Origin of the sequence: Pseudomonas fluorescens (genome assembly GCF_900636825.1) — a bacterium.
GTDB lineage: Bacteria > Pseudomonadota > Gammaproteobacteria > Pseudomonadales > Pseudomonadaceae > Aquipseudomonas > Aquipseudomonas fluorescens_BG.
The window spans coordinates 5,411,200-5,526,542 of sequence record NZ_LR134318.1; the positions used below are offsets into that span (position 1 = coordinate 5,411,200).

The 115,343-nt window shown below is 58.1% G+C and carries 106 protein-coding genes and 1 pseudogene (1 of these 107 running past the window's edge); 47 read left to right on the top strand and 60 right to left on the bottom strand.

The genetic code is table 11. From position 1 onward, the window contains the following. The 6 genes from EL257_RS24780 to EL257_RS24805 form a co-directional block, all read right to left on the bottom strand. A protein-coding gene (locus tag EL257_RS24780; protein WP_126366998.1) for an efflux RND transporter permease subunit crosses the window boundary here: on the bottom strand, positions 1-2,892 show its 5' portion. 267 nt of this gene lie to the left of the window's left edge; 2,892 of the gene's 3,159 nt are visible here — the first part of the coding sequence; the start codon lies at positions 2,890-2,892; its stop codon lies off the left edge, out of view. Further along, entirely contained in the window at positions 2,889-4,370 is a 1,482-nt protein-coding gene (locus EL257_RS24785) for an efflux RND transporter periplasmic adaptor subunit (RefSeq protein WP_126367000.1), read from the bottom strand. Before EL257_RS24785 ends, EL257_RS24780 begins: the two co-directional genes overlap by 4 nt. Then, complete coding sequence (locus tag EL257_RS24790; RefSeq protein WP_126367002.1) at positions 4,367-5,623, bottom strand: TolC family protein; 1,257 nt, start codon at positions 5,621-5,623, stop codon at positions 4,367-4,369. Before EL257_RS24790 ends, EL257_RS24785 begins: the two co-directional genes overlap by 4 nt. Before the next feature lie 99 nt (positions 5,624-5,722). Further along, complete coding sequence (locus EL257_RS28150; protein ID WP_126368262.1) at positions 5,723-6,064, bottom strand: hypothetical protein; 342 nt, start codon at positions 6,062-6,064, stop codon at positions 5,723-5,725. A gap of 100 nt (positions 6,065-6,164) precedes the next feature. Further along, positions 6,165-7,553 carry a heavy metal sensor histidine kinase gene (locus tag EL257_RS24800; RefSeq protein ID WP_126367004.1) on the bottom strand — a complete coding sequence of 463 codons (1,389 nt, stop codon included), beginning with the start codon at positions 7,551-7,553 and terminating at the stop codon, positions 6,165-6,167. After that, positions 7,550-8,233: a heavy metal response regulator transcription factor gene (locus tag EL257_RS24805; protein ID WP_126367005.1), complete on the bottom strand. Its 684-nt coding sequence runs from the start codon at positions 8,231-8,233 to the stop codon at positions 7,550-7,552. The genes EL257_RS24800 and EL257_RS24805 overlap by 4 nt, the downstream gene beginning before the upstream one ends. Before the next feature lie 278 nt (positions 8,234-8,511). Between EL257_RS24805 and EL257_RS24810 the strand changes: the two genes are divergently transcribed. Continuing rightward, a complete protein-coding gene (locus EL257_RS24810; protein WP_054092765.1) occupies positions 8,512-8,955 on the top strand; it encodes a DUF411 domain-containing protein in 444 nt (147 codons plus the stop codon). Between the two features lie 48 nt (positions 8,956-9,003). Here the strand turns inward: EL257_RS24810 and copD are convergent, their stop codons facing one another. The 5 genes from copD to EL257_RS24835 all read right to left on the bottom strand — a co-directional run bounded on the left by copD (position 9,004) and on the right by EL257_RS24835 (position 13,572). Then, positions 9,004-9,939 (bottom strand): copper homeostasis membrane protein CopD, encoded by a 936-nt coding sequence (gene copD, locus EL257_RS24815; RefSeq protein WP_126367007.1) that lies wholly within the window; start codon positions 9,937-9,939, stop codon positions 9,004-9,006. Between the two features lie 2 nt (positions 9,940-9,941). Next, complete coding sequence (copC, locus tag EL257_RS24820) at positions 9,942-10,325, bottom strand: copper homeostasis periplasmic binding protein CopC (RefSeq protein WP_054092733.1); 384 nt, start codon at positions 10,323-10,325, stop codon at positions 9,942-9,944. A 70-nt stretch (positions 10,326-10,395) separates the two neighbouring features. Continuing rightward, the gene (locus EL257_RS24825; protein ID WP_419866635.1) at positions 10,396-11,220 is read right to left on the bottom strand and encodes a copper resistance protein B; all 825 of its coding nucleotides are present in this window, start codon (positions 11,218-11,220) and stop codon (positions 10,396-10,398) included. Between the two features lie 127 nt (positions 11,221-11,347). Next, the gene (locus EL257_RS24830; protein WP_126367011.1) at positions 11,348-13,213 is read right to left on the bottom strand and encodes a copper resistance system multicopper oxidase; all 1,866 of its coding nucleotides are present in this window, start codon (positions 13,211-13,213) and stop codon (positions 11,348-11,350) included. Between the two features lie 149 nt (positions 13,214-13,362). Further along, positions 13,363-13,572 carry a co-regulatory protein PtrA N-terminal domain-containing protein gene (locus EL257_RS24835; RefSeq protein ID WP_126367013.1) on the bottom strand — a complete coding sequence of 70 codons (210 nt, stop codon included), beginning with the start codon at positions 13,570-13,572 and terminating at the stop codon, positions 13,363-13,365. 416 nt (positions 13,573-13,988) lie between these two features. Here EL257_RS24835 and EL257_RS24840 point away from each other — a divergent pair, with 416 nt between their 5' ends. Further along, on the top strand, positions 13,989-14,315 hold the full coding sequence (locus EL257_RS24840; protein WP_126367015.1) for a four-helix bundle copper-binding protein: 327 nt from the start codon (positions 13,989-13,991) through the stop codon (positions 14,313-14,315). Positions 14,316-14,540: 225 nt separating this feature from the next. On the opposite strand, the gene EL257_RS24845 is transcribed toward EL257_RS24840, so the two are convergent. The 5 genes from EL257_RS24845 to EL257_RS24865 all read right to left on the bottom strand — a co-directional run bounded on the left by EL257_RS24845 (position 14,541) and on the right by EL257_RS24865 (position 19,579). Further along, entirely contained in the window at positions 14,541-15,452 is a 912-nt protein-coding gene (locus EL257_RS24845) for a cation diffusion facilitator family transporter (protein ID WP_126367017.1), read from the bottom strand. 56 nt (positions 15,453-15,508) lie between these two features. Beyond that, positions 15,509-15,850: a DUF3703 domain-containing protein gene (locus EL257_RS24850; protein ID WP_172604519.1), complete on the bottom strand. Its 342-nt coding sequence runs from the start codon at positions 15,848-15,850 to the stop codon at positions 15,509-15,511. A 14-nt stretch (positions 15,851-15,864) separates the two neighbouring features. After that, entirely contained in the window at positions 15,865-17,961 is a 2,097-nt protein-coding gene (locus EL257_RS24855) for a heavy metal translocating P-type ATPase (RefSeq protein WP_232013124.1), read from the bottom strand. 536 nt (positions 17,962-18,497) lie between these two features. Further along, positions 18,498-19,142: a DsbA family protein gene (locus tag EL257_RS24860; protein WP_126367019.1), complete on the bottom strand. Its 645-nt coding sequence runs from the start codon at positions 19,140-19,142 to the stop codon at positions 18,498-18,500. Continuing rightward, positions 19,139-19,579 (bottom strand): disulfide bond formation protein B, encoded by a 441-nt coding sequence (locus EL257_RS24865; protein WP_126367021.1) that lies wholly within the window; start codon positions 19,577-19,579, stop codon positions 19,139-19,141. The genes EL257_RS24860 and EL257_RS24865 overlap by 4 nt, the downstream gene beginning before the upstream one ends. 103 nt (positions 19,580-19,682) lie before the next feature. Here EL257_RS24865 and EL257_RS24870 point away from each other — a divergent pair, with 103 nt between their 5' ends. Together EL257_RS24870 and EL257_RS24875 are read left to right on the top strand one after the other, a co-directional pair. Continuing rightward, the gene (locus EL257_RS24870; RefSeq protein WP_126367023.1) at positions 19,683-20,090 is read left to right on the top strand and encodes a MerR family transcriptional regulator; all 408 of its coding nucleotides are present in this window, start codon (positions 19,683-19,685) and stop codon (positions 20,088-20,090) included. An 85-nt stretch (positions 20,091-20,175) separates the two neighbouring features. Then, on the top strand, positions 20,176-20,727 hold the full coding sequence (locus tag EL257_RS24875; RefSeq protein ID WP_126367025.1) for an arsinothricin resistance N-acetyltransferase ArsN1 family B: 552 nt from the start codon (positions 20,176-20,178) through the stop codon (positions 20,725-20,727). A 27-nt stretch (positions 20,728-20,754) separates the two neighbouring features. Here EL257_RS24875 and EL257_RS24880 read toward each other — a convergent pair whose 3' ends face one another. From EL257_RS24880 to EL257_RS24910, 7 genes are read right to left on the bottom strand one after another with little or no spacing between them, the layout of a single operon-like run. Then, positions 20,755-21,828: an ArsO family NAD(P)H-dependent flavin-containing monooxygenase gene (locus EL257_RS24880; protein ID WP_126367027.1), complete on the bottom strand. Its 1,074-nt coding sequence runs from the start codon at positions 21,826-21,828 to the stop codon at positions 20,755-20,757. A 37-nt stretch (positions 21,829-21,865) separates the two neighbouring features. Then, the gene (gene arsC, locus EL257_RS24885; protein WP_126367029.1) at positions 21,866-22,288 is read right to left on the bottom strand and encodes an arsenate reductase (glutaredoxin); all 423 of its coding nucleotides are present in this window, start codon (positions 22,286-22,288) and stop codon (positions 21,866-21,868) included. A gap of 20 nt (positions 22,289-22,308) precedes the next feature. Further along, entirely contained in the window at positions 22,309-23,022 is a 714-nt protein-coding gene (gene arsH, locus EL257_RS24890; protein ID WP_095181537.1) for an arsenical resistance protein ArsH, read from the bottom strand. A gap of 47 nt (positions 23,023-23,069) precedes the next feature. Then, entirely contained in the window at positions 23,070-23,540 is a 471-nt protein-coding gene (locus EL257_RS24895; RefSeq protein WP_126367031.1) for an arsenate reductase ArsC, read from the bottom strand. A gap of 16 nt (positions 23,541-23,556) precedes the next feature. Beyond that, entirely contained in the window at positions 23,557-24,840 is a 1,284-nt protein-coding gene (locus tag EL257_RS24900) for an arsenic transporter (RefSeq protein ID WP_126367033.1), read from the bottom strand. A gap of 24 nt (positions 24,841-24,864) precedes the next feature. Further along, complete coding sequence (locus EL257_RS24905) at positions 24,865-25,221, bottom strand: metalloregulator ArsR/SmtB family transcription factor (protein ID WP_053177965.1); 357 nt, start codon at positions 25,219-25,221, stop codon at positions 24,865-24,867. Continuing rightward, positions 25,218-25,640, bottom strand: coding sequence for an arsenate reductase ArsC (locus tag EL257_RS24910; RefSeq protein ID WP_126367035.1), 423 nt, complete (start codon positions 25,638-25,640; stop codon positions 25,218-25,220). Before EL257_RS24910 ends, EL257_RS24905 begins: the two co-directional genes overlap by 4 nt. 141 nt (positions 25,641-25,781) lie before the next feature. Between EL257_RS24910 and arsN2 the strand changes: the two genes are divergently transcribed. From arsN2 to EL257_RS24930, 4 genes are all read left to right on the top strand, one after another. Next, positions 25,782-26,234, top strand: coding sequence for an arsenic resistance N-acetyltransferase ArsN2 (gene arsN2, locus EL257_RS24915; protein ID WP_232013048.1), 453 nt, complete (start codon positions 25,782-25,784; stop codon positions 26,232-26,234). A gap of 72 nt (positions 26,235-26,306) precedes the next feature. Beyond that, positions 26,307-26,675, top strand: a complete 369-nt coding sequence (locus EL257_RS24920; RefSeq protein WP_126367039.1) for a hypothetical protein — start codon at positions 26,307-26,309, stop codon at positions 26,673-26,675. Between the two features lie 61 nt (positions 26,676-26,736). Next, positions 26,737-27,906 (top strand): DUF3800 domain-containing protein, encoded by a 1,170-nt coding sequence (locus tag EL257_RS24925; RefSeq protein WP_126367041.1) that lies wholly within the window; start codon positions 26,737-26,739, stop codon positions 27,904-27,906. After that, a complete protein-coding gene (locus tag EL257_RS24930; protein WP_126367043.1) occupies positions 27,899-28,435 on the top strand; it encodes a hypothetical protein in 537 nt (178 codons plus the stop codon). Before EL257_RS24925 ends, EL257_RS24930 begins: the two co-directional genes overlap by 8 nt. 265 nt (positions 28,436-28,700) lie before the next feature. Here the strand turns inward: EL257_RS24930 and EL257_RS24935 are convergent, their stop codons facing one another. Beyond that, positions 28,701-30,143, bottom strand: a complete 1,443-nt coding sequence (locus EL257_RS24935; protein WP_126367045.1) for a hypothetical protein — start codon at positions 30,141-30,143, stop codon at positions 28,701-28,703. Then, positions 30,140-31,126: a nucleoid-associated protein gene (locus EL257_RS24940; protein WP_038443875.1), complete on the bottom strand. Its 987-nt coding sequence runs from the start codon at positions 31,124-31,126 to the stop codon at positions 30,140-30,142. Before EL257_RS24940 ends, EL257_RS24935 begins: the two co-directional genes overlap by 4 nt. 329 nt (positions 31,127-31,455) lie before the next feature. Here EL257_RS24940 and EL257_RS24945 point away from each other — a divergent pair, with 329 nt between their 5' ends. From EL257_RS24945 to EL257_RS24995, 11 genes are all read left to right on the top strand, one after another. Further along, a complete protein-coding gene (locus tag EL257_RS24945; RefSeq protein WP_086793521.1) occupies positions 31,456-32,085 on the top strand; it encodes a hypothetical protein in 630 nt (209 codons plus the stop codon). A gap of 451 nt (positions 32,086-32,536) precedes the next feature. After that, positions 32,537-32,998, top strand: a complete 462-nt coding sequence (locus EL257_RS24950) for an Lrp/AsnC family transcriptional regulator (protein ID WP_007966501.1) — start codon at positions 32,537-32,539, stop codon at positions 32,996-32,998. Positions 32,999-33,223: 225 nt separating this feature from the next. Continuing rightward, complete coding sequence (locus tag EL257_RS24955; RefSeq protein ID WP_126367047.1) at positions 33,224-34,906, top strand: flavin monoamine oxidase family protein; 1,683 nt, start codon at positions 33,224-33,226, stop codon at positions 34,904-34,906. A gap of 12 nt (positions 34,907-34,918) precedes the next feature. Next, the gene (locus tag EL257_RS24960) at positions 34,919-35,713 is read left to right on the top strand and encodes a carbon-nitrogen hydrolase family protein (RefSeq protein WP_126367049.1); all 795 of its coding nucleotides are present in this window, start codon (positions 34,919-34,921) and stop codon (positions 35,711-35,713) included. A 38-nt stretch (positions 35,714-35,751) separates the two neighbouring features. Next, positions 35,752-38,166 carry a pyrroloquinoline quinone biosynthesis protein PqqF gene (gene pqqF / locus EL257_RS24965; RefSeq protein ID WP_126367052.1) on the top strand — a complete coding sequence of 805 codons (2,415 nt, stop codon included), beginning with the start codon at positions 35,752-35,754 and terminating at the stop codon, positions 38,164-38,166. Between the two features lie 156 nt (positions 38,167-38,322). After that, positions 38,323-38,397, top strand: a complete 75-nt coding sequence (gene pqqA, locus EL257_RS24970) for a pyrroloquinoline quinone precursor peptide PqqA (protein WP_003444522.1) — start codon at positions 38,323-38,325, stop codon at positions 38,395-38,397. Between the two features lie 81 nt (positions 38,398-38,478). After that, complete coding sequence (gene pqqB / locus EL257_RS24975; protein WP_126367054.1) at positions 38,479-39,390, top strand: pyrroloquinoline quinone biosynthesis protein PqqB; 912 nt, start codon at positions 38,479-38,481, stop codon at positions 39,388-39,390. Between the two features lie 134 nt (positions 39,391-39,524). Beyond that, the gene (gene pqqC, locus EL257_RS24980; protein ID WP_126367056.1) at positions 39,525-40,277 is read left to right on the top strand and encodes a pyrroloquinoline-quinone synthase PqqC; all 753 of its coding nucleotides are present in this window, start codon (positions 39,525-39,527) and stop codon (positions 40,275-40,277) included. Next, on the top strand, positions 40,274-40,549 hold the full coding sequence (pqqD, locus tag EL257_RS24985; RefSeq protein WP_126367058.1) for a pyrroloquinoline quinone biosynthesis peptide chaperone PqqD: 276 nt from the start codon (positions 40,274-40,276) through the stop codon (positions 40,547-40,549). Before pqqC ends, pqqD begins: the two co-directional genes overlap by 4 nt. Beyond that, complete coding sequence (pqqE, locus tag EL257_RS24990) at positions 40,542-41,681, top strand: pyrroloquinoline quinone biosynthesis protein PqqE (protein ID WP_172604583.1); 1,140 nt, start codon at positions 40,542-40,544, stop codon at positions 41,679-41,681. The genes pqqD and pqqE overlap by 8 nt, the downstream gene beginning before the upstream one ends. Beyond that, positions 41,647-43,446 carry a S9 family peptidase gene (locus tag EL257_RS24995; protein WP_126367062.1) on the top strand — a complete coding sequence of 600 codons (1,800 nt, stop codon included), beginning with the start codon at positions 41,647-41,649 and terminating at the stop codon, positions 43,444-43,446. Before pqqE ends, EL257_RS24995 begins: the two co-directional genes overlap by 35 nt. A gap of 98 nt (positions 43,447-43,544) precedes the next feature. Here EL257_RS24995 and EL257_RS25000 read toward each other — a convergent pair whose 3' ends face one another. From EL257_RS25000 to bioB, 11 genes are all read right to left on the bottom strand, one after another. Then, positions 43,545-43,703, bottom strand: coding sequence for a YqaE/Pmp3 family membrane protein (locus tag EL257_RS25000; RefSeq protein WP_003228885.1), 159 nt, complete (start codon positions 43,701-43,703; stop codon positions 43,545-43,547). A 419-nt stretch (positions 43,704-44,122) separates the two neighbouring features. Next, positions 44,123-45,901 (bottom strand): acyl-CoA dehydrogenase C-terminal domain-containing protein, encoded by a 1,779-nt coding sequence (locus EL257_RS25005; RefSeq protein ID WP_126367064.1) that lies wholly within the window; start codon positions 45,899-45,901, stop codon positions 44,123-44,125. A 213-nt stretch (positions 45,902-46,114) separates the two neighbouring features. Further along, positions 46,115-47,911, bottom strand: coding sequence for an acyl-CoA dehydrogenase C-terminal domain-containing protein (locus EL257_RS25010; RefSeq protein ID WP_126367066.1), 1,797 nt, complete (start codon positions 47,909-47,911; stop codon positions 46,115-46,117). A 90-nt stretch (positions 47,912-48,001) separates the two neighbouring features. Then, a complete protein-coding gene (locus EL257_RS25015) occupies positions 48,002-49,291 on the bottom strand; it encodes a GGDEF domain-containing protein (protein ID WP_126367068.1) in 1,290 nt (429 codons plus the stop codon). Positions 49,292-49,482: 191 nt separating this feature from the next. After that, complete coding sequence (locus EL257_RS25020; RefSeq protein WP_126367070.1) at positions 49,483-51,288, bottom strand: phenylacyl-CoA dehydrogenase; 1,806 nt, start codon at positions 51,286-51,288, stop codon at positions 49,483-49,485. A gap of 275 nt (positions 51,289-51,563) precedes the next feature. Continuing rightward, positions 51,564-51,860 carry a pyrroloquinoline quinone biosynthesis protein PqqE gene (locus EL257_RS25025; RefSeq protein ID WP_126367072.1) on the bottom strand — a complete coding sequence of 99 codons (297 nt, stop codon included), beginning with the start codon at positions 51,858-51,860 and terminating at the stop codon, positions 51,564-51,566. 108 nt (positions 51,861-51,968) lie between these two features. Beyond that, positions 51,969-52,649, bottom strand: coding sequence for a dethiobiotin synthase (bioD, locus tag EL257_RS25030; RefSeq protein ID WP_126367074.1), 681 nt, complete (start codon positions 52,647-52,649; stop codon positions 51,969-51,971). Beyond that, positions 52,646-53,455 (bottom strand): malonyl-ACP O-methyltransferase BioC, encoded by an 810-nt coding sequence (gene bioC / locus EL257_RS25035; RefSeq protein ID WP_126367076.1) that lies wholly within the window; start codon positions 53,453-53,455, stop codon positions 52,646-52,648. The genes bioD and bioC overlap by 4 nt, the downstream gene beginning before the upstream one ends. Next, positions 53,448-54,179, bottom strand: coding sequence for an alpha/beta fold hydrolase (locus EL257_RS25040; protein ID WP_126367078.1), 732 nt, complete (start codon positions 54,177-54,179; stop codon positions 53,448-53,450). Before EL257_RS25040 ends, bioC begins: the two co-directional genes overlap by 8 nt. Then, the gene (gene bioF / locus EL257_RS25045) at positions 54,172-55,350 is read right to left on the bottom strand and encodes an 8-amino-7-oxononanoate synthase (RefSeq protein WP_126367080.1); all 1,179 of its coding nucleotides are present in this window, start codon (positions 55,348-55,350) and stop codon (positions 54,172-54,174) included. The genes EL257_RS25040 and bioF overlap by 8 nt, the downstream gene beginning before the upstream one ends. A gap of 128 nt (positions 55,351-55,478) precedes the next feature. After that, complete coding sequence (gene bioB, locus EL257_RS25050; protein WP_126367082.1) at positions 55,479-56,534, bottom strand: biotin synthase BioB; 1,056 nt, start codon at positions 56,532-56,534, stop codon at positions 55,479-55,481. A 90-nt stretch (positions 56,535-56,624) separates the two neighbouring features. Here bioB and EL257_RS25055 point away from each other — a divergent pair, with 90 nt between their 5' ends. From EL257_RS25055 to rarD, 5 genes are all read left to right on the top strand, one after another. Beyond that, a complete protein-coding gene (locus tag EL257_RS25055; RefSeq protein ID WP_126367084.1) occupies positions 56,625-57,359 on the top strand; it encodes a ComF family protein in 735 nt (244 codons plus the stop codon). 170 nt (positions 57,360-57,529) lie between these two features. Beyond that, on the top strand, positions 57,530-58,294 hold the full coding sequence (locus EL257_RS25060; protein ID WP_126367086.1) for a TOBE domain-containing protein: 765 nt from the start codon (positions 57,530-57,532) through the stop codon (positions 58,292-58,294). Between the two features lie 70 nt (positions 58,295-58,364). Further along, positions 58,365-60,266 (top strand): PhoX family protein, encoded by a 1,902-nt coding sequence (locus tag EL257_RS25065; protein WP_126367088.1) that lies wholly within the window; start codon positions 58,365-58,367, stop codon positions 60,264-60,266. A gap of 165 nt (positions 60,267-60,431) precedes the next feature. Beyond that, positions 60,432-61,406 carry a serine/threonine protein kinase gene (locus EL257_RS25070; protein WP_126367090.1) on the top strand — a complete coding sequence of 325 codons (975 nt, stop codon included), beginning with the start codon at positions 60,432-60,434 and terminating at the stop codon, positions 61,404-61,406. Positions 61,407-61,565: 159 nt separating this feature from the next. Further along, complete coding sequence (gene rarD, locus EL257_RS25075) at positions 61,566-62,453, top strand: EamA family transporter RarD (RefSeq protein WP_126367092.1); 888 nt, start codon at positions 61,566-61,568, stop codon at positions 62,451-62,453. A gap of 223 nt (positions 62,454-62,676) precedes the next feature. Here the strand turns inward: rarD and EL257_RS25080 are convergent, their stop codons facing one another. Then, a complete protein-coding gene (locus tag EL257_RS25080) occupies positions 62,677-63,195 on the bottom strand; it encodes a glycine cleavage system protein R (RefSeq protein WP_126367094.1) in 519 nt (172 codons plus the stop codon). A 542-nt stretch (positions 63,196-63,737) separates the two neighbouring features. On the opposite strand from EL257_RS25080, the gene EL257_RS25085 reads away from it, so the two are divergent. After that, positions 63,738-65,915, top strand: coding sequence for a malate synthase G (locus EL257_RS25085; RefSeq protein ID WP_126367096.1), 2,178 nt, complete (start codon positions 63,738-63,740; stop codon positions 65,913-65,915). Positions 65,916-66,060: 145 nt separating this feature from the next. On the opposite strand, the gene EL257_RS25090 is transcribed toward EL257_RS25085, so the two are convergent. Continuing rightward, complete coding sequence (locus tag EL257_RS25090; protein ID WP_126367098.1) at positions 66,061-66,507, bottom strand: response regulator; 447 nt, start codon at positions 66,505-66,507, stop codon at positions 66,061-66,063. 256 nt (positions 66,508-66,763) lie between these two features. Between EL257_RS25090 and EL257_RS25095 the strand changes: the two genes are divergently transcribed. From EL257_RS25095 to EL257_RS25130, 8 genes are all read left to right on the top strand, one after another. Beyond that, positions 66,764-68,698, top strand: coding sequence for a DUF294 nucleotidyltransferase-like domain-containing protein (locus tag EL257_RS25095; RefSeq protein WP_331852550.1), 1,935 nt, complete (start codon positions 66,764-66,766; stop codon positions 68,696-68,698). Further along, positions 68,695-69,402 (top strand): PolC-type DNA polymerase III, encoded by a 708-nt coding sequence (locus tag EL257_RS25100; RefSeq protein ID WP_126367102.1) that lies wholly within the window; start codon positions 68,695-68,697, stop codon positions 69,400-69,402. The genes EL257_RS25095 and EL257_RS25100 overlap by 4 nt, the downstream gene beginning before the upstream one ends. Before the next feature lie 240 nt (positions 69,403-69,642). Continuing rightward, complete coding sequence (locus tag EL257_RS25105) at positions 69,643-70,119, top strand: RNA polymerase sigma factor (RefSeq protein ID WP_232013049.1); 477 nt, start codon at positions 69,643-69,645, stop codon at positions 70,117-70,119. After that, positions 70,116-71,090 carry a FecR domain-containing protein gene (locus EL257_RS25110; protein WP_126367106.1) on the top strand — a complete coding sequence of 325 codons (975 nt, stop codon included), beginning with the start codon at positions 70,116-70,118 and terminating at the stop codon, positions 71,088-71,090. Before EL257_RS25105 ends, EL257_RS25110 begins: the two co-directional genes overlap by 4 nt. 231 nt (positions 71,091-71,321) lie before the next feature. Further along, positions 71,322-73,748: a TonB-dependent siderophore receptor gene (locus EL257_RS25115; RefSeq protein ID WP_126367108.1), complete on the top strand. Its 2,427-nt coding sequence runs from the start codon at positions 71,322-71,324 to the stop codon at positions 73,746-73,748. 74 nt (positions 73,749-73,822) lie between these two features. Beyond that, the gene (locus EL257_RS25120) at positions 73,823-74,953 is read left to right on the top strand and encodes a PepSY-associated TM helix domain-containing protein (RefSeq protein ID WP_126367110.1); all 1,131 of its coding nucleotides are present in this window, start codon (positions 73,823-73,825) and stop codon (positions 74,951-74,953) included. Further along, on the top strand, positions 74,950-75,129 hold the full coding sequence (locus tag EL257_RS25125; protein WP_126367112.1) for a hypothetical protein: 180 nt from the start codon (positions 74,950-74,952) through the stop codon (positions 75,127-75,129). The genes EL257_RS25120 and EL257_RS25125 overlap by 4 nt, the downstream gene beginning before the upstream one ends. A 128-nt stretch (positions 75,130-75,257) precedes the next feature. Beyond that, the gene (locus EL257_RS25130) at positions 75,258-75,887 is read left to right on the top strand and encodes a glutathione S-transferase (protein WP_126367114.1); all 630 of its coding nucleotides are present in this window, start codon (positions 75,258-75,260) and stop codon (positions 75,885-75,887) included. A gap of 199 nt (positions 75,888-76,086) precedes the next feature. Here EL257_RS25130 and creD read toward each other — a convergent pair whose 3' ends face one another. From creD to EL257_RS25150, 4 genes are all read right to left on the bottom strand, one after another. After that, entirely contained in the window at positions 76,087-77,454 is a 1,368-nt protein-coding gene (creD, locus tag EL257_RS25135; protein ID WP_126367116.1) for a cell envelope integrity protein CreD, read from the bottom strand. A gap of 151 nt (positions 77,455-77,605) precedes the next feature. After that, a complete protein-coding gene (creC, locus tag EL257_RS25140) occupies positions 77,606-79,024 on the bottom strand; it encodes a two-component system sensor histidine kinase CreC (protein WP_126367118.1) in 1,419 nt (472 codons plus the stop codon). Beyond that, positions 79,024-79,704, bottom strand: coding sequence for a two-component system response regulator CreB (gene creB, locus EL257_RS25145; RefSeq protein ID WP_126367120.1), 681 nt, complete (start codon positions 79,702-79,704; stop codon positions 79,024-79,026). The genes creC and creB overlap by 1 nt, the downstream gene beginning before the upstream one ends. A gap of 69 nt (positions 79,705-79,773) precedes the next feature. Beyond that, entirely contained in the window at positions 79,774-80,280 is a 507-nt protein-coding gene (locus EL257_RS25150; RefSeq protein ID WP_126367122.1) for an ATP-dependent zinc protease, read from the bottom strand. 246 nt (positions 80,281-80,526) lie between these two features. On the opposite strand from EL257_RS25150, the gene EL257_RS25155 reads away from it, so the two are divergent. After that, positions 80,527-81,414, top strand: a complete 888-nt coding sequence (locus tag EL257_RS25155) for an acyltransferase (protein ID WP_126367124.1) — start codon at positions 80,527-80,529, stop codon at positions 81,412-81,414. A 1-nt stretch (position 81,415) separates the two neighbouring features. On the opposite strand, the gene EL257_RS25160 is transcribed toward EL257_RS25155, so the two are convergent. The 9 genes from EL257_RS25160 to EL257_RS25200 form a co-directional block, all read right to left on the bottom strand. Beyond that, positions 81,416-81,973, bottom strand: a complete 558-nt coding sequence (locus EL257_RS25160; protein WP_126367126.1) for a DUF2780 domain-containing protein — start codon at positions 81,971-81,973, stop codon at positions 81,416-81,418. Positions 81,974-82,198: 225 nt separating this feature from the next. Continuing rightward, the gene (gene fdhA / locus EL257_RS25165) at positions 82,199-83,398 is read right to left on the bottom strand and encodes a formaldehyde dehydrogenase, glutathione-independent (RefSeq protein WP_126367128.1); all 1,200 of its coding nucleotides are present in this window, start codon (positions 83,396-83,398) and stop codon (positions 82,199-82,201) included. A gap of 154 nt (positions 83,399-83,552) precedes the next feature. Next, positions 83,553-84,410, bottom strand: a complete 858-nt coding sequence (gene purU / locus EL257_RS25170; protein WP_039757644.1) for a formyltetrahydrofolate deformylase — start codon at positions 84,408-84,410, stop codon at positions 83,553-83,555. A gap of 254 nt (positions 84,411-84,664) precedes the next feature. Then, entirely contained in the window at positions 84,665-85,297 is a 633-nt protein-coding gene (locus tag EL257_RS25175) for a sarcosine oxidase subunit gamma (protein ID WP_126367130.1), read from the bottom strand. Positions 85,298-85,441: 144 nt separating this feature from the next. Beyond that, positions 85,442-88,459, bottom strand: coding sequence for a sarcosine oxidase subunit alpha (locus EL257_RS25180; RefSeq protein ID WP_126367132.1), 3,018 nt, complete (start codon positions 88,457-88,459; stop codon positions 85,442-85,444). Beyond that, complete coding sequence (locus EL257_RS25185; RefSeq protein ID WP_016772830.1) at positions 88,456-88,785, bottom strand: sarcosine oxidase subunit delta; 330 nt, start codon at positions 88,783-88,785, stop codon at positions 88,456-88,458. The genes EL257_RS25180 and EL257_RS25185 overlap by 4 nt, the downstream gene beginning before the upstream one ends. Before the next feature lie 14 nt (positions 88,786-88,799). Then, a complete protein-coding gene (locus EL257_RS25190; RefSeq protein ID WP_003177603.1) occupies positions 88,800-90,050 on the bottom strand; it encodes a sarcosine oxidase subunit beta in 1,251 nt (416 codons plus the stop codon). Positions 90,051-90,071: 21 nt separating this feature from the next. Beyond that, the gene (gene glyA / locus EL257_RS25195) at positions 90,072-91,325 is read right to left on the bottom strand and encodes a serine hydroxymethyltransferase (protein ID WP_126367134.1); all 1,254 of its coding nucleotides are present in this window, start codon (positions 91,323-91,325) and stop codon (positions 90,072-90,074) included. 258 nt (positions 91,326-91,583) lie between these two features. Next, entirely contained in the window at positions 91,584-92,294 is a 711-nt protein-coding gene (locus EL257_RS25200; RefSeq protein ID WP_126367136.1) for a TraX family protein, read from the bottom strand. A 126-nt stretch (positions 92,295-92,420) separates the two neighbouring features. Between EL257_RS25200 and EL257_RS25205 the strand changes: the two genes are divergently transcribed. The 4 genes from EL257_RS25205 to EL257_RS25220 all read left to right on the top strand — a co-directional run bounded on the left by EL257_RS25205 (position 92,421) and on the right by EL257_RS25220 (position 96,496). After that, positions 92,421-93,461: a low specificity L-threonine aldolase gene (locus EL257_RS25205; protein ID WP_126367138.1), complete on the top strand. Its 1,041-nt coding sequence runs from the start codon at positions 92,421-92,423 to the stop codon at positions 93,459-93,461. Between the two features lie 328 nt (positions 93,462-93,789). Beyond that, on the top strand, positions 93,790-94,275 hold the full coding sequence (locus tag EL257_RS25210) for an Hcp family type VI secretion system effector (RefSeq protein WP_126367140.1): 486 nt from the start codon (positions 93,790-93,792) through the stop codon (positions 94,273-94,275). Beyond that, positions 94,272-95,735: a hypothetical protein gene (locus EL257_RS25215; RefSeq protein ID WP_126367142.1), complete on the top strand. Its 1,464-nt coding sequence runs from the start codon at positions 94,272-94,274 to the stop codon at positions 95,733-95,735. Before EL257_RS25210 ends, EL257_RS25215 begins: the two co-directional genes overlap by 4 nt. Then, positions 95,732-96,496, top strand: coding sequence for a hypothetical protein (locus EL257_RS25220; RefSeq protein WP_126367144.1), 765 nt, complete (start codon positions 95,732-95,734; stop codon positions 96,494-96,496). Before EL257_RS25215 ends, EL257_RS25220 begins: the two co-directional genes overlap by 4 nt. 57 nt (positions 96,497-96,553) lie before the next feature. Here the strand turns inward: EL257_RS25220 and gbcB are convergent, their stop codons facing one another. After that, positions 96,554-97,654, bottom strand: a complete 1,101-nt coding sequence (gene gbcB / locus EL257_RS25225; RefSeq protein WP_126367146.1) for a glycine-betaine demethylase subunit GbcB — start codon at positions 97,652-97,654, stop codon at positions 96,554-96,556. A gap of 296 nt (positions 97,655-97,950) precedes the next feature. On the opposite strand from gbcB, the gene gbcA reads away from it, so the two are divergent. Beyond that, a complete protein-coding gene (gene gbcA, locus EL257_RS25235) occupies positions 97,951-99,246 on the top strand; it encodes a glycine-betaine demethylase subunit GbcA (RefSeq protein WP_039757637.1) in 1,296 nt (431 codons plus the stop codon). 765 nt (positions 99,247-100,011) lie between these two features. On the opposite strand, the gene EL257_RS25240 is transcribed toward gbcA, so the two are convergent. The 7 genes from EL257_RS25240 to EL257_RS25270 form a co-directional block, all read right to left on the bottom strand. After that, the gene (locus EL257_RS25240) at positions 100,012-100,578 is read right to left on the bottom strand and encodes a GNAT family N-acetyltransferase (protein ID WP_126367150.1); all 567 of its coding nucleotides are present in this window, start codon (positions 100,576-100,578) and stop codon (positions 100,012-100,014) included. 157 nt (positions 100,579-100,735) lie between these two features. Next, positions 100,736-101,506, bottom strand: a complete 771-nt coding sequence (locus EL257_RS25245; protein ID WP_126367152.1) for an electron transfer flavoprotein subunit beta — start codon at positions 101,504-101,506, stop codon at positions 100,736-100,738. A 9-nt stretch (positions 101,507-101,515) separates the two neighbouring features. After that, a complete protein-coding gene (locus EL257_RS25250) occupies positions 101,516-102,736 on the bottom strand; it encodes an electron transfer flavoprotein subunit alpha/FixB family protein (RefSeq protein ID WP_126367154.1) in 1,221 nt (406 codons plus the stop codon). Further along, on the bottom strand, positions 102,736-104,685 hold the full coding sequence (dgcB, locus tag EL257_RS25255) for a dimethylglycine demethylation protein DgcB (protein ID WP_126367156.1): 1,950 nt from the start codon (positions 104,683-104,685) through the stop codon (positions 102,736-102,738). The genes EL257_RS25250 and dgcB overlap by 1 nt, the downstream gene beginning before the upstream one ends. 113 nt (positions 104,686-104,798) lie before the next feature. After that, on the bottom strand, positions 104,799-106,859 hold the full coding sequence (gene dgcA / locus EL257_RS25260; RefSeq protein ID WP_126367158.1) for a dimethylglycine demethylation protein DgcA: 2,061 nt from the start codon (positions 106,857-106,859) through the stop codon (positions 104,799-104,801). Positions 106,860-106,874: 15 nt separating this feature from the next. Next, the gene (locus EL257_RS25265; protein WP_005792152.1) at positions 106,875-107,405 is read right to left on the bottom strand and encodes a DUF5943 domain-containing protein; all 531 of its coding nucleotides are present in this window, start codon (positions 107,403-107,405) and stop codon (positions 106,875-106,877) included. Positions 107,406-107,511: 106 nt separating this feature from the next. Continuing rightward, positions 107,512-108,489 carry a dipeptidase gene (locus EL257_RS25270; protein ID WP_126367160.1) on the bottom strand — a complete coding sequence of 326 codons (978 nt, stop codon included), beginning with the start codon at positions 108,487-108,489 and terminating at the stop codon, positions 107,512-107,514. A gap of 231 nt (positions 108,490-108,720) precedes the next feature. Here EL257_RS25270 and EL257_RS25275 point away from each other — a divergent pair, with 231 nt between their 5' ends. The 4 genes from EL257_RS25275 (at position 108,721) to EL257_RS25290 (ending at position 110,325) form a co-directional block, all read left to right on the top strand. Next, complete coding sequence (locus tag EL257_RS25275) at positions 108,721-109,122, top strand: lysozyme inhibitor LprI family protein (RefSeq protein WP_126368268.1); 402 nt, start codon at positions 108,721-108,723, stop codon at positions 109,120-109,122. Between the two features lie 196 nt (positions 109,123-109,318). Further along, complete coding sequence (locus tag EL257_RS25280; RefSeq protein WP_126367162.1) at positions 109,319-109,573, top strand: type II toxin-antitoxin system RelE family toxin; 255 nt, start codon at positions 109,319-109,321, stop codon at positions 109,571-109,573. Beyond that, the gene (locus tag EL257_RS25285; protein ID WP_042606630.1) at positions 109,557-109,880 is read left to right on the top strand and encodes a helix-turn-helix domain-containing protein; all 324 of its coding nucleotides are present in this window, start codon (positions 109,557-109,559) and stop codon (positions 109,878-109,880) included. The genes EL257_RS25280 and EL257_RS25285 overlap by 17 nt, the downstream gene beginning before the upstream one ends. 28 nt (positions 109,881-109,908) lie before the next feature. Then, entirely contained in the window at positions 109,909-110,325 is a 417-nt protein-coding gene (locus EL257_RS25290) for a DUF3010 family protein (RefSeq protein WP_126367164.1), read from the top strand. Between the two features lie 29 nt (positions 110,326-110,354). On the opposite strand, the pseudogene EL257_RS25295 reads toward EL257_RS25290, so the two are convergent. Then, positions 110,355-111,355 (bottom strand): annotated as a pseudogene (locus tag EL257_RS25295) (GlxA family transcriptional regulator). A 191-nt stretch (positions 111,356-111,546) separates the two neighbouring features. On the opposite strand from EL257_RS25295, the gene EL257_RS25300 reads away from it, so the two are divergent. The 4 genes from EL257_RS25300 to EL257_RS25315 all read left to right on the top strand — a co-directional run bounded on the left by EL257_RS25300 (position 111,547) and on the right by EL257_RS25315 (position 115,336). Then, positions 111,547-112,491 (top strand): choline ABC transporter substrate-binding protein, encoded by a 945-nt coding sequence (locus EL257_RS25300; protein ID WP_126367168.1) that lies wholly within the window; start codon positions 111,547-111,549, stop codon positions 112,489-112,491. A 119-nt stretch (positions 112,492-112,610) separates the two neighbouring features. Next, positions 112,611-113,498: a 3-keto-5-aminohexanoate cleavage protein gene (locus tag EL257_RS25305; RefSeq protein WP_126367170.1), complete on the top strand. Its 888-nt coding sequence runs from the start codon at positions 112,611-112,613 to the stop codon at positions 113,496-113,498. A gap of 138 nt (positions 113,499-113,636) precedes the next feature. Then, complete coding sequence (locus EL257_RS25310; RefSeq protein ID WP_126367172.1) at positions 113,637-114,602, top strand: L-carnitine dehydrogenase; 966 nt, start codon at positions 113,637-113,639, stop codon at positions 114,600-114,602. A gap of 257 nt (positions 114,603-114,859) precedes the next feature. Next, positions 114,860-115,336, top strand: coding sequence for a thioesterase family protein (locus tag EL257_RS25315; RefSeq protein WP_126367174.1), 477 nt, complete (start codon positions 114,860-114,862; stop codon positions 115,334-115,336). Positions 115,337-115,343: the final 7 nt, after the last annotated feature.

The following is a 115,343-nucleotide window of genomic DNA, read 5'->3' on the forward strand; positions in this document are numbered from 1 at the left end:
GCGCTCAGTGCGGTCGCCGAGGTCTTCACGCTCGGCCCAGGCGTTTTTCAGGTAGAGCAACATAATCACGCCGAACTCGGCAGAAACCCCGGCCAAGGCGATAAAGCCGACTCCGGTGGCGACCGACAGGTTGAATCCCAATAGATAGAGAAACCATGCTCCACCAGTCAGTGCGAATGGCAATGTGGCCATGATCAGCAAGGCCTCATCGAATCGGGCAAAAGTCAGGTAGAGCAACACGAAGATGATCAACAGCGTGGCAGGCACCACCAACTTGAGTCGTGCGTTGGCCCGTTCCAGAAATTCGAACTGCCCTGAGTAACTCAGACTCATACCGGGCTGCAACTTGACCTGCTCATTGACGACCCGGCGTAGGTCGGCGACCACCGAGGCAATGTCCCGACCACGCACATCGATGTACACCCAGCCTGAAGGCCGTGCATTCTCGCTCTTGAGCATCGGCGGCCCGTCGCTGACCTTAACCTTCGCCACCGTTCCCAGGGTGATCTGACTCCCTAACGGGGTGTAGATCGGCAATTGCTCCAGGGCGCCGAGCGAGTCACGCCACTCCCGTGGGTAACGTACGTTGATCGGGAAACGTGCGAGACCTTCGATTGTCTCCCCTACGTTTTCACCACCGATAGCGCCAGCCACAATGGACTGCACATCAGCGATATTCAGTCCGTAGCGGGCGGCGGCCTTGCGGTCGATATCTACATCGATATAGCGGCCACCGGTCAGTCGCTCGGCCAGAGCCGAGCTGACACCGGGCACATCCTTGGCCACCCGCTCGACCGCCTGAGTTGCGGCATCGATCTCGGTCAGGTTTGTGCCGGCAACCTTTACTCCGATGGGGCTTTTGATCCCGGTGGCCAGCATGTCGATACGGTTGCGAATCGGCGGTATCCAGATATTGGTCAACCCTGGAACTCGTACCACTCGATCCAGTTCTTCCACCAGTTTCTCCTGGGTCATGCCTGGGCGCCATTGCTCGTGTGGCTTGAACTGGATAGTAGTTTCGAACATCTCCAGCGGTGCCGGGTCGGTGGCGGTTTCGGCGCGCCCCGCTTTACCGAAGACGTGTTCGACTTCGGGCACGGTCTTGATCAGGCGGTCGGTCTGTTGCAGCAATTGCGCCGCTTTCTGCGCCGACAATCCCGGCAGAGCAGAAGGCATATAGAGCAGGTCGCCCTCATCCAACGGCGGAAGAAACTCTCCACCCAAGCGCGACATTGGCCATAGCGCACTGACAAAAACCAATAGCGCCACCAGCAGCGTGATCTTTGGTCGGCGCAAGACTGCGTCCAAGGCTGGCTGATAGATCCGAATCAACCACCGGTTCAACGGGTTCTGTTGCTCACTGGGGATTCGTCCTCGAATCCAGTAACCCATCAGCACGGGCACCAAGGTCACTGACAATCCCGCCGCTGCGGCCATGGCATAGGTCTTGGTGAAAGCTAATGGGCCGAACAGACGTCCTTCCTGAGCTTCTAGGGTGAATACCGGAATGAACGACAGAGTGATGATTAACAAACAGAAGAACAGCGCCGGGCCTACCTCTGCCGCCGCTTCGGTCATCACATGCCAATGACGCTCCCCCTTTAATTCTTCCCCTGGATTAGCCACATGCCACGCTTCAATCTTCTTGTGGGCGTTCTCGATCATTACCACGGCAGCATCGACCATGGCGCCGATGGCAATGGCAATCCCGCCCAAGGACATGATGTTGGCATTGATCCCTTGGTAGCGCATGACGATGAAGGCAATCAGTACCCCCACCGGCAGGGAGATGATCGCAACCAGCGACGAGCGTATGTGCCAGAGGAAGATCCCACAAACCAACGCGACAACGATGAACTCTTCGATGAGCTTGTGGCTGAGATTTTCCACGGCGCGGTCGATCAGCTTACTGCGGTCGTAGGTGGTGACGATTTCTACACCAGCCGGCAAACTGCTTTTCAGTTCCTCGAGCTTGGTCTTGACCGCTGCAATGGTCTCGCGAGCATTCTTGCCGCTGCGCAAAATCACCACACCGCCGACGGTCTCGCCCTCACCGTCGAGTTCGGTGATGCCACGCCGTATTTCCGGCCCCAGCTGGATCGTGGCGACATCGCCAAGGGTCACCGGCACACCGCCCGAGCCCAGCTTCAGTGGGATCGCCCGAAAGTCATTGAGTGTCTTTAAGTAGCCGGAAGCACGCACGATGAACTCGGTCTCTGCCATCTCCAGCACCGCACCACCGGTTTCCTGATTGGCCTTGCCGATAGCATCGGTCACCTCAGACTGAGTGATGCCGAGGCTGGCCAATTTGAGCGGATCAAGCTGCACCTGGTATTGCTTAACCATGCCTCCCACGGTGGCCACTTCCGCAACGTTCGGTAGGGTCTTGAGTTCAAACTTGAGGAACCAGTCCTGAAGAGCGCGAAGTTGTGCCAAATCGTGCCCGCCACTGCGATCCACCAGTGCGTACTGATAGATCCAACCCACCCCCGTCGCATCCGGCCCCAACGCCGGTTTGGCGCTGGCCGGCAAGCGGCTTTGTATCTGACTCAGGTACTCCAGCACCCGCGAGCGCGCCCAATACAAGTCAGTGCCGTCTTCGAACAGCACGTAGACAAAACTATCGCCAAAGAAGGAATAACCCCGCACGGTCTTGGCCCCCGGCACCGAGAGCATGGTGGTGGCCAACGGATAGGTGACCTGGTTCTCGACGATCTGCGGCGCTTGTCCTGCATAAGGGGTGCGGATAATCACCTGTACATCGGAGAGGTCTGGCAACGCATCAATGGGCGTGCTTTGCACCGACCAGATGCCCCACGCGGTGACAAACAGTGTCGCGAGTAGCACTAGGAATCGGTTGGCCACTGACCAACGAATCAGGGCAGCAATCATGGCTGGCTCCCCGATTTATCCAGTCGTTCAACACGCAGGCCATCATCGGTCTGGCTCACCGCGACCCGAACCTTGTCACCAGCCTTGAGGCCCTGCATCAGCACCGGACTAGCGAGAGGGAAAGTCATCGTCATGCCAGGCATACCCAGCGTCTTGAAAGGGCCGTGGGCGAGCTTGACTTCTTTGTCGTTGATCTCAACGATTTGACCATCCGCCTCATGAAAACTGGAGGCTGTTTCACTGGCTGGCGACTCTTCCTCCGCGCGAGCAACAATGCCTTTAAGACTGGCCTCCGAGTCGAGCAGGAACTGGCCAGATGTAACCACCTTCTGGCCTGCTTCCAGACCTTTCATTATCGCCGTTTTGCCATCGCTTTCCTGCCCAAGGAGCACCTCCACGGGACGGTAGCGGCCAGCGCCTTCGGCGAGCATCACCAGCGCTCGTCGGCCAGTGCGAATCACCGCCTCACTCGGCACCCACAATACACTTTGCTCGGTCGAACGATTCAGGCGTACCTGCGCCGTCAAACCCGGCCTGAGACGCCCGTCCGGATTGGGTAACTCAACACGTACCCGAAGTGTGCGGCTGTCCGGATTGGTCTCGGGCAAGATCGCGCTGACCTTGCCATTGAGCATTTCCCCAGGAAAGGCTGGTAGACGCGCTTCGACTGCCTGCCCCACGGTAATAGCTCCGGTATCTGACTCTGGAACGGCTACAGCTAGCCAGACCGTGTCCAAACCATTGACGCGAGCCAGGGTTTCGCCAGTCGTCACGGTCATACCCGTTCGCACATTTAGCTCTTGCAGAACGCCGCTGATGGGGGTGGTTAGCTTCAGGGTCGGCTGGACTTTCCCACTGCGCTCTACCTGGGATATCAATGCAGCCGGCATCCCTGTGAGTCGCAGCCGCTGACGAGCCGCCGCTAGCAAGTCAGCATCTCCGTTGCGCTTGAGAGCAAGGAACTCTGTCTGAGCCGCCGCCCACTCTGGAACCAAGATATCCGCCAATGCCGCGTTGGCTTGGAGCAGATCACCAGGAGCATGGGCGTAGACCCGCTCCACGAAGCCTGCGGTGCGTGGCTGGATCACCGCGACATCACGCTCGTTGAATCCCAAGACTCCTGTAACGTCGATATTGGAATCAAAGATTCCACGGGTGACTGTCGCAAAACGCAGACCGAAATTCTGAGTCAGACTCGGATCGATACTGACGGTCGCAGGATCTCCTGCGCCACCGGCGTACCGAGGAACCAGCTGCATGTCCATGAAAGGGGATTTACCTGGTTTATCGAACTTTTGCTGCGGGTACATGGGATCGTACCAATACAGAGCCTTGCGCTCCTCTGGGGAGTTAGGACTTTGCTCCGTGGCACTAGGTACTCCGCTCATGCGTTGATGTGCGAACCAGTAACCACCGGCAATACCCAATGCCAGCGAGACGCCTACCAACAATGCCCCGTTCCATTTTTTTAGGATCATTGGCTGGACTCACCATAAGCGAAGTACAGACGCGCACTGGTCAGCGCTCGCTGCTCTTCTACGTCGATCTGTTGGAGGCGGGCTTCGATGAGTTCACGTCGGGCGGCAACCACCGCGTTTAAATCGCCCTTGCCTGCACGGTAACTGGCCATGCTGAATTCGACCTTTTCCTTGGCCAGCGGCACCAGGCTGTCCTGATTTCTGCGCACGGCACGATCCAGACGCTCATAGTCAGCCAGTTCATTTTCCAGCTGCTGGGTATGCTCGCGTGACAGCGCTTCGCGCTCGGCCTCCAATTGGTTGAGTTCAGCCTGCTTGGCCGCAATCCTAGGGTTTTGGCGAGAGTCGGGAAATAGCGGTAAATCCCAGGAAAGTTGAACGCTGACCATGTCGCCGAACTGTCGGTCACGATGCTGATAATCAAGCTCCCAACTCCAGTCCGACTGCTTTTCCGCTTCGGCTTCACGAACTTTGGCTTGCGCTTCGCGGGTCATCGGCGCAAACGCTGCTAACTCGGGGTGGTGTTGCAGCTTATGAGAGTAACTTGAGGTGTCGACGGGCCATTCAGGCAAGCTGCCCACAGGCTTGTCGTTGGCGGCGGAGCCAATCCAGCGTTTGAGGGCCGCACGAGCCTGCGCTCTCTGGAGAATAAGATCGTCCTGCTGCTCCGCCAGTTGAGCTGCTTCCTGCTTGGGTGTCACCGCATCGGCGGGTTGAGCGCGGCCACCGGCAATTTGGGCCCGGACGGTATCGCTCAGCAGGCGGTTTTCTTTGTAGAAGTCCTGGAATAGCACATCTTTGCGCTCAACCGAATAGCTGCTGATCCAGGCCAGCGCCGTGGACTGGCGCACCTTCAGACGTTCGACTCGACGCTCCGCAGAGGCACGATCAATAGCTGCATCGGCGACTGCGATACGCGCTTTGCGCTTGTCGCTATTGGGCATCTCCTGCCTGACCCCGACCATCTGCATGGTCATGAAGTCCTGGTCGATACTCCAACGATCCGGGCCGCCGATGGGGTAGTTCTGCACCCCCACCAAGAGCTTGGGATCAGGTAATTCACCAGCAGGGATGGCTGCACTGCTGGCAGCCTGAATTTTGGCGTCTTGTGCGGTCAGCGACGGCGCGTTGTTTTCTGCCAGCCGCAACGCTTCATCGAGCGTCAATGCGGCAGCGAAACTCGGCAACGCCAGGACGCTTGCCGCTAGGCCAGCCACGAGAGACCAGCCTGTGCAATTGCACTTGGAGTTCATGTTTACGATTCCTGTAATCATCCACTGCACGCGTCAAAAGACATGCGCGCAGCTAGTCCATCCCGCTAATGCGGAATGAGGCTCAATGTGGGACAGGAATCAAACGCGGGGCGGTCGCCATACCCCGGACGGGGTCTGTATAGGTAGGGAATTACTGAAGAAGGAAGCCACTACGGGGCTGAATACGGTAACTGGAGGCTTCAGGATCGAAACTTCAAGCATGCCGCCAGTCTTGCATTCCTGGCCCGGCTTGCAGGGTTTGCCATGCTCTGTCGGGCTTTTCATGTCGTTACAGCAGTCCATTCCCATGTCATCCATCATCGTCATACCCATGGTCTTCATCGGGCAAGGTTCTGTGGGTGCCTGCATGCCCGCCATCCCAGACAGGGGAAGCGTCAAGCTGATCAGGAAGAGAATGCAAAACCGCAGGTAGCGTTTCATAGAAGTGGAGTGTAGTTGGCGCGAACCGTCCTTACAATTGAACAGTTCAAACGTCAAAGCTTCCACTTCAAGGCTCTGACTTCCAAGATTCGCCAGCCTTTCATTCACGAGCATCAGACCAAGCAGGCAGGCTTATCGTAAAAGTAGTCCGACCCTCTTCGGAAACGCATCCAACGCTGCCCCCATGAGCGTCTACCAACGATTTCACGATTGCCAAACCCAGCCCTGCATTGTTTGCAGAGCTTTCCCTGCGCGCAGGGTCGACCCTATAAAACCGATCAAACAGCCGAGGCAGATGTTCAGCAGCGATTCGCTCACCTGGATTTTGCACTGACAAACTCATCATGTTGCCTGATGGCTCGATGTTCACAGAAATGGTGGCACCCGAAGGTGTGTACCGGATCGCATTCGACAGCAAATTGGAAACCATTCGATCCAGCATCGTTCTGTCGCCACGAACCTCACCGTGTCCGGTGATCTGTAGCTTTAGTCCGGTGTCATCTGCAAGCAGCTGGTAATACTCAAAGAGCTTCTCCACCACCAACCGCAATTCGACTTTTTCTTTAGCGGGTAGAACCAGACCATTATCAGACTTCGCTAAAAAGAGCATGCCATCGATGATGCTTGAAAGTCGGTTTAGATCTTCCAGATTGGAGTACAGATTCTCCTCGTATATTTCTGGCGCACGCTTTTTTGTAAGGATGACTTCAGTATGTGTTCGCAAATTGCTTATTGGCGTACGTAGCTCATGGGCAATATCGGCTGAGAAATTAGATAATCGAGAAAATGACTCTTCTAGCCGAGCAAGCATGGCATTGAACGAACTGACGAGTAGCTCAAGCTCACGAGGCACAAAATCCATTGGAATGCGCTCTTTCAGCGATCCAGCCGACATCGAAGCCGCGACCTGCGTCACTCGAGCGACTGGTTTAAGGCCGCTGCGCGCGACCAACCAACCCAAGCCGGCGCTGACCAACGCACTGATCGCCAAACCTATCACTAACCACCAGCGTAAGGTCTCCACGAAATGCATGTGGCTTGTGATATCCATACTCAGCCAGGCCGTCAGTGGCTCTGATTCATTCACCAGATGAACTTGGGCTTTCATCCCTCGGTACAGATGGCCTCCGTCTGTCCACTCCCACATATCATCATCAGGAGTATCAGGAGGAATAGAAGGATGCTGAGCTGAGTTGGAGGTCGCAAAAATCGTTTTTCCGCCGTGCATGACAATCGAGGCTGAGAGTTCCTGGTGTGCCCCCAAAAGCGCTTGTAACTGAAGCAACACATCTGAACGGTCAGCCGAGCCAGCTTCACCGTCCATAATTTGACGAATAGATTCGAGCTTTTCTGTCATTGCTTGCCGGTCAAGTGCCTTGAAGTGATGCCGGCTGAAACCATCGAAGGTAAAGCCTGCTACCACGAGCACTGCTACCACAGCGCACACAAACATCAAGCTTAGACGAAGCGTTAGAGATGGGCGCTTCATTCTGCGTCCGGGGCATCAAGCATGTAGCCCATGCCTCGCGAGGTCTGAATCAGCTTTGTATCGAAATCATCATCAATCTTGGCCCTAAGCCTGCGAATGGCGACCTCAATCACGTTTGTATCGCTGTCGAAATTCATATCCCAGACCTGGGATGCGATGAGTGACTTTGAGAGAACCTCTCCTCTTCGGCGCATCAGCAGCTCTAACAAAGCAAACTCCTTCGCCGTCAGGTCAATGCGTTTACCTGAGCGTGAGGCACGACGTTTGAGCAGGTCGACTTCAAGATCACCGATTTTTATAGACGTCAGATTGGGAGCACCGGCACCCCGACGCAGCAGGCTTCTGACGCGAGCGAGTAGCTCAGAAAACGCGAACGGCTTTACTAAATAATCATCTGCACCAAGCTCTAAGCCTCTAACTCGGTCATCGACTCCGTCCCTCGCTGTAAGGAACAACACGGGAACCAAGCTTCCAGCTGCGCGGACACTTCGGATGACCTCCCAGCCGTCAATCCCAGGCATCATCACGTCCAGAATCAGGAGGTCGTAGCTCTCGTTCAGCGCCTGATGCAGTGCCTCCGTGCCTGTCACGACCCGGTCGACAGTAAAACCCGCTTCCAAGAGTCCTTGCTGGAGATACATTCCGGTTTTGGGTTCGTCTTCTGCTACCAGGATTTTCATGGTGGAACTCCAGCTTTGCGTTGCTCAAGTGTGCTACGAAACCGACAACAATGCGCAAGCTGACGCAAATGTAATCGTTTCGACAGCTACCTGAAAGCGCCGGGACATCACGGCTTGGTAGGTTGTGAGTAGCTAGACGGCAGCTTACGAAAATGTAATCGGCAATAATCGTTGTTGCGCTTAACCTACCCTGGAACGGTGCGGATGCGAGGCCATGGCTATCGGCCAAGCTGTACATAGCAACCGCGCAACGAATCGTTAAAAGGTGCATCCAAATGATGAAGCGTAATTTACTCCTTGCTACGGGGCTGATGTTCATGGGCGTTGCACAAGCTGCGGAGCTGCTCAGTATCGATGTCCACCGCGACGCGAATTGCGGATGCTGCAAGGAGTGGGTCAAGCACTTGGAATCGAATGGATTCAAAGTAGTCGACCATGTGGAAAGCGATATGAGCGCTATCAAGAAAGGGCTGGGTGTGCCGCAAGGACTAGCGTCCTGTCACACGGGCGTTATTGGTGGGAAATTCGTAGAAGGCCATGTTCCAGCGGATGACATCAAGAAGTTGAATGATCGTCCCGACCTTGTAGGGATTGCAGTGCCAGGCATGCCAGCAGGTTCGCCTGGTATGGACTATGGTCAGAAACATCAACCTTACCAAGTCCTGGGCCTCACCAGGGATGGTGCTCAAGAGGTGGTCGCTGACTACCCGAACAGCAAATGATCGCCACGCAGATCTGAGCGACCAGCGCTGCTCAGACCTGCCTAGGCATTACCCTTGGGCCATCTCGATTGAAGGGCTGAGCGTTCCTAGCCAAGCCACCAAGCAAACAATGACAACCGCACAGGTCGATTCGAGCAGCACGCTCTTTTTCAAAGCCGTGACTGCGGCAGAATAATCACCCCCGCTCACAGAGCGTTCCAGTGAGGGGCTCAGGTAGAAACGATTGAGGGTCGCGAGTCCGAGCATGCCAGCGAACAATATGATTTTCGCTAGTAGGAGAATGCCATAGGTGCTGGTCACTACCTCTGTAATGGTTGGCCCGACAATGAAAAGATAATTAGCGACTCCTGTGAGTATGATCGTACCCACAATGAACCCGCCCGCTGTTTCGAATCCTTTGAGCGCCCGAGTCAAAACTCGTACGAGTTGCTCAGGATTACCTTCCCTCATGCTCAGCATCAGAGCAAAGGCTGCCAAGGCTCCAATCCATCCGCCAGCAGCCAATAAATGGAGAATATCCGCTGCGAAATGCCAGAACCGTCTAGCACCTTCATCCATTGCCCCGTGACCTGTCCATGGGAGCGTAGCTAAGGCAATACTGCCCGCTAGGGTAGCAATCCAAAGACTAGCAGATGGCAATCGAGTGCTTTGGCTTGCAGCAATTATCACCACCGCAAGCGAGACCATACGTGCCATCCAGCTGTAACCGACCTCGGTTTCAGACAACATCATTTCCAGGTGAGGTAACAGCTCCGCCCAATCGGACGCACCGCCCATGTTTTTTGTCATGACGAAGAACGCGGCCACAGACAGAAGAATGCCTATAACGGCAGCCCCACTCAGCAGCGACCCAAAATGCAACACTGTTCCCGATTCGCGCTCTTTCCCGCGAAAGCTGTACAGCCCGAACACCGCGAGCCCGAACAGGAGCATCAAATCCAGATAAAGCGCGAGGCGCAGCGCCACATTCAAAGGGTCGCTCATGCTTATTTCACTTTGAAAGTTACGGCACCGGTAATTGGATGAGTGTCGGACGATACTGCCCGCCATTCTACTTTGTAGGTGCCCGTTGTCAGAGGCGATGAAGGCGTGATTACCATGGTCTTCGGATCATTGCCGCCTGCTACGCTTGCTTTGACACCCATAGGTGAATTCGGCATACCTGGCATATCAGTCATGATCAGCTTGGCTCCGGAAAATTGGGTGACCAGGTTTTCGGAAAAGTGCAGTTCAATTTTCGAGGGGGCCGCACCGGAGTCGCCTTCTGAAGGAGTCGAAGACAACAGTTTCGGATGGGCTTGAGCGACCGAGCTCAGCAAAATACCGGATGAAAGAGCGACGGCCACAACACAGGCTTTCAAGAACGACATGCAAGGCTCCTCACAGCGCATAGCTGTTGTAATGAGGTTGAATAATTATTTTTGGTGCTACTAACTTGGTTTAGAACCAGACCCGAACGCCTAGCACCAGGCGTGCTTCGTTATTGTCTTCGCCTTCCTCGCTGGCGTAGTCAGCCGTTTTTCCATAACTACGATTCCAGGTAACGCCCACGTAAGGAGCGAATTGTGGACGGATCTCGTATCGGAGCCGCAGACCAATCTCACTTTCTGATAACCCGGAGCCAATGCCACGCTGGGGATCGTTTTTCCCGTAAAAATTGAATTCTGCAGTCGGTTGCAAAATGAGCTTATTGGTCAAAAGGATGTCGTAGTCTCCTTCCAGCCGCGCCGCAGTCTGGCCACCTTCGCCCAGATAAGCAGTAGCCTGGGCTTCGAAGTTGTAGAGCGCCAAGCCCTGGATGCCGAAAGCCGCCCACGTTTGTGGATCACCCGGTTTGAAGTCTTGGCGAACCCCACCGACCAGATCCCACCATGGACTAATAGAGTGACCCCACAGCGCTTGCACCTCGGCTTCCTCTGTCTTCCCATTGGTGCGCTCTCCCTCAGAACGCAACCATAGACGATCCACATCACCGCCTATCCAACCTTGGGCTTCCCAGTTCAGCGCACTTCCTTCATCAGCATCCTGCCATTCCAATTTTTCGAAAATGAAGTACGAGTTAAGAGCAGTTTCATGCACCGCATGGCCACCAGGCGCGTTGTAAACTGCAGCTCTCTCAGCATCTGTAATTGGAGGTATGGGAGTTCGGCTTTCACTACGAGCCTGCTGCTTGGCGGGCTGCATCTCCTGCATCTGGCTGTGATCCATGCCCTGCATTTGGGAGTGATCCATGCCTTTCATCTGACTGTGATCCATGCTCTGCATCTGCCCGTCATCTGCAGTCTGACCGGTGTCAGCGGCTGCCGGCAGAACAAAGCCAAGGCTCAGAGCGACCGTAGCTACAACTGAGTGAATGCGAGTGCCACAAAAATAGTTGCTCATAGTCGACCCCTTATTCCTCTACTCGCACTTCTCGGAACATACCCATTTCCATGTGATACAGAAGATGGCAGTGATAGGCCCAGCGACCTAGCGCATCGGCGGTGACTCTGTAACTGCGCTTCGATCCTGGCGGCATGTCGATGGTGTGTTTACGAACAAGGAATTGGCCATTTTCGTCTTCAAGGTCGCTCCACATCCCATGCAAATGGATGGGGTGCGTCATCATGGTGTCGTTAACGAGCACGATCCGAACCCGCTCGCCATACTTCAGCCTCACCGGCTCGGCGTCAGAAAACTTCACCCCGTTGAACGACCAAGAGAATTTCTCCATATGCCCGGTCAGGTGCAGTTCGATAGTGCGGCTTGGCTCACGGCCATCAGGATCTTCAAACGTGCTCCTGAGATCTGAATATGTCAGCACCTTGCGACCATTATCACGAAGCCCCATACCAGGATCATCAAGCTTCGGTGAGGTGGACATTGCTTGCATGTCGACCAGAGGGTTGTTGGATTCCGTCTTGGGGTGCGCCTGCATGTCCCCCATCCCACCCATGCCTTCCATAGACATTTTGCTGTGATCCATTCCGGCCATGCCTTCCATGCCGGACTTATCCTGCTTAGCGCCATGGTTCATCGATGTCATGGAGCCGCCGTCCATTCCCGACATGCCATCCATTGAGCTGTCACCCATGCTGGCCATTTTGCTGTGATCCATTCCAGCCATGTCGCCCATTCCGCCCATCGAGCCATGATCCATACCCGCCATGCCCATGTCCGCCATGGTGACGAGAGGACGAGGATCGAGCTCGGGTACAGGCGCGACTAACCCTGATCGAACAGCCAAAGTACCTCGGGCATATCCCGACCGATCCATCGACTGTGCGAACAATGTGTAGGCTTCTTGGGTGGGCTCGACTATTACATCGAATGTTTCAGCTGTCGCTATTCGGAACTCATCCACGCTCACGGGTTTTACATACTGGCCATCAGCAGCAACAACAGTCATCTTCAGTCCAGGAATACGGACGTCGAAGTAGCTCATGGCCGATCCGTTGATGAATCTCAACCTGAGTTTTTCGCCAGGTTTGAAGGTGCCCGTCCAGTTCGAATCCGGAGCGTGGCCGTTCATCAAATAGGTGTAGGTCGCACCACTGACGTCTGCGATGTCAGTAGGGTTCATCTTCATTTCTGCCCACATCTTGCGATCAGCAACGGTGGCTGACCAACCTTTGTCAGCGACGTCATTGATAAAGTCGCTAACCGTACGCTTGTGGGTGTTGTAGTAGTCAGCCTGTTTCTTCAGCGTTTTCATCAACGAGGCCGGATCTTCATCCGTCCAATCGGTGAGCATCACCACGTAGTCACGGTCATACACAAACGGCTCGGGGTCTTTCGCTTCAATTACTAACGGGCCATACACACCCACCTGTTCTTGAAAGCCGGAATGACTGTGATACCAGTATGTTCCGTTCTGCTTGACCTTGAACTGATAGACGTAAGTTCCGTCGGGCTCAATCCCGTGAAAGCTAAGGCCGGGTACACCATCCATATTGGCGGGAAGAATGATCCCGTGCCAGTGAATGGAAGTCATATCCTTCAGGCGGTTTTTGACGCGCAAAGTTACCGTGTCACCCTCACGCCAGCGCAGGAGGGGCCCCGGAAGCCCTCCATTGATCGTCAGCGCTGTACGGCGATTGCCAGTAATGTTTACCGGCGTTTCTCCAATAAACAGGTCGAACTCCGTTCCTGACAGGACATTCGCTTCCCCAAAGCCAGGTGCAGCCCATACAGGGGTACGCCAGAGTCCTAGGCCCGCGAGAATTCCGCCTGCGGTAAGGCCTTTTACGAAGGTGCGCCGAGAGGTGTTGGAGTGCATACCGATTCGTGTCCCGTCAGTCGGAGAGAGGCGCGCACTACTGCGCACATTCCGAGGATTCAATCTATTGATCGCCTGCGCGATTTCATACCTCGAAAGATGCCACAGGCCAGAAAACGAGGTAATTACATTTCCGTAAGCTGGGCGACTCAGCAGTGATGGTTAGACTGTTCAGCCACAGGTTTTTCCTGCGCAACGTCCTCTTTCGGCTGTGTTCCTGTACTCGGGATAAGAGTGGACATCGCCGTCTCGCGGGCTCGCTCCATGCGCTCAGCTGTACGGTCGCCACCGCCCTCAGCAAACGCCAGCGACGATATAGCCAAACTGAATGTAAGAATCAGAGCATTGGTTGCTTTCATGGCGCATCTCCTCAACAAAATTAGCTCTCCGGTAGTCAAGAGAGTCTGTGCATCGGCTCAATGAGGATGATGGAGACTTGCACCTGTCAGCAGGCTGAGCCTGCGATTACAACTTTGACAGCGGCGTGGGGCGGAACTGGTCAGCATGACGGGAGTGCCATAGGTGATTCGGATTGCAGGCCATCTACTCCAGCCACTCGCTGCGCGCATTGCCTGCGCCTGCATGGAGAGCCGAATTTCCAGATCTATGCCTGAGGGCGACCGCTCGATGAGGCGAGCTGAGATGTGAAAGCTTGCCTACCTTACAAAACTGTAATTTTTTTCTCGAAACCCTGCCTACCTGCTTGGGTCGGACGAATTGTACCTTCGAGAAAGGTACATCAAGTGAATCGACCGTCGACCTCGGAGAACCGGTTATGAACAGTAGCTATGAAGATTGCATTGCGGAATGCCTGCGTTGTGCTATGGCATGTGAGAGTTGCGCGTCCGCGTGCCTAGAAGAGCAGGATATGAAAATGATGGCGGCCTGCATAAAGCTCGATAGGGATTGTGCAGATATCTGTAGGCTCGCAGCGACCCTGATGGCACGGGGAAGCCCCTTTGCGAATGAAATTTGTGTGCTCTGCGCAAAAATTTGCCAGGCATGTGGTCAGGAGTGCGGCACTCATAAAGCAGAGCATTGCCAGCAATGCTCTGAGGCGTGCTTAGCTTGCGCACAAGCATGCGAGTCAATGGCTGCTTGAGCTCCCCTTCGACCAAAGATGTCGTCACCCTGGTGGCGAACCATTGAATGATGGGTTGGCCACTAGGGTGAAAAAAACCGACGCGGCATTTTTTGGGAAGTATAACCCGCCCCTTCTTTGCACCACTAAAGATGCTCCGGTGGTCAGGATTTATGTTCGCTGAGTTCTGAGAACATCGCAGCAGATCCCACCCCGACTGGATTTTCACCAGAACCAAATCCAGATCTAGTGCTGCGTGCCTTCGTTTTCTTCGAGCTCTGTATGAAACTGCGAGCTTTCTAATTGAAGAGTTGTGTGACTGATATGGAATACCTCGCTCATCAGTCGCGTCACCTCAGCTAGTATTTCTTGCTCGCCACTAAATGAAGGCTGGATGACAAGGTGAGCACTCATGACATTCTTGCCGCTGGTCAGGGCCCAGATATGCAGATCATGGATATCCTCAACGCCTTCAACCGACCTGATGCTCGCCTCCACTTCAGCTATATCGATTCCATCTGGAACCCCTTGCAAAAGGATGTTCATGCTTTCTTTGAGCAAAACCCACGTCCTGGGAAGCACCCACAGGCCGATGGCTCCAGCAACGACCGAGTCAACCCAAGTCAATCCCGTAAAACGAATTATCAATGCTGCCCCTATTACGCCTATGGAGCCCAACATGTCGCTCCAGACTTCTAGGTACGCGCCTTTTACGTTAAGGCTTTCGGCACTGGCAGACATGAGCAACCGCATTGAAACAAGGTTTACAACTAGCCCTATGACCGCGACGATCAGCATGCCTGTCGATTGGATTTCTGCCGGGGTTTTAAACCGCTGATAAGCCTCGTACAAGATATACACCGCCACCATAAACAACAGAATCGCGTTAAAAGCAGCTGCGAGAATCTCAAATCGTGCGTAGCCGAACGTCCGTTTTTTATCTGCAGCGCGTTTGGCGATGTGAATAGCGATCAATGAAATAGCCAGGGCAGTGCAGTCGGTCAGCATGTGAGCCGCATCGGATAACAACGCCAAGCTGCCGGTAACGAAAGCCCCAATGACTTCCGCGATCATGAAGCTTGTCGTTAACGCTAGAGCAATCCATAACTTTTTCTCGTGTCCTGCACGAGCTTGACCGTGACTATGACCGGCGCCCATATGACTCTCCATGTGAATGTAAAGACGTGGTGGCTACTCAGAGAACTGTCTGCGGGTCACTCTTCGTCAAAAAGAGATTCTAGTTCCGCAGAGAGAGGCATCACCTGGAAAGCATTGATTCGGGCGCGACCGGGATTCCCACGAGGCACCCATAACCTAGAAAAGAACAGCGCAGCAATGACACGTGGTATTTGTCCAAAAACCTCTCGGGGGTCTTGTGCTCTGATGCCCACGAACAACATGAAGACGTGAGACTTAGCATGCAGCAGTGGATGGCGCTGCGCCAGGATGTGGGTACGTTCCAACCAATAGTACGCGCGCTCAAAATCTCGACACCGAATTGCGATACGTGCTTCGCCAAAGCCCTCAAGAATTGCACGATGCAACAACTCTTTCATGCTGCACCTCCGTGCTATTTTTTCAGCAAGCGCAGCCCATTGAGCACTACCAGGAGGCTGACGCCGACATCTGCAAAGACCGCCATCCACATGGTGGCAACTCCCATCAAGGTGAACACCAGGAATATCGCCTTGATGCCGAGGGCGAACACGATATTTTGTTTGAGGATCAGGGCGGTCTGCCGTGACAGGCGAACAAAGGCCGGGATCTTGCGCAAGTCATCATCCATTAACGCAACGTCCGCCGTTTCGATGGCTGTGCCCGTACCAGCGGCAGCCATGGCAAACCCGATCTGAGACTTGGCGAGAGCCGGGGCATCGTTTATTCCATCACCCACCATTCCAACTACGTGCTTGCGGCTCTGCAACTCATTGATGGCTTTGAGTTTATCGTCAGGTAGCAAGTTTCCTCGAGGCTCATCAATTCCAACCCGTTCGGCGATGGCTTCAGCCGTATGCTCGTTGTCACCCGTCAGCATCATGGTCTTGATGCCTAACTCGTGCAGTTCTTTTATCGCAAGCTGGCTTGAGTCTTTCACGGTATCGGCCACGGCAAACAGTGCGAATACCTGCGTAGCGCTGGCCAGCATCACGACGGTTTTCCCTTGACGCTCCAATTGGCTCAGAGACGCATCCAGCGATTGCGTAGTCAGCCCCAACTCTGCGACTAGGCGGTGGTTTCCAAGGTAATAGATCTGTCCATCAATGCTCCCCTTCACCCCGCGACCAGGAATTGCTTCGAAGCTCTCGACCTGTTTCAGCGTGGTAGCCGCCATCTCATCATGCTTGGCGATTGCCCGCGATACAGGGTGGTCTGAGCGAGATCCCAAGCTGGCGGCGAGCAATTGTGGCTCACCATCTGAAGTCTCGGCCAAAAGCAAAAAGTCGGTCTGAACCGGCTTGCCATGAGTAATGGTTCCGGTCTTATCCAGCGCGACAAAACTCAGCTTGGCACCGATTTCCAGATACACACCGCCCTTAACCAGAATGCCTTTTCGAGCCGCTGCCGCCAAACCGCTGACGATGGATACCGGCGTTGAGATCACCAGTGCGCAGGGACAAGCAACAACCAAGAGCACTAGGCCGCGATAAATCCAATCAGCCCATAACCCGCCCATGAACAAAGGCGGTATCAGTGCAACGGCCAATGCAAAGAAGAAAACTACTGGCGTATATATCTTGGCGAATTTATCGACGAATCGCTGAGTAGGAGCTCGCGAACTTTGGGCCTCTTCAACGGCGTGAATGATCCGGGCAAGCGTCGTATTGTTGGCTTCTGCGGTTACACGGTATTCGAATGATCCCGATTCATTGATTGAGCCGGCATACACATGATCATTAACCGTTTTTTCGATTGGCAGACTCTCACCCGTGATGGGAGCTTGATTGACGGTAGACGTGCCGGAAGCGACTTCACCATCTAGGCCGATGCGCTCACCAGGGCGCACCCGCACCAGCGCACCGGTTCTGACCGCCTTCACGTCGACTTCCAGCCATGAACCATCGGATTGACGGACAGTGGCGCGCTCCGGGGCGAGATCCAGCAATCCTTTGATGGCATTGCGAGCACGATCCAGCGACTTTGCCTCGACCATTTCAGCAATGGTGAACAAGACCATGACCATTGCCGCTTCTGGCCACTGCCCGATCAAGACGGCCCCAGTCACTGCAATACTCATCAACGCATTGATGTTCAAATTAAGGTTTTTAAGTGCTATCCAGCCTTTCTTGTAGGTCGTAGGCCCACAAAGGGCGATGGCAAACAAAGCTATTGCGGCAACAACCCACTCCGGGGCCGATTGAGTGAAATGCAGGACTTCCGCACCCGCCGCAGCCACACCAGACAGCACCAATGGCCACCAGTTAGCTTTATGCGTGAGCTGAGCTTGCGACCCGGCTTGATTTGCATTGGCGTCCGCTGCATTGCTCTCAGTAGCCAGGGGCTCCGCGTGCATGCCCAGCGAACGTACCGCAGCTTCGATATCCAAGGTATTCGGCAGCTCATGCCAGACGCCCAACGTGCGGCTCATCATGTTGAATTCGAGTTTATGTATCCCACTCATTCGAGCGAGCTTACTCTCGATCATGGTCTGTTCGGTGGGGCAGCACATCTCTCCTATGCGGAAATTGCTGAGACGAGCCCCTTCGCTGACATTTGCTTGAATAACTTCTGGTGAACAAGACGTCGGGTCTGATGGAGGGCTGGCCACTTCGGTAAAAAGAACGTCGTCGACCGCAGTGGCAGTTTTGCTCGGTTCAGCCAAGCTATACAGATTAGACGGCGCAGCTGTAGCGGCGCAGCATGATTTGCCACCGTCCGGAGCAGGGGCGCAGCAACCCGCGCCTTCTGCCTTGGAGGATTCTGGATTCACATTTGTGGCTTTTGGGGCACAACAGCTGTCAGCAGATTGAGCTTTCGCCGCGCCTGAATCGCAGGTCGTTGCAGCAGGGGCGCAGCAACCCGAGCTTGCGGATGGATCAAACACTTCGACGACAGCCTTTGTTTCAGATGTTTGTTTGTCACCGCAACAGCTTTTCATGAGGTCACTCCCAACAGGATATGGCTAAGAGTGAACACCCTATAGCCACTATAGGGTCAAGCGAATTAGGAAGATCGCTGACCCGTTTTTAGCATTGCGAATCGTGTTTATCGCGACTGGTTGATCTCGCTCCAAATCAAATCGTAGAGCTGCTGGGCACCGAAGTTGGTCAGGGGTTTACCGTTGACGAAGAACGTCGGTGTGCCGCTTACGCCTACCTTTTTCGCATCGGCAGCGTCTCTTTCAATTGTCGCTGTGATCTCGGCAGACATCATGTCCTGGCGAGCTTTGGTAACGTCCAGGCCTGCCTGACCCGCTGCGTCCCAAGCCGCCATAGCCTTTGCGTCGTCATGCCATTGCGGTTGAGCCTCCAGTACAGCTTCAAGTACCGGCACAAACACGCCCTGTTTGCGCGCAGTTTCCAGAATGCGGATGGCCTCTTCAGAGCCCACGTGAAGACGAACATAACGCAGCACCAAGCGAACATCTGCCGGATGCTGGGACATCATTTTTTTAACAATCGGATAAAAGGCGCGGCAACTCTCACACGACGGGTCGAAGAACTCGACAATGGTGACCGGTGCCTTGGCAGGGCCAAAGCTTGGCGAATTGAAACGCACCAGCGCGCTGGTTTCCTGCACGGGTGCAGTCGCTTGAGGCACTGTGGAGGCCCGTTCATAAAAAAATGCAGCGACCGCAAAGCCGATCACGGCCAGGACACTGATGGCGAGGAGGAGTGTGCGTCGGCTCATTGGTTGGATCTCCGGCGAATTAGGACAAGAAGAATGATCAGGAGGCTGAATACGCCCAGCGATAACAAGGGCAGCGGCACGCGACCGAGAATGGTCATGTCAGCGCCGGAGCATGATGGGCCGGCACCACAAGGTTTGATGCTTTCGGGAATCAATCCGAAATAAAGCAGGTTGTGATACAAAGCAAGCAACCACCCCATAACAGCCAAAGGCAATGCGTAGCGCCAGACGCGCATGTCCGACAGGCAACAAGCGACACCCAGCACAAGCACCAGGGGAAACATGAACGCACGCTGAAACCAGCAAAGTATGCAGGGTTCTTGCCCCATGACTTCGCCAACAAACAGCACGGCGAGGGTGGAAATCAGTGCAATCAGCCAGGCACAGAGCAGGAACGCCCAACCTTGGGATTGAGGTTGTGGGTGTGTGGTTTGCATCAAGTTATCGCCCTTTCTTGTTGATGAGCACAGGCATATGCGGATTTGCTAATCGACTTATATGAGTAGAATGAAGGTTCTAGCGACTATAAGGTCAAGCGAAATGAATGCGGCCACTTACACCGTTGGCGCCTTGGCGAAAGCGACCGATACCAAAGCGGTGACTATCCGTTACTACGAACAGCTAGGGCTGCTTCCCTCAGCCGGCAGATCACCATCAGGGTATCGCTACTACACGAATGGGGAGCGAGACCGCCTATTATTCATCCGCCGCAGCCGTTCGCTTGGGTTCAGCCTCGATGACATACGCGAATTATTGAGTTTCGCTGACCGCCGTGATGCCTCTTGCGCTGGAGTAGATGCAAAGGTCGAAGAACAACTGGAACAGGTGCGAATGCGTATTCGGGATCTACAAGGCCTGGAGTTGGAGTTGCAGAGACTCAATGTTTGCTGTCAAGGCGGTGTGATCGAGCAATGCCGCATTATTGAGTCGTTGTCGAACCGTGATTAGATTGGATTAGCGGCGTTTCGATTGGCTCGTATTCAACATGGCTTAGAGAAGGTATCGTTCAAGCTCCTATCAAGGATGAACCTCTATGGCTTTGAAAATCCGTACGGCGGCGGTAAAAGACGCAGAAGCCATTCAGCGAACTTATGCCCCCATAGTTTCGAACACGGCGATCTCATTCGAAGAGAATCCGCCAAGCGTTGAGGAGATTGCTCAGCGGATAACGACCACACTTCAGACATACCCTTATCTGGTGGCTGAAGAGGATGGCGAGATCAAGGGCTATGCATACGCAAGCCAACATCGTGCACGTGCGGCCTACCGGTGGGCTGTTGACGTGACGGTTTACATAGCTGAATCAGCTCGCCGTCAGGGCGTTGGCCGTGGGCTCTATGAGACCTTGCTTCCGATCCTTGAAAAACAGTGCTTTCGCGCTGCTTACGCTGGAATCGCGCAGCCCAATGAAGGCAGCGTGGGCCTGCACGAGTCGCTAGGATTCACCCATATAGGGACGTATCCAGAGGTAGGCTTCAAGCTTGGGAAATGGCACGACGTCGGCTACTGGCGGCTCGGCCTTTGCCAGGCGACTCCTCCACTGGAGCCTATTCTCTTCCCCAAGCTTGGAGTCGCATCACAGTAGGCTCACTCGACTTTTCAGGGCGCGCTATCAGACCCCGCCTGTGAGATACGTTTGCACTTGCTTGACTACATCTCGAGCGGTGCGGGTTACTCCGATCAATGTCGCGGAGGCGAGCCCCGTCCAATCGCCGTAGCCCACCAGCCACAGATTGGGTGAAGCAACACTCCGGTTTTCGTCCACAGCCACTTTGCCATCCTGGCCTACAATGCCCAGGCTGTTTAGGTGGTCGAGCGCTGGAGAAAACCCAGTGCACCAGATGACGACATCCACCGCTGTTTCGTCTCCTGATGACCAAACAACGCCTGTTGAAGTGAAGTGCGTGAATGGCCGTACTGCGCTCAATACACCGCGTTCACGAGCGTCCTTCACCGATGGCACCATTACGATGTCGCCCAGCCCCCCAGCGGGTTGTTCAGGCTCCACGCCATCCTGTTGCGCCTTCAATCGAGCAGTAGCTCGTTCGAACAGGACACGCCCATCAACCTCATCAGGTAGAAATTTTGGGGCCTCTTGAGTTACCCAGGTTGCCTGAGCCACTTTAGAAACCTCGGCGTAAATCTGGGCTCCCGAGTTGCCACCACCCACGACAAGGACGGTTTTCCCCTCAAACTCATCCGGCCCAACGTAATGAGCGGAATGAAGCTGCTGCCCTACGAACAACTCCTGTCCGGGATAGCTCGGGGTAAATGGGCGGCTCCAGGTGCCTGTTGCACTGATAACCGCTCTGGCATCCCAGTTTCTATCCCCGGAGACAACCCGTAATCCTTCTTCGATTTTCTCGACACGGGTCACCTTGGTGGATCGGATGATGGGGAAGTCATATCGACGCTCGTACAGAGTCAGATAGTCGATAACATCATCACGGTGAGGCGTTTCTTCTGATACGGCAGGCATCGGCCAGCCTGCAATCGAGCTCCATGCCGATGGAGAGAAGAGTCGCAGCGAATCCCAGCCATGCCGCCAGGCTCCTCCTGGTGCCGACTCCGCATCGAGCAGCACGTAAGACAAGCTTGTCCGCTTCAAAAAATAGGCGATTGTCAGCGCGGATTGACCACCGCCAATGACCACAACATCAAGTTTCGAATTCTGACTCACCAGCATCCTCCAGGCTCAATCGCGGCACCTAACCGTCGTCGGATCAGACTCTGCGACCGTGCTCATCAATGACCACTTGGCCGTCCTCTTTGACGAAACTCCCACGCTGCTCTTGCGGTAACAAATCGAGCACAGCTTCTGACGGACGACACAAACGCGTCCCCAAAGGCGTCACGACGATAGGGCGATTGATCAGGATAGGGTGAGCCATCATGGCATCGATGAGCTGTTCGTTCGTCAGCGATGCATCGCCCAATCCCAGCTCTTCGTACGGAGTGCCTTTGATACGCAAAAGAGCCCGCCCCCCGATACCCATATCCTCAATGAGTCTGACAAGTGTGGTGCGATCAGGCGGGTTCTTCAGGTACTCGATAACCGTCGGTTCTTCCCCGCTGTTACGGATCAGCTCCAAGGTATTGCGAGAGGTGCCGCATTCGGGATTGTGGTAGATCGTGATCTGGCTCATATCGCTTCCTCGTGCTGACGTTAGATGGAGCGCTGGTTGACGCGTTTGGACAGCTCTTCGGCGGACTCTTTACGCTCGGAGTACCGGTCAACCAAATAATCCTGGCGACCCCGCAACAGCAGCGTGAACTTCATCAACTCCTCCATCACGTCCACGAGTCGGTCGTAGTACGAGGACGGCTTCATACGACCTGCCTCGTCGAACTCGGTAAATGCCTTGGCCACCGAAGATTGGTTTGGGATGGTGAACATGCGCATCCACCGCCCCAATACCCGTAGTTGGTTGACCACGTTGAAAGATTGCGAGCCACCACAGACCTGCATTACTGCAAGGGTCTTTCCTTGCGTAGGTCGAACAGCACCAATCGCAAGCGGAACCCAGTCGATCTGGGCCTTGAATACTGCGCTCATGGAACCGTGCCGCTCAGGCGAACACCACACCTGTCCTTCAGACCATTGCATGAGTTCGCGCAATTCCGCGACTTTGGGATGTGTATCCGGAGCATCGTCCGGCAGCGGCAAACCCGAGGGATCGAAGATTTTGGTTTCGGCGCCAAACTCCTCCAACAAGCGGGCTGCTTCCTGAGTCACCAACCGGCTGAAAGAGCGCTCTCGCGTCGATCCATACAGAAGCAAGATTCGAGGTTTATGGAGTGACGGTGTACGCGGCTCCAGTTGCTCCAACGACGGAATGTCGATCAGGTCGGTGTGTACGTTCGGCAATGTGTCTTGCATATAAACTCCTACCACGGCGCCGGCTAGGACGCCGCCTCGGTTGATCTTTAAAGCGAACCGATGCGGTTCAGTTCAGCTTTGAGCTGGTCAGGGCTCATGGTCTTGAGCGGCAGCATAAGAAACGCACTCACGCGCTCGTGAATTTTTGCCAGTGTGGCTTCAAAAGCTGCGGTGATCTCGGCTTCCGACCCGCTAGCCTCAGACGGGTCGGCCAGCCCCCAATGCGCCTTCAAAGCGGGCCCGAAGAAGATTGGGCATGCCTCACCCGCAGCCCGGTCACAGACAGTGATCACGATGTCTGGAGGCGAGCCTTCAAAAGCATCCGAAGCCTTGCTGCTCAAGCCCGCAGTGGAGATACCCGCTGCCTCCAGCGTTTGCAATGCCCGTTGATTCACCCGGCCACTGGGAAAGCTTCCTGAGCTGACGGCTTCTACACCCTCGGGCGCCAAGTGGTTGAAAAGCGCCTCGGACAGAATGCTGCGGCAGCTGTTGTGGGTGCACATGAACAAGACTTTCATCAGACGATTCCTTGATTCAAAAACTAAGGCGCAGTGCCAGGGCGGACAATGTGGCGACGAGGATGGGCACGGTCAGCACGATCCCGGTCTTGAAGTAGTAACCCCAGCTGATCGTTATGTTTTTCCGGGCGAGCACGTGCAGCCACAACAGAGTTGCCAAGCTCCCAATTGGGGTGATCTTCGGGCCCAAGTCGCAGCCGATGATGTTGGCGTACACCATCGCTTGCTGAACGACGCCATCAACTTCGGCGGCATGAATGGATAAGGCACCAACCAGAACCGTAGGCATGTTGTTCATGATCGATGACAGCAACGCTGTTAGGAGCCCTGTACCTAGGGACGCGCCCCAAACGCCATAACCGGCGAACACGTTCAGGATCTGCGCGATGTGGTCGGTCAGGCCGGCGTTCTTCAGGCCATAAACAACCAGGTACATACCCAAAGAAAAAATCACCACCTGCCATGGCGCCTCTTTGAGCACCTTGCTTGTGTTGATGGCGTGACCACGAGCCGCTATGACGTAAAGAATGAATGCACAGACCGCTGCAATGGCGCTGATTGGCACCCCCAATGGCTCAATGACAAAGAAGCCGATCAGGAGTAGTGCCAACACCCACCAGCCGGCTACAAAAGTGGCCCGGTCGTGGATTGCCTCGTCCGGATTGTCCAGTTGGTTGAGGTCATAGGTCTTTGGTAAATCTTTGCGGAAAAACCACAGCAGCATGGCTAACGTCGCAGCCACGCTGACGATGTTTACCGGCACCATGATTGATGCATATTCGTTGAAGCCGATATCGAAGTAGTCGGCAGAAACGATGTTGACCAGGTTGGAAACCACCAGCGGTAAGCTCGCCGTATCGGCGATAAAACCGGCTGCCATAACGAATGCCAACGTAGCAGCAGGAGAAAAACGCAGCGCCAGCAACATCGCAATCACAATGGGTGTGAGGATCAATGCTGCTCCGTCATTGGCGAACAGGGCTGACACCGCTGCGCCCAGCAGGACGATAAATGCGAACAGCTTGCGGGTGCTCCCGTCTCCCCATCGGGCGACATGCAGCGCAGCCCATTTGAAAAATCCTGCCTCATCAAGCAACAGACTAATAATAATGACCGCGATGAACGTTCCGGTAGCGTTCCAGACTATGCGCCAAACCTCTGGTATGTCGGCAAGGGTAACGACACCTGCCAGCAACGCCACGATGGCACCGAACATCGCACTCCAGCCCACCCCCAGCCCCTTGGGCTGCCAGATGACAAGGACGATGGTGGCGATAAAGATCAATACGGCAATCAGCATTTCATTAATCCGGTTGGGCGTGAATCAGCTACACACGGCTTGGTTGATCGGGCGGTCGTTCATGCCGCAGAGGCGCTTAGCCTCGGTTTCCAGCCATTGCTGATTGGCGTCTACCACTTCCTTCAAAACTGCAGTCACCCACGTGGGCAAATCAGGATTCAGCCGGTAGTACACCCATTGGCCTTGGCGACGATCCAACAGCAAACCGGCAGAGCGCAGCAGCGCCAAATGACGAGAAATCTTCGGCTGACTCAGGTCGAGTGCTGCCGTTAGCTCGCATACACACAGCTCACCTTCACTCACGACAAGCAGCGAAATTTTTGCTCGGGTGTCGTCCGCCAAGCACTTGAATAAGGTGGTGGGGTTCAAGGGTTCTGTCATAGATCCTCCAGGTGTTTGGTCTTGACCAAAACGAAGAGCTTGATGCGCTCGTGGATGTCGTGGAGCGTGTGGCGAAATGCGCCAGGATCATCGCTAGTTACTGGGTCAGGAAAATCCCAGGCAATGACTTCACCTGCATTGGGCATTGGTAGGCACTCGCTTGCGGATTTATCACAAAGAGTGATTACGTAATCGAATCGATCAGCTTGAAACTTGCTGATGGACTTGCTGCGCAGGCCCGTTGCATCGACTCCAACCGCCTCCAATGCTTGAGTCGTGCGCAGATCAACCTCAGACGGTTCAGATCCTGCGCTGAAGGCCTCGAAGCGCGGGTCGGTGTGCCGCAGCAAAGTCTCTGCAAGCAGGGAGCGGGCTGAGTTGGCAACGCACACAAAAAGCACTTTGATAGCAGGGCTCATGGTGGAACTCGATGCATATGGAAAATCGAATATACGCTTTGGCGAATATTCGGTAAAGCGAATATGATGTCTGCTGTTTCGGCATGTGCCCTAACGTTCCATGCGTGTCGGCATAACGGAGATGAGAGGATGGAGGGGGATATGATGATCCAGGCAACAGAGATAGCCGGAAAACAATGGCAACGCTTTCGCGCTGCGCTTAAATCTGCTGACCTTCCAGGAGACGATATTGATCTTCCAGGCCGAACCTTTTTTGAGTTCACACAGGACAGTGAGACGGTCGCATGGGGAGGTTTCGAAACGCATGGTACGGACGGGTTGCTGCGTTCCCTGGTCGTAGTCTCGACACACAGATCGAAAGGGGTCGGTGTCACGGTGCTTAGGATCATTGAAGCGAAAGCCGCCGAGCAGGGAATCGCTCGATTTCATTTGCTGACAACAACTGCGTCAGGCTTTTTTAAGCAGCAGGGCTATGCAGTAAATCAACGAGGCTCTGCGCCACCTCTTATTTCTCAGACGGAGCAGTTCAGGGGGCTTTGCCCTGGCTCGGCTTGCTACATGTGCAAAGCATTATCTGCGAATGCACGAAAGTAGCTGATCACCTTGGTGATGGCTTTTAGCCTCGATGCCAGCTAGATTTGGGGCTTTCTACGATCAAGGATGGATATGAAAAAGCTCATCGCAGTAATGGGGATCTGTGTCGCACTTGGCGGTTGCGCTACGTCCCACTACACCGCAGGGCGAGACTTTCCGTCGGCCAGTGTAGCGAGCATCACCAAAGGCAAAACGACGACTGTTGAGTTGAAGTCCCTATTTGGTGAGCCCTACGCCAAGAGTGCTGTCAGCGAGACTGACGAAAAGTGGATCTACACCTACACCAATGGCTCAGCCCATGCCCAAAGCTACGTGGTCACCATGAAGGTGACGACTACGGGCACTCAGAAAACTCTCGACGTCTTGATCCGAAATGACGTGGTCATCAACTACACGTTCAGCGAAGGCCCCGTTCCAGGCAGTACCACTGCGACGAACTAAGTTCGCCACCTTGCCATTGGGCGACCCACCGCGCTCAGTACGTTGTTGATGGAGCAAGCTCATGGACAGAACATATGCTTTCGTGGATGAGTCCGGGAATTCCGACCTTGATACGTCAAAGGGAGGAAGCTCGGGATTCTTCATCGTGTGCTCCATTCTGGTGGCAGAGAAAGATCTGGAAGCTGCTTATGCCCAAGCTGAAGCACTCCGCACGCGTCATTTTCAAACAGGCGAGATCAAATCTAGCAATCTGAAGCCCAAAGATTCAGATCGCCGTGCCCGAATCCTCAACGAGCTAGCTGAGCTGCCATTCAAGCTCTATTTCACCGTCGTTGATAAGTCCCGAATTCACAAAGACGGCGGCCTCCGTATCAAGACCTCGTTCATAAAATACGTGAACGGGTTGCTCTATGAACGTTTGTTTCGCGCATACCCTGACCTCCAGATGATCGTAGACGAGCATGGTGGCCAGGAATTTCAGGAGAGCCTCAAAAGCTACGTTGCAGAGCGATTCGTGGACGACCTATTTGGCGATAAGGATGCCTTCCAGACGATGGCCAGTAAGGACAACGTTTTGGTTCAGGTTGCAGATTTCTTCGCTGGCTCAGTCGCTCAGATCTACGAAGAGAAAGCTTCGGAAGAAGCAGTTCTTGCCTACAAGAAAATACTCCGCAGCCTGACTCTTGGAATGCTTGAGTGGCCATCCAAGTACCAGTCCCTTCTGCCACCGCCTACGAATGAGTCTGGATATGCTGACTATCAGGTACACCAGGAGGCTCTCCGCCAAGCCGACCGTTTTAGCGAGCGGGTTGGTGACCACCCCGATGAAGATGAGCGACTGCAGCTAAGCATTTTGCGGTTTTTGAGATTCCAGAGCGAATTCGTCACCAAGGATTACGTGCTGACTACGGAGATCATGGCCCATCTAAAAGATAGCGGACTGGGAGAGGTCAACGGCCAGAGAATCCGCTCCAGTGGCATTGCCAAACTCCGCGATGCGGACGTCATCATCACAAGTGCGGCGAAGGGTTACAAAATCCCCCAGACACGTGCGGACATCAATGACTTCCTAGAGCGGGCATCCGGCATCGTCGTCCCTCTTCTCGAACGCGTTAAAAAAGCGCGCGATGTGTATCGGCTGAGTAGTCGAGGAGAATATGACATCGTCACTTCCGACCTTGCTGAGCTAGCCGGGCTGCTCGCCGCACTTGAGGCATTTGCGGATGACTGAGCTCGGTAATTACGACGAACCTCAGCGGGCTGCATTGATCCAGGATGAAATCCTAGAGATCTTGAAAGAAGCCAAGGTGCTTGCGCGTAGATTCTATCGCCTGACCGGCAAGCCGCTGGGCGTGACCGGCGAGGTCGCAGAGTACGAAGCTGCTGCTAGGCTCGGCCTGTTACTACATCCTGCAAGGCAGGCAGGTTACGACGCTACAGAGGCGCTGGAAGATGGCGTCGCGAGAATCCAGATCAAGGGCCGCTGTATCCTGAACCCGCAAAAGATTACGGGACGTATGGGTGCAATTGATTTACGACAACCCTTCGATACAGTGCTCTTGGTGCTGCTTGATTCTGAGTTCAACGCATTTGCAATGTACGAAGCGAGTCGTGCCAAGGTAGAGGCGGCACTGACCCTACCTGGCTCGAAAGCCAGAAATGAACGGGGAGCGCTGGCGATTAGGCAATTCATGTCGATAGCTACCTTGCGCTGGGCTCGCCATGAGGCCCGCGAATCAGAGAATCAATTGCCGTCCTAGGGCCGTGCGATGGTGTACGTGGCTATGACTCGCAACGTTAATGTTCCCAATACGGGACATTAACCATCGTTTTTGGGCTTAATGGCCCTATTTGGGTACATTACGCTGAGCAACGGAATGCGACCAATAATGACTATAGCCCCCAACTTCAGCCAGGCTATCTTCTGATGTTGAGGCAACCCCTTGATGGTTCCTGGAATAGTTTCTAAATATCTGTGTAGTAACACTGCACCATAAAGATTCAGCCGTAGTTTTATTTATATTTTTATAAAGGAAAGGCTGTGATGTAACTCCACGCGCAGAAAAAATAATAATCGACGTGGTTCGCCACGAAGCTAGGTGCCGCAAGCAATAGGAAGTAGTGGACAATGGCTGCGTATAGACAGAAGCACACAGTCCAAGCAAGCCAGTAAACGGTGCGTCCGGACGATATAGGTTTTTCAACCAAGCGCTTCCAGTCGTCGGCAGACATAAAGTTGTAGATCTTCTTCCGCCACCCTTCTCTACTGCTGTCAGCAAGACTGTTAAAACGCAAGGTTGATAGAGTGTTGATAACTATGCTCAATATGAGAAGTGCAGAGACACCGAGATACAGAATCGTGGTAGCTGTATCGGCCACGCCTGCAGTCGCTATCGGAGTCTTGAGAGCTAAAACAACACCCGCCACCGCGAAATCACGCCAGAGAGCTGATATTAAATCCCTTGTCGCAGTTTGTGTCTTATTAACCTCGTCCTGCAAACCTTTGCGCAGATCCCCTAAGCTTTTGACAGCCTCCTTGCTTTGATCCTGGAGATGAAAGGCGAACGCTTCCTTGGCCCCCGAGAGGCTATTTTTTAAGAGTGGCGTTGAGCCAGAGGGCCACGTCGTCCCACTGTTCCAGTTGATAGCAATGTGGTTGTTGAAAAGTTGGAATTTCGTTTCACACTCCCTAAGGGTGGAGTAGATCCACTGGCAAGTGTCGTGAAGCGTCTCAAAATTGACATCAGCCCAGTTAATAGGCTGGTCTATAGCTATGGGGAGTGAGCGCCCGCCTCGAAATATTACATGAGTCTCATCATCTTCCTTGCGAATCTCGGCTGGCAAGCAAAAGGAAAGCTTTTCCACCGCCACGCGTTTCCAGGCTGTAAAAGGTTCGCTTTCAGCAATTGGCTCAGCAGTCAGCAGCCATGGCTCAAGCGACGGAGGGGTAAGGGAGTGGGTAAGATCCCGTACCATTTTCCAAGGTTTTTCAGGATGTTGAGTGGCGGTCGGTAAATTTTTATCTCCACCCATTTCTTTCACTAGGAACTGATGAGTGGAAAATTCAAAGGTTTCACCTGCAACCCACACGCACATTTTTTTCTGTGAGTTCTGTGCTGAAAATTGGTTTGTCCTCAACCAGTTTTCGAAACCTTTTAAAGTTAGGAAATAACACCAGCCATCATCCATTGGCTTCTCCAAGATGACTGCCAGTCTGTCATTTTCCACATCCTCCAAATCGAAATCTTTGATCTCGATGCTGTCGGAAACTTCTCCAAAAAGCTCCATCTTTCCGATGCCCACAGAACAAACACGCTGGGCAAGATCTTTCAATTCTCGAACAAACCCGGAAGACGTAACGCTTACTTCATCAATTCGAAAAATATGCGTAGTTTCAACCTGCGCAGAACCACCTGACGCCGTAAGTCGCTCAAAAAAGCTGCGAAGTTCCAGCGCTAGCTGTTTCATGATTCACGCAAGCGACTTGTACGAATAGTAATAACAGTTTCATCCTTTCCATTTTCAATAGTTAAGCTTCCCTTTGCCCGCGCAGGCATATTGATGGTTATGCCTTCACTTGTTACGTATTTCTTTGCCTCATTGGTAGGTAGCTCTTCCTCATCATAGGAGAACACCTCACCAGTCAAATTTAGGCTTTCCAATTCTTTGTCAAAGGTCGCCCGGATTTCATCTTGGCCATTGATGCCAAAAAAATCTGTGAAGAATTCGTCGACTTCAAAGTCTTTACGCTTTTTCGCAATCTCAACGACTTTCTCAGCGACCTTCGATGTGATAGCAGGCGGCAGATCACCCAGGTGTGTCCTTACAGTTTTTTTGATTGCCTTAACCAAATCTACCGTCATTTCCTTTGAGTTCCGGAGGCGCTCTACTCCTAGGAATTCTTTGAAGAAATCACTGATTCCTGAGCGGCTCATTTTATCAATGATCACTACTTCTGAGTCTTTGGAATCCAAATCAATAAGAGCTGATTTCTGCAACGCTTTTGGTGATTCAGTAAAGTTGTTAGTAACTGCCTGAAGTATTGCCTGGGCGCCCTTAGTTTCAAATGTCACGACTTTTTCAGAGTCGTACTTGATTAAGGAATAAAACTTTTTAGCCCCTGTAATTAAACCAATTACAATCAACACGCCTGACTTCATCCGTTTATCACCAAGGCGATGAAATTGCCGCGCCAAGCTCTTGGAGATATCGACAAAATTCGACTCGCCCTTTTCCCAACTATTCAATTTGGCCTTTACTTGAGATATTTCAGCGAAAGAGAATTTATTGCCCTTGAGGGTTTCTTTGATGCGGTCAATGAAGAACGGCTCGAAGGTGCTTAAGGGGGTGTCGTCAAAAAGGATCGGATCATCGGCTCGATGATGCACCACGTGAAAAATGAAATTCTCGATTTTCAGGGCTTCGATTTCTTTATCCGTAAGAGTGGCCAAGTTAAATCCTCATCCTTGCTGGTGGCGACATGACATTAAGCATTGATGTAAGCACCTTTTCAGCGTTATGCCTAGCGTCCCCCGCAGGGCATAGCATACGAATCACTGTATGAATATACACCTATAGAAAGCGGTTGGCTGCCGTTTGGCCCCACCTAGGATCACTTGTCCGATGGAAGGCTCACTGGTAAGCGTGTTTAAGCGTGCATGAACGCTGAGCACTGGGTGACATTTTTCGAGATTCTTTTGGTGCTTTTATAAAAAAGCAATAATTGCTTTTATCTTATTGCTATGGGATGCTTCTTAGCATCTGACAGGAGATCCATCCCATGAACGACATTATTTCGCTCATCGAAAACGCCGCAAAGACGAAGAGTGACCTAGCGTCCGCATCTATCCGCATGCCCAAGGAGCTCTACTCATTTATCGAAGGTCTGGCTGATCAGCTCGATCTGAGTCGCCAGGAGACAATGCTGAAACTGCTAGAGAAGGGGGTTGAAGCTGCCAAGGCTGCTCTGAAGCTTGATGACAAAGAGCAGGCGGCAGTAGACATCGAGTTACTCGAACCGTCGAGCTTCCACCTTCTGAATACGAACAAGCGTCACTCATTGGAAGACCATGACCGTATGCTGAGCGAGGGTAGCGCAGCAGCTTTTTATGCCCCTTGGAAGTACAACATTGACCGTATAAAGAAAGGTGACGTGGTCTTCTTGTACGAAAATGGCAAGGGGATCGTCGCCTTCGGCCAAGGTACTGGCGAAACTGAAAAACGTGAGCATCACGGCTATCTGGAAGAGTGCCATTTTCAGCGACTGATGGATTTCACCATCTTGGATAAGCCGATTTCGGCTGCGGAGATCAAGAAAGCGGTACAGAAAAATGTCGTCTTCTTGCGCACGATGTCTCCCATGCCCGATGGCCAATTGCTGCTGAATCTGATCCAAAAGCGCTCCGCATGAAGCCTGGTGGGCGTAGTCAAAATAACCATCCCAACAGGGGCTAGGATCGGCTCAGTACGCTGCAGGGGTAGCCAACCGCACAGGCTCAATCTCTCCCTAAGTCCGCTCAGCCCATCTCTAAAAGGTGGGATGATAGGGAGTCGTATAAATACAACACTCGGGTTGTATTTATAGAAATATGACACGGCTATCAATGAACGCCAGAATTCCCCAGTGTCTACTGACGATTGACACGATCAAGACCGGACGGACAGTATCCGGACGAACAATTCACGCACCACATAAGGGTTCAAGTCCGTGTGGGCCCACCAAATTGAAAGCCGCGCTCAATGCGCGGCTTTTTTGTGGGCGTGTGGTTGGGGATTCAGACCTGCCGGCGTTCCCGTGTGCCTAATCTCATTGAGCATGTACCATGCGCAACGCACCCTCCCACACCCACGGAGCCACCCCTTTGCCAGACACCCGCCCACCCGCTCTCGACGAAATCGACCGTCAGTTGATCGCCGCGCTGCAGATCAACGCCCGCGAAAGCGTGGCCATGCTTGCCCGGCAGTTGGGCATTGCGCGCACCACGGTGACTTCGCGTCTGGCGCGGCTGGAAAAAGCCAAAGTGATTACCGGTTATGGTGTGCGGCTCGGCCAGCGCGTGGTCGATGGGGGTTTGCAAGCGTATGTAGGGATCAAGGTGCAGCCGCGCTCCGGCAAGGAGGTCTTGCGGCGCTTGAGCGCAATGGCGCAGGTGCAGCAGCTTTGCGCGGTGAGTGGCGAGTTCGATTATGTGGCGTGGTTGCGCACTGATTCGCCGGAGCAGCTCGATCAGCTACTGGATCAGATCGGCAGCGTCGATGGGGTTGAGAAGACCACGACTTCGATCATTTTGAGCAGCAAGATTGATCGGGGGCAGCCGGTCTGATGCATTGGTCAGTGCCACCCTTATTAGCAGATACAGCCCATTCGCGAGCAGGCTCGCTCCTACACTTTCGGCCTATGTGTAGCTCGCTATCGTCACTTTGAATGCTCGATTGGCAAAACGACGACACTTTGCGTCTTATTTACGTGTTCCAGGCTCCCTAGAATGGCTGGCATCTTTTCCTATACTCAACGCGCATCCCGCGTCGGGTCGCCAGTAAGGTCAGCCATGAACAAGAACAATCGCCACCCTGCAGACGGTAACAAACCAGTCACCGTTTTCGGCCCGGATTTTCCCTTCGCATTTGACGACTGGATCGAGCACCCGGCCGGTCTCGGCACTATTCCTGATCACCAGCACGGTGCCGAAGTGGCGATTGTCGGCGCGGGGATTGCCGGGTTGGTGGCCGCTTATGAGCTGATGAAGCTCGGTTTGAAGCCGGTGGTCTACGAGGCGTCGAAGTTGGGCGGTCGTTTACGTTCGCAGGCGTTCAACGGCACCGATGGCATCGTCGCTGAACTCGGCGGCATGCGTTTCCCGGTGTCCTCCACGGCGTTTTATCACTACGTCGACAAGCTCGGACTCGAAACCAAACCGTTTCCAAACCCGCTGACGGGCGCCTCAGGCAGCACCGTGATTGATCTGGAAGGCACAACCCATTACGCACAAAGTCTGAAGGATCTTCCTGCACTGTTTCAGGAAGTGGCCGACGCCTGGGCGGATGCGCTGGAAGCCGGTTCGCAGTTCTCCGATATCCAGCAGGCCATTCGCGACCGCGATGTGCCGCGGCTGAAAGAGCTGTGGAACAAGCTCGTACCGCTATGGGATGACCGCACCTTCTATGATTTCGTCGCGACCTCGAAAGCCTTCGCCAAGCTTTCATTCCATCACCGCGAAGTGTTCGGTCAGGTAGGTTTCGGCACTGGCGGCTGGGACTCGGACTTCCCGAACTCGATGCTGGAAATCTTCCGGGTGGTGATGACCAATTGCGATGATCATCAGCACCTGGTGGTCGGCGGCGTCGAGCAAGTGCCGCAGGGCATCTGGCGGCATGTTCCGGAACGCTGCGTGCACTGGCCCGCAGGCACCAGCCTGAAATCCCTGCACCGTGGCGCGCCGCGTTCCGGCGTGAAGAAAATCGCCCACGCGCCGGATGGCCGCTTCGCTGTCACCGACAACAACGGCGACACGCGTGAATACGCCGCGGTGCTGACCACCTGCCAGAGCTGGCTGCTGACCACACAAATCGAATGCGACGAAAGCCTGTTCTCGCAGAAGATGTGGATGGCCCTCGACCGCACACGCTATATGCAGTCGTCGAAGACTTTCGTGATGGTCGACCGGCCGTTCTGGAAAGACAAAGACCCGGAAACCGGCCGCGATCTGATGAGCATGACGCTCACCGATCGTCTGACCCGTGGCACTTACCTGTTCGACAACGGCGACGACAAACCGGGCGTGATCTGTCTGTCGTATTCGTGGATGAGCGATGCGCTGAAGATGCTTCCGCACCCGGTTGAAAAACGCGTTGAGCTGGCGCTGAACGCGTTGAAAAAGATCTACCCGAAAGTCGATATCGCGGCGCGCATCATTGGCGATCCGATCACCGTGTCGTGGGAAGCCGATCCATATTTCCTCGGCGCCTTCAAAGGTGCGCTGCCCGGCCACTACCGCTACAACCAGCGCATGTACGCGCACTTCATGCAGGACGAAATGCCTGCCGAGCAGCGCGGGATTTTCATCGCCGGTGACGACGTCTCATGGACACCGGCATGGGTCGAAGGCGCGGTGCAAACCTCGCTGAACGCGGTGTGGGGGATCATGAAACATTTCGGCGGATCGACACATAAAGAGAACCCGGGCCCGGGTGATGTGTTCAAAGACATCGGCCCTATCGCCCTGCCCGAGTAAGAGGAATCCCTGATGCGTGTAGCCCTTTACCAATGTCCACCGCTGCCACTGGACCCCGCCGCCAATCTGCATCGCTTGCACCAGGTGGCGATGGAGGCCAAAGGCGCGGACCTGCTGGTACTGCCGGAGATGTTCATGACCGGCTACAACATTGGCGCCGAAGCGGTCGGTACGCTGGCTGAAGTCTATAACGGTGAATGGGCGCAGCAGATCGCGCGGATTGCCAGAGCTGCTGGTTTGGCGATTGTTTACGGCTACCCGGAGCGCACCGCCGATGGGCAGATCTATAACGCCGTGCAGTTGATCGATTCGAGCGGCGAGCGCCTGGGCAATTACCGCAAGTCGCATCTGTTCGGCGATCTGGACCGGTCGATGTTCAGCCCCGGTGATGACGATTTGCCCGTGCTTGAGCTCAACGGCTGGAAGCTGGGCTTTCTGATCTGCTATGACCTGGAGTTTCCGGAGAACACCCGGCGCCTGGCGCTTGCTGGCGCCGAACTGATTCTGGTGCCAACGGCGAACATGGTTCCGTTCGACTTCGTCGCTGACGTCACCGTCCGCTCGCGCGCCTTCGAAAACCAGTGTTACGTAGCTTATGCAAACTATTGCGGCAGCGAAGGCGACATCCACTATTGCGGACAGAGCAGCATCGCCGCACCGGATGGCAGCCGCATCGCTCAGGCCGGGCTCGACGAAGCCCTGATCATTGGCGAACTGGATCGCCAATTGATGCTCGACTCGCGCGCCGCCAATCGCTATCTCAGTGATCGCCGCCCGGAGCTATACGGCGCGCTGAACAGGCGTTAATCCGCTAGCATTGGCACTTCACTGTTCTGGAAGTGCCCATGCCTGCGCCGACACCCCCTCGCCCACACACCGAAATCCTGGCCAATGGCTTGCGCGTGACCCTGCGTCATGTGCCCGGTCTGAAGCGCAGCGCTGCTGTATTGCGCGTGGCTGCCGGTAGCCATGACGTGCCGCTGGCGTGGCCGGGGCTGGCGCATTTTCTTGAGCATCTGCTGTTTCTCGGCACCGAGCGCTTTCCTGCAGACGAAGCACTGATGGCTTACGTGCAACGTCACGGTGGGCAGGTCAATGCCAGCACCCGCGAACGCACCACGGATTTTTTCTTCGAGCTGCCCCCGTCGACCTTCGGCGAAGGGCTTGAGCGTCTTTCAGACATGCTCGCCAAGCCACGTATGAATCTGGACGATCAGTTGCGAGAACGTGAAGTGCTGCACGCGGAATTTGTCGCCTGGTCACAGGATCCGACCGCGCAGCAGCAGTTTGCGTTATATGAAGGCCTACCGGCGCAGCATCCTTTGCGCGGGTTTCACGCCGGCAATCGCGACAGCCTGAAAGTTGAAGCGCCATCCTTTCAACAAGCGTTGAAGAGTTTTCACCGGCAGTTTTATCAGACGGGGCAGATGACCCTGAGCCTGGTCGGCCCACAAAGCCTGCAAGCGCTGAAAGAAATGGCCGAGCAGTTTGCGGCCGCGCTGCCGGTTGGCGATAACGTGGCGCAAGCCGTGCCGTTGCCGTTGGCGGTGAAAAGTTATCAACAGGTCGGCGACCGACGCAGCAATCTCGTGTTTGCGTTCGATAGCCTGCCTGAAGCGGCAGACGGTGCTTTGGCGTTTCTGTGTCATTGGCTGAACAGCGGCAAACCTGGTGGACTACTGGATTGTCTGCAGCAGCAGAAGCTGGCGAATGGCTTGAAAGCCGCGCCGGTTTATCACTTCGCCGGACAAGCGTTGCTGCACTTGGAGTTTGCCGCTCGAGCCGAATCGTTGCAGAGCATTCATGCACATGTGCTGGATTGGTTGAGTTTTTTTGCTCAGCAGGACTGGGCGCCACTTCGCGTGGAATACGCCGCCCTGCATCAACGCCAGCAGCAAGTGAGCGCTGCGTTGCCATTGGCGCAGCGCGACGCTGGAACGCTTGAAAATGGGCTGTCCGATGCAGGCGTTGAAGCGCTTAACCGAATCCTCATGGAAATCGGCACTGTGGATAACTTCACCGGCCCGTGGCAACTGCCCGCCGCCAATCCATTTCTGCGCCCCAGCGAACCGTTGGCCAACGCGGGCCTGATACGCGGTCAAACCAGCGCCCATCGCGGCCTGCGCACATTCGCTCAGGATCGCTCTCGGGGGCGGCGCGAGCGATCGCCGATGCATTTCAGCCAAGCCATATCAGACATCGGTGATGACGGTGCGATCTATCTGCGCTGGCAGGTTGAAGCGGCAGCCAATGCGGCGCTGCTAAGTCAGTTGCAACGCAGCCTTCGGCAAACCGCACAAGATGCGCGGGAAGCCGGGGTCGAGCTGACGTTCACAGCCACGGCCAATCAATGGCTGTTAAAGCTCACTGGTTTGCAGGAGCCGATGCCAATCGTCCTAGAGCATGCGCTGAAATGTCTGACGCACGTTGATGCCAATTCTCCGCACGACGAGCCGGAAACGCCGCTGATTCCTATCCGCCAACTGCTAAAAGCCCTGCCAGAACATATCCTGCAATCAAGCCACACCAGCGATGATCTCGAGCACCTGTGGGCAACTTCGCATTGGGACGGTCTCGCCGTGGGTCTCAACGCACAAAGCCAATCCGCCCTGGGCTTGGCCCTGAGCCGCATTCCGGGAGTTCCGGACAATCAGTTGCCGGCGCCGACAACGATCAGCGCAGACAAGCACTGGAGCCACATCGACACCGCATCCAGCGAACACGCCGTGCTGCTGTTTTGCCCGAGTCCCGAGCGCGACATTGATGGCGAAGCCGCTTGGCGAATGCTCGCGCAGATGTGTCAGACACCGTTCTATCAGCGCTTACGCGGCGAACTGCAATTGGGCTATGCGGTGTTCAGCGCGCTGCGGCAGATTCAGGGCCGCACCGCGTTACTGTTTGGGGTGCAATCGCCGAGTGTCAGGCCCGCGGAAATCCTCATGCACATTCAACATTTTCTCGAGGGTATCCCCGCGCTGATCGCACAGCTGGATGACGAGAAGCTCAGCCACCATCGGCAAAACCTCGCCGATCAGTTCGACGCGTCCACGTTGGCCGGCAATGAGGCGGCCGAACTGCTCTGGCAGGCGAGGCTCGCTGGCCACTCGTCGGATTACCTTGATCAGATCATCGCTGCGATACACCGATTGGATCGCACGACATTGCTTGCAGCTGCACAGGGTTTGCTCAACGCCGAGGGCGGCTGGCTCTGCCTCGCCAGCGAGCCTGCCCCTGAAGTACCGTGGCAAGCGAATAATTGATCATTACCGAGGCTGCAAGGAGCTTTCTCAAAGATTCACGGGTCATCTCGTTGAAATTTTGAGTAACATAGCCGCCTAACTAATTGGAACATCACCGCGCTGCCGTGGACTATAACTATGGATAGCGCTATCCCAACCCTCAGAAGGAGACATCTCATGGCCTGGACCAAACCTGCTTACACCGACCTGCGTATCGGCTTCGAAGTCACCATGTACTTCGCCAGCCGCTGAGTTCTGCTTACGTAGAACAGCAGTGCAACGCCTCGGCTCGCCGGGGCGTTTTATTTTCCGCGTTGAAATGATGGAGTGTTCATGTTCGTCCAGATTCTGGGTTCGGCCGCTGGCGGCGGTTTTCCGCAGTGGAATTGCAACTGCGTCAACTGCGCAGGCTTTCGCGACGGCAGCCTGAATGCCAAGGCCCGCACCCAATCGTCCATCGCCATTTCCGATGACGGCGTGAACTGGGTGATGTGCAATGCCTCGCCGGACATCCGCGCGCAACTGCAGAGCTTCGCCCCGATGCAACCGGGCCGGGCGCTGCGCGATACCGGGATCAGCGCGATCGTATTGATGGACAGCCAGATCGATCACACCACTGGCCTGCTCAGCCTGCGCGAAGGCTGCCCGCACCAGGTCTGGTGCACGGACATGGTTCATGAAGATTTGAGTACCGGTTTCCCTCTGTTCAAGATGCTTACCCACTGGAACGGCGGATTGAACTGGAACCGCATCGAACTCGACCAGAGCTTCACCGTGGCGGCCTGCCCGAACCTGCGCTTCACGCCGCTGCCACTGCGCAGCGCCGCGCCGCCTTATTCGCCGCATCGTTTCGACCCGCATCCGGGCGACAACATCGGTCTGATCGTTGAAGACCTGAACACCGGCGGCAAGCTCTTCTACGCGCCGGGCCTGGGTAAAGTCGATGCGCCGTTGCTGGAAATCATGGCAGCCAGCGATTGCTTGTTGGTCGACGGCACGATGTGGGACGACGACGAAATGCAGCGTCGCGGCGTCGGCACCCGCACCGGCCGCGAGATGGGCCATCTGGCGCAGAACGGCCCCGGCGGCATGCTTGAAGTGCTTGAGCAACTGCCTGAGCAGCGCAAGATTCTTATCCACATCAACAACACCAACCCGATCCTCGACGAGGATTCGCCGGAGCGGGCCGAGTTGGCGCGGCGTGAAGTTGAAGTGGCGTATGACGGCATGAGTATTGTGCTGTAACTGATGGCCCCATCGCTGGCAAGCCAGCTCCCACAAGGTTCTGTGGCGTATACAAAACCTGTGAGAGCTGGCTCGCCAGCGATGACGTCCTGACAGACACCAAAGAATCCAAAGCTTGTTCCCGGAGAACAGACATGCCTGACACTCCAATGTCCCCCGCCGAATTCGAAGCGGCCTTACGCGCCAAAGGCGCCTATTACCACATCTACCACCCCTATCATGTGGCGATGTACGAAGGCCGCGCCACGCGCGAGCAGATTCAGGGCTGGGTCGCCAACCGCTTCTACTATCAGGTGAACATCCCCCTGAAGGACGCGGCGATCCTCGCCAATTGCCCGGATCGGGAAATCCGCCGCGAGTGGATTCAGCGCCTGCTCGATCACGACGGCGCGCCCGGTGAAGACGGCGGCATTGAAGCCTGGCTGCGTCTCGGCCAGGCAGTCGGTCTCAATCCGGATCAATTGCGCTCGCAGGAACTGGTGCTGCCCGGCGTGCGTTTTGCCGTCGACGCGTACGTCAACTTCGCCCGTCGCGCCAGTTGGCAGGAAGCGGCAAGCAGCTCGCTGACCGAATTGTTCGCGCCGCAGATCCACCAGTCGCGCCTCGATAGCTGGCCGCAGCATTACCCGTGGATCGACCCGGCCGGTTACGAATATTTCCGCACCCGCCTCGGCCAGGCGCGCCGCGACGTCGAGCACGGTCTGGCGATCACCCTTGAGCATTATCGGACGCGCGAAGGGCAGGAGCGCATGCTGGAAATTCTCCAGTTCAAACTGGACATTCTTTGGAGCATGCTCGATGCCATGAGCATGGCCTACGAACTGAACCGTCCGCCATATCACAGCGTGACCGAACAACGGGTCTGGCATAAAGGAATCACGTTATGAGTTTCGATCGCAGTAAAGTGCCGACTTGGCGGCCCGGCTACCGTTTCCAGTACGAACCGGCGCAAAAGGGCCATGTGTTGCTGTATCCGGAAGGCATGATCAAGCTCAACGATACGGCAGCCTTGATCGGCGGCTTGATTGACGGCGAACGTGACGTTGCGGCAATCATTGCCAAACTCGACGAGCAGTTCCCTGGCGTGCCCGAACTTGGCGACGACATTGAGCAATTCATGGAGGTTGCCCGTGAGCAACACTGGCTCACCCTTGGCTGATCTGCCGGCAAAACCGGAAATCGGTCTGCCGCTGTGGTTGCTCGCCGAGCTGACCTACCGCTGCCCGCTGCAATGCCCGTATTGCTCAAATCCGCTGGATTTTGCCGAGCAGGGCAAAGAGCTGACGACTGAGCAGTGGATCAAGGTTTTCCGTGAGGCGCGGGAGATGGGCGCGGCGCAGTTGGGCTTTTCCGGTGGCGAACCGCTGGTGCGCCAGGATCTGGCCGAACTGATTCATGAAGCGCGGCAGCTGGGCTTCTATACCAACCTGATCACCTCGGGCATTGGTCTCACTGAACAGAAAATCAGCGACTTCAAAAAGGCCGGTCTCGATCATATTCAGATCAGCTTCCAGGCCAGCGACGAGCAAGTGAACAACCTCCTCGCCGGTTCGAAAAAGGCATTCGCGCAGAAGCTTGAGATGGCCCGCGCCGTGAAGGCTCACGGCTATCCGATGGTGCTGAACTTCGTCACCCATCGGCATAACATCGACAAAATCGACCGCATCATTGAGCTGTGCATTGCGCTGGAGGCCGACTTTGTCGAACTCGCCACCTGCCAGTTCTACGGTTGGGCGCAGCTCAATCGTGTCGGCCTGTTGCCGACCAAGGAACAACTGGTGCGTGCCGAGCGCATCACCAACGAATACCGGGCGAAGCTGGAAGCCGAAGGGCATCCGTGCAAGCTGATTTTCGTCACCCCGGATTACTACGAAGAACGTCCGAAGGCCTGCATGAACGGCTGGGGCAGCATCTTTCTGACGGTGACGCCGGACGGCACCGCCCTGCCCTGCCATGGCGCGCGCCAGTTGCCGGTGCAGTTTCCCAATGTGCGCGATCACAGCATGCAGCACATCTGGTACGACTCGTTCGGCTTCAATCGCTTTCGCGGTTACGACTGGATGCCCGAGCCGTGCCGCTCCTGCGATGAAAAAGAAAAGGATTTCGGCGGCTGCCGCTGCCAGGCGTTCATGCTCACCGGTGATGCGAGCAATGCCGACCCGGTGTGCAGCAAGTCCGAACATCACGGGGTGATTCTCAAGGCCCGTGAAGAAGCCGAGACCGCGACCCAAACCATTGAACAACTGGCCTTCCGCAATGAACGAAACTCGCGCCTTATCGTCAAGGGCTGAGCCTTTCAGCGCCTTGCAAGCCGTCGCTGCCGGGATGGATTTCGCTGAACTGCAGCTCGGCGTCAATGGCTTGTTCTGGAACGAATATCGTCCGGAAGACGCCGCCTGCCGGATCTGGCACTGGCGCGATGGCGTGGCGAAGCGCCTGACACCGGACGGCTTCAGCGTGCGAAGCCGCGTGTACGAATACGGCGGTGGCGCGTTTTGTCTGACGCTCGACGGCGTGGTTTTCGTTAATGAGGCCGATCAACAGCTGTATCGGCAGACGCTGGATGGCGAACCCCGTGTGCTGACCTCGGGTGATTGTCGCTACGGTGATCTGCATTTCGCCAATGGGCGGGTGTTGGCCGTTGAAGAGCAGCTGGATCAACATCGGCTCGTGGCGATTGATCTGGCGGGTGGCGCGCGTCAGGTGCTGGCCGAAGGGGCTGATTTCTACGCGGCGCCGACCCTCAGCCCGAACGGCCAACGTCTGGCCTGGATCGAGTGGAGCCGACCGCATCAACCGTGGACATCCACGCGATTGATGGTCGCTGAAGGTGATTTTTCCGCGCCGCGCTGTGTCGCCGGCGAACAGGTTGAAGAGTCGATCCAGCAGCCGCGCTTCGACGCTGATGGCCGTTTGTATTGCCTGACTGATCGCGGTGGCCATTGGCAGCCGTGGGGCGAAACATCAGCGGGTCTGCAAGCGCTGCCAAGTGCCGAAGCCGATCACGCGCCCGCTCCGTGGCAGCTCGGTGGCTGCACTTGGTTGCCTGTTGGCGATCAGTTTTTAGCCACCTGGAGCGAGGCTGGTTTCGGTCGCCTGGCCTTGGGCGATGAAGACTTTACCGGCGTGTACAGCCGCTTCCGCCATTTGGCACTGGACGAACAGTTCATCTATTGCATTGCTGCTTCGCCGATCAGCCCTTCGGCAGTGATCGCCATTGATCGCGCCTCCCATGAGGAAAAGGTTCTGGCTGGCGGCATCGCCCCCTTGCCCGCCGAACACATCAGCCGTCCGCAAACCTTGCGCTACCCTAGCGGTTCGGGCGAAGCACACGGCTTTTTTTACCCGGCGATGAGCGGCGAGACACAACCGCCACTGGTGGTGTTCATCCATGGCGGCCCGACGTCAGCGTGCTATCCCATGCTCGACCCGCGCATTCAATACTGGACGCAGCGTGGCTTCGCCGTGGCGGACCTCAACTATCGCGGCAGCAGCGGCTATGGCCGTGAATACCGGCAAGCGCTGCATCTGCGCTGGGGCGAGGTGGATGTCGAAGATGCCTGCGCGGTGGTCAGCTATCTCGCCGGAGAGGGGTTGATCGATGGCGCAAACGCCTTCATCCGCGGCGGCAGTGCGGGTGGTTATACGACGCTGTGTGCACTGGCATTCAGGCAGGTGTTTCGCGCAGGCGCCAGCCTGTACGGCGTCAGCGACCCGATCGCTTTGGGGCGAGCCACGCACAAGTTTGAAGGTGATTACCTGGACTGGCTGATCGGCGATCCCGAGCGAGACGCAGAACGCTACGCCGCGCGCACGCCGTTATTGCACGCGAACAACATAAGCGTGCCGGTTATCTTCTTTCAGGGTGAATTGGACGCGGTCGTCGTTCCGCAGCAGACCCGTGACATGGTTGCGGCGCTGGAGCGCAACGGCATACCGGTGCAAGCGCATTATTATCCCGACGAGCGCCACGGCTTCCGCCGCGCGGCGAATCAGGCGCATGCGCTGGAACAGGAATGGAAGTTTTATCGGCGGGTGATGGGGCTCACAGACTGATCTTCCTGTGGGAGCTGCGGAACGCTGCGATCTTTTGATCCTCGAAGCAAAATCAAAAGATCGCAGCGTGCCGCAGTTCCTGCAGCGATGCGGCTGACTCAGCGCTTGGCGATGATGTAGACCGCATGCACGATCCCCGGAATGTACCCGCACAGGGTCAGCAGAATGTTCAACCAGAACGCCCCGCCAAACCCGACCTGCAGAAACACGCCCAGTGGCGGCAACAGAATAGCGATGATGATGCGAATGAAATCCATGGGGCAGCTCCTGAATGGGGGTTGGCTCAATTCAGCCATACAAGCTAATCGACCCGCGCCGTTCGTCAGGGTTCATTACGCTTGTGATTTGGAGCGCAGCACCACAAAAACGCCCAAGTATCGGAAGTGAGCGGGCTTTAGAGCGCATGACAAATCCGGAGTCGGCAGCCACCGTTCGATCGCTGGCCTGAAAACTTTTCTTCAGGCAAAAGAAAACCCCGCCGAAGCGGGGCTTTGCAGACTGTTTCCCTGACATCCATTTCACTCCGCCACCCTGGCAGAATCCTACGTGTCCGTGTTGTTACTTTGCGCTTCCTGCGCGACGTCCATGAAATGTAGATTAGCCGTGGATCCAATCTACGCATATGGGAGAACAGCAGCACGTCACGTAAGCAAATGCTTACATGCCGTGCACGGGGTCAGAACTGCGCGGCGTCGAGCAGGAACAAGGATTCGCTACCGGCTTTAACGGACGCGCTCAATGAGTGAATGCGCGGCAGCAAACGGGCGAAATAGAAGCGTGCGGTGCCGAGCTTGCTGGCGTAGAAATCGTCTTTCGCCTCCTTGCCCAGCGAGGCTTTGGCCATCAACGCCCACATGTAGGCGTAGGCCGTGTAGCCGAACGCTTGCAGATATTCGACCGAGGCCGCGCCGATTTCGTTCGGATTGTTTTTTGCCCGGTCCAGCAGCCATGCGGTCAGCTCGTCCAGCGTGTCGACGGCATCGTTCAGCGGCTTGGTGAACTCACCCAGATCGGCGCTGGCGGTTGCAGTGAAGTGGCGGATCTCATCGGCGAACAGCTGGTAGAACGCGCCGCCGCTGCCGACGATCTTGCGACCGACCAAGTCCAACGCTTGAATGCCGTTGGTGCCTTCGTAGATCTGAGTGATGCGCACGTCACGCACCAGTTGCTCCTGGCCCCACTCACGGATGTAGCCGTGGCCGCCGAAGATCTGTTGGCCATGAACCGTGGTTTCCAGACCCAGATCGGTGAGGAAGGCTTTTGCCACCGGGGTCAACAACGCCACCAGATCTTCCGCGCGCTTGCGAGTGGTCGCGTCTTCGCTGAACTTGGCGGTGTCGAGTTGCATGGCGACGTAAGTCGAGAACGCACGGCCGCCTTCGTTCGAGGCCTTCATGGTCAGCAGCATGCGCCGCACGTCCGGGTGGACGATGATCGGATCAGCGACTTTGTCCTTGTTCTGCGCGCCGGTTGGCGAACGGCTTTGCAGACGGTCGCGCGCATATTCGATGGCGTTCTGATAGGAGCGCTCGCCGGTCGCCAGGCCCTGAATGCCCACACCCAGACGCTCGTAGTTCATCATGGTGAACATCGCGGCCAGGCCTTTGTTCGGCTCGCCGACCAGATAACCGACCGCTTCGTCGAAGTTCATCACGCAGGTGGCCGACGCCTGAATGCCCATCTTGTGTTCGATCGAACCGCAGTTCGCCGGATTGCGCGCGCCCAGGCTGCCGTCGGCATTGACCATGAACTTCGGCACCAGGAACAGCGAAATGCCTTTCGGGCCAGCCGGGGCGTCCGGCAGCTTGGCCAGCACCAGGTGGATGATGTTTTCGGTGAGGTCGTGTTCGCCACCGGTGATGAAGATCTTGGTGCCACTGACCTTGTAGGATCCGTCGGCCTGCGGCTCGGCTTTGGTGCGAATGATCCCCAGGTCGGTCCCGGCGTGCGGCTCGGTCAGGCACATCGACCCGGCCCAGACACCGGCATACATGTTCGGCAGATACGCGGCTTTCAGTTCTTCACTGGCGTGGGCATTGATCGACAGGCAGGCGCCGGCAGTCAGCATCGGGTACAAGCCGAAGGACAGACTGGCGGAGTTGACCATTTCCTCAACCTGCGCCGACACGGCTTTGGGCATACCCATGCCGCCATACGCCGGATCGCCGCCAACGCCAACCCAACCGCCCTGCGCGTAAGTCTGATAGGCCTGGGGGAAACCGGCCGGCGTGGTGACGGCACCGTCGGCCCAATGGCAACCTTCTTCGTCAGCGGCACGGCTCAAGGGTGCGATGCTTTTGCTGGTGACCTTGCCGGCCTCTTCGAGAATCGCCTCAACGGTTTCGGCATCGACAGTCTCGGCCAGCGCCGGCAATTCGGCCCACAGTTTGGCGACTTCGAATACTTCATTGAGGACGAAGCGCATATCGCGCAGCGGCGCTTTGTAGTCAGCCATGGCAAACCTCGCAAGATCTAAACAGGTGATTCGTGGAATGATGATTTCGTTGTGCCCGAGTGTACCTCAACAACTTTTACGACACATAGGGTCAACTGGTGACTGATTTGTTATTTTTAGTCACCACGAAAAGATCGCAGCCTTCGGCAGCTCCTACAGATAAAACTCGATCCCGTGTAGGAGCTGCCGAAGGCTGCGATCTTTTGATCTGCCTTAAAGCGCAAACACCTCCGCCGGCAACTTCATCAAACAATCACTCCCGGCCTCAATCGCCGCCCGATGCGCCGCAGTACGCGGCAACAAGCGTTTGAAGTAAAACTCGCACGTCGCCAATTTGCCTTTCAGGAAGTCTGCCTCGCCCTCGCCCGCCTCAAGCTTTGCCTGGGCGACCAGCGCCATGCGCAACCACAGATACCCCAAAATGATGTAGCCGCTATACATCAGGTAATCCACCGACGCCGCGCCCACTTCATCCGGATTCTTCATCGCCGCCATACCAACCTTCATGGTCAAGTCGCCCCACTGCTGGTTGAGGTCATTGAGCTGGCCCACGAAGCTGCGCAACTGCGGATGGTCAACATTGGCCGCGCAAAACTTATGCACGATCTTGGTAAAGCCGCGCAGCAACTTGCCCTGACTGCCCAGCACCTTGCGCCCAAGCAGATCCAGTGCCTGAATGCCGTTGGTGCCTTCGTAGATAGGCGCAATCCGGCAATCGCGAACCAACTGCTCCATGCCCCATTCGCGAATGAAACCGTGGCCACCGAACACCTGCATGCCGTGGTTGGTCACCTCCAGCCCGGTGTCGGTCATGAACGCTTTGCAGATCGGCGTGAGAAACGCCAACAGATCTTCTGCCTCCTGCCGCGCCTCGGCATCGCTGCTCAAGTGGGCGACATCGAGCATCTGCGCGGTGAAGTAAGTCAGCGCACGGTTGCCTTCGTTGAAGGCTTTCATGGTCAGCAACATGCGACGCACATCGGGGTGGACGATGATCGGATCAGCCGGTTTGTCGGGGGCTTTGGCGCCAGTCAGAGAGCGCATCTGCAAACGGTCGCTGGCGTACTTGATAGCGCCCTGAAAACTCGCCTCGCCCAGACACGAGCCTTGCATGCCGGTGCCGAGGCGCGCGTGGTTCATCATGGTGAACATGCAGTTGAGGCCCTTGTTCGGCTCACCGATCAGAAAACCTTTGGCGGCATCGAAATTCAACACACAGGTCGCCGACGCCTTGATGCCCATTTTGTGTTCGATCGAGCCGCAGGAAACGCCGTTGCGCGCTCCTGCTTCACCCGCTGCATCGGGCAAAAACTTCGGCACGATGAATAACGAAATGCCTTTGGTGCCCGCCGGCGCATCCGGCAGTTTGGCCAGCACCAGATGGATGATGTTGTCGCTCAGATCATGCTCGCCGGCAGAAATGAAGATCTTGCTGCCGGTGATCGCGTAGCTGCCGTCGGCCTGGGGCGCGGCGCGGGTCTTGATGATGCCCAGATCGGTGCCGCAGTGGGCTTCGGTCAGGCACATGGTGCCGGTCCATTGGCCGGCGGTGAGTTTGCTCAGGTAAGTGTCTTTCTGCTCGGTGGTGCCGTGGGCGTGGATCGCCGACATCGCGCCATGAGTCAGGCCCGGGTACATGCCCCAGGAAGTGTTGCTGGAACCGACCATTTCGCTGATCACCAGCCCCAGCGAACTCGGCAATCCCTGCCCACCGTAAGCCGGATCAGCCGCCAGACCGTGCCAGCCGCCCTCGACATATTGTGCGAAGGCTTGCTTGAAGCCTGTAGGCGTTGTCACCACGCCGTTGTCGAAATGGCAGCCTTCCTCGTCGCCGCTGCGATTGAGCGGTGCGAGAACGTTCTCGCAGAATTTCGCACCTTCCTCGAGGATCGCGTTGATCATGTCCGGGCTGGCGTCATGTGCGCCGAGGGCGGCGTAATTGGCGTGGAAGTCGAAGACGTGGTCGATCAGAAAGCGCATGTCGCGCAGCGGGGCTTTGTACTCGGGCATGGTGGCTTCTCCGTCAGCAGATTGTTTCAACCTACTGCCGGCCACCACGCCCCACAATCACTGTGCAGACGCTGAATGCGCTGTCATCACTCAACCTGCAGCGGTATCCATGCGCACCGCGCCACGGCGGTTCTGGCCGAACGCAACGACACAGTTTCGCCCGGCGCCCTTGGCGCTGTAGAGCGCCTCGTCGGCGGATTTCAGGACTTGCTCCGGCGTGCGCTGTTCAACGCGCTCGGCAACACCGATGCTGACCGTCACCGACACGCTGGAAGCGCCGGAGCCGCTGCGGCGCTGGCGACCTTGCTGGTCGTCCTGCGGACGGTTTTCCTGGTTGCGCAACTGAATGCTGTAGGACGCAATCGACTCGCGAATCACTTCCAGATGCGGCATGCATTCCTCGAGGGTTTTGCCCGCGAAGACCAAGGCGAATTCCTCACCACCATAGCGATACGCCCTACCGCCACCGCTGATCTTGGACAGCTTGCTGGCGACCAGACGCAGGACCTGGTCACCGACATCGTGACCATGGGTGTCGTTGAATTTCTTGAAGTGATCGACGTCGCTCATTGCCAGCACGTAATTTCGTCCCAGGCGCTGCATGCGTTCATTCAGTGCGCGACGACCCGGCAAACCGGTGAGCTCGTCGCGAAAGGCCATTTGATAAGCCTCATGTGCCACCGCGGCAGCGATCATCAGCATCACTTGGCTGCACATGATGTTGAGAGTAAACGGCAGGATGAAGGTTTTGGGCAGCATCCAGAAGACGCCGAGCAAGCCGACCAGTTGCGCGGCGTGCAGCGGGCGCGGGTTGCGCCAGTATTGCCAGGCCAGCAATACGAAGGCTGAAATGAATACCGGGTAGGACAGCTGAATCAGGCTCATCCACGCGCCGTGCAGCGCCGGCCAGCGAATTTCCGACAGCCACAGCAGCAACGCCTGTGGGTAACTTTGCTCAAGCCCCAGCGCCACGCTGCCGAATGCCAATAGCACTGCGAACCGCGCGACCATGTCCTGAAACAGGTGGGTGCGCTCCTGCCACGCTGCGAACAGGCCAAACAACAACGGCAACAACAGGCAGACCAGATGGAAGACCACGGCGGCGTCCTCGCGCACCTTACCGTTGTCGCGGTAATAATCGGTCTGGGTATCGAGCAGGAAGTAGGCGATGTAAACCGTGAGCATCAGGAACAACTCGCGCTGACGTCGGTATACCGCGCAATACGCACCGCCCAGCAGCAGAACCAGAGTGGGCAGCACGTTGAACAGGGAAGTGAAAAACACGCTGAGGTCTTTGACGTACGCAGCCGCCAACCCCGCAAGCAATAACAGCAGTGAAGGTAGGAAATGGCTGAAACGTACAGCGGAAGAACGCGGCAAGGGTAAGCTCCGACCCGTCATAGCAAAGAGATGGCATTGTGCCTGCAAAGTGCAGCCAAGCCCATACAATGTGATCCAGATCACACACTGTCTCTTTAACGGCAGAGCGCCGGACTATCTGAGCGATTCACCCACAAAAAAACCGCTGCTCCCGACGGGAGCAGCGGTTTTCGCGGAGACAGCGCGGGGGCTTAGTAGCCCAGTGCGAAGTCTTCTTCTTTCATGTCCATCAGGTTGTTGGCACCCGACAGCATGGTGGCCACGTGCGTACGGGTACGCGGCAGGATGCGCTGGAAGTAGAAGCGCGCGGTTTGCAGCTTGGCGGTGTAGAACGCCGCGTCGCCGGTGCCTTCTGCCAGCTTCTCGGCTGCCAGACGCGCCATGTCGGCCCAGAAGTAAGCCAGGCAGGCATAACCGGAATACATCAGGTAATCCACGGAGGCCGCGCCAACTTCTTCGCGATCTTTCATGGCAGCCATACCGACCTTCATGGTCAGCTCACCCCATTCCTTGTTGATCGCTGCCAGCGGAGCGACGAACTCTTGAACGGCTTCGTTGCCTTCGTTGTTCTGGCAGAACTTGTGGACAATCTTGGTAAAGCCCTTCAGCGCTTCGCCTTGAGTCATCAGCACTTTACGGCCAAGCAGGTCGAGCGCCTGAATACCGGTGGTGCCTTCGTACAGCATCGAAATGCGGCTGTCGCGGACGTTTTGCTCCATGCCCCACTCGGCGATGAAACCGTGGCCGCCGTAGATTTGCACGCCGTGGTTGGCGGCTTCGAAACCGACTTCGGTCATGAACGCTTTGGCGATCGGCGTCATGAAAGCCAGCAGTGCGTCGGCTTTCTTTTTCTCTTCTTCATCAACGCCGTACTTGACGATGTCGACCTGTTTGGCAGTGAAGTACACCATCGCACGGTTGCCTTCGGCGAACGCCTTCATGGTCAACAGCATGCGGCGAACGTCCGGGTGGACGATGATCGGGTCAGCGGCTTTTTCTGGCGCTTTCGGGCCTGTCAGCGAGCGCATTTGCAGGCGATCGCGAGCGTATTTCAGACCACCCTGGAAACCGATCTCGGCGTGAGCCAAGCCTTGCAGCGCGGTGCCCAGGCGAGCGGTGTTCATGAAGGTGAACATGCAGTTCAGGCCTTTGTTCGCCGGGCCGATCAAGTAACCGGTAGCACCATCGAAGTTCATCACGCAGGTGGCGTTACCGTGGATGCCCATCTTGTGTTCCAGCGAACCGCAGGTTACTGCGTTGCGCTCGCCGATGGTGCCGTCAGCGTTCGGCATGAACTTTGGAACGATGAACAGCGAGATGCCTTTGGTGCCGGCCGGTGCGTCCGGCAGGCGGGCCAGAACGATATGGACGATGTTGTCGGCCATATCGTGTTCCCCGGCCGAGATGAAGATCTTGGTGCCGGAGACTTTGTAGGAACCGTCGGCCTGAGGCTCGGCCTTGGTGCGCAGCATGCCCAGGTCGGTGCCGCAGTGCGGTTCGGTCAGGCACATGGTGCCGGTCCATTCGCCGGAAACCAGCTTGGTCAGATAGGCTTCTTGCTGCTCTGGAGTGCCGTGCTCGGAAATAGTGTTCATCGCGCCGTGCGACAGGCCTGGGTACATGCCCCACGACCAGTTGGCTTCACCAACCATTTCGCTCACCGCCAGACCCAGCGACTCAGGCAGACCCTGACCGCCGTGCTCAACGTCGTGCGCCAGGCTTGGCCAGCCGCCTTCGACGAATTGCTTGTACGCCTCTTTGAAGCCGGTCGGGGTCTTCACGCCCGATTCGCTCCAGGTGCAGCCTTCGAGGTCGCCCACGCGGTTCAGCGGTGCCAGTACCTGCTCACAAAACTTGGCGCCTTCTTCGAGAATGGCGTCAACCATGTCTGGAGTTGCGTCTGCGCAAGCCGGAAGGCTCTGATAGTGCGCTTCGTAGCCGAGCAGCTCGTCACGAACGAAGCGAATATCACGCAAGGGGGCCTTGTAGTCAGGCATAGCGATAAACCTCTGCTGATGTAACCGGGAATGAACGACCGCGTTGATTTGTTGTGACGGTCAAACAGTTGTTTGAAACATACGTTTACGCCGAAATCTTGTCAAGCATCGTTCTTTTGCCGTTCGTCATCGCATTTTCCAAACGCCGGACGCAGCCAATGACCATGCACTCGAACGGGTCACGGAAGTTGAAAAAAGATTAGTTGAGGAAGAAGGACTTGGAATGAAAAACGCCGCGATAAAGCGCGGCGTTGGCAACACGGAAAGCGAAACTATCAGGCAAACGTATCGATGATCGTACCAAGCACTTCGTCGGAAGCCTTCGCAACCTTCACGCCCAGCTCAGCCTGGATCTTGCCTTGCGCCATCTCGACGATATTGCTGGCCAGATCCGACTGCTGACTGCGATCCACACCACGCAGTCGATCGACCTGCACTTCAGACGACTGGCTGGTCACCGCGCGCTCGATGGTATTGTTGGCAATCTGGCTGGCGGCCTGATCGATGCGGTTCATTCCGCTCTGAATTGAGCTCAGACCGGCGTAAAAAGCTGTGTTACCGGAGATTTCCATAGCAAGTCTCATCCTTGGGAAGGATCAATAGTCGCCATTGAAGCAGAGGCGGCAGGAAAACGCCCGTCAATAACACTAATGGCACAGTGCCTGCTCATAGAGAAAAGCTTAGTCGAGCAAATCCAACTGCAAATGCGCAGCCACCGCTTCCGCACTCGGAACCTTGAGCTTCGGCACGCGGCCAAGGCACGGCGCCGGAATCCGCTCGGCCAACGTGGCAAGATTCTCTTCCAGCCGCGACGTCTTCGGATCAATGATATTCGCCACCCATCCCGCCAACTGCAAACCGTCACGGGCGATCGCCTCAGCCGTCAACAGTGCGTGACTGATGCAGCCCAGACGCACGCCGACCACCAGAATCACCGGCAGCCTGAGCGCGATCGCCAGATCCGAAAGATTGTCTTGATCGGCCAAAGGCACCCGCCAGCCACCGGCCCCTTCGATCAAAGTAAAATCGGCATTCATTGCCAGAATCTGGCGCATCGGCGTCAGCAGCGATTGCACCGTCAGCGCCACGCCCGCCTCACGCGCCGCCAGATGCGGAGCGATGGCCGGTTCGAATGCCAGCGGATTGACCTGTTGATAAGTCAGCGGCAATGAACATTCGGCCAGCAACGCCAGAGCGTCAGCGTTGCGCAAGCCTTTGGGTGTGACGTCACACCCCGAAGCCACCGGTTTGCCCGCCGCGGTGCTGAGTCCCGATGAACGCGCCGCGTGCAATAACCCCGCAGCCACGGTGGTCTTGCCGACATCGGTATCAGTTCCGGTGATGAAATAGGCTGCGCTCATACGGGTTTCTCCATCACGGCGTAGACCACCTGGTAAGTCGCCGGCAATCCCGGCGCCTGGCGAAACTGCTCGTAAGCCTCGACCAGCCCGAGAATCCGAGCACGCCCGGTCAACCCACCGGGCCGTCCGGGATTCAAATTATGCGCACCTAAAGCCTTCAATTCGTGAGTCAAGCTGCGCACATCCGGGTAATGCAAAACGTGCGGCACATTCGTCAGGCTCAGCGTGCGCAAACCACTCCCGGCGCACAGCTGCTCATAACGGGCGAATTCGCGGAAGCGATTGACGTGCACCAGCCCGTCGACCTGCCGCCAACTGTCGCGCAGCTCAAACAGCGTCCCTGCGCAAAGACTAGCAAACGCGAACATACCGCCCGGTTTCAGCACCCGAAAAGCTTCGCTGAGCACCGCTTCAAAGTCGGCGCACCATTGCACCGCGAGGCTGGAAAAAATCAGATCGCAGCTCGAGTCCTTCAGCGGCAACCGCTCCGCATCGCCAGCGATGAAATGCTGCGCGCCGCCCAGCGGACGCGCGTGATTGAGCATGCCCTCGGCAATGTCCAGCGCCAACCCATCGCCCTCGGTGAATCGTAGAGCTAACGCACGAGTGAAATAACCAGTGCCACAGCCCAAATCCAGCCAGCACAACGGCACGAAATCCGTCGGCAAGCGCTGGATCAACTGCGTACCAACATCGCGCTGCAACTCGGCGACGCTGTCGTAACTGGCCGCCGCGCGAGAAAACGAGGCTGCGACCTGACGCTTGTCAGGCAAGCCGCCAGGCAGCGCAAGAGACAAATCAGTCATCACCGCACTCATGTAAAAAAGCCTGGATCGCACCCGCCAATCCGTGGGGATCTTCCAGAAGAAACGCATGGCTGGCCTGTTCGATCAGACCAATTTCGATATCTGGCAACAGCGCAAACAACGCCCCCGCCGCTTCCGCCGGCACCAAGGCATCCTGACCGGCGAACAGATGCAACTGCGGCCCGCGGAATCCTTGCAGCGCGCCGCGGGTGTCCATTTGCGCAAGCAATTGCAGGCCGGCCATCAATGTTGCAGGCGCGACGTTCGGCGCCCCGCCAAGCAGCAAGCGTGAAAGCCCCCTTGAGTCCTGCGCGCCTTGGGCACACAACAGGGAAAAACGCTTGAGAGTCGTGCGCGCGTCGTCTCGGCAACCAGCGAGAAAGCCGTCGAAAGTCTCGGCCGGCATCGCATTCGGCCACTGCTCATGAGCGACAAAGGCAGGATTGCTCGCCAGTGTCAGCAAGCCGCAGCAACGCTCGCCGCGGCGTGCCGCCAATTCAGACGCGAGCATGCCGCCCAGCGACCAGCCGCCGAGCCAGACGTCCTGAGGAATGCGCTCATTCAGTTCATCGAGCCAGTCTCGCGGGTCGCTCGATGCCAGCTCCGGCAACGGTTCGATTTCGACCTTCAGGTGTTCGTCGAGCCCCTGCAAAGCCGCAGCCAGAGGCTCCATCGGCGAAATCCCGAGGCCCCAGCCGGGCAGCAAAATCAGGCGATCACGCATGGCTTGACTCCCTCGGCAGTTGGGCAAAGCAATCGGCCAGCCCATCCAACAATAGCTGCACCTGCGCCTCGCTGTGCGCTGCGGTCAGGGTCACCCGCAACCGCGCGCTGCCGGCTGGCACTGTGGGCGGACGGATCGCGGTGACCATCAACCCGCGCTCGCGCAGCATTTGTGAGAGGCGCACCGCGCGCCCGGCATCGCCAATCATGATCGGCTGAATCGGCGTGAAGCTGTCCATCAATTCGAGACCGATCTGCTCGGCGCCGTGGCGGAACTGGCGAATCAGTGTCTGCAAATGCCCGCGACGCCAGTGTTCGCTACGCAGCAGCTCAAGACTTTTCAGGGTGGCGCAGGCCAGCGCCGGCGGCTGGCTGGTGGTGTAAATGTACGGACGGGCAAACTGGATCAGGCTTTCGATCAGGTCGTCACTGCCGACAACAAAAGCTCCCGCAGTGCCAAAGGCTTTGCCCAGGGTGCCGACCAGAACCGGCACGTCTTCCTGGCTCAAACCGAAATGCTCGACAATACCGCCACCATGGGCACCCAACGGGCCGAAGCCATGGGCATCATCGACCATCAGCCACGCGCCTTTGGCTTTGGCTTCGCGCGCAACCGCCGGCAGATCGGCGATATCGCCATCCATGCTGAACACGCCATCAGTCACCACCAGCGTATTGCCGGTGGCTTTCTCCAGTCGCTTCGCCAGGCTCTCGGCGTCGTTGTGCAGATAACGGTTGAAACGCGCCCCGGACAACAGACCGGCATCGAGCAACGAGGCGTGGTTCAGCCGATCTTCCAGCACCGTGTCACCCTGCCCGACCAACGCCGTGACCGCGCCAAGGTTGGCCATGTAGCCGGTGGTGAACAGCAGCGCACGCGGGCGCCCGGTGAATTCGGCCAAGGCTCCTTCCAAGGCGTGATGCGGGCCGCTGTGGCCGATCACCAGATGCGAGGCTCCGCCGCCGACACCCCAGCGTTCCGCCCCCGCGCGCCAGGCTTCGATCACTTGCGGGTGATTGGCCAGGCCCAGATAGTCGTTGTTGCAGAAAGCCAGCAGCGGTTGGCCGTCGACCACCACTTGCGGCCCCTGCGGGGACTCTAGCAGTGGTCGCTGGCGGTAGAGATTTTCGGCACGACGGGCAGCAAGGCGTGCGGCGAGATCGAAAGACATGCAGGCCTCGACAGTAAATAAACTCTGTAGGAGCTGCCGCAGGCTGCGATCTTTTGATCCTGTTTAACAGCAAGCAAGAGCAAAAGATCGCAGCCTGCGGCAGCTCCTACATGGAATGTGCCAAGCGGTCAGATCGCAGCGTTATAGAACTGCTCGCTGCTGTTCTGCTCTATCAGCGCCTGCTCGATCGCAGCCTGATGAACCTCATCGGAATGCTCTTCGCGAGCCTCCGGCTGGATACCGAGACGCGCGAACAATTGCATGTCCTTGTCGGCCTGCGGATTGGCGGTGGTCAGCAATTTGTCGCCGTAGAAAATCGAATTGGCACCGGCAAAGAAAGCCAGGGCCTGCATTTGTTCGTTCATCGCTTCGCGACCGGCGGACAGGCGCACGTGGGATTGCGGCATGAGGATGCGTGCGACCGCAAGCATGCGGATGAAGTCGAACGGATCGATGTCTTCGGCATTCTCCAGCGGCGTACCGGCGACTTTGACCAGCATGTTGATCGGCACCGACTCCGGATGCTCCGGCAGGTTGGCCAGCTGAATCAGCAGATTGGCGCGGTCATCCAGCGACTCGCCCATGCCGAGAATGCCACCGGAGCAGATCTTCATCCCCGACTCACGCACATAGGCCAGCGTTTGCAGGCGCTCGCTGTAGGTGCGGGTGGTGATGATGCTGCCGTAGAACTCCGGCGAGGTGTCGAGGTTGTGGTTGTAGTAATCGAGGCCGGCCTTGGCCAGCGCTTCAGTCTGTTCCTGATCGAGACGCCCAAGGGTCATACAGGTTTCCAGGCCCAGGGCTTTCACGCCTTCGACCATCTTCAGCACGTAGGGCATGTCTTTGGCCGACGGATGTTTCCACGCCGCGCCCATGCAGAATCGCGTCGAACCGATGGCTTTGGCGCGGGCCGCCTCTTCGAGGACCTTTTGCACTTCCATCAATTTTTCTTTTTCCAGGCCGGTGTTGTAGTGGCCGGACTGCGGGCAGTACTTGCAGTCTTCCGGGCAGGCACCGGTCTTGATCGACAGCAAGGTCGAGACCTGAACGCGGTTGGCGTTGAAATGCGAGCGGTGCACCGTTTGCGCCTGGAACAGCAAGTCGTTGAATGGCTGTACGAAGAGTGCTTTGACTTCGGCCAGAGACCAGTCGTGACGCAGGGTGGCGGTGGTGCTCGCGCTCATGGCTAATTCCTTGGGTATGCTTGGCTGCGGCTGGGGAAACGGAATATCCACAGGCGCTACACGGATGTTCGGCATATTTAAGGAAGAGCCATGCGCTGTCAACCACGATACAAAACACTGGTTTACATCTGTTTAAAAAACGTACAAACGTGCATCCTTTGTGATGAGCCCACAGACGCAGAAATGCCAATGTGCGTAGCCTGCGAAACCGAGCTGCCCTGGCTCGGCAGCCATTGCCAGACCTGCGCCTTGCCGCTGAGCGCAGATAGCCTGACTTGCGGAGATTGCCTGCTAGAGCCGCCGGCCTTCGAACAGGTAGTCGCGCCGTGGGTTTATGGCTTCCCGGTCGACAGTTTGATTACACGGTTTAAACACAACGCGAAATGGCCGTTTGGTCGCTTGCTCGCCGAGCTTCTCGGCCAATACCTGCAACATCGTTTCGATGAAGGCCTGCCCAGGCCCGATACCTTGCTGCCAGTGCCGCTGGCGAATAAACGGCTCCGGCAAAGGGGATTTAACCAGGCCGCCATGCTGGCGCGCTGGTTGAGTGAATCGCTGGATTTGCCCTGTGAAGAACAGACATTGCTGCGCATCCACGACACCGATGCGCAGCAGAATCTGGACGCCAAATCGCGCAAACGCAACTTGCGCAATGCCTTTGCGCTGGCACCCGACGCAGCTGTGAAGGGGCGGCATCTGGCCCTGGTCGATGATGTGTTGACCACCGGTGCGACTGCTCAGGCACTGGCGCGGTCGTTGATCAATGCAGGTGCGGCGCGAGTCGACGTTTACTGCCTCGCCCGCACGCCGAAGCCCGGCACGTGAAGCCAACACCAACCCCCTGTAGGAGCTGCGGCACGCTGCGATCTTTTGATCCTTTTTTTACAATCAAAAGATCGCAGCGTGCCGCAGCTCCTACAGGGGACCATGTGGGGCTTGACTCATGCGTTCTACGCAGCCAACGTCCACTCACCGTTCCGACCGAAGCGTTCCATATGTCCCTGCCCACCCTCCTCTCCCAGCACATCGTCCGCCGCCCGCAGCGTATCGCCCTGCTGCAACACATCGCCGAGCAGGGCTCGATCACCCGCGCGGCGAAAAGCGCCGGGCTGAGTTACAAAGCGGCGTGGGATGCGATCGATGAGCTGAACAATCTGGCGCAGAATCCCCTCGTCGAGCGCGTGGTGGGCGGCAAGGGCGGCGGCGGTGCGAAACTTTCCAGCGAAGGCGAGCGCGTGCTGCGCCTCTATCAAAAGCTGCAAGCCTTGCAGGCGCAGGTCCTGGAAGCGGCGGAAGACACCAGCGATCTCGATCTGCTCGGGCGACTCATGCTCAGAACCAGCGCACGCAATCAGCTGCACGGCACGGTCGTGGCGATTCTGGCTCAAGGGCGCAACGACCTGATTCGCCTGGAACTGGCCGCAGACCTGTGCCTCGACGCGCAGATCACCCACGACAGTACCGTGCATCTCGACTTGCAGGCGGGCACTGAAGTCGTGGCATTGATAAAGGCCGGCTGGCTTGAATTGCTTGGCGAAGAGCAGCCTGCAACGCCCGGTCATAATCTTCTCAAAGGCACCATCGACGCGATTCTTGATGCTGAAGACGGCCCCAGCGAAGTGCGCATTTCCCTGGCCAACGGCCACACCCTTTGCGCGTTGGCCGAACCGCTGCACCTGCGCAGCCAGCGCCTGGCTGTCAGCCAACCGGTGCGGGTGCAGTTCTCGCCATCCAACGTGCTGATCGGCACACCGCTCTGATCCGAGCCTGCAACAAAAGCGTCATCGACCCGCATTAAGGTGTTGGCCATAACCATGCAGGGAGCCTGATGTGAGCCTATTAGAAGAAAACCAATCCACAGACCTGGAAAAAATGGTCGGCCTCAGCCGTCGCGGTTTCATCAGCGCTGGGGCGTTGTGCGGCGCGGCAATGTTCCTCGGTGGCAATCTGCTGAGCCGCAGCGTCCTGGCCGCCAGCGTCAGCGCCGGCAACAGTCGCCTGCTCGGTTTCGAGAGCATCCCGGCGGCGACCACTGACGCGATCAGCCTGCCCAAGGGCTACAAGTCTTCGGTGCTGATCAGTTGGGGCCAGCCACTGCACAAGAACGGCCCGGCCTTCGACCCGAGCGGGAACGGAACCGCTGCCGCTCAGGAAGTGCAGTTCGGCGACAACAACGACGGCATGAGCCTGTTCGCTTTCCCTGATGACAAAAACCGCGCGTTGATGGCGATCAACAACGAGTACACCAACTATCGCTACCTGTATCCGCACGGCGGCATGCCGCAGTCGGCCGAGGACGTGCGCAAGGCACTGGCCTGTGAAGGCGTGTCGGTGATCGAAGTGCAGCGCAGGAACGGCCAGTGGCAGTTCGTCCAGGGCTCGCGCTACAACCGTCGTATCCATGGCAACTCGCCGCTGCGCATCAGCGGCCCGGCCGCCGGCCACGACTTGATGAAAACCGCCGCCGACAAGCACGGCAAGAAAGTTCTCGGCACCTTCCAGAACTGCGCCAACGGCAAAACGCCGTGGGGCACCTACCTGACCTGCGAAGAGAACTTCACTGATTGTTTTGGCAGCAGCAACGCGCAACAACAATTCGATGCCGCGCAAAAACGCTATGGCGTCGTTGCCACCAGCAAAGAGATCAACTGGCACCCGCACGACCCGCGCTTCGACATGGCGAAAAACCCGAACGAACTCAACCGTCACGGCTGGGTGGTCGAGATCGACCCGTTCGATCCGCAATCGACGCCGGTCAAACGCACCGCGCTGGGCCGCTTCAAACATGAAAACGCCGCACTGGCCGAGACCGATGACGGTCGCGCCGTGGTGTACATGGGCGACGACGAGCGCGGCGAGTTCATTTACAAATTCGTCAGCCGCGATCGCATCAATCATCGCAATCAGAAGGCCAACCGCGACATCCTCGATCACGGCACTTTGTATGTAGCCAAATTCGATGCCGGCGACGGCAACGCGGATCACCCGAAAGGCCAGGGCCAATGGATTGAACTGACCCATGGCAAGAACGGTATCGACGCCAGCAGCGGTTTTGCCGATCAGGCTGAAGTGCTGATTCACGCGCGCCTCGCCGCCAGTGTGGTCGGCGCGACGCGCATGGATCGCCCGGAATGGATCGTGGTCAGCCCCAAGGATGGCCAGGTCTATTGCACCCTGACCAACAACGCTAAACGCGGCGAAGACGGGCAGCCTGTCGGCGGGCCGAACCCGCGCGAGAAGAACGTCTACGGACAGATTCTGCGCTGGCGCACCGACCGCGATGATCACGCCGCCAAGACATTTGCCTGGGATCTGTTCGTGGTTGCCGGCAATCCCGGCGTGCATGCCGGCACGCCGAAGGGCGGCTCAGCGAACATCACCCCGCAAAACATGTTCAACAGCCCGGACGGCTTGGGTTTCGACAAGGCTGGGCGCCTGTGGATTCTCACCGACGGCGATTCGAGCAATGCCGGCGACTTCGCCGGGATGGGCAACAATCAGATGCTCTGTGCTGATCCTGCGACCGGTGAGATTCGCCGGTTCATGGTGGGGCCGATTGGTTGTGAAGTGACGGGAATCAGCTTTTCTCCGGATCAGAAAACCTTGTTCGTCGGGATTCAGCATCCGGGCGAGAACGGTGGCTCGACCTTCCCTGAGCATTTGCCGAATGGCAAGCCGCGGTCGTCGGTGATGGCGATTACCCGGGAGGATGGCGGGATCGTCGGCGCCTGATAAGCCCTCATCGCTGGCAAGCCAGCTCCCACAGGTCTTGCGCAGAACCTGTGCGAGCTGGCTTGCCAGCGATGGCATCAGCAAGGACACCAACCACCTCCCCCGCTGCCATCTGCGCTACCATGCCGAGCCGGACGCAGCAGCCTGCTGCGCGCAGGAGTCAGCATGGCCCACCCGTTTGAAACCCTCACCCCCGATCTCGTCCTGGATGCCGTTGAAAGCATCGGCTTCCTGAGCGACGCGCGCATTCTGGCGCTCAACAGCTACGAAAACCGTGTCTATCAGGTCGGCATCGAAGACTCTGAGCCGCTGATCGCCAAGTTCTATCGTCCGCAGCGCTGGACCGATGAAGCCATTCTCGAAGAGCACACATTCACTTTCGAATTGGCCGGGGTTGATATTCCGGTCGTGGCGCCGCTGGTCCACAATGGCGAAACCCTGCACGAACACGCCGGTTTCCGCTTCACCCTGTTTCCCCGTCGCGGCGGCCGTGCGCCGGAGCCAGGCAATCTCGATCAGCTGTATCGCCTCGGGCAGTTGCTGGGGCGCATTCACGCCGTGGGCGCGACCAAGCCTTTCGAACATCGCGAAGCGCTTGCCGTGCAGAACTTCGGCCATGCTTCGCTGAATACCTTGCTTGAGGGCAATTTCGTGCCCAAGAGCTTGCTGCCGGCTTACGAGTCGGTTGCCCGCGACCTGCTCAAACGCGTCGAAGATGTCTACGCCACCACGCCGCACCAGAACATTCGCATGCACGGCGACTGCCACCCCGGCAACATGATGTGCCGTGACGAGATGTTCCACATCGTCGACCTCGACGACTGCCGTATGGGCCCGGCCGTGCAGGATATCTGGATGATGCTCGCCGGCGACCGTCAGGAATGCCTGGGGCAGTTGTCGGAACTGATGGACGGCTACAACGAATTCCACGATTTCGACCCGCGCGAACTGGCGCTGATCGAACCGCTGCGCGCCTTGCGCCTGATGCACTACAGCGCCTGGCTGGCGCGGCGCTGGGATGACCCGGCGTTCCCGCACAGCTTTCCGTGGTTCGGCACGGAACGGTATTGGGGCGATCAGGTGTTGGCGTTGCGCGAGCAACTGTCGGCCCTCAATGAAGAACCGCTGAAACTTTTCTGATCAAAGATCAAAGGATCGCAGCCTTCGGCAGCTCCTACATGGATCGCATTCCCCTGTACGAGCTGCCGAAGGCTGCGATCTTTTCGCTTTCTCCCACGACACATCTATACAACCTCCTTACAATCGTTCCTTTGTCAGCTGCTTGAACAAGGATTATGCATGCAAGCCGCCAACCCGCGTCGCGGGTACATTCTGGGCCTGAGCGCCTACATCATCTGGGGCCTGTTCCCGATTTATTTCAAAGCCATCGCCGAAGTACCCGCCGTCGAGATCATCATTCATCGGGTGCTGTGGTCGGCGCTCTTTGGTGCATTGCTGCTGATGGTTTGGAAACACCCGGGCTGGTTGCGCGAGTTGCTCGACAATCCCAAGCGTCTGGCGATTCTGGCTTTGAGCGGCACGTTGATCGCGGCCAATTGGCTGACCTACGTCTGGTCGGTGAACAACGGGCGAATGCTTGAGGCGAGTCTGGGTTACTACATCAATCCGCTGATCAACGTGCTGTTGGGCATGGTTCTTCTTGGTGAACGTCTGCGCCGCATGCAGTGGGTGGCCGTTGGTTTGGCGGCGGTGGGCGTGGCGCAACAGGTGTGGCAGGTCGGCAGCCTGCCATGGGTGTCGCTGGCATTGGCGCTGACCTTCGGTTTCTACGGTTTGATCCGCAAGCAGGCACCGGTGAAGGCATTGCCAGGGCTGGTAGTTGAAACCTGGATGCTGGTGCCGATCGCGATTGCGTGGTTGCTGTTCAACCAGACCGCCATGAGTGTGCAGCCGGCGTTCTGGACCACGTCCGAAGCCTGGTGGCTGGTGGCCGCCGGCCCGGTGACGCTGATACCGCTGGTGTGCTTCAACGCCGCCACGCGCCATCTGCCCTACACCACCATCGGCTTCCTGCAATACATCGCGCCGACGTTAGTGTTGCTGCAAGCGGTGTTGCTGTTTGGCGAGCATTTGTCGTCGAGCACGCTGGTTGCGTTCATGTTTATCTGGGCCGGTCTGGCGGTCTACAGCGTCGATGCGTGGATAAGTTTGCGTCGCCGCAGCTGATCAAAAAATGCACAACCCTTCGCAGGCCACGGTTCTCGTGGCCTGCGCCGTTCCTTCCCAAGGTTATCCACAACGTGATCCCCGCCGATTGTGCGCAAGTTACTGAATGATGGCGGTTTTTTGATCAATTGACGCAAAGCCCCGGCCAGTGTGGCTTAGCGACCCGTCTCTACAGGTTATCCACAGGCAGGTGCACGTTAAACCTGAATAACCCTGCCAGCGTTTAAACCTCTGTGCGTAACACCAGTTCGACCATCAGATCATCCGCCAGGGTTTCCAGGCGCGCCTGCAACACGTCCAGCGACAAAGTGAGCGGCACCGCCAGAATCGCCTCCGCGTGGAACAGCGGCTCGCTGCTCATCGGGGCCGGGCGCACTTCCGTCACCAGCCGTTCCAGATTCACGCCCTGCTCGCTCAACAAGCGGGTGATATCGCGGACGATGCCTGGGCGATCATTGCCAACCAGTTCCATGGCGATCGGTTTCCAGGTGCAGGATTGCTCGACACCGCTTTCGGCGATCAACACGCGAATACCCTGCGCCGCCAGTGCTTGCAGGGAATCGACCAGTTCGTCGTAAGCCTCCGCCGGCACGCCCACCCGAAGAATCCCGGCGAACTGCCCGGCCATCCGCGACATGCGGCTCTCCAGCCAGTTACCGCCATGCTCGGCGATACATTGGGCAATGCGCTCCACCTGTCCGGGCTTGTCCGCGGCGAAAACGGTGAGTACGAGGTGATCCATGGCGCAGCCCTCTTGTCGTGACTTGTTGTCGAAGGGCAAGTATAGGCAAGGGCTTGCTTTGCGTAGGATGGACTGGCGTTTTCGCGAGCAGGCTCGCTCTCACATTTAGAATGCGATCCTCTGGGGGAGCGAGCCTGCTCGCGAATGGCGGCACCGCGGATCTGTGGAAAGAACAAATCGTGTACAACTTTCGATATTTAACTGGAACAATCCATTGGTTTTTTGAGAACATCCCGTTCCGCGATGTGACCGCAATGCGACATGAGGTCGCAGAACGACGTAATTAGTCTGATTTTCACAAGCGCAACTCATCATGTAGTATGCCGCAGCGCGCACTACATAACGCTGGATCAATGTCTGCCCAAGGCATGTTCGCAACCCTGAAAGCCCCGTCAGCAAGGCCTCAAGCCTTTGATCGGTCCCAGCCCAGCCGCCAGCAATGGCATGTACTGGTCGGCAGGTTTGTGGTTTAAATGGCCAGAGGCTTCATTGTCAAATTGAAGAGCTGAAAAGCGAAATAGCTGAGCAGAGTGAGGCAAGCAATGACTGAACACGTTCAAGTCGGTGGCCTGCAGGTCGCCAAAGTCCTGTTCGACTTCGTGAACAACGAAGCCATTCCCGGTACCGGTCTCACCGCCGAACAATTCTGGGAAGGTGCCGACAAGGTCATTCATGACCTGGCGCCAAAGAACAAAGCCCTACTCGCCAAACGCGATGACTTCCAGGCGCGCATCGATGCCTGGCATCAGCAGCATGCCGGCCAGGCCCACGACGCCGTGGCCTACAAAGCTTTCCTGCAAGAGATCGGTTATCTGCTGCCAGAAGCGGCTGATTTCCAGGCGACGACGCAAAACGTCGATGATGAAATTGCCCGCACCGCCGGCCCGCAATTGGTTGTACCGGTGATGAATGCGCGCTTCGCGCTCAACGCCTCGAACGCCCGCTGGGGTTCGCTGTATGACGCCCTCTACGGCACCGACGCGGTCAGCGAAGACGGTGGCGCAGAAAAAGGCAAAGGCTACAACAAGGTGCGTGGCGACAAAGTCATCGCCTTCGCCCGTGCCTTCCTCGACGAAGCCGCGCCACTGGCCGCAGGCTCCCACGTCGATTCGACCGGCTACAAGATCGCTGACGGCAAACTGGTCGTGACCCTCAAGGGCGGCAGCAGCAGCGGCCTGCGCGACGACGCTCAACTGATCGGTTTCCAGGGCGACGCCAACGCGCCAATCGCCATCCTGCTGAAACACAACGGTCTGCATTTCGAAATCCAGATCGATGCCTCCACCCCGGTCGGCCAGACCGATGCCGCTGGCGTCAAAGACATCCTGATGGAAGCGGCGCTGACCACCATCATGGACTGCGAAGACTCCGTGGCCGCCGTCGATGCCGACGACAAAGTGGTGATCTACCGCAACTGGCTCGGCTTGATGAAGGGCGATCTGTCGGAAGAAGTCGCCAAGGGCGGCCAGACCTTCACTCGCACCATGAACCCGGATCGCACATACACCGCGCCGAATGGCGGTGAGGTGACGTTGCACGGTCGTTCGCTGTTGTTCGTGCGTAACGTCGGCCACCTGATGACCATCGACGCAATTCTCGACAGTCAGGGCAACGAAGTGCCGGAAGGCATCCTCGACGGTCTGGTGACCTGCCTTGCGGCCATGCACAACCTCAACGGCAACACCTCGCGGCGCAACACCCGCACCGGCTCGGTCTACATCGTCAAACCGAAGATGCACGGCCCGGAAGAAGCGGCGTTCACCAACGAGCTGTTCGGCCGCATCGAAGATGTTCTGGGACTCAAACGCAACACGCTGAAAGTCGGGATCATGGACGAGGAACGCCGCACCACGGTCAACCTCAAGGCGTGCATCCAGGCCGCGAGCGAGCGCGTGGTGTTCATCAACACCGGTTTCCTCGACCGCACCGGCGACGAAATCCACACCTCCATGGAAGCCGGCCCGGTTGTGCGCAAGGCCGACATGAAGGCTGAGAAGTGGATCGGCGCCTATGAAAACTGGAACGTCGACATCGGTTTGAGCACTGGCCTGCAAGGTCGTGCGCAGATCGGTAAAGGCATGTGGGCGATGCCCGACCTGATGGCAGCGATGCTCGAGCAGAAAATCGCTCATCCGCTGGCCGGCGCCAACACTGCGTGGGTGCCTTCGCCGACTGCCGCTGCGCTGCACGCGCTGCATTACCACAAGGTCGACGTGTTCGCCCGTCAGGCCGAACTGGCCCAACGTGCGCGCGCCTCGGTAGACGACATCCTGACCATCCCGCTGGCGGCCAACCCGAGCTGGACGCCAGAGCAGATCAAGAACGAACTGGACAACAATGCTCAGGGCATTCTCGGTTACGTGGTGCGCTGGATCGATCAGGGTGTTGGCTGTTCGAAAGTGCCGGACATCAATGATGTCGGCCTGATGGAAGACCGTGCAACGCTGCGTATTTCCAGCCAGCACATCGCCAACTGGCTGCGCCACGGTGTCGTCACCGAGGAGCAAGTGATGGAAAGCCTCAAGCGCATGGCGCCGGTGGTCGACCGTCAGAATGCCAACGACCCGCTGTACCGCCCGCTGGCCCCGGACTTCGACAGCAACATCGCCTTCCAGGCGGCGGTCGAACTGGTGATCGAAGGCACCAAACAGCCGAACGGTTATACCGAGCCGGTTCTGCACCGTCGTCGTCGTGAGTTCAAAAAGGCTAACGGCCTGTAACTTACGCTGATGCTTGAACGGAGAAGCCCTGATCGAAAGACAGGGCTTTTTGTTGGTCGTAAAAAAAGATCGCAGCCTTCGGCAGCTCCTACAGGGGATCACCTGTAGGAGCTGCCGAAGGCTGCGATCTTTTGCTCTTCAAAACTCAGGGCTCGATGCCCAGCTCATGCTTTACCAGCGCTAGCAATTTGCCCGTATCAATCGGCTTGAGCAGAAAATCCACCACGCTCAAATGCATCGCCTCGATGGCGTCTTTCACATCCGCATCGCCCGAGACAATGATGATCGGCATTGCCGCCCGCACCGATTCGCGCACTTGTCGAACCAGATCCAGCCCATCGACGTTACCCATGCGCAAATCAGTGATCACCAGACCAATAGAAGGTTTCTCGGCAAGCATCTTCAATGCCGTTTCACCGCTGGCGGCGGTCATGCAACGAATGCCATCAAGGGCGAGAATTTCCGACAGCAGTTCCCGGGCATCTTTGTCGTCATCGACGATCAAGACTCGCTGCGGTGGCAGATCGGGTTCGAGCATCACTGCGCTGAGCGCTTCTCGCTCGGCATCGCTCAAAATATCGTGGTCGGACATGGCGCTCTCAAATGTTCAAATCAATCCCTTGGCAAGTGGTCAGACATCGCGGGGCAGAGCTTCAATGTGCACTTCGTCGGATTTTTTTCCAAGGGGTCAGCAGCAGAATTTCCGACTGTTTGCGTAGGGCATCTCCGAAACGCGCCAGATGATGGCAAAACCTAGACTTACGTCCAATGGGCACCCTGTCCGTAGGGGTCGACCATGGCTGTAACGATCCGACAACAACAATTCGAAAAAGACTGCGGTAATGGTTATGAGTAAAGCGGACGCCTTCACCCAGGCAGGGAAAACCGCGGTATTGCAGAACATCCAGGGCACGGTGCAATTCCTTCAGCGCTTCCCGCCCTTCAATCAGATGGAACATGCCCACCTCGCCTATCTGGTGGAGCAATGCCAACTGCGCTTTTACGCTCAGGGCGAGAGCATCATCAAACCCGCCGACGGCCCGGTCGAACATTTCCACATCGTCAAGCAAGGCCGCGTGGTGGGCGAGCGCCAGCACGTCACCCGACCCGGTACCGAAACCACCTTCGAAATCACCACCGGTGAATGTTTTCCACTGGCCGCGCTGCTCGGCGAACGTGCAACGCGCACCGAGCACCTGGCTGGCGAAGACACGTTCTGCCTGCAATTAAACAAACTGGCGTTCATCAAGTTGTTCGCGCTGTCCAACAGCTTCCGTGACTTCGCCCTGCGCGGCGTCAGCAGCCTGCTCGATCAGGTCAATCAGCAAGTGCAGCGCAAAGCCGTGGAAACCCTCGGCACTCAGTATTCGCTCAATACCCGCCTCGGCGAACTGGCCATGCGTCACCCGGTGACGTGCAGCGCCGAGACCCCGCTGCGTGAAGCGGTGAAGCTGATGCACGAGCAGCAGGTGGGCAGCATCGTCGTCGTCGACGAACACAAAGCACCGCTGGGGATTTTCACCCTGCGGGATTTGCGCCATGTCGTGGCGCAAGGCGTTGGCGATTTCAGCGATGCGATCGAGCGCCACATGACGCCGTCGCCCTTCCATCTTTCACCGGATCACAGCGCCTTCGATGCGGCGATTGCCATGACCGAAAGGCACATCGCTCACGTCTGCCTGGTCAAGGATCAACGGCTGTGCGGGGTGGTTTCCGAGCGCGATCTGTTTTCCCTGCAGCGCGTTGACCTTGTGCATCTGGCGCGGACCATCCGCAGCGCTCAACGAGTTGAACAATTGGTGAACTTGCGCGGCGAGATCGGCCAACTGGTCGAACGCATGCTCGCTCACGGTGCGTCCTCGACGCAGATCACCCACATCATCACGCTGCTCAACGATCACACCGTGTGCCGGGTGATCGAACTGACGCTCGCCGAAAAAGGCGATCCCGGCGTACCGTTCAGTTGGCTGTGTTTCGGCAGCGAAGGTCGCCGTGAACAGACCCTTCACACCGATCAGGACAACGGCATTCTGTTCGATGCCCGTGATGCGGCCCATGCGGCGGAGATTCGCGGCAAGTTGCTGCCGATCGCCCAGCAGGTCAACCAAAGCCTGGCGCAATGTGGCTTTACGTTGTGCAAGGGCAACATCATGGCCGGCAATCCCGAGCTGTGTCTGTCGCGGGCCGAATGGGCGCGGCGCTTCGCGGCATTCATTCGAGAGGCGACACCGGAAAACCTGCTCGGCTCAAGCATCTATTTCGATCTGCGCGTGGTTTGGGGCGAAGAACAAAGCTGTGAACAGTTGCGCCGCGGAATTCTTGATCAGGTCGGCGACAATCGTTTGTTCCAGCGCATGCTGGCGGAGAACGCCTTGCGCAACCGCCCGCCGGTGGGACGCTTCCGCGAGTTCGTGCTGGCGCGCAAGAATGGCGAGAAAGCCACGCTGGACCTCAAGGTTCAAGGCCTGACACCGTTCGTGGATGGCGCGCGATTGCTGGCGCTGGCCCATGGTATCGATGCCAACAATACCCTCGAACGCTTCCGTCAGCTGGTCGCCAAAGAGGTGATCGAACGGCTGGACGGCGCCGCGTATGAGGAGGCTTATCACTTCATTCAGCAAACGCGCATGCAACAGCATCAATTACAGACCCGCGAGAACCTGCCCTACTCCAACCGCGTCGATCCCGACAGCCTCAATCACCTCGACCGCCGAATCCTGCGCGAATCGTTGCGCCAGGCGCAGCGCCTGCAAAGCAGTCTGGCGTTGCGGTATCAGCTATGAGCCTGTTCTCCTGGCTGCGTCCGGCAAGTCCCGTGGTGTCGGAGAATCTGCAGCAGCGCTTGGCGAAGTTGCCGGTGGTCACCGCCCTGAGCGAATGCAGCCTGCGCGAGCAGCGCTGGGTGGTGCTGGATCTGGAAACCACCGGGCTCAATCTGAACAAGGATCGGGTGCTGTCGATTGGCGCGGTGGTGATCGAGGATGGCGCGATCGACTTCAGCCAGCAATTCGAGCGCACCCTGCAATGCCGTGAGCTGAAGCTCAGCCCCAGCGTGTTGATTCATGGGTTGGGGCCGAATGCGATTGCGGCGGGCAGTGATCCGGCCGAAGCGCTCCTGCAATTGCTGGAGTTCATTGGTGACAGTCCGGTGCTGGCGTTCCATGCGCCCTTCGATCAGCACATGCTCGGGCGCGCGGTGAAGGAACATCTGGGGCACAAGCTGCAGCCGACATTTCTGGACGTGGCGGATATCGCCCCGCTGCTGTGTCCGCAAGCGCAGATTCGCGAGGCCGGGCTGGACGAGTGGATCGGCTGGTTCAAGCTGGAAGTGTTCGAGCGGCACAACGCGAGTGCCGATGCGCTGGCCACGGCGGAACTGGCGTTGATCCTGTTCAGCCGGGCGCGAGCGCAGCAGATTCATAGCCCGTTGAATCTGCAGCAGCGCTTGAGCCAGTGGAAGCGGCGGCAACAAACGCCCTCTTTCTAACAAAACCCCTGTAGGAGCGGCCGAAGGCTGCGATCTTTTGATCTTGCTGTTTATAAAGATCAAAAGATCGCAGCCTTCGGCAGCTCCTACAAGGGGATGCGTTGTCATCTGACAAGTGGCCAATTGCTAACCATTCCCACCTCTGCGAGAATCGCGAACAATTCGCGTTAGTTAATATTTCCCAATCGGTGATATTCGGTGCCTTCAGCCCAAAGTCCTCACAGTGAACTCGTTGGTGCGATGTATCGCGACCATCGCGGTTGGCTATTGGCTTGGCTGCGGCGCAATGTGGCGTGTCCTCAGCGTGCCGAGGATCTGAGCCAGGACACCTTCGTGCGCCTGCTTGGCCGCGACGAATGGCTGACACCCCGCGAACCTCGGGCGTTTCTGCTGGCAATCGCCAAGGGTCTGCTGTTCGATTACTTCCGCCGCGCTGCGCTGGAACAGGCCTACCTCACCGAGCTGATGTTGATCCCCGAGGGCGAACAGCCGTCGGTGGAAGAACAGCAAATGATCCTCGAAGACCTCAAAGCCATCGACCGCTTGCTCGGCAAACTGTCGACCAAGGCCCGCGCCGCTTTCCTTTATAACCGCCTCGATGGCCTCAGCCATGCCGAGATCGCCGCCAGACTTGGCGTATCGGTGCCGCGCGTGCGCCAATATCTGGCGCAGGGCATTCGCCAGTGCTATGTCGCCCTGTACGGTGAGCCGACATGAGTGCGGCCAGCTCCAGACCCGTGCCGGCGCACGTGCTGGACGCGGCGATTGCCTGGCAATTGACCCTGGATTCGAGTACCGCGCTGGAACGCGAGGAATTCGCCAAATGGCATGCCGCCCATGAAGAACATGCCCGCGCCTGGCGCCAGTTGGGCATGCTCGACCAACGTTTCAGCGTCGCCAAAGGCCCGGCTCGCAGCGCCTTGTTGCAATCGCGCGAGGGTATTCGTCGACGCGTGCGCAAGCTCGGCAGCGGGCTGGCGAGCGTTTTGCTGGTGGTCGGTCTGAGTCTGTTCGTCAGTGAGCGTTACCTGCCGCTGGATTACTGGCTTGCCGACCAGCGCACCGCCACCGGCGAGCAACGCACTCTGCGCCTCGCCGACGGTACAGTGCTGCAACTCAATACGCACAGCGCGGTGGACGTGCGTTTCGACGACCAGCGCCGCTTGATCGTGCTGCAGGAAGGCGAAATCCTCGTCGAAACCGGCCATGGCGACGCACGTCCCTTTATCGTCGAAACCCGCGAGGGCAGCATGCGTGCGCTGGGCACGCGGTTTCTGGTCAAGCGCGAAGACGACGGCACGCGCCTGAGCGTGTTGCAGTCGGCGGTCGCGGCACATGCCCAAGCGAGCCCGGAAGAACAGATTCTGCGCGAAGGCCAGCAAGTGCTCTTGCGCAGTAACGGCATGGGCTCGATTGCCACCCTCGCCCCCGGTGCCGATGCCTGGACGCGCGGCATGCTGGTGGTGGACAACGCGCGGCTGGGCGATCTGATAAATGAATTGGCGCGCTATCGTCGCGGGCATCTGGGCGTGGCGCCGGACGTCGCGGATTTGCGCATTACCGGCAGCTTCCCGCTGCACGATACCGACAAAGCGCTGAGCGCATTGCTGCCGACCCTGCCGGTGCAGATCGAGCGGCATACGCCGTACTGGGTGACCGTGGCGAAGGCTGAGACCAAACCCGAGTGATGCGGTGTCCGAACGGTCCCCATCGCTGGCAAGCCAGCTCCCACAGGTTTCAGTGCCGCTCGCAAAATTGATGATGACCGCAGATTCCTGTGGGAGCTGGCTTGCCAGCGATGAGGACACAACAGCCTCCATTTCATCAGGTCGTTTTTTATTTTCATTGCGCCCTATCACTTTGTGATTTTCGTCCGGCACACAGGCAATTGAGAAATATTTCCATTCAGGAGCCGCCGTATGTCCCGTTCGCTAGACACCTTGTTGCGCCCCAGTCTGCTGGCCGTCGCCATTGCGCTGAGCGCCCCGCTGATCAGCAGCCCGTTGCTTGCCGCCGAACAAGCGTCCAGCGTGCGTGCCTACAACCTGCCGGCAGCGCCGCTGTCGACCACGCTGAATCAGATTGCCAGCCAGGGCGGCCTCGCGCTGTCGCTGAATCCGGCGCTGGCGGCGGGCAAGACCTCGGCGCCAGTCAACGGCCAGTACGACGCGGCCGGCGCCCTGCAGGCAGCATTGCGCGGCACCGGTCTGCAACTGGAACAGAGCAGCGCGGGTACCTACACCCTGGTTGCCGTGCCTGACGGGGCGATGGCTTTGCCGGAAACTGCGATCATCGGCGTAGAAAACCTGGAAAGCGCCTGGGGCCCGGTCGAAGGCTACACCGCCACCCGCACCGCCGCCGGCACCAAGACCGACACCGCGCTGGTGGAGGCGCCGCGTTCGATTTCGGTTGCCACCCGCCAGCAAATGGACGACCGCAGCGTGCACAGTCTCGATGATGCCGTGCGCTACATGCCGGGCATCACCGCCAGCAGCTACGGCAGCGACACCCGCGCCGACTGGCTGCGCGTACGCGGGTTCGAACCGACGCAATTCCTCGACGGTCTGCCGCTGCCAAGAGGCGTGTATGCCAACCCGAAACAGGAGACCTGGAACCTCGACCGCCTCGCCCTGCTGCGCGGCCCGGCCTCGTCGGTTTACGGCCAGACCCCGCCGGGCGGCCTGCTGGACATGGTCAGCCGACGTCCAAGCGCTGAAGCGAGCAGCGAAATCCAGTTGCAATACGGCAGCGATAATCATCGTCAGATCAACTTCGCCAGCACCGGCAAGATCGATGAGGCCGGGCAGTTTCTCTATGGCATCAGCGGCGTGGTGCGCGACAGCGGCACGCAGATCGATCACGTCGACAACAAGCGCTACAACATCGCGCCGAGCGTGACCTGGAATATCGACGACGACACCCGGTTCACCCTGCTGACCCAGTTCACCCGCGACGATACCGGCATCACCAGCCAGTTCCTGCCGATCCAGGGCACCAGAATCGACATGCCGTTCGGTGACGCGTCTCACCACAAAAACCTCGGCGATCCGGATTGGGAATACTACGACCGTACCTACTACGCATTGGGCTACGCATTCGAACATCGATTGAATGACGTCTGGCAGTTCAGGCAGAACCTGCGTTACACCAAGTCGGATCTATCGTTTCAAGGCCTGACCGTTGGCTCGTATCCGTTCACTGAAGTGGATGACCAGGGCAACGTCGGGCGCACGTCCACCGTGGTCGACGAAGACATCAGCCAGTTCGCCGTGGACAACAACTTCCAGGCAGACTTTGCCACCGGCGATGTCAGCCACACGCTGCTGTTGGGTCTCGATCATCAGCGCAGCAATACCAATTACATCTCGATCTTCGGCAATGGCCTGGACACCAACGTTGTCAGTCCGATCTATGGCCAGCCGATCGTGCGCCCGGATCGCTCCACCGCGTTCTACGACTACGACCAGAAGACCTTCCAGACCGGCCTCTACGTTCAGGATCAGATGGCGCTCGACCAATGGCGCCTGACCCTTGGCGGGCGCGAAGACTGGGTGCACACCAGCACCAAATTCTTCAACAACAGTGACGCCACCAACACCTCGCGCGACAAGGCATTCAGTGGCAACGCAGCAATCAGCTACGTATTCGACAACGGTTTCGTGCCGTATCTGTCGTATGCCGAATCGTTCCAGACCACCACTGGCGCCGATGCCACGTCCACCGGTTCGCTCAAACCGACCGAGGGCAAGCAGTGGGAGTTGGGCATCAAGTACCAGCCACCGGGCAGCAAAACCTTGCTCAGCGCCGCGGTGTACAACCTGACTCAGGAGAACGTCGCCGTCACCACCACGGTCGGCTCAGTGCCAATCACCAGCCAGACCGGTGAAGTGAAGGTCAAAGCCCTTGAGCTGGAAGCGACGTCGGACGTCACCGATAACCTGAAACTCATTGCCGCTTACACCCTGGCCAAATCCGAAGTGCAAAAAGGTGATTTCAAGGGCAATCGTCTGCAGTTGATGCCGAACCAGCAAGCCTCGCTCTGGGCCGATTACACTTGGCACGCAGGTGTACTTGATGGCTTCGGTGTAGGCGGTGGCGTTCGTTACACCGGCAACACCTATGGCGACCAAGGCAACACCTGGCTCGGCAAGGCTGACGCCTATACCGTGTTCGACGCCACTGTGCATTATGATCTTGGCCGTCTGGACAACAGCCTCAAAGGCGCATCGCTGGCACTCAATGCGACCAACCTGTTCGACAAGGATTACATCTCCACCTGCGACAGCTTCTACTGCTACTACGGCGACCAACGCAGTGTCGTCGCCAGCGCCACCTACAAGTGGTAAGCGAGTGAGCTGAAACAGACCCCGTTACCAGGCCGCCCTCACCGGGCGGTTTTGGTGTTTTTGAAGGTCATGCAATGAAAAATAAAACGATTCGCCGCTGGTCGTTCATCCACACCTGGACCAGCCTGATCTGCACGGTGTTCTTGCTGATGCTGGCACTGACCGGTCTGCCGCTGATATTCAGCCATGAGATCGATCATTTGCTGGGCAACGCCCCTGAACTGCGCGAGATGCCGGCCGACACGCCACAGCTCAACCTGCAGCAACTGGTCGACGCCGCGCAGAAACATCGTCCGGGCGAAGTCATGCAGTATTTCGGCTATGACGACGAAGACCCGAACGCGGCGTTCGCGATCATGGCGAAAACCGCCGACACCGAGCCGAATTCCTCGCACACGTTCATGCTCGATGCGCGTACCGGTGAAGCGCTGGAGACCCCGTCGGCCAACGGCGGCCTGATGTTGTTCATCCTGCGTTTGCATGTGGACATGTTTGCCGGGCTGCCGGGCAAATTGTTGCTGGCGTTCATGGGCTTGCTGTTCGTCGTCGCAATCGTTTCGGGAACGGTGCTGTACCTGCCGTTCATGCGCCGTTTGAAGTTCGGCACCGTGCGCCAGGACAAATCCAGCCGCTTGCGCTGGCTCGATCTGCACAACCTGATCGGCGTGGTGACGTTGACGTGGTGCCTGGTCGTGGGCGTAACCGGCGTCATCAGTGCCTGCGCCGACTTGCTGATCGCAGCCTGGCGCAACGATGCGCTGACGACTCTGATCGCGCCGTATCGCGATGCGCCACCGCTGACCCAACTGGCCCCGGCCACGCGTTTGCTCGACATCGCCGAGGACGTCGCACCGGGGATGAAACCCGACTTCATCGCCTTCCCCGGCACGCGTTTTTCCAGCGAGCATCATTACTCGGTGTTCATGAAGGGCGGTACGCATCTGACCTCGCACCTGCTGACGCCGGTGCTGATCGATGCCACCACTCTGCAAGTCACCGCCGTGGCCGAACGCCCTTGGTACATGGACGCCATGGGCATGTCGCAACCGCTGCACTTCGGTGATTACGGCGGCATGCCGATGAAAATTCTCTGGGCGACACTTGATGTGCTGACGATCATCGTATTGGCCAGCGGCGTGTACCTCTGGGTGGTACGACGCAAGGCCGCCAGGCCCGTGCTGGAAACCGCGGAGGCCTCGGCATGAAGCCGCGTCAGTCGAGTTTCTGGAAAGTTTTCAGCACGCCAATCGTCATTGCCGTGCTCAGTGCGGCGGGGTTGTTTGCGGCGTTGCTGGGGGATGGTATCTGGGATGCGTTGAGCTGGATCGGCCTCGGCGTCCCGGCATTTCTGTCCATAAGGGGGTTTCTGCCGCGAAGCTGAAATCCTGGTAGGAGCTGCGGAACGCTGCGATCTTTTGCTCTTGATCCGGCATTCAAGATCAAAAGATCGCAGCGTTCCGCAGCTCCTACGGCTAACCTGCTTTCTTCGCCGACCACCGAGGTTTGAACATGTCCGCCCCCAGCATGACCCTGTTCCACAACACGCTCTCCCCGTTCGTGCGCAAAGTGATGGTCTTGCTCCACGAGACCGGCCAGCAGGATCGCGTCGCGTTGCAAGATTGCGTGCTCAGCCCGGTCAGCCCAAGTGCCGAACTCAATGCCGAGAACCCGCTGGGCAAGATCCCTGCCCTGCGTCTGGCCGACGGCAATGTCATCCATGACAGCCGTGTCATTCTTGAATACCTCGACCAGCAGCATGTCGGCAATCCGCTGATTCCCCGTGAAGGCGCGGCGCGCTGGCGGCGTTTGACCCTGGCCTCAATGGCCGACGGGATCATGGATGCGTCGGTGATGGTGCGATACGAAACCGTTCTGCGCCCGGTGGAAAAGCACTGGGACGAATGGCTCGACGCCCAGCGCGACAAAATCCGCCGCGCCCTGGCCGTGCTGGAAAAAGAAGCCGTCGCCGAGCTGACCAGCCATTTCGATGTCGCGGCAATCAGCGTGGCCTGCGCATTGGGCTATCTTGATCTGCGCTTCCCCGATCTGGGTTGGCGCGAGGCGAATCCGCAACTGGCCAACTGGTATTTCGAGGTGAGTCAGCGACCGTCCATGGTTGCGACAATGCCCAAGCCCTGATTCGGCGGCGCCTCATCTGCCCCCATCGCTGGCAAGCCAGCTCCCACATTGAATCGGGACAGACCGCTGATCTGTGTGTCGGCAGACATCCTGTGGGAGCTGGCTTGCCAGCGATGGCACCATCTCGGTTCCGGCGGCAGTGCTGCAAAAATCAGCGTCAGCAACACCGCCACTTCTCTGCTCTCAGCTCTCAAGCCGCTCATCGCACCGCCTCCACATCAAATTCCAACGGCTTGGCCGATTTCAGCCCAATTCCGTACCAATCCAGTTTGCGCGTCAGCACCATGAACAACCCAAGCAGACCGAACAACATCAGCGAGCCCATCAGCAATGCGTAATCCTCGGCGCTGAGCAAGCCGTACAACAGGCCATACAATGCCGCCAGCCCTGCAGAAAAACTCAAGCCATGCCGCGCACTGCGCAGTACATGACTGACATAAAAACCGATCAACAACACGCAGCCACTGGCCGACAGCAGATACGCCAGGGCAAACCCGATGTGCTCTGAGAGCGACAGCAGCAACAGATAAAAGAACGCCAGCGCGACACCGACCAAGGCGTACTGAACCGGGTGCACGGCCAGGCTCTTGAGCACTTCGAAGAGGAAAAAACCGGCGAACGTCAGAACGATGAACAACAACGCATATTTGATCGCCCGGTCGCTTTTCAGATACTGATCCACAGGATCAATGAAACTCACGCCGAAGCTGCGGCCGTTGAGCGCATCACAATCGCCGGCGACACAGCGCTCCATCGCTTCTTGCAGGTTGGTGGAGAAAAACGAGGTCTGCCAATCAGCGGTGAACCCCTGATCATTGATCTCGCGTTTGGCCGGCAGGAAATTGCCGACGAAGCTGGGATGCGGCCAGTTCGCGGCGAGGCTGACGCTGCTGGTCTTGCCCACCGGCACCACGCGCAGGGAGCCGGTGCCTTGCAGGCGCAGATCGAAACCGAACGTCAGTTGCGTGGCTTTGCTGACATCCAGCGCTGGCAGGGTGACGTGCACGCCTTCACCGATCCAGGCCACTTCGCTGCCGGGAACGAAATCCAGTTGCTGGCCGGCGAACTCGAGTTTCAGCGCGTTTTCGATGCCGCGAATGTCGCTTATGCCCACCGCAAGGAACGGTGCGTCGAATTGGTAATCGGCAAAATTCTCTTTGATGCCCAATTGCGCCGGCAATGAGAATTGCCCATCAATGCGGTTGTCGGCGTGAAACAACCGCGCTTCGTAAATACCGCGCTTGCGTAGTTCGGTTTGCGCCTGGCCGTCGAGTTCGAAACGTTCCGGCAAAAAATACAAACGCCCGCGCGCTTCGCTGATGTCCTCGTAGCGCTTGTTGGTTTTCTCGTTGGTTTTCCAGGTGCGCACGACCTTGCGATACGGCACCACCATCACCGGCCCGGTCAATTGCTGGCTGTAACTGGAACTGCGGGCGATGTCTTCAAGCACACCGTCACGTAGTTGCTGACGCTCGTCGATGACGCCGTCGATCATCAGCAAAGGGATCAATAACAGCAGGATCAGCAACGCTATCGCGCCAAGTTTTATCGTCAGATTCTTGTTCATGGGACTCTCCCTGTTTGGATGGGGAGAGTCTGAAAACGCGGTGTGGAGGGAGTGTGGGGGAAATATGGAGATTGTGTGGAAAGATCAGAAGATCGCAGCCTTCGGCAGCTCCTACAGGTGTACGCAGTTCGTTTGCGATCTTTTGGCTATCTCATGGCAGCTGCAACAAAACCTCAACGCCATGTTCGACATTGCCAATGCGCATCACCCCGCCATGCAGCTTGACCACTTCTTCAACAAAATTGAGTCCCAAACCGGTGCTCTTGCGACCGCTGTCCGGGCGCGGCAGTGAATAGAAGCGTTCGGTCAGGCGCGGCAAGGCGTAATCGGGGATCGGCGCGGTTTCATTGAACAAGCGAAACGCGATCTGCTCGCCAACCCGCTCGGCACTCAAGCGCAACAAGCCATGCGTCGGCGTGAAATCAAGGGCGTTTTCCAGCACATTTCCCAGCGCCTGGCGCAACAGAAACGGTTCGCCTATCAGCAGCAGATCCGCCGCTATAGCCTGCTCGACCCGCAATTGCTTGCGTTCGATCCGCGCCGCCTGCCCCTGCAACAACTCGCCAACCAACACCGCCAGCGGCACGGCCACTCGTTCCTCCAGCCCTTGCCGCTGTTCGACCTGCGCCAGATTCAGCAATCGTTCGATCAACTGCTGCATCCGCGCACTTTCGCTATCGATATTGCCGACGAAGCGCAAGCGCTGCACCGGCGCCATTTCACCTTGCAGCAACTCGGCTGCGCCGCGGATCGCCGCCAGTGGGCTCTTCAATTCGTGGGTCAGGGTATGGACATAACGCTCGACGTAGGCCTTGCCTTCCAGTTGCGTGCGCATTTGTTCTACCGCTGTCGCCAGTTGTTCGAGTTCGCCGCCGCGATAGTGCGGCACCTCCACCCGGCGCCCTTCGCTCACCGCTTGCGCGTAGCCGGTCAAGCGATGCAGCGCGCGGCTCAGCCACCATGAGAGCAACGCACCGAACAACAAACCGAGGCCGATCAACCCGGCGCCGTAAATCAGCAGGCGTTTTTCCGTGCGATCGACATAAGGCTGCAATGAACTGTTGGGTTTGGCCACAGTGACCACGCCGATGATCTTGCCGTTGTCGCGGATCGGCGCGCCGACGTGCATCACCGAAGAGCTCGGGTCATCCGGATCACTGCGGCTCGAACGCGCGCCGTACTCACCGCGCAGCGTCAGGTAGACGTCGTTCCAGCGCGAATAATCCTGGCCGACCGCCACCCCGCTCGAGTCGAGCACGACCACGCCTTTGGCATCGGTCACGTAGATCCGGTGGTTGACCTGATTTTTCGCCAGGCCCCAGATCGTCGCTTGCGGCTGACGTTCACCGTAGGCGCGGAGCAACTCGGGCCAGCGGTTCGCGCTAAGCGTGCCGGCCTTGAAATCATCGCGCAGAATTTCCGCCATCAGGTTGGCCGTGTCGACCAGGGTTTCTTCGGTGGACTGCCGCACGCCGGGGCGGATTTCTTCCATCACCGTGTGGAGTACGAAATAGCCGGTCAGGCCGACAAACAGCACGTACACCAGAAATATCCGCAAGCCCAACGACATCAGCTATGCCCCGGGCTGTAGCTGTAGCCGAGGCCGCGATGGGTCTGGATCGGTTCGGCTTCGGCACGCACCAGACGCAACTTGGCGCGCACGCTTTTGATGTGGCTATCGATACTGCGCTCGTAACCGGCATCGGCGGCAACACCCAGCGCATCGAGCAATTGCTCGCGGCTGAACACCCGCTGCGGTTGTTCCAGCAGGCATTGCAGCAGACGGAATTCGTGACGGGTCAGGCTCAACGGCTGGCCGCGATAGCTGATCTGCACGCGTTCGGCGTCGATGCGAAACAGCACTGAGTTCGCCTCGGTGACCGTGCGCGGCGCCATGCGCTTGAGGATGGCCCGCACCCGGGCTGCGACTTCTCGCGGGCTGAACGGTTTGACGACGTAATCGTCGGCACCGATCTCCAGCCCCACCACGCGGTCGATCTCGGCATCGCGAGCGCTGAGAAACAGCACCGGCACTTCGCTGAAACGTCGCAGTTGCTTGCAGGTCTCGAAGCCACTGATGTCCGGCAGGCCGATATCAAGGATGATCAGATCGGCCGGGCTCTGCCGCTGATGCTCAAGCGCCGCCGCGCCGAGGCTCAGCCACGTGGTGGTGAACCCCTCGCCTTGCAAAGCAAAAATCAGCGTGTCGGCAATCGCCGCTTCGTCTTCGACAATCAGGATGTGCGGCATGGCGTCCGAGCCCGTGACAGGTAATGCGCGAACGGTGCCCCAAGCCCGGCGTTACGTCAATCAGACCACTCAGCAGTCAGGCTTGTCGGCGGTATAACGCCGGGCCGGGTTCACCGCCGCGCCGAACTCGCGCAAGGCTTTGGCGCCGATCAACAGCGGATAATTGAAGTGGCTGCGGTCGGTCAGGTTGACCTCGACGGTGCGTTTGACATTGCCCAGGCACAGCTCCAGATCGACCACCGGGCGCTTGGCAACGTCAGTCGCGTCGCGTTCTTCGTCGTCCTCGTCGGAACGGCTTTTGATCTTGCTGATGCGCGCCACCTTGTGTTCGAAGACCTTGTTGCTGGCGTCCTTGGTGGCGAGGCGAAAACGCACCCAGTCTTCGCCGTCACGGGTGAAGGTTTCGATGTCCTTGGCCGACAGCGAAGCGGTCAGTGCACCGGTGTCCATCTTGGCCTTGAGCACTTCACCGCCGATTTCCGGCAGCGCGATATATTCGTAACGCCCATACAGGGTTGGCTCGGCGGCCATGACCGGCAGCGCGACGAGGGCAAACAGAGCAAGGAGGGATTTCACGTAAGGGGCTTCCTTGGAAGGTTGGGCAACGGGATTTTAGACCGTCACCTTTGAATTCGTTCGGCTGAATCAAGATCGAAAGATCGCAGCCTTCGGCAGCTCCTACACCGATCCCTGTAGGAGCTGCCGAAGGCTGCGATCTTTTGATCTTACGGTTTGAATAGTGAAACATTCGTCAGTGCCGATTTGGCCTGTCGCCTGAAGCTGCTTATCATGGCCCGTCCAACCGATTGCAAAGAGTTGCCTATGCGCCGCCTGCTCACCGGCTGTTTCGTCACCCTGCTGCTGTTGCTCAACACCCTGATCCTGATCGGGCCGTTGATGCTGTTCGCCCTGCTCAAGCTGGTCGCACCGGGGCGCTGGCGTGACCATGCGTCAGGGGCGGTGATGTGGATCGCCGAGACCTGGGCCGAGATCGACAAACTGATCTTTCAGCTGTGCATCCCCACGCAATGGGATATACGCGGCGGCGATGATCTGCGCCGCGACACCTCGTATCTGGTGGTCAGCAATCATCAATCGTGGGTGGATATTCCGGCACTGATCCAGACGCTGAATCGGCGCACGCCGTTCTTCAAATTCTTCCTCAAGAAAGAGCTGATCTGGGTGCCGTTTCTGGGGCTGGCGTGGTGGGCGCTGGATTACCCGTTCATGAAGCGCTACACCAAGGCGTTTCTGGCGAAGAACCCGGAATTGGCGGGCAAGGATCTGGAGATCACCAAAGCGGCGTGCGAGTTGTTCAAGCGCCAGCCAGTGACGGTGGTCAACTACCTGGAAGGCACACGCTACACCCTGGCGAAAAGCACACAGCAGCAATCACCGTTCAGCCATCTGCTCAAGCCCAAAGCTGGCGGGGTTGCGTTTGTATTGGCGGCGATGGGCGAACAGCTGGATGCGATTCTCGATGTCACTGTGGTGTATCCGCAGGACAAGATTCCGGGGTTCTGGGATCTGATCAGCGGCAACGTGCCGCGCGTGATCATCGACATCAAGACCCGCGAGCTCGACCCGGCGCTGTGGCAGGGCGACTACGAAAAAGATCCGGCGTTTCGCCAGAAAGTGCAGAGCTGGGTCAACCAGCTCTGGACCGAAAAGGACCAGCGCATCGTCGCGTTGCGCAACGAGCGCCGCTGACTCAACTGCCGGTGCCGGTGCCCCAGATGCTGCCCAGGCTGCTCAGCAGCGAACCGCCGACGCCCTGCTGCCCAAGGTATTGCAGGAGCACCGGGGCAAACTGGCCGATCATGCCGCTGTCCATGCCCAGCGCGCTGAACGCGTTGTTCAGGTCGTTGGTGTCTTTGACGTTGCCCAGCGCATTCTCAAGGCCTGCGGACTTTCCGGACGATCCGAGCAACGCGCCCAGCGCCGCCAGATTGCCGCTGCCACCGGACAACTTGTCGATGCCCGGCACTTCCTTGGCCAATTGCGAGTAGTCGGTGCTGCTCAACTGATTTTTTGCCAGACCCAGCATCGCACTGGTGCCGCCGACGGCCTGCTCCGGCGTGACATCCAGCGCACTCAGCGCACTCAACAGACCGGCGGTTTCCGAGGTCGGCGCCGCAGCGGCCGCCTTATCGCCACCTTGCATGCCCGATACGGCACCGGCCACGTCATTCAGGCTGAAACCGGCAAACACTGGCCCGGCGGCCAGGGACAGGAGCGATGCCAAGGCAAAACCGCGTGAAATCTTCATTCAGACATCCTCGTATGACATGGACCGCCCATCAAAGGGCAGTAAAACTGCCGGTTTGACCGGGTTTTCGCCGAGGTGTTCCTCGTCCGGGCATTCAGTTTCAGCATCGTCCCCCATTAAACAAAAGATCGCAGCCTTCGGCAGCTCCTACGCTTGGTGTAGGAGCTGCCGAAGGCTGCGATCTTTTGATTTGAGCAGGGCGACCCGACGGTCGCCCTTCTTTACTTACGCCGCACTGAACAACTTGTGCGGATCAATCACAAACTTCTTCGGCACACCGGCATCGAACTCGCCGTAACCTTCCGGCGCCTGATCGAGGCTGATCACTTGCACGCCGACAACTTCGGCGATGTTGATGCGATCCCACATGATTGCCTGCATCAGCTGGCGGTTGTACTTCATCACTGGAGTTTGCCCAGTGTGGAAGCTGTGGGATTTGGCCCAGCCCAGACCGAAACGGATGCTCAGGCTGCCCATTTTCGCGGCGGCGTCGACGGCGCCAGGATCTTCGGTGACGTACAGGCCCGGGATGCCAATCTTGCCGGCCACCCGCACCACGCCCATCAGTGAGTTGAGCACCGTCGCCGGAGCTTCGGCCTTGACGCCGTCGTGGCCGTGGCCGCGTGCTTCGAAACCGACGCAGTCCACCGCGCAGTCGACTTCCGGCTCGCCCAGCAGTGCGGCGATCTGTTCGTGCAGCGGGGTGTCCTTGGACAGGTCGACGATTTCAAAACCCTGCGCTTTGGCGTGGGCCAGGCGGACGGTGTTGACGTCGCCGATGATTACCACCGCCGCGCCGAGCAGACGTGCCGAAGCGGCAGCCGCCAGACCGACCGGGCCGGCGCCAGCGATGTACACGGTGCTGCCCGGGCCAACGCCGGCAGTGACGGCGCCGTGGTAACCGGTCGGGAGGATGTCGGAGAGGCAGGTCAGGTCGCGGATTTTCTCCATGGCCTTGTCGCGGTCCGGCAGTTTCAGCAGGTTGAAGTCGGCGTACGGCACCAGCACGTATTCGGCCTGGCCGCCGGTCCAGTCGCCCATGTCGACGTAGCCGTAAGCGCCGCCGGCACGGGCCGGGTTGACGGTCAGGCAGACGCCGGTGTGTTGCTCTTTGCAGGAACGGCAGCGCCCGCAAGCTACGTTGAACGGCACGGAAACCAGATCGCCGATTTTCAGGTTTTCGACGTCAGAGCCTTTTTCGATCACCTCACCGGTGATCTCGTGGCCCAACACCAGACCGGTCTGCGCCGTGGTCCGGCCGCGCACCATGTGCTGGTCAGAGCCGCAAATGTTGGTGGAGACCACTTTGAGGATGACCCCGTGCTCGATCTTGCGACCGCGCGGATCCTGCATTTTCGGATAGTCGATTTTCTGTACTTCGACCTTGCCAGCGCCGAGATACACCACACCACGATTGCCAGACATGCTTTCACCTCGCTGTTGTTTTTATGGAACTGCGATGCCCCGGTGGGGCAGCGCGTTGAGTGCTCGGTAAATCAAAAGATCGCAGCCTTCGGCAGCTCCTACATGGATCGCATCCCCCTGTAGGAGCTGCCGAAGGCTGCGATCTTTTGGCGATCTAGAGAACGACGGTTCTGTTGGCGTTCAAAAACACCCGTCTTTCGATGTGATACCCAACCGCCCGCGCCAATGTCAGGCCTTCGATATCGCGCCCTTTGGCAATCAGATCCTCTGGGTAATGGCTGTGATCCACTGCCTCGACACCCTGGGCGATGATCGGCCCTTCATCCAGATCGTTATTGATGTAATGCGCCGTGGCGCCGACCAGTTTCACGCCTTTGTTGTAGGCCTGGTGATACGGTTTCGCGCCCTTGAAGCCCGGCAGCAGCGAGTGGTGGATGTTGATCGCCTTGCCGTCGAGCTTGCGGCACAGCTCCGGCGACAGCACCTGCATGTAGCGGGCGAGGATCACCAGTTCGGCGCCGGCCTCTTCGATCACCTGCCAAACCTGGCGCTCCTGCGCCGGTTTGTCGTTGGGGTCGAGAGGGAAATGGTAGTAGGGAATCTGGTGCCAGTCGGCCAACGGCTTGAGATCCGGATGGTTGGACACCACCGCCGCCACGTCCATCGACAGCTGACCGATGCGCTGGCGGTAAAGCAAGTCATTGAGGCAGTGATCGGCCTTGGAAACCATGATCACCACTTTCGGACGGTAGTTCGGCGCCGTCAGCTCGAACAGCATGCCAAAAGCCTGCCCGCGCTCGGCGAGGCCGGCGCGGAAGGATTGTTCATCAAAGCCATCGGGCTGACGGAATTCCACGCGAATGAAGAAACGCCCGGAGAGGCGATCATCGAACGAGTGGTGCTCGGTGACATAGCAACCTTGCTCGAACAGAAAACGCGTGACCGCGTCCACCGTGCCGAGAACGCTGGGGCAGTCGGCGGTCAGAATCCATGTGTCTGGGGCGCGGCTCATGGTGCGGTGACTCCTGTTCTTTTGTGCGGGGTGTCAGGTTTTTCCCTCACCCTAGCCCTCTCCCAGAGGGAGAGGGGACTGACCGAGGTGTTGTTTCGAGCTACGCCGACCTGAAATATCGCGGCGAACTCAAGAGCAATTTCGAGCGAGACTCAAATCTCCCATACACCAGAGATCGGCTCCCTTTCCCCTTCTCCCCCTTGGGAGAGAGGGCTGGGCGGGCGGCGTTCCGATGAGGGGGGTAGCTCTTGATCTTAGGCCTGAACGCTCAACCCGTACTCAGCCGAAGCATCCTGCAACCACAACCACCAGTAATCCGAGAAACTGCGGCGGATCAGCAATTCCCAGGTGTCTTCGGCGGTATGGCGAATCATCAATTGCGACTTGGCGAACACCGTGCCAACCGCTTTGCCGACCGGAAAACTGTTCGGGTGCACGTCGTAGCTGGTGGATTTCATCAGCACCTGACGTACGTTCGGCCCGCTCAGTTCGAGAATCTGCTGACCGCCACTGACGTTGACGATCGCAATGTGCAAATCACCGAGCGCTTCGCGCAGTTTCTGTTCGGCGGCGAATTCTTCACCGCTCGGCACGATCAGCAGCCACTCGTCCGGGCCCATCCATTGCAGGCTGGTTTCGCCTTTGACGATAACGCTCAGAGCGCCGGGCAATTCGATGCCGAGTGCCTTGTGCACACCGGCGGCGAACGCCGCGTCATGGCCATCCCCACGAATGGTCAGATGACCGAGGAGTTTCTTTTCACGCACGATCACGCCGGCGTTCTTGCGGCCCTTGCCGACCAGGCTGGCGAGATCGGCATGGTGCAGCGACGACTCGGCACGGGCGCCGGTGGTCGGGCGTTGTTGGTAAACATTGGCTGTGGTCATAAAGCACCTTTGCTGAATTCTGTTGTTTGCGGTGGTGGCCGCACTACCGTCATCGCTAGCAGGGCTAGCTCCCACATTCGGCCGCATCCCCTGTGGGAGCTAGCCCTGCTAGCGATTGGCAGCTACCCCGCGGGATCGAGATCATCAGATGTTCTGGCGATCACCCTTCGGATCGAAGAACACCGAAGAAACGATTTCCGCTTCGATCACGCTGCCATCGGCCAGCGGTGCAAACACCCGCTCGCCAATCCGCTTGAGACCGCCCTTGACCACGCCCATCGCAAATGAATAGCCGAGCGAGTTATGCGCGTAGCTGGAGGTGACGTGGCCGACCATGGTCATCGGAATCGCCTGCTTGGTGTTGAACACCAGTTGCGCGCCTTCCGGCAGCCACACGTTCGGATCGATCGGCTTGAGGCCCACCAGTTGTTTACGCTGTTCCTTGACGCAATCTTCGCGGTTCATGCCGCGCTGGCCGATCCACGAAAACGGCTTGGTGCGACCGACGCACCAGCCCATGTTCAGATCGTCCGGGGTCATCGAGCCGTCGGTGTCCTGGCCGACGATGATGAAACCCTTCTCGGCCCGCAGCACGTGCATGGTTTCCGTGCCGTACGGCGTCAGGTTGTACTGCTTGCCGGCCTCGACGATTTGCTCCAGCACGCCCATCGCATAGTCAGCCTGCACGTTGACTTCGTACGACAGCTCACCGGTGAACGAGATACGGAACACCCGCGCCGGCACATCGCCCACCAGACCCTCTTTCCAGGTCATGAACGGGAATGCTTCGCTGCTCAGATCGATGTCGGTCACGGCGCTGAGCAGCTTGCGGCTGTTCGGCCCGGACAGGGTCATCGTTGCCCAGTGGTCGGTGACGGAGGTGAAATAAACCTTCAGATCCGGCCATTCGGTCTGGTGGTACAGCTCCAGCCACTGCAGCACGCGAGCCGCACCGCCGGTGGTGGTGGTCATGACGAAATGGTTGTCCGCCAGGCACGCGGTCACACCGTCGTCGAAGACCATGCCGTCTTCTTTGCACATCAGACCGTAGCGAGCCTTGCCCACGTCGAGTTTGGTCCAGGCATTGGTGTACACGCGGTTGAGGAACTCGCGGGCATCCGGGCCTTGGATGTCGATCTTGCCGAGCGTCGAGGCGTCGAGCAGGCCGACGCTGTCGCGCACGGCTTTGCATTCGCGCTTGACCGCCGCATGCAAGTCTTCGCCGTTTTTCGGGAAATACCAAGGACGCTTCCACTGACCCACATCTTCAAACTCGGCGCCGTTTTTCACGTGCCAGGCGTGCAGCGCGGTGTGGCGAACCGGTTCGAAAATGTGCCCACAGTGACGACCGGCCACGGCGCCGAAAGTCACCGGCGTGTAGTTCGGGCGGAACATGGTGGTGCCCATCTGCGGGATGGTCACGTTCAGCGAACGGGCGGCAATGGCCAGGCCGTTGACGTTGCCAAGCTTGCCCTGATCGGTACCGAAGCCCAGCGCGGTGTAGCGTTTGACGTGCTCGACCGACTCGAAACCTTCGCGGGTCGCCAGTTCGATGCCACCGGCGGTGACGTCGTTCTGGAAGTCGACGAATTGCTTCGGTGCGCGCGCCGAGTTCTTCTCGTGCGGTACCTGGAACAGCGCCAGCGTCGGTTCTTCGTGACGGCTGAGAGCTTTGGGCAGCACGCCTTCTACGGTCTGGAAACCGGCTTCAGCGGCAGCGCGTACGCCACCTTCGAAACCGTCCGCCATAGAATCGCCGAGCGCGTAGACGCCATTGATACCACCGACACATACGCGTTTCTGCGGCGCTTCACCCGGCACGAAACCGAGGATGTCTTCACGCCAGATCGGCTTGCCGCCCAGGTGCGAGGCCAAGTGAACCACAGGGCTGTAGCCGCCGGAACTGGCGACCAGATCGCAGTCAAGCCACTCGCCCGGACTGCTTACAGCGTGGGCTTTTACGTCAATCGCGGCGACGCGGGCAGCGGTCACGCGCTTGCTGCCACGCACTTCGATAACGGCGCTGCCGGTGAGGATGCGAATGCCTTTGGCGCGCGCTTCTTCCACCAATGCACCGCGTGGATTACTGCGGGCGTCAGCGATGGCGACCACTTGCAGGCTGGCATCCAGCCAATCCAGCGCGACACGATAGGCGTGATCGTTGTTGGTCGAGAGCACCAGTTTTTTACCTGGCGCCACGCCGTAGCGACGTACGTAAGTCGACACCGCACCAGCAAGCATGTTGCCCGGCACGTCGTTGTTGCCGTAGACCAGCGGGCGCTCGTGGGCGCCGGTCGCCAGCACCACACGCTTGGCGCGCACACGGTGGATGCGCTGACGCACCTGGCCAATCGGCGCGCGGTCACCGAGGTGATCGGTGAGGCGTTCGTGAATGGTCAGGAAGTTGTGGTCGTGGTAACCGTTGACCGTGGCGCGCGGCAACAGCAGCACGTCCGGGGTGTTCTTCAATTCAGCGATGACACTGGCAACCCATTCCATCGCCGGTTTGCCGTCGAGGCTTTCGCGGGAATCGAGCAGGCTGCCGCCGAACTCTTCCTGCTCATCGGCGAGAATCACTCGGGCACCGCTGCGCGCAGCGGCCAGCGCCGCGGCGAGACCGGCCGGGCCGGCACCAACGATCAGCACGTCGCAGTGCTGGTTCATGTAGTCGTAGGTGTCCGGATCGTTCTCGGTCGGCGAACGCCCAAGCCCGGCCGCCTTGCGGATGTACTTCTCGTAAGTCATCCAGAACGATTGCGGATACATGAAGGTTTTGTAGTAGAAACCCGGCGGCATCAGCTTGCCGCCGACCTTGCCGAGAATGCCCATCATGTCGTTGTTGACGCTCGGCCAGCCGTTGGTGCTGGTCGCGACAAGGCCCTGATACAACGCCTGTTGCGTGGCGCGCACGTTGGGAATCTGCGTGGCTTCGGTCGCGCCGATCTGCAGCACCGCGTTCGGCTCTTCGGAACCGGCGGCGAAGATGCCGCGAGGACGCGAATACTTGAAGCTGCGGCCGATGATGTCGACGCCGTTGGCGATCAGTGCAGCGGCCAGCGAGTCGCCTTCATAGCCTTTGTAGGTCTGGCCGTTGAAGGTGAAGCTCAGCACTTTGTTGCGGTCGATCCGTCCACCGTTGGACAGGCGATTGGTCTGGCTCATACCTTCTCTCCCAGCGCCGTCGTGGCTGTTTTCGCAGTACCAGCCTTGTCGGTGAATTGCGGCTTCTCGCCGATCTTGTAGCTCTCGAGAATCTCGTAGGTCACGGTATCGCGAGTGACGTTGAAGTATTGGCGGCAACCGGCAACGTGGTCCCACAACTCGTGGTGCAGACCGCGCGGGTTATCGCGGAAGAACATGTAGTCGCCCCACTCTTCATCGGTGCAGGCGTTCGGATCCAGCGGCCGCGGGATGTGGGCCTGGCCGGATGCATGGAATTCCTCTTCGGAGCGCAGTTCGCCGCAGTGAGGACAGAAGATGTGCAACATAGGGATTTCTCCTGTTAGTGGGCGACGGCAGCAGCGCCGTGTTCGTCGATGAGCGCGCCGTTGTGGAAACGGTCGATGGAAAACGGTGCGGCCAATGGGTGCATTTCACCCTTGGCCAGACTCGCGGCAAACACGTTGCCCGAACCCGGTGTGGCCTTGAAGCCACCGGTGCCCCAACCGCAGTTGAAGAACATGTTCGGTACCGGGGTTTTCGAAATGATCGGGCAGGCGTCCGGGGTGGTGTCGACGATCCCGCCCCATTGGCGGTTCATGCGCACGCGGGACAATACCGGGAACATCTCGACGATCGCTTGCACGGTGTGCTCGATCACCGGATACGAACCGCGCTGACCGTAGCCGTTGTAACCGTCGATACCGGCACCGATCACCAGGTCGCCCTTGTCGGACTGGCTGATGTAACCGTGTACGGCGTTGGACATGATCACGCTGTCGATAATCGGTTTGATCGGCTCGGACACCAGTGCTTGCAACGGGTGGGATTCGATCGGCAGACGGAAACCGGCGAGCTTGGCCATGTGCCCGGAGTTACCGGCAGTGACTACGCCGACGCGCTTGGCGCCGATGAAGCCCTTGTTGGTTTCAACACCGATGCACACGCCGTTTTCCTTGCGGAAACCGATCACTTCGGTCTGCTGGATCAAGTCCACGCCCAAGGCATCAGCGGCGCGCGCGAAGCCCCAGGCCACGGCATCGTGACGGGCAACGCCGCCGCGACGCTGAACGGTGGCGCCCATCACCGGGTAGCGGGTGTTTTTCGAGCAGTCGAGGTACGGAATTTCGTCAGCGACCTGTTTGGCGTTGAGCAATTCACCATCGACGCCGTTGAGACGGTTGGCGCTGACCCGACGCTCGGAATCACGGATGTCCTGCAAGGTGTGGCACAGGTTGTAGACGCCGCGCTGCGAGAACATCACGTTGTAGTTGAGATCCTGCGACAGCCCTTCCCACAATTTCATCGCGTGTTCGTAGAGGTGCGCCGACTCGTCCCACAGATAGTTGGAGCGAACGATGGTGGTGTTGCGCGCGGTGTTACCGCCGCCCAGCCAGCCTTTCTCGACCACGGCCACATTAGTGATGCCGTGTTCTTTCGCCAGATAGTAAGCCGTTGCCAGGCCGTGCCCGCCGCCGCCGACGATGACCACGTCGTAGACTTTTTTCGGGGTCGGCGTGCGCCACATGCGCTGCCAGTTTTCGTGATGGCTGAGTGAGTGTTTGAAGAGGCCGAAGCCGGAATAGCGTTGCATAGTCATTACTCCAAAACCGACTCAGCGATAAACCGGGAAGTCTGCGCACAGGGCTGCGACGTTTTTCGCCACATCCGCCTCAACATCGGCATCGCCAAGGTTGTCGAGGATGTCGCAGATCCAGCCGGCCAGCTCGGTGCATTGGGCGACCTTGAAGCCGCGCGTGGTGACGGCTGGAGTGCCGATGCGCAGGCCCGAGGTCACGAACGGCGATTGCGGATCGTTCGGCACGGCGTTCTTGTTGACGGTGATGTGCGCACGGCCAAGGGCGGCGTCGGCGTCTTTGCCGGTCAGGCCCTGACGGATCAGGCTCACCAGGAACAAGTGGTTGTCGGTACCGCCGGACACTACATCGTAGCCACGTTTGATAAATACGCCGGCCATCGCCTGAGCGTTGTCGATCACTTGTTGCTGATACGCCTTGAAGCCAGGCTCCAGCGCTTCCTTGAAGCACACCGCTTTACCGGCGATGACGTGCATCAGCGGACCGCCCTGGGCGCCGGGGAACACCGCAGCGTTGAGCTTCTTCTCGATCTCTGCGTTGGACTTGGCCAGGATCAGCCCGCCACGTGGACCGCGCAGGGTTTTGTGCGTGGTGGTGGTCACAACGTCGGCGTAAGGCAGCGGGTTCGGGTACAGACCGGCAGCGACCAGGCCGGCAACGTGGGCCATGTCGACGAACAGTAGCGCGCCGACCTTGTCAGCGATCTGACGGAAGCGCGGGAAGTCCAGAGTCTTCGAGTAAGCGGAGAAACCGGCGACGATCATTTTCGGTTGGCATTCGACCGCCAGACGCTCGACTTCGTCGTAATCGATCAGCCCGGTGTCGGTGTTGATGCCGTACTGCACGGCGTTGTAGAGCTTGCCCGAGGACGACACTTTCGCGCCGTGGGTCAGGTGACCGCCGTGGGCCAGGCTCATGCCGAGAATGGTGTCGCCCGGCTGGATCAGCGCCAGGTAAACGGCGCTGTTGGCCGAAGAACCGGAATGCGGCTGGACGTTGGCGTAATCGGCGCCGAACAGTTGCTTGGCGCGTTCGATCGCCAGCGCTTCGACTTTATCCACATGCTCGCAGCCGCCGTAGTAGCGCTTGCCCGGATAGCCTTCGGCGTATTTGTTGGTCAGGCCGCTGCCTTGCGCTTGCATCACGCGCTTGCTGGTGTAGTTTTCCGACGCGATCAGTTCAATGTGATCTTCCTGACGTTGCTCCTCGGCATTCATCGCCGCCAGCAGTGCATCGTCGTAACCCTGGATCTGGTCTTGCTTGCTGAACATCGCGTCTCTCCCAGCGGCATCTGTGCGCCATTCGTCTCGGTAAGGCACCGGCAAACGCAGCGGTGCCCTTTGATGCGATGGTATGACCGGCGCAGACAGCTCAAATGCCTGCGGACGCCACGCAAAGGTGCGTTTACGACATGGCTGAAAATGACTCCCAGGATGCATTCCTCTGTAGGAGCTGCCGGAGGCTGCGATCTTTTGATCTTGCTGTTTATAAGATCAAAAGATCGCAGCCTCCGGCAGCTCCTACAGGGGTTATGTGATGATCTGGCGGACGGCGAGCAGCATTAAGAAATGCGCCGGGTAGAGCGCATACGCCCAGCGCCGCATCGGTGGTGGCTGGTGATGTCGCAGATGTCGCAACAAGAACATTCCGAGCATCGGGGCAAAAAGGCATGTCCCCAGGCCAAATATCGCCACGCTGTTGCCGAACCGCGCCGACTCCAACAAGACATGCCATTGATTCGCAGCCAGACACACCAGCCCCGGCAATAGACTGAAGTACCACGACCGGCGGAACACCAGCAGCATCGCCAACGGCAGCAGCACGCCAAAGAAACCGAACATCAGTCGTTCGGAAAAAATGGCCGCCACCAGCAGCGCGGCCAGTGCGAGCACCTTCGATATCCACAACCGATCCTGCCAACCCCGCGCCACCAACAACCCCAGCGCCAGCGTCGGCATCACGTTGAGCGTGTCAGGATCGGGAATGTACAACCGATACGGAATTTCACTGACGGCGCTGAACAGCAACAGCCAACCGAGGTACCGCCACTCCATCTTCCGCGAACTGTCACGCGCCAGATTCGCCGCCATCGCCAGGCAAAACCACGGAAACGCCAGTCGCCCCGGCACGTAAAGCCAATCGGCGGAGAAGCCGACGTAGCGCAGGTGATCGAGCAACATGCTCAGCAGCGCCAGCCACTTGAGCAGATCCAGCGCGCCGTCGCGTTTACTCAGGTGCATAATTGCCCCATGTCCTTGTAATGTTCAGACAGCGACATCCCGTGTGCTCCCCGGAAGATCTTCGGTAAAGTGCGCACCATCATTGACCACGAGCCTTCACAAGAGTCTCGACCACGGAAGCCGGCCATGACCGACAAGAGCCAACAATTCGCCAGTGACAACTATTCCGGTATCTGCCCTGAAGCCTGGGCAGCCATGGAACAGGCCAACCACGGCCACCAGCGCGCTTACGGCGACGATGAATGGACCGCACGCGCGGCCGACCATTTCCGCAAATTGTTTGAAACCGACTGCGAAGTGTTTTTCGCCTTCAACGGCACCGCCGCCAACTCGCTGGCCCTGTCATCTCTGTGCCAGAGTTACCACAGCGTGATCTGCTCGGAAACCGCCCACGTCGAAACCGACGAATGCGGCGCGCCGGAATTTTTCTCCAACGGTTCGAAACTGCTGATCGCTGGCACCGAAAACGGCAAGATCACGCCACAGTCGATCCGCGAAGTCGCACTCAAGCGCCAAGACATTCACTACCCGAAACCGCGTGTGGTAACCCTGACCCAGGCCACCGAAGTCGGCAGCGTCTACACCCCGGAAGAAGTCCGCGCCATCAGCGCCACCTGCAAGGAATTGGGCCTGCACCTGCACATGGACGGCGCGCGTTTCTCCAACGCTTGTGCGTATCTGGGCTGCTCGCCCGCCGATCTGACCTGGAAGGCCGGGGTCGATGTGCTGTGCTTTGGCGGCACCAAGAACGGCATGGCCGTCGGTGAAGCGATCCTGTTCTTCAACCACAAACTGGCGGAAGACTTCGATTACCGCTGCAAACAGGCCGGGCAACTGGCGTCGAAAATGCGCTTCCTATCGGCACCGTGGGTCGGCATTCTGGAAAACGACGCCTGGTTGAAATATGCCCGTCACGCCAACCATTGCGCGCAACTGCTGGCCGAACTGGTCAGCGACATCCCCGGCGTCGAACTGATGTTCCCGGTGCAGGCCAACGGTGTGTTCCTGCAACTGTCGGAACCGGCCATCGCCGCCCTGACCGCCAGGAACTGGCGCTTCTACACCTTCATTGGCAAGGGCGGCGCACGCTTCATGTGCTCGTGGGACACCGATGAAGAACGCGTACGCGAATTGGCGCGCGACATTCGCGAAGTGATGTCGGCCTGACGCCAATCCGACACTGGTCTTCTCACGCTTCGCGCCTCCTTTCTGGCGTACCGCAAGATTCAAGGACCGCCCGGAGCTGACAAATTGACGCGCACCCTGTAGGAGCTGCCGCAGGCTGCGATCTTTTGATTTTTGTTTTTCACAATCGAAACCAGGGTCAAGACATCGCAGCCTGCGGCAGCTCCTACATGGACGATGACGCCTGTTTCGCGAGTGGAATCGCCAGCCATCTCACTGCGCGATTTTCGGAATCGGACTACGCCCCGACCTACATAAAATACAAAAACCTCGCCATAGACTGCCCACTGACTTTTCAAGAGAACAGGCTATGGCGATCCCCGGTTACATGACGATCACGGGTAAGACTCAAGGGCTGATTTCAGCAGGCTGCTCAACGCCTGACTCTGTCGGCAACAAATATCAGTCGGCACATACCGATGAAATCATGGTGCTCTCGTACAGCCACAATCTGGCCAACATCGACAACACCCGTCGCGCCACCCATGCGCCGATCATTGTCACCAAGAATGTCGACAAGTCCTCGCCGCTGCTGGCCCAAGCCCTGGCCACCCGGGAAGAAATCAACTGCACCATCAACTTCTACCGAACCTCCCCACAAGGCCAGCAGGAAAAATACTATTCCGTCTCGATCGACGGCGCGGTGCTCACCGAACTGAACCTGGATATGCCCCACGTCATTCTGCACAACGATGCCCAACCTCAGGAGCAGGTCGCCATTCGTTATCGTGGTATCAGTTGGGTACATCACCTCGCCGGGACCAGCGGGCATGCCTCGTGGGGCGAAGAAGGTTGACCGATCAGCGCCATGGTCTCAGCGACGTTCAACACCTCGCCGGCAAGCTGCTCGCACAGGCACAGACAGTCGGCTCACGTCATCTGGCATTCGGCAGTGCGCGCGTGCAGTTCAATCATGACGTCGCGCGCTTCGCCAAGGGCGTTGTCGATGATGTCGCCAGCGGCCGTCTTTCAGCGGACATGGGCCTTGACGCCCTCGCACAGGAACAGCGCCATCTTCTGAACCAATCCAGAGTTCTGGTACGCGGCATCAAAGGCGCCGTTCCTGAAATGGTGAAAAAACGTCCGTTATCGATGCTCAGGCAAATTCCCTCGCGCTCCGATCCAGACAGGTTGCTGCGCGCGATTTATCAGCAGAACCTCAGAGTGGCGCGCCTGAATAACAGCAACACCGCGCCCAGTCCGCACCCTTTCAACGATTTGAAGTTCTTCCCCAGCGAACACTGGCCGCAAGAACGTACAGCCCCACAAGAGCCAGGTTTTTACATCGTGCCGAAAAGCGTTTCCGCAGAGAAGCTCGAGGCACAGCTGTTCCCCTCCGCCAACCCGAACGTCATTGCCAAATTCCGCAGCCTGAACCGCCATCCAGACGTGGTGAAAGCCGGTTCGATGATCGTGCTAAGTGATCCAGACAATCGGCAATGCACTTACGAAGAATCACTGCTGATGCAGACCGCGCATTTCGTCAGTACGACACTGGAACCGCTGACCGTGGCAGAAGCGGATTTTATGGCGCAGCACTATGGCGTGATTCAGACGGCACTTGCGTATGAATCAAAGGTGATTGGCGTCGTCACGGCAATGGCGGCTAATCATCTGGAGGGCATAAACCGGGCTCTCGAGGATCTCGAGAATTTGCACAGCGGTACCCTTAAGCCAAATAGCCGCCTAAGCACTGAGGAATTCCTAAACAAACGTGAGCAACTGCTCAAAAAGTTGGACGTCCAGCTCAATCGGTTTACCCGGCAAAGCATTGGCCTCCCCGATCACCCGACTCTCAAGACCGCTCTCGGTATCGGTCACCCCCACCTTGTGCACCGCTGGAGGAAAGCCGGCGGCATCGGCCAGAACCCGGGTTATGCCACGCATATTCGAGCAGTCAGCCAAGCATCACAGTACGTCAAATATGGCGGCTGGATCGGCACAGCGGTGGGCGGTAGTGCCTCTGCCTTGAAAGTGCAGGACGTTTGCATGCACGGAAGCGCGACGGCGTGTGAAAAAGTGAAATTCACTGAGAGCGGGAGCTTTCTGGGTGGCGTGGGTGGCGGGATATTTGCCGGCGCGCTCGTAAGCTTGACTGCGTCAACGATCTGCGTAGCAGTTGGTCTCCCGACTGGCGGGCTCGGCACGGTTCTTTGCGGTGCTGTATTGGCAGGCGTCGGAAGTTATGCCGGCGGGACTTTGGGCGAAAAAGGCGGCGAACGGATCGCAGAGAAAGTATACGAGGCTGTTAGATGACCCTTCGCACTTCAGAGAAAATATTCCTGCTGATTGGCATTGTAGACTTCATCGGTATATTCAGTTTATTAGGCGTGATGTTGTATGTCGCCAAAACCAAAACCGAAACCATATTAAGCCATCTAACAAACAGTTCTATCTCGAGCAAATTAATAATGCTTTGGCACGGAGGCCCTTGGGGCAGAATCTACATGATGGGAGAAGTGTTTGGCATCATGAGATGCCCTGAGTTGTATATTCATACCGGAAGACTTTGCGCGAAAGATTTCGAACACTTCCCGCGAAAGCTTAGAAATAACTTAATCGCTTTATACAGAATGGTTTTCTTTTTTTTTGCAATTATGGTGTGCCTGGGAGTTTTCTCGTCCACAGACTCCATAAGCGAGATCGCACAAGGCCCGATAGCGATTATTGCGATAGTGAGTTTCACAGGTCTTGTGTTGGTAAATGGAATTTTGCTTTATATCGCCAAGAGAAGGCTGGCCTTGATCCTGGACAGCCTTAAGCGCAGCTCGATTACTTCGTCTTTAGTGATGTTATGGCAAGCGGGCCTGGGCGGGCGCATTTACATGCTGGGAGAGATTTTTGGGATTCTCAAAAAGCCATCACGATATATCTCCCAAGGCAAAGTCAGCGCAGTAGACGTGAAGAATTTCCCACCGAAACTCAAACGCGACCTGCTAACCCTGAATAAATATCAGCAAATATTTGGCCTTACCTTCGTAGGTTTTGGCTTGCTCGCACTGTCCGGACTGACTTGAAACCAAGATTTTCCGCGCGATCTCCTTTTTGAGGAGATCGCCCCAAGGCAAACCTAGTTAAAACTCAATCCGCACATCCCCCTTCGGCACGCTGCAGCACGACAAGATAAACCCTTCGGCCTCGTCTTCCTCGGTGATCCCGCCGTTGTGTTCCATCTCGACTTCGCCGCCCAGCTTCAGCACCTTGCACGTCCCGCAAATCCCCATCCCGCAGGCTTTCGGGATCATTAACCCGAGCTTGGCTGCCGCCGCGTGAACGGTTTCGCCCGGTGCCACACGAATGCTTTTGCCGGACGAAGTGAATTCGACCTGATGCAGATCCGCTGCGTCGATTTCCGGCGCATCGGCGGCCTGTTCGGCCTGTTCCACTGCGTCGGCGCGGGCTTCGGGGGGTGTGGCGCCGAAGGATTCTTCGTGATAACGCGACATGTCGTAACCGGCCACTTCCAGCAGGCGCTTGACCGCGTTCATGTACGGCGTCGGGCCGCAGCAGAACACTTCGCGCTCAAGGAAGTCCGGAACCATCAATTCGAGCATCTTGTGATTCAGGTAACCGCGATAACCGGCCCATGGCTCACCGAGGCCGTGCTTCTCACAGATCAAATGCAGGCTGAAGTTGTCGATCCGCGACGCCATGTGTTCCAGCTCGCGGTGGTAAATGATGTCTTTGGGCGAGCGAGCACTGTGCACGAACGTCATGTCGACGTTGGCGTTGGTGTCGTAGAACCAGCGCGCCATCGACATGCACGGGGTGATGCCGACGCCGCCGCTCAGGTACAGGACTTTCGGGCTCGGGAAGTCCATGGCATTGAACAGCCCGACCGGCCCGTGTACCGCCAGCTCTTGCCCTTCATGCAGCGTGTCGTGCAGCCAGTTCGACACCTTGCCGCCCGGCACGCGCTTGATCGTCACCGAAAAGCTGTACGGCACCGACGGCGAACTGGAAATGGTGTACGAACGCATGATCGGCTGGCCTTCGATTTCCAGCTCCAGCGTCACAAACTGGCCCGGCTTGAAGAAGAACAGGATCGGCTGGTCGGCCATAAAGCAAAAGGTGCGCACATCCCAGGTTTCCTGGATGACTTTGACGCAACGGACGATGTGTCGGCCATTGGCCCAAGTCTGGGTGGTGACCGGATTCAGGAAGCTGTTGGACATGCTGTTCTCCACGGCCGACTGTCGGCCTCATGTCGGCGATTCTGCGTATAGCGCGAACCGTCCGTTTACCTATCCGCGACATTGACATACTTATCGCGACCAGCCCCCAACCACCGGGGCTTGCGCGTCGGGAACAGATTGCACCATGTCGCCCATGGATAAGGTTCGCCCCAGCGCCGGCCCCACACTCGCCTCAACACATGACGACTTCTTTACACCTTGCGTAGCAACCGTTTTGCAGCACACCTGATCAGCCACTTTCGCCGGCCACGCAGAGGGCCATGAGGATTACATCGATGGACGTCACCGCAAAAATCAGCCTGGGCGATCCGCTGGAACCCGCACGCAAGGCCACCGCACAGATGCTGCAGGAGCGCGAGCGCACCTTTTCCCTGCCGCAACCGTTTTACAGCGATGAACGGCTGTTCGATATCGACATGCAGGAAATCTTTCAGAAAGAGTGGTTGATCGCCGGCATGACCTGCGAGATCCCCGCCAAGGGCAACTACCTGACCCTGCAGATCGGCAAAAACCCGATCATCGTCATTCGTGGCGCCGAAGGCGTCGTGCATGCCTTCCACAACGTTTGCCGCCACCGTGGCTCGCGCCTGTGCACCAGTGAAAAAGGCAAAGTCGCCAAACTGGTCTGCCACTATCACCAGTGGACTTATGAACTGGACGGTCGCCTGTTGTTCGCAGGTACCGAAATGGGCGCCGACTTCGATATGAAGCAGTACGGCCTCAAACCGGTGAACGTGAAAACGGCGGGCGGCTACATCTTCATCAGCCTGGCGGAGAACCCGCCGGCCATCGATGATTTCCTGTCGACGCTCAACCATTACATGGAACCGTACGACATGGAGAACACCAAGGTGGCGATCACCACCACCTTGATGGAAAAGGCCAACTGGAAACTGGTGCTGGAAAACAACCGCGAGTGCTATCACTGCAACGCGTCGCACCCGGAACTGCTGAAAACCCTGCTGGAATGGGACGACGTCACCGACCCGCGCGCTGATCAGGCGTTCAAGGATCACGTCGCTGCGTCCGCCGCTGCCTGGGAAGCCGAAAAGATCCCTTACGCCCACGCCAGTTTCGGCCTGCGCAATCGCATCGTGCGCATGCCGCTGCTCAAAGGCACCGTGTCAATGACCCTCGACGGCAAACAGGGCTGCGCCAAATTGATGGGCCGAATCAAGAATCCGGACCTTGGCTCCATGCGCATCCTGCACCTGCCGCATTCCTGGAACCACTGCATGGGCGATCACATCATCGTCTTTACGGTGTGGCCGATCAGCGCTCAGGAAACCATGGTTACTACCAAGTGGCTGGTGCACAAGGACGCGGTGGAAGGGGTCGATTACGACGTCGAGCGCATGCGTCAGGTGTGGGACGCGACCAACGATCAGGACCGGCGTCTGGCGGAAGAAAACCAGCGCGGCATCAATTCCACGGCTTATCAGCCGGGGCCATACTCGAAGACTTATGAGTTTGGCGTGGTCAACTTTGTCGACTGGTACAGCGAGCGGATGCTGAACAACCTTGGGGCGGAACCTGCGCCATACCTTAAAGGCGTACCGGTTCAGGGCTGATCAGGATCAAAAGATCGTCCGAACCCGGCCCGAGCCTGCGGCAGCTCCTACAGGTGGAATGCATTCCCCTGTGGGAGCGAGCCTGCGCGCGATAGCTGTTTCACATTCACCTCCGGAATGTGGATTGCACAATTTCTGACCAATTACTCAGCGCCCCATAGCCACCAAGCCCTCCAGCCTTCCGCAAACAAGTTATCCACATACCCGCCCACAGCAAATGGGGGTAACTGTGGATGAGTCAAAAAATATCTCTCTGATTTGCAAAGAAAAACCGTGACTTATCCAGAAGTCCGGTTTCGCCTGGCTGATGATCGTTTTTTGATCAACAGACTGAAAGCCACGTCATTAAAGGCTCACATGGGAGAGCAAACACCTTATCCACAGAAGCGCCAACAGAGATCTTGGGTAACTTCGGATCAGCTGTGGAAAAGTGCTGAAACCGTTGAAAAATAACTCGTTGCGAGCAATTGGTCCCAACAAACGCCTGGATTGATCAGTTATTGATCATCGCCACGATAGCCCCGTTTTGTATGGCTCTCAGAGGTTAGCGAACAACTTATCCACAGAAGCGCCAACAGAGATTGGGGGCAACTCCAAGAGTTATCCCGGGAAAAACTCGCGTAGAAACCGTCACTTAGGCTGTTTGTTTTTTGATCTGCGGCCCGCACGCCACGGTTGGCATGGCTTGCAGCGAAGCGCGAACACGTTATCCACAGAACGACCAACAGAGATTGTGTGTAAACCGAGGCCAGTGGATAACCTGACTTATGCTCGAAGCATTAAATAGGCGTCGCCCGTTACCCGAATCATCGGATGGGGAACAACCCGGCAAGTTTTGACGATGCCAAAGCCATGGCGCTCGTAAAAGCGGCGCGCGCCAGTGTTGGCAGCGTAGTCGATCAGGCTCAGGCCTTTGAGCGCGAGTTGATCGGCGCGTGCCTGGGCATGCTCAAGGAACCGCACGCCCAAGCCTTGGTTGCGCCAGCCTTCATGCAACGCCAGACTTGAGATGTACAGCGTGTCCGCCGCTTCCATGTCGGCGTAAGGCGCCAGCACTGGGTCGGTAGGCGGTGTCGGGGCTGGATCTTCGCGCATGACGTAACTGTGCATCATGCCGACGACGCGGCCACCGGCCTCGGCAATCAGACAGTTCTGCCAGGAAAAATCCACATCGTCGCGGGCATAGCGCCGCTCCCCGACATCCAGCAGCCCCTCCCCAGGTTCGGCTAACTGACTCCAGATGTAGTCCGAAGCGCCCTCCGAAGAGATTTGAAACAAACGCGCGATATCACGCGCATCCTCGCGCCGTGCAGGTCGAAACTCGACAGTCATTCACTTGGTTCCTTGTAGTGAGCAGAAAACCTGTAGGAGCTGACGAGTGCAACGAGGCTGCGATCTTTTGATTTGTGGTCTTGAAAAACAAGATCAAAAGATCGCAGCCTCGTTGCACTCGTCAGCTCCTACAGGGCTTGCGATGGGTTTTTGTATGTCAGCGGACGACGCCTTCTTCGATCAGCAGCTTGAGAATGGCTTCGGCGCCCGCCTGCGCGGTCACGCCTTTGAGCACTTGCCCACCGCCGCCACTGGCTTTGGCGGTAGCGGCCTTCATCCGATCGGCGCCGCTTTTGGCTTTGATCACTTTCAGGCGCTTGGGCCTGGGTTTGGCCGGTTGCAGGGTGCCAACGGACAGAAGTTCGTCGTCGACAATTTCAACGTCATCGGCTTCCAATACGCCACGTTGCGCCGGACCATACGCACTTTGCCGAGGCTTTGGCGCGGCGTTATCCACAGTCGCCAGAAATGGCAGCTTCACCTTCAAGCGCCGCCGCTGGCCGCGCGGCAGTGCCTGCAGCAGCAGCGCCGAGCCGTCGTTGATCGATTCGACCTGCGCCAGCCCCACCACCAATGGCCAGCCCAGACCTTCGGCGAGCAGGAACGGCAACATGCCCGAACCTTCGCCGGTTTCCGCCTGGCTGCCGGTCAGCACTACCTGTGCCCCGGCATCGCGCAAATATGCGGTAAGTGCTGGCAAGGCATCGGCGCCAACCGGTTGCTCCAGCACATGCATCTGCGCCAGGCCCATGCCCAAGTACGCGCGCAGTGCCGGCTCGGCAACATCGCCGGCATGCAGCACTTGCAGGTTATCCCCAGCCAGTTGCAAGCCGAGTTCCACGGCGCGGGCATCCTGGTCGGCGCGACGTGGCCGCCCGGAAGTCGGGTGGGCGCCGATTGAAACCAGACTGATAATCTTCGTGTTCATAGCGTTTCCTTAAGCCGCATCGCGCTTGGCATCGTCGCGGTAGGCCGCTACCGCCGCGATCAAGGCCTGGAGAATCTCTGCGCTCTCGCCGATCACGGACAAGTCGGCGCGCTTGATCATGTCGCAGCCAGGATCGAGGTTGATCGCCACGACCTTGTCACAGGCACCGATGCCTTGCAGGTGCTGAATTGCCCCGGAGATCCCCACGGCGACGTACACCCGGGCGGTAACCCAGGTGCCGGACGCGCCGACCTGACGATCACGCGCCATGAAGCCATCGTCCACCGCCACGCGCGACGCGCCTTCGGTGGCGCCAAGGGCTGCGGCTGTTTCATGAAACAGCTGCCAATCCTTGACGCCGTTGCCGCCAGAGAAGATGAATTCCGCTTCGGCCATCGGAATCGCCGCCGGATCCACCGCCACCGCACCGAGATCCTCGATCCGCGACAGACTGCGCGCCACGCTTGTGGATAACTCCATCGGCAGCGCTTCATGTCGGGTTTCGCTGACCGGTTCGGCGCATTCGGCCGCCGCCAGAATCAACCGCGCGACCGGACGAGCCAAGTCCTGCAACCCGGCACCGGCACGGCCGATGCACTCCTGATCCTTCACTTGCCAGACCCGCGTTGCCGGGCGCTCGCCCAGCGCTGCAGCAAAGCGTCGGCCGAGTTCGCCGCCACCGCTGCGACTGTCCGGCAGCAGCCAGTGGCGCGGATTGAACTGGTTATCCACAGCACGCAAACCCTGCACCCGTTGTTCCGGTGCATAACCGCTGAATGCTTCACCTTCGAGCACCAGCAAGCGATCGACGCCGGCAGTTTCGAAAGTATTTTCCTTGTGCTCACCAAAGACCACCGCCAGCACCGCACCGTCGGTACCGGCGAGTTGATGGGCGAGGCCGAGCAAATCACGGTCGTGGCTGCTCAGGCGGCCACCGACCATATCCGGCACAACGCTGATGTAGAACGCCGGGGCCGGCACCTGATGCAGCGGCAATTGCACCTCAACCGCGGCCGAGCGCTTGACCGCTCCGCCCTGTTGCGCGCCGCTGCGGTCGATCCGTTTGATGCCGTTAGGGCCGATAAAACCCATGCCGTGCAGATTCTTGCGGATGACGCCGTTGGGCCCCATCCAGCTGTGTTGCGCCGGTTGCATCGCCGCGTGCAGCGGGTGCAGACGGTTACGCGCAATCCATTCGGCGCGCGGGTCGCGGCGGATAATGTCGCTCATCAATGCACCTCCGCAGGTTCACGTTTGGCCGGGGCGGCAGGCTTGCTTGGCGCGGCGTCTTCGAGCAACGCGTCGGCGACCAGTTCGGCGATGTCCTTGATCAGCGGACGCGGTTCGACCACGCCTTCGAGCATCGCCGTGCACTGTGGACAACCCACCGCTACCAACTCGGCGCCGGTTTCGCGGATGTCTTCCATGCGCATGTCGGGAATCCGTTGCTTGCCCGGAATGTCAGTGATCGGCGCGCCGCCACCGCCGCCGCAGCAGCGCGAGCGGAAGCCGGAGCGTTGCATCTCTTTGACTTCGATGCCCAGCGCACGCAGCACTTCACGCGGTGCTTCGTATTCGCCGTTGTAGCGGCCCAGGTAGCACGGATCGTGATAGGTCACGCTGTTGCCTTTGTGCTGGCCAAGATTCAGCGCGCCGGCCTGAATGATCTCGGCCATATAGGTGCTGTGGTGCTGCACCAGGTAGTTGCCGTCGAAGGCACCGTACTCGTTTTTCAGCACATGGAAACTGTGCGGATCGCAGGTCACGATGCGGTTGAAGCTGTATTTAGCCAGGGTCTGGATGTTGCGTTTTGCCAGCAACTGGAACGTGGCTTCATCGCCGAGACGCCGGGCCACGTCACCGCTGTCGCGCTCTTCGAGGCCGAGCACGGCAAAGTCGATTTTCGCCGCTTTCAGCACCTTGACGAATGCACGCAGGGTGCGCTGGTTGCGCATGTCGAAAGCACCGTCGCCGACCCAGAACAGCACGTCGGTGGATTTCTTTTCGCTGAGCAGATTGAGGTTCAGATCCGCCGCCCAGTTCATCCGCCCGCCGGGGGCAAAGCCGCCGGGATTGTCGGTGGCGATCAGGTTTTCAAGGACCTCGGCACCCTTGTTCGGCGTCGCGCCTTTTTCCAGGGTCAGATGACGGCGCATGTCGACGATGGCATCGACGTGCTCGATCATCATCGGGCATTCCTCGACGCAGGCGCGGCAGGTGGTGCACGACCACAGGGTTTCGGCATCGACCAGGCCGTTGACGATCGGTTGATGCGGATTGCCTGAGTGTTCGCCGATCGGTTTGCCCGGATACGGACTGCCAGCAAATTTCGCGTCAGTGCCACCCGCGAGACCGACGACCATGTCCTGAATCAGTTTTTTCGGGTTCAGCGGCTGGCCAGCGGCGAACGCCGGGCACGCTGCTTCGCACTTGCCGCACTGCACGCAGGCGTCGAAACCGAGCAACTGGTTCCAGGTGAAATCCTTGGGTTTTTCCACGCCCAGCGGCGCATCGGGGTTGTTCAGGTCCAGCGGCTTCAAACCGGTCGAACGACCGCCACCGAAGCGTTCCGGGCGGCGGTGCCAGGCCAGGTGCAGGGCACCGGCGAAGGCGTGCTTCATCGGCCCGCCCCAGGTCATGCCGAAGAACAACTCCGATACGCCCCACAGCACGCCGATCCCGAGAATTACCGCCAGCACCCATCCGCCGAAGTTTTCCGGCAGAATTCCGGCCACTGGCAGGGTCACCAGGAAAAACGACGCCGAGAACGCCAGCAGGCTTTTCGGCAGGCGCATCCACGGGCCTTTCGACAGGCGCGCAGGCGGATTGATGCGGCGCAGGTACATGAAGATCGCACCGACGAACATCACCGCCGACATCAGCAGCAATGCGTAGCCGAGGATGCGGTTATGCAGGCCGAAACCGTGCACCAGAATCGCCAGCACGATCGACGCCACTGCACCGCCCGCGGTGGCGACGTGGGTGTTGGCGATGTATTTGTCCCGCGCCACGACGTGGTGCAGGTCGACCATGTAACGCTTGGGCATGGCAAACAGGCCGCCGAGCAGATCGACCTTCGCCGCCCGGCCCCGGCGCCACATGTTCATCCGCCGAAGCGCGCCAAGGACAGCGAGGCCCAGGGCTGCGAACAACAGGATTGGAAGAAGGGTGTTCAACATCAGAGTCACCTCTGGCGAGCGGCAAGCTGCAAGCTACAAGCGGCAAGAAAGAGCAGCATGGATCGGCTGTGCTTTTACTTGCCGCTTGCAGCTTGTGGCTTGCAGCTGAGCCGTCAAAAATCCTTACAGAGCCGAAGTGCGTCGTAAATGGCGGCGTGTGTATTGCGCTGCGCCACGCAGTCGCCGATGCGGAACAGCAAGTAGCCGTCGCCCGCTTCGCTCAGCGAAGGCTGTGGCTGGATCGCGAACAGCGCTTCGACGTCGATCTGGCCCTTGTTGCGCGAGCCGTCCTTGAGGGCGTAGTAGATTTCTTCGTCCGGGCGCACGCCGTTTTCGACGACCACCTGATCGACCACCCGCTCCTCTTTCGCGCCGGTGTACTCGTTCTCCAGCACCGCCACCAACTTGTCGCCTTCGCGGTAGACCTTCTCCAGCATCATGTCGCCGGTCATGATCACTTCTTTCGGGTACATGCTGCGGTAGTAGGTCGGGAACGACGTACCGCCAATGGCCACGCCCGGTTTGATGTCGTCGGTGACGATCTCGACCTGGCTGCCCTTGTCGGCGAGGAAGTCGGCGACCGACATGCCGGTGAATTCGCAAATGGTGTCGTAGACCAGCACGTTCTTGCCCGGTGCAACCTTGCCGTCGAGCACGTCCCAACTGCTGACCACCAGCCCTTCGGCGGCGCCCCAGTGTTCGTTCTGCTCAAGGTACGGATGACCGCCGACCGCCAGCACCACCACGTCCGGACGCAGGTCCATGATGGTGTCGGCATCCGCCGCCGTGCCCAGGCGCAGATCGACTTTCAGTCGTGCCAGTTCCAGCTGGAACCAGCGGGTGATGCCGGCGATCTGGTCACGCTGCGGTGCTTTCGATGCGGTGGTGATCTGCCCGCCGATGAAGTCTTTTTTCTCGAACAGCGTGACGTCGTGGCCACGCTCGGCAGCCACGCGCGCGGCTTCCATCCCGGCCGGGCCGGCACCGACGATCACCACCTTGCGTTTCGGCCCGGTGGATTTCTCGATGATGTGCGGCACGCCCATGTATTCACGCGAGGTCGCGGCGTTCTGGATGCACAGCACGTCGAGACCTTGATACTGACGGTCGATGCAGTAGTTGGCGCCGACGCACTGTTTGATCTGATCGATCTGGCCCATCTTGATCTTGGCGATCAGGTGCGGGTCAGCGATGTGCGCGCGGGTCATGCCGACCATGTCGACGTAACCGCCCTCGAGAATCCGCGTAGCCTGGTTCGGGTCCTTGATGTTCTGTGCATGCAGCACCGGCACCTTGACCACTTCCTTGATCCCGGCAGCCAGGTGCAGGAACGGCTCCGGTGGATAACTCATGTTCGGAATGACGTTGGCCAGGGTGTTGTGCGTATCGCAACCCGAGCCGACCACGCCGATGAAATCGAGCATGCCGGTGTCGTCGTAATACTTGGCGATCTGCTTCATGTCCTCGTGGGACAAGCCGTCCGGGTGGAACTCGTCACCGCACAGGCGCATGCCCACGCAGAAATCGTCACCGACCTCGGCGCGCACGGCTTTCAGGACTTCGAGACCGAACTTCATCCGTCCTTCGAAGCTGCCGCCCCATTCATCGGTGCGCTTGTTGACGCGCGGGCTCCAGAACTGATCGATCATGTGCTGGTGCACGGCCGACAGTTCAACGCCATCGAGGCCACCGGCCTTGGCCCGGCGCGCGGCCTGGGCATAGTTACCGATCACCCGCCAGATTTCTTCCGGTTCGATGGTCTTGCAAGTGGCACGGTGCACCGGCTCACGGATACCCGACGGCGACATCAGGGTCGGCCAGTGGAAGCCGTCCCAACGCGAGCGGCGGCCCATGTGGGTAATCTGAATCATGATCTTGGCGCCATGCTTGTGCATGGCATCCGCGAGATTCTGGAAGTGCGGAATGATCCGGTCGGTCGCCAGGTTGACCGAACTCCACCATTGCTGCGGGCTGTCGATGGCGACCACAGAAGAACCACCACAGATCGCCAGGCCGATGCCGCCCTTGGCTTTCTCTTCGTAATATTTGACGTAGCGCTCGGTGGTCATGCCACCGTCAGTCGCGTAGACCTCGGCGTGCGCGGTGCTGAGCACGCGGTTGCGGATGGTCAGTTTGCCGATCTGGATCGGCTGGAACATTGCTTCGAAAGCCATGGCACGGTCCTCGGCTTACAACGGCTTGACGGTGAACAAGCCGTCATCGTGGCCCTCTTCGGAGCCTCCGTAGACTTGTTCGGCGACAGTGCGGATCTTGCTGCCACGGGCTTCGAGGATCTGATCCATGGCGCCGGCAAACCAGCCAGTGAACATGTAATCGACCTTGCGCCCGACTTTGCCGTAGACGTAGACGAATGCGGAGTGTTCGAGCTTGACGCTGGCAGTGCCTTTATCGAGGTCGATGTCCTGAATCTTGAACAGACCCCAACCACGCTGCGACAGGCGCTTCATGTAGTGTTCGAACACCGCGACGCCTTCCAGGCCGTGGCATTCGGCTTCCTTTTCACACCAGTGCCAGGCGGATTTGTAGCCGGCCTTGTAGAGAATCTCGGCGTAGGCGTCAGCGCCCAAAACCTCTTCGATACCCATGTGGTTGTTAACGAAGAAATGCCGCGGCACGTAGAGCATTGGCAGGGCGTCGGAGGTCCAGACACCGGTCTCGCTGTCGACTTCGATAGGCAATTGCGGGGCGATCTTGGCCATGGAAACTTAACTCCAGAAAATTTTAGATTCAGTGTTGGCCGCGGCCCTCACCCCAGCCCTCTCCCAGAGGGAGAGGGCGCAGATCGGCGGCGGTCTTGAGAAAGCGTTATTCGCCCCAGACGTCTTTGAGGACGTTCACCCAGTTCTCACCCATGATCTTGCGCACGACGCGTTCGGAATGGCCGCGTTTGAGCAGGGTTTCGGTGAGATTGGGGAATTCGCCGACGGTGCGGATGCCCAGCGGGTTGATGATCTTGCCGAAGCTGGTCAGACGACGGGCGTAGCCCTTGTCGTGAGTCAGGTATTCGAAGAATTCCTGGCCATGGCCCTGAGTGAAATCGGTGCCGATGCCGATGGCGTCTTCGCCAACAATGTTCATAGTGTATTCGATGGCTTCGGCGTAATCGTCGATGGTCGAATCAATGCCCTTGGCCAGGAACGGCGCGAACATTGTCACGCCGACGAAACCGCCATGGTCGGCGATGAACTTCAGTTCTGCATCGGACTTGTTGCGCGGGTGCTCTTTGAGACCCGACGGCAGGCAGTGCGAGTAGCAGACCGGTTTTTTCGATTCGAGAATGACTTCTTCGGATGTCTTGGAACCGACGTGGGACAGGTCGCACATGACGCCGACGCGGTTCATCTCGGCGACGATCTCGCGACCGAACCCCGACAGTCCGCCATCGCGCTCGTAGCAACCGGTGCCGACGAGGTTCTGGGTGTTGTAGCACATCTGCACGATGCCGACGCCGAGCTGCTTGAACACCTCGACATAGCCGATCTGGTCTTCAAACGCGTGGGCATTCTGGAAGCCGAAGAGGATGCCGGTCTTGCCCTGCTCCTTGGCGCGGCGGATGTCGGCGGTGGTACGCACCGGCATCACCAGGTCGCTGTTCTCGCGGATCAGTTTCTGGCTGGCAGCGATGTTGTTCACGGTCGCCTGAAAGCCTTCCCACACCGACACTGTGCAGTTGGCCGCCGTCAGACCGCCCTTGCGCATGTCTTCAAACAGCTCGCGGTTCCATTTGGCAATGATCAGACCGTCGATAACGATGCTGTCGGCGTGTAATTCGGCTGGGCTCATCAGGCGTCCCCTTATTGGCGATTCATGCGCCGAATCGTCTGCCGGCGCTTTGGGGCCAGCATATGCCTCGGTGCCGGGGCGACCGGGTGCAAAAACGACAGGGGAATTGCCGAAAGCGTCAATCCGCGACAAAGGGTCGTCGGCCGCCCTCCTCGGCCGGCTGTTCAAGCCCGCGCGCTTGCGCCAGAATCTGCCGCATCCTGCAAATATCACTGGATTAGAGCGACCTCAATGAAATCGATCTTCTTCGCCCTGGCACTGATCGCGACCGGCGTACACGCCGCCGAAGAGTCCGAAACCAACCCGTGCGACGCGGTGGAAAACGACATCCAGACCCTGGAATGCTCGGCCTACAGCCGCACCACCGCCGAAGACCTGCTCAAGGACAACTACGCCAGCCTCAACGAACGCATGCAAGCGGCTTACGGCAAAAATCCCACGCAACTGGCCGACATCACCGCCAAACTGAAAACCGCCCAGCAGCAGTGGCTGAAAACCCGCGATGCCGATTGCGCGGTCGAAGCCTTCCCGGCGACGGCGGGAAGCAAGGCCTTCACCATTGCGCAGAATGATTGTGTGGCACGGATGAGTGATGAACGGTCGGAGTTTTTGGAGTCGATTGGGCAGGAGTGATAGAACGTCTGGACGGCTGTTGCGGCTTCATCGGCGTAACCTCGTCCTCAACCACCCTATTGCGATCGCGCCGGTAGGCTGTGCCTGATGGCCAGTAGCGACACACACGCGCAACATGCCGACACGCCTTGTTTATTGGTCACTGGAAAAATATAAGCAAAGATTCGTGAATCTTATAAAAGACTTATATTCTTCCATGAACAGCATCCACTGGACTCGAAAGGCCGTTAAGCAGCTCCTGAAATTGCACTGCGTCCATCAAGGACAGGTTCGCGACGCCGTCACGGCGCTTGCCGACATGCCCGATGTTGGCAACGTAAAAGCATTGGTTGGTCATGACTACGCTTACCGACAGCGTGTCGGCAATTATCGAGTCATGTTCGACTGGGATGGCGCAATCAAAGTGGTCAGTATTCAAGAGGTCAAAAAACGTGATGAACGCACCTACTGACGTTCAAATAATCAATGACGCCGAGGGTAATCCTGCGTTCGTGGTTATCCCCTACGCTCAATATGTCGCACAGAAAATACAGCCCGATCTGATTCCCCATGAGGTAGTAAGTCGAATCGTTGATGGCGCAACACCGATCCGTGCCTGGCGCGAACACCTCAACCTGACACAGGAAGAAGTCGCCAAGCGCATGGGCATCTCGCAACCGGCGTTTGCCCAGCAGGAAACAGTCGCCAAACCCCGCAAGGCCACCCGCGAGAAAATCGCCGCCGCGTTCGGTATCACAGCCAGTCAGCTTGAGCTGTAGGCTGCCCTCTTTATTCAAAGGAATTCCCATGAACATCTGCGGCATTGAAATCAAAGGCAGCGAAGCGATCATCGCCGTGGCTGCGCTCGACGGTTCGACGTTGAGCCACGTCCCTCTCGCCACGAAAAAGATTGCGCTGGATGATGATGACGAGGCGGTGAACGTGCGGCGTTTCGCGGCGCAGGTGGCGTCGTTTGTGCGGGAGAACTCGGTGGACCGGATCGCGATCAAGAAGCGCAGCAAGAAGGGTGAGTTCGCCGGTGGACCGACGACGTTCAAGATCGAGGGTGTGTTTCAAATGCTTGATGGTTGTGAGGTGACGTTGTTGTCGCCACAGACGATTAATGCCCAGGCCAAGAAGCACAACTTTGAACTGCCGGCGACGTTGAACAAATATCAGCATGAGGCATACAAGGCGGCGTGCTCGGCGCTGGTGAAGAAGTAAGATCAAAAGATCGCAGCCTTCGGCAGCTCCTACATTGGCATGCATTTCCCTGTAGGAGCTGCCGAAGGCTGCGATCTTTTGACTTTCAGGCCTGTGCGGTACGCCGGTCTTCGCGGGGGCAGCGAGCGAAACGCGCGCGGTAGCTGCGAGTGAAATACGACGGTGATTCAAAACCGCAGGCAATGCTGACTTCCAGCACGCTCATATCGCTCTGGCGCAATAGCTGTCGGGCCTTCTCCAGGCGCAGGCGCAGGTAGAAATTGCTCGGCGTATCGTTCAGGTGCAGGCGAAACAAGCGCTCCAGTTGCCGTCGCGTCACCTTGATCGATTCCGCCAGTTGCAGCGTGGTCAGCGGCGGTTCGCTGTGCTGCTCCATCTCGCCGATCACCTGCACCAGTTTCTTGTTATTGATTCCGTAACGCGTGGCGACTTCCATGCGCTGGTGGTCTTTGCGCGGGCGGATGCGCCCGAGCACGAACTGCTCGCTGACCTGAACCGCCAGTTGCGGGCCGTGGGCCTGGGCGATGAGGTCAAGCATCAAATCAATCGACGCCGTGCCGCCCGCTGAAGTGATCCGCCGCCGGTCGATCTCGAACAACTCCTGGGTCACGCTCAGCTGTGGATAAGATTCCTTGAACGCATCGATCGCCTCCCAGTGCAGGGTCAGACGATGACCTTCGAGCAGACCCGCTTCGGCAAGCACGAAACTGCCGGTGTCGATGGCGCCCAGCGTCACGCCCTCTTTATCCAAGCGGCGCAACCAATGTTCCAGCGTCGGCGTCATGAACTTCAGCGGTTCGAAGCCGGCCACCACCAACAGCGTCGCGCCCTTCTTTAGGGGCTCAAGAGCCGCATCGGCGTTGACCGACATGCCGTTGCTCGCCAGAACTGCGCCGCCGTCGGCGCTGAGCACATGCCAGCGGTACAACTCGCCGCGAAAGCGGTTGGCTACGCGCAGTGGTTCGATGGCGGAGATAAAGCCGATGGCGGAGAACCCCGGCATCAGCAAAAAGTAGAAATCCTGGGACATGGGCGCACTCGGTTGGCGGGTCGCGTGGCTCGTTGATACGCCGATTGGCGACGCCGTTCAAGGGCGCAAGTCGCTCTAGTGCAAATGCCCGTCGCCGCAGTGCGCTTTTCCGGGCCCGTAGCTGCGTAACTTGGCATCACCGGCGCGCAGACGCCGGAAATCACAATAATCGAACTGCCGAGGAACCCGACATGAAACGACTGATCAGCAGCTGCGTTCTTGCACTCAGCGGTACCGCTTTCTTCAGCGCCGGCGTCATGGCTGCTGAACCTGCCTCCTGCAAGAACGTGCGCATGGGTGTGGTCAACTGGACCGACGTGATCGCCACCAGTGCCATGACCCAAGTCCTGCTCGACGGCCTCGGCTACAACACCAAACAGACCAGCGCCTCCCAGCAAATCATCTTTGCCGGGATTCGCGATCAGCGCCTGGATTTGTTTCTCGGCTACTGGAACCCGTTGATGACCCAGACCATCACCCCGTTCGTTGATGCCAACCAGGTCAAAGTCCTCGAAGCACCAAGCCTGAAAGACGCCCGCGCCACATTGGCGGTGCCGACTTATCTGGCGGACAAAGGCCTGAAAACCTTCGCCGACATTGCCAAGTTCGAAAAAGAACTGGGCGGCAAGATTTACGGCATCGAACCTGGCTCAGGAGCCAACACGCAGATCAAGGCGATGATCGCCAAGAACCAGTTCGGCCTCGGCAAATTCCAACTGGTCGAGTCGAGCGAGGCCGGTATGCTCGCTGCCGTCGATCGCGCGGTGCGCCGCAAGGAAGCCGTGGTGTTCTTCGGCTGGGCGCCGCACCCGATGAACGTCAACGTGCAGATGACCTATCTGACCGGCAGTGAAGACGCGCTCGGTCCGAATGAAGGCATGGCCACGGTGTGGACGGTCACCTCGCCGAAATACGCCGAGCAATGCCCGAACATCGGCCGCCTGCTGACCAACCTTACCTTCACCGCCGAAGACGAGAGCCGGATGATGCAGCCGCTGCTCGATCACAAGGACGCTTTCGAATCAGCCAAGCAATGGCTCAAGGATCATCCCGAAGACAAACAGCGCTGGCTGGAAGGTGTGACCACTTTCGATGGCAAACCGGCCGCGCAAAATCTGCAACTGACCAGCAAGTAACCTTGCGATCAAAAGCCCCCTCACCCTAGCCCTCTCCCAAGGGAGAGGGAATTTAACGACGCTTCGCAGCCCCGCCACGGGCTGCGGACAGACCCATCACGCCTGAAGGAAACCGCATCATGAACCACGACGTCATCATCACCTGCGCACTCACCGGTGCTGGCGACACGACCGCCAAGAGCCCGCACGTGCCGGTCACCCCGAAACAGATCGCCGCGGCGGCGGTGGAAGCAGCCAAGGCCGGCGCCACCGTGGTGCACTGCCATGTCCGTGATCCGCAGACCGGCAAGTTCAGCCGCGACGTCGCGCTGTACCGCGAAGTGATGGAGCGCATTCGCGAGGCGGACGTCGACATCATCGTCAATCTCACCGCCGGCATGGGCGGCGACCTGGAAATCGGTGCCGGCGAGAACCCGATGGAGTTTGGCCCGAACACCGACCTGGTCGGCCCGCTGACCCGTCTCGCTCACGTTGAAGAGTTGCTGCCGGAAATCTGCACCCTCGATTGCGGCACCCTGAACTTTGGCGATGGCGACACCATTTATGTCTCCACTCCGGCGCAACTGCGTGCCGGTGCCAAGCGCATCACCGAGCTGGGCGTGAAAGCCGAGCTGGAGATTTTCGATACCGGCCACCTGTGGTTCGCCAAGCAGATGATCAAGGAAGGTTTGCTCGACAACCCGCTGTTCCAGCTGTGCCTGGGCATCCCATGGGGCGCACCGGCCGACACCACCACCATGAAAGCCATGGTCGACAACTTGCCGGCCGACGCGGTATGGGCCGGGTTCGGCATCGGCCGCATGCAAATGCCGATGGCGGCGCAAGCGGTGCTGCTCGGCGGCAACGTGCGGGTCGGCCTCGAAGACAACCTGTGGCTGGACAAAGGCGTGCTGGCGACCAATGGCCAACTGGTCGAACGCGCCACCGAAATTCTTAGCCGCCTCGGCGCGCGTGTGCTCACGCCAGCGGAAGGTCGCCAGAAAATGGGCCTGACCCAGCGCCGCTAATTCATCACCCTTCTCACCTGTAGGAGCTGCCGAAGGCTGCGATCTTTTGATTTTGTTTTTCGAGATCAAGATCAAGATCAAAAGATCGCAGCCTTCGGCAGCTCCTACAGGGTTCTTCGGATTATTCAGGACATCACCATGCGCTTTATCACCGAAATCAAAACCTTCGCCGCCCTCGGCAGCGGTGTCATCGGCAGCGGCTGGGTTGCGCGCGCCCTCGCCCACGGCCTCGACGTGGTCGCCTGGGATCCGGCGCCCGGCGCAGAAGCGGCATTGCGCCAACGCGTGGCCAATGCGTGGGGTGCGCTGGAGAAAAATGGTCTGGCGCCCGGCGCTTCGCAGAATCGTCTGCGCTTTGTCGAAACCATCGAGGAATGCGTGCGTGACGCCGATTTCATTCAGGAAAGCGCCCCGGAGCGGCTGGAACTGAAGCTCGATCTGCATAGCAAAATCAGCGCTGCGGCCAAACCCGATGCGCTGATCGGTTCCAGTACCTCGGGCCTGTTGCCCAGCGAGTTCTACGAGAGTTCGACGCACCCTGAACGCTGCGTGGTCGGCCATCCGTTCAACCCGGTTTATCTGCTGCCGCTGGTGGAAGTGGTCGGCGGCAAAAACACCGCACCAGAGGCCGTTCAGGCGGCGATGAAGGTTTACCAATCCCTTGGCATGCGCCCATTGCACGTGCGCAAGGAAGTGCCGGGGTTTATCGCCGACCGCTTGCTCGAAGCGCTGTGGCGCGAGGCCCTGCACCTGGTCAATGACGGTGTTGCGACGACCGGCGAGATCGATGATGCGATTCGCTTTGGCGCCGGTTTGCGCTGGTCGTTCATGGGCACGTTCCTGACTTACACACTGGCTGGCGGCGATGCCGGCATGCGCCACTTCATGTCGCAGTTCGGCCCGGCGCTGCAATTGCCATGGACGTATTTGCCGGCGCCGGAGCTGACTGACAAATTGATCGATGACGTAGTCGATGGCACCAGTGAGCAGTTGGGTCGACACAGCATTTCCGCGCTGGAGCGCTATCGTGATGACTGCCTGCTCGCGGTGCTCGAAGCGGTGAAGACCACCAAGGAAAAGCACGGGATGGCGTTCAGCGAGTGATGCGTTTGGCGTGATATTGCGGCCCTCACCCTGACCCTCCCGAAACGTCGGACCGCCCAGAGGTAGAGGGGACTGACCGCGGTGTTCATGCGAGCTGCACCGACTTGCTCCACCGAGCCGAACTCTGGATTTGAATAGCATAAAGATCGGCTCCCTTTCCCCCTCGCCCCCTTGGGGGCGGTCCGACGTTTCGGGAGGGCTGGGGTGAGGGGGTAGCTCTTGATCTTAACGACCTATCAACTGCCGGAACCGAAACCATGCCTCACCTCACCACCTACCAAACCAGAATCATCCCCGACTGGGTCGATTACAACGGCCATCTGCGCGATGCCTTTTACTTGCTGATCTTCAGCTACGCCACCGACGCGTTGATGGACCGCCTCGGCATGGACAGCGGCAATCGCGAAGCCAGCGGCCATTCACTGTTCACTCTGGAGCTGCATCTCAATTACCTGCATGAAGTGAAGCTCGACACCGACGTTGAAGTGCGCACGCAAATCATCGGTCACGACAGCAAACGCCTGCACCTCTACCACAGCTTGCACAAGGCCGGAGATGAGCAGGAATTGGCCGGAAACGAACAGATGCTGCTACACGTCGACCTCGCCGGGCCGCGTTCGGCGCCATTCAGTCCGGACACCCTGCATCGCCTGCAAGCCATCATTGCTGAGCAAACCGATCTGCCCGTCCCTGCTTACATTGGTCGTGTGATTGCCCTGCCGCCAGCCAGATAGACCGTAT

Coding starts and splice junctions, on each gene's coding strand:
- EL257_RS25275 (WP_126368268.1), top strand. CDS start 108,721: ATGAAATCGATCTTCTTCGCCCTGGCACTGATCGCGACCGGCGTACAC.
- arsN2 (WP_232013048.1), top strand. CDS start 25,782: ATGATGATCCAGGCAACAGAGATAGCCGGAAAACAATGGCAACGCTTT.
- dgcB (WP_126367156.1), bottom strand. CDS start 104,685: ATGTTGAACACCCTTCTTCCAATCCTGTTGTTCGCAGCCCTGGGCCTC.
- EL257_RS24910 (WP_126367035.1), bottom strand. CDS start 25,640: ATGAGCCCTGCTATCAAAGTGCTTTTTGTGTGCGTTGCCAACTCAGCC.
- EL257_RS24805 (WP_126367005.1), bottom strand. CDS start 8,233: ATGAAAATCCTGGTAGCAGAAGACGAACCCAAAACCGGAATGTATCTC.
- EL257_RS24935 (WP_126367045.1), bottom strand. CDS start 30,143: ATGAAACAGCTAGCGCTGGAACTTCGCAGCTTTTTTGAGCGACTTACG.
- pqqB (WP_126367054.1), top strand. CDS start 38,479: ATGTTCGTCCAGATTCTGGGTTCGGCCGCTGGCGGCGGTTTTCCGCAG.
- bioB (WP_126367082.1), bottom strand. CDS start 56,534: ATGAGCGCGAGCACCACCGCCACCCTGCGTCACGACTGGTCTCTGGCC.
- EL257_RS25300 (WP_126367168.1), top strand. CDS start 111,547: ATGAAACGACTGATCAGCAGCTGCGTTCTTGCACTCAGCGGTACCGCT.
- EL257_RS25055 (WP_126367084.1), top strand. CDS start 56,625: ATGCGCTGTCAACCACGATACAAAACACTGGTTTACATCTGTTTAAAA.
- dgcA (WP_126367158.1), bottom strand. CDS start 106,859: ATGGCTTTCGAAGCAATGTTCCAGCCGATCCAGATCGGCAAACTGACC.
- EL257_RS25120 (WP_126367110.1), top strand. CDS start 73,823: ATGAAAAATAAAACGATTCGCCGCTGGTCGTTCATCCACACCTGGACC.
- EL257_RS24845 (WP_126367017.1), bottom strand. CDS start 15,452: ATGGGCGCCGGTCATAGTCACGGTCAAGCTCGTGCAGGACACGAGAAA.
- EL257_RS25290 (WP_126367164.1), top strand. CDS start 109,909: ATGAACATCTGCGGCATTGAAATCAAAGGCAGCGAAGCGATCATCGCC.
- creB (WP_126367120.1), bottom strand. CDS start 79,704: ATGCCGCACATCCTGATTGTCGAAGACGAAGCGGCGATTGCCGACACG.
- EL257_RS24875 (WP_126367025.1), top strand. CDS start 20,176: ATGGCTTTGAAAATCCGTACGGCGGCGGTAAAAGACGCAGAAGCCATT.
- EL257_RS24860 (WP_126367019.1), bottom strand. CDS start 19,142: ATGAGCCGACGCACACTCCTCCTCGCCATCAGTGTCCTGGCCGTGATC.
- EL257_RS25110 (WP_126367106.1), top strand. CDS start 70,116: ATGAGTGCGGCCAGCTCCAGACCCGTGCCGGCGCACGTGCTGGACGCG.
- EL257_RS25115 (WP_126367108.1), top strand. CDS start 71,322: ATGTCCCGTTCGCTAGACACCTTGTTGCGCCCCAGTCTGCTGGCCGTC.
- EL257_RS25160 (WP_126367126.1), bottom strand. CDS start 81,973: ATGAAGATTTCACGCGGTTTTGCCTTGGCATCGCTCCTGTCCCTGGCC.
- EL257_RS25175 (WP_126367130.1), bottom strand. CDS start 85,297: ATGACCACAGCCAATGTTTACCAACAACGCCCGACCACCGGCGCCCGT.
- EL257_RS24895 (WP_126367031.1), bottom strand. CDS start 23,540: ATGAAAGTCTTGTTCATGTGCACCCACAACAGCTGCCGCAGCATTCTG.
- EL257_RS25185 (WP_016772830.1), bottom strand. CDS start 88,785: ATGTTGCACATCTTCTGTCCTCACTGCGGCGAACTGCGCTCCGAAGAG.
- EL257_RS24870 (WP_126367023.1), top strand. CDS start 19,683: ATGAATGCGGCCACTTACACCGTTGGCGCCTTGGCGAAAGCGACCGAT.
- creD (WP_126367116.1), bottom strand. CDS start 77,454: ATGAACAAGAATCTGACGATAAAACTTGGCGCGATAGCGTTGCTGATC.
- bioC (WP_126367076.1), bottom strand. CDS start 53,455: ATGACTGATTTGTCTCTTGCGCTGCCTGGCGGCTTGCCTGACAAGCGT.
- EL257_RS25040 (WP_126367078.1), bottom strand. CDS start 54,179: ATGCGTGATCGCCTGATTTTGCTGCCCGGCTGGGGCCTCGGGATTTCG.
- EL257_RS25020 (WP_126367070.1), bottom strand. CDS start 51,288: ATGCCTGACTACAAGGCCCCCTTGCGTGATATTCGCTTCGTTCGTGAC.
- EL257_RS25010 (WP_126367066.1), bottom strand. CDS start 47,911: ATGCCCGAGTACAAAGCCCCGCTGCGCGACATGCGCTTTCTGATCGAC.
- pqqD (WP_126367058.1), top strand. CDS start 40,274: ATGAGTTTCGATCGCAGTAAAGTGCCGACTTGGCGGCCCGGCTACCGT.
- EL257_RS24955 (WP_126367047.1), top strand. CDS start 33,224: ATGAACAAGAACAATCGCCACCCTGCAGACGGTAACAAACCAGTCACC.
- glyA (WP_126367134.1), bottom strand. CDS start 91,325: ATGTTCAGCAAGCAAGACCAGATCCAGGGTTACGACGATGCACTGCTG.
- EL257_RS25280 (WP_126367162.1), top strand. CDS start 109,319: ATGAACAGCATCCACTGGACTCGAAAGGCCGTTAAGCAGCTCCTGAAA.
- EL257_RS24865 (WP_126367021.1), bottom strand. CDS start 19,579: ATGCAAACCACACACCCACAACCTCAATCCCAAGGTTGGGCGTTCCTG.
- EL257_RS25180 (WP_126367132.1), bottom strand. CDS start 88,459: ATGAGCCAGACCAATCGCCTGTCCAACGGTGGACGGATCGACCGCAAC.
- arsH (WP_095181537.1), bottom strand. CDS start 23,022: ATGCAAGACACATTGCCGAACGTACACACCGACCTGATCGACATTCCG.
- EL257_RS25155 (WP_126367124.1), top strand. CDS start 80,527: ATGCGCCGCCTGCTCACCGGCTGTTTCGTCACCCTGCTGCTGTTGCTC.
- creC (WP_126367118.1), bottom strand. CDS start 79,024: ATGTCGTTGGGCTTGCGGATATTTCTGGTGTACGTGCTGTTTGTCGGC.
- EL257_RS25190 (WP_003177603.1), bottom strand. CDS start 90,050: ATGCAACGCTATTCCGGCTTCGGCCTCTTCAAACACTCACTCAGCCAT.
- gbcB (WP_126367146.1), bottom strand. CDS start 97,654: ATGTCCAACAGCTTCCTGAATCCGGTCACCACCCAGACTTGGGCCAAT.
- copC (WP_054092733.1), bottom strand. CDS start 10,325: ATGTCGTTCTTGAAAGCCTGTGTTGTGGCCGTCGCTCTTTCATCCGGT.
- EL257_RS24930 (WP_126367043.1), top strand. CDS start 27,899: ATGACTGAGCTCGGTAATTACGACGAACCTCAGCGGGCTGCATTGATC.
- EL257_RS25085 (WP_126367096.1), top strand. CDS start 63,738: ATGACTGAACACGTTCAAGTCGGTGGCCTGCAGGTCGCCAAAGTCCTG.
- EL257_RS25105 (WP_232013049.1), top strand. CDS start 69,643: ATGTATCGCGACCATCGCGGTTGGCTATTGGCTTGGCTGCGGCGCAAT.
- arsC (WP_126367029.1), bottom strand. CDS start 22,288: ATGAGCCAGATCACGATCTACCACAATCCCGAATGCGGCACCTCTCGC.
- EL257_RS28150 (WP_126368262.1), bottom strand. CDS start 6,064: ATGAAACGCTACCTGCGGTTTTGCATTCTCTTCCTGATCAGCTTGACG.
- EL257_RS25025 (WP_126367072.1), bottom strand. CDS start 51,860: ATGGAAATCTCCGGTAACACAGCTTTTTACGCCGGTCTGAGCTCAATT.
- EL257_RS25220 (WP_126367144.1), top strand. CDS start 95,732: ATGACCCTTCGCACTTCAGAGAAAATATTCCTGCTGATTGGCATTGTA.
- EL257_RS25245 (WP_126367152.1), bottom strand. CDS start 101,506: ATGAACACGAAGATTATCAGTCTGGTTTCAATCGGCGCCCACCCGACT.
- EL257_RS24835 (WP_126367013.1), bottom strand. CDS start 13,572: ATGAAAGCAACCAATGCTCTGATTCTTACATTCAGTTTGGCTATATCG.
- EL257_RS25000 (WP_003228885.1), bottom strand. CDS start 43,703: ATGGATTTCATTCGCATCATCATCGCTATTCTGTTGCCGCCACTGGGC.
- EL257_RS25285 (WP_042606630.1), top strand. CDS start 109,557: ATGAACGCACCTACTGACGTTCAAATAATCAATGACGCCGAGGGTAAT.
- EL257_RS24905 (WP_053177965.1), bottom strand. CDS start 25,221: ATGACAGAACCCTTGAACCCCACCACCTTATTCAAGTGCTTGGCGGAC.
- EL257_RS24785 (WP_126367000.1), bottom strand. CDS start 4,370: ATGATCCTAAAAAAATGGAACGGGGCATTGTTGGTAGGCGTCTCGCTG.
- EL257_RS25240 (WP_126367150.1), bottom strand. CDS start 100,578: ATGACTGTCGAGTTTCGACCTGCACGGCGCGAGGATGCGCGTGATATC.
- EL257_RS24900 (WP_126367033.1), bottom strand. CDS start 24,840: ATGCTGATTGCCGTATTGATCTTTATCGCCACCATCGTCCTTGTCATC.
- EL257_RS24855 (WP_232013124.1), bottom strand. CDS start 17,961: ATGTGCTGCCCCACCGAACAGACCATGATCGAGAGTAAGCTCGCTCGA.
- EL257_RS25265 (WP_005792152.1), bottom strand. CDS start 107,405: ATGGCCAAGATCGCCCCGCAATTGCCTATCGAAGTCGACAGCGAGACC.
- EL257_RS24840 (WP_126367015.1), top strand. CDS start 13,989: ATGAACAGTAGCTATGAAGATTGCATTGCGGAATGCCTGCGTTGTGCT.
- EL257_RS24995 (WP_126367062.1), top strand. CDS start 41,647: ATGAACGAAACTCGCGCCTTATCGTCAAGGGCTGAGCCTTTCAGCGCC.
- EL257_RS24825 (WP_419866635.1), bottom strand. CDS start 11,220: ATGCAGAGCATGGATCACAGTCAGATGAAAGGCATGGATCACTCCCAA.
- EL257_RS25315 (WP_126367174.1), top strand. CDS start 114,860: ATGCCTCACCTCACCACCTACCAAACCAGAATCATCCCCGACTGGGTC.
- pqqF (WP_126367052.1), top strand. CDS start 35,752: ATGCCTGCGCCGACACCCCCTCGCCCACACACCGAAATCCTGGCCAAT.
- EL257_RS24920 (WP_126367039.1), top strand. CDS start 26,307: ATGAAAAAGCTCATCGCAGTAATGGGGATCTGTGTCGCACTTGGCGGT.
- EL257_RS25270 (WP_126367160.1), bottom strand. CDS start 108,489: ATGAGCCCAGCCGAATTACACGCCGACAGCATCGTTATCGACGGTCTG.
- EL257_RS24925 (WP_126367041.1), top strand. CDS start 26,737: ATGGACAGAACATATGCTTTCGTGGATGAGTCCGGGAATTCCGACCTT.
- EL257_RS24945 (WP_086793521.1), top strand. CDS start 31,456: ATGAACGACATTATTTCGCTCATCGAAAACGCCGCAAAGACGAAGAGT.
- gbcA (WP_039757637.1), top strand. CDS start 97,951: ATGGACGTCACCGCAAAAATCAGCCTGGGCGATCCGCTGGAACCCGCA.
- EL257_RS25125 (WP_126367112.1), top strand. CDS start 74,950: ATGAAGCCGCGTCAGTCGAGTTTCTGGAAAGTTTTCAGCACGCCAATC.
- EL257_RS24810 (WP_054092765.1), top strand. CDS start 8,512: ATGAAGCGTAATTTACTCCTTGCTACGGGGCTGATGTTCATGGGCGTT.
- EL257_RS25305 (WP_126367170.1), top strand. CDS start 112,611: ATGAACCACGACGTCATCATCACCTGCGCACTCACCGGTGCTGGCGAC.
- bioF (WP_126367080.1), bottom strand. CDS start 55,350: ATGTCTTTCGATCTCGCCGCACGCCTTGCTGCCCGTCGTGCCGAAAAT.
- bioD (WP_126367074.1), bottom strand. CDS start 52,649: ATGAGCGCAGCCTATTTCATCACCGGAACTGATACCGATGTCGGCAAG.
- rarD (WP_126367092.1), top strand. CDS start 61,566: ATGCAAGCCGCCAACCCGCGTCGCGGGTACATTCTGGGCCTGAGCGCC.
- EL257_RS25005 (WP_126367064.1), bottom strand. CDS start 45,901: ATGGCTGACTACAAAGCGCCGCTGCGCGATATGCGCTTCGTCCTCAAT.
- EL257_RS25210 (WP_126367140.1), top strand. CDS start 93,790: ATGGCGATCCCCGGTTACATGACGATCACGGGTAAGACTCAAGGGCTG.
- EL257_RS25310 (WP_126367172.1), top strand. CDS start 113,637: ATGCGCTTTATCACCGAAATCAAAACCTTCGCCGCCCTCGGCAGCGGT.
- EL257_RS25060 (WP_126367086.1), top strand. CDS start 57,530: ATGTCCCTGCCCACCCTCCTCTCCCAGCACATCGTCCGCCGCCCGCAG.
- fdhA (WP_126367128.1), bottom strand. CDS start 83,398: ATGTCTGGCAATCGTGGTGTGGTGTATCTCGGCGCTGGCAAGGTCGAA.
- EL257_RS25095 (WP_331852550.1), top strand. CDS start 66,764: ATGAGTAAAGCGGACGCCTTCACCCAGGCAGGGAAAACCGCGGTATTG.
- copD (WP_126367007.1), bottom strand. CDS start 9,939: ATGAGCGACCCTTTGAATGTGGCGCTGCGCCTCGCGCTTTATCTGGAT.
- EL257_RS24880 (WP_126367027.1), bottom strand. CDS start 21,828: ATGCTGGTGAGTCAGAATTCGAAACTTGATGTTGTGGTCATTGGCGGT.
- EL257_RS25090 (WP_126367098.1), bottom strand. CDS start 66,507: ATGTCCGACCACGATATTTTGAGCGATGCCGAGCGAGAAGCGCTCAGC.
- EL257_RS24830 (WP_126367011.1), bottom strand. CDS start 13,213: ATGCACTCCAACACCTCTCGGCGCACCTTCGTAAAAGGCCTTACCGCA.
- pqqC (WP_126367056.1), top strand. CDS start 39,525: ATGCCTGACACTCCAATGTCCCCCGCCGAATTCGAAGCGGCCTTACGC.
- EL257_RS24800 (WP_126367004.1), bottom strand. CDS start 7,553: ATGAAGCGCCCATCTCTAACGCTTCGTCTAAGCTTGATGTTTGTGTGC.
- EL257_RS25100 (WP_126367102.1), top strand. CDS start 68,695: ATGAGCCTGTTCTCCTGGCTGCGTCCGGCAAGTCCCGTGGTGTCGGAG.
- EL257_RS25205 (WP_126367138.1), top strand. CDS start 92,421: ATGACCGACAAGAGCCAACAATTCGCCAGTGACAACTATTCCGGTATC.
- purU (WP_039757644.1), bottom strand. CDS start 84,410: ATGAGCCGCGCCCCAGACACATGGATTCTGACCGCCGACTGCCCCAGC.
- EL257_RS24850 (WP_172604519.1), bottom strand. CDS start 15,850: ATGAAAGAGTTGTTGCATCGTGCAATTCTTGAGGGCTTTGGCGAAGCA.
- EL257_RS25250 (WP_126367154.1), bottom strand. CDS start 102,736: ATGAGCGACATTATCCGCCGCGACCCGCGCGCCGAATGGATTGCGCGT.
- EL257_RS24960 (WP_126367049.1), top strand. CDS start 34,919: ATGCGTGTAGCCCTTTACCAATGTCCACCGCTGCCACTGGACCCCGCC.
- EL257_RS24790 (WP_126367002.1), bottom strand. CDS start 5,623: ATGAACTCCAAGTGCAATTGCACAGGCTGGTCTCTCGTGGCTGGCCTA.
- EL257_RS25200 (WP_126367136.1), bottom strand. CDS start 92,294: ATGCACCTGAGTAAACGCGACGGCGCGCTGGATCTGCTCAAGTGGCTG.
- EL257_RS25080 (WP_126367094.1), bottom strand. CDS start 63,195: ATGGATCACCTCGTACTCACCGTTTTCGCCGCGGACAAGCCCGGACAG.
- EL257_RS25130 (WP_126367114.1), top strand. CDS start 75,258: ATGTCCGCCCCCAGCATGACCCTGTTCCACAACACGCTCTCCCCGTTC.
- EL257_RS25070 (WP_126367090.1), top strand. CDS start 60,432: ATGGCCCACCCGTTTGAAACCCTCACCCCCGATCTCGTCCTGGATGCC.